Genomic DNA, 115,343 nt, shown 5'->3' with positions numbered 1-115,343 from the left:
ATTGAAGCAGCTATAGCTGTTTCTCAGTTTTATTTTTTGTTAGAAAAAATAAAACTATTGTTTTTTTTGAAAATAGCCCATATAATAAAAAACAACAAGATTCGACAATATATTTTGAAAAGTAATGATGAGGACATGAGTTATTTTTTACGATTCTCAGAGAGGGAAGCCTTAGGCTGTGAGCTTCCTAATACGAAAAGATACACTTACCACCTCTAAACTTCAAGAGTGAACTGCATCATGCATTGTAATTCTTGGCGGATAAAACCGTTATTAATTTACACGAGCTATAAAATGAGTTTATTTTGTTATACATTCATTTTATTAGAATAAGGGTGGAACCACGATTTCAACACTCGTCCCTTTGTTAGGGACGGGTGTTTTTTGCGTTCTTTTATAAAGGAATTTGGATTGAAAGCGGAAATATAGCGGTTTTTTATTTCTGAATATTTAGTCTTTTATTATTTTTTAGGAGGTAGAGAAAAATGAAATCATCTTTAAAGTTATCTGAGATGTTTGCAATAAGTTTAATGTTATTTGCACTATTCTTCGGTGCGGGGAATATGATTTTTCCACCAGCGTTAGGACAAGGTGCTGGAACAGATGTATGGGTGGCTTTATTTGGTTTTGTTATTACAGGTGTAGGGCTTCCTTTACTAGGAGTCATTGTCATTGCTTTAAAAGGAGATATTAATAAACTCGCAGGTCGTGTGCATCCGTTGTTTGCACTTGTTTTCACAGTTGCGATTTATTTATGTTTAGGTGTGTTTGTAAGTGTACCGCGTACAGGAACTGTTGCTTATGAAATGGCGGTTACTCCATTTTTATCAAGTTCCGTAGTCAGTCAGGCATATCCACTTGTTATCTTTACATTTATTTTCTTTGCAGTTACTTTCTATTTAGCGTTAAATCCTTCGAAATTAGTAGGACGTATTGGGAAAGTATTAACACCAATTTTATTAGCGGTTATTGCAATTATTGTCATCAAAGCATTGATTACACCGATGGGTGAGTTTGGAGCACCGACAGAAGCATATAAGGATCCGCTTTTCAAAGGATTTATTGATGGATACTTAACATTAGACGGATTAGCAGCACTTGTCTTCGGAAATGTAGTTGTTAATGCTTTAAAAGGAAAAGGAATTACCAATAAGAAAAGTATTGCGAAAGTGACAATTTTTGCGGGGATGATTGCAGCATTTGGTTTACTTATTGTTTACCTAGCGCTTGCTTATCTTGGGGCTTCTAGTGTATCGCTTGGAATGGGAGAAAACGGTGGTGTTATTTTAACAAATGTTGTGCATCATTTATTTGGTAGTTATGGCACTCTTCTACTGGGTGTAGCGATTGCAGCGGCATGTTTAACAACTTCGGTTGGAATCGTTGCAGCTTGCGGAGAGTTTTTCTCAGCATTACTACCAAAGCTGTCGTATCAAAAAGTTGTTTTCATCTTCTGCATGTTAGCATTTATGGTAGCAAACCTTGGTTTAACACAGCTAAATGCATTAGCGTTACCAATCTTAATCGCAATCTATCCAATTGGTATCGTATTAATCGTATTATCACTAATTGAAAATTACATGCGTATCCCGCTAGCAATGTATGTGGGTGGAATTGTAGGGGCATTTGTTGTTAGTTTCTTCGATGGTTTAAATAATGCTCAGATTCAAATTGCAGCATTATCGCCTATGTTAGAAAAGATTCCATTTTACAATGTAGGAATCGGTTGGCTCTTACCAGGAATCATCGGTATGTTTGTTGGATATATTATTTCTATTTTTCAGAAGCGGGAAGTTGTCGTAGAAAAATGAGGAAAAGAGACTTTCTTTGAAAGAAAGTCTTTTTTGTAGAAATTAATATATTGGGAAATTTATCTAAATCTATTGTTTATTGATGAAGGGATTTTCAATCTAAAAAAGACTTCCATTTTATTACTCCTTGTTCGTAACACCTATCCAGTTTCACCCACATAATATACTACTGTCGTTCAATAAAGTTTGAGGAGGATTATACCTTATGAATAAAACGCCAATTGTTCTCCATGATGAGCCTTTTGTAGCCCAGTATGAACAAATAATTACACCAGCAGAATGCCAAGAGTTAATCGAGCTATCTAAAAAGCACATCCAACCCGCACAAGCCTATGGACATACAGGGGAAAGGAAATCAGATTTTACTTGGCTTCCACACTATTCACATGGGCTTGTTAGTAAAGTATCTGAACTTATTGCTACTGCTATGCCCTTGCCGCTTAATCACGCTGAGCCATTACAGGCAGCGAGATATGAAGTTGGAGGGAAATTTGATGCCCATATTGATTGTTATGGTACCTGGCACGAAGGTGGGAGGAACCAAGTTAAACAAGGGGGACAACGACTTTATACAGCTATTCTTTATTTGAATACAGTTGATGCAGGTGGAGAAACTTTTTTTCCCTCTCTGAATCTTACAGTTACTCCAAGTGAAGGGAAATTATTAGTTTTTGAAAATTGTAAAAGAGGGACAGATGAACCGCATCCACTTTCATTGCATGAAGGTTGCGCAGTACATGAAGGAGAAAAATGGATTGCTACATTATGGTTTCGTGAAAAACCACAATATTAAAAATTCATTATTGGGTTTTTGAGAGGAATGAAAATTCTTATTTATTCTTGTTTATGTACAGTTTTTTTCTGTTGGACATTGCTCTAAGACTGATCTCTAGATAAGAGTCTTATCTTTTACATCGTATAAATATATAACGGTTGTCTTTGGTAACGAGTTGGTTGTACTCGCAAAGCAATAATATGGTATAGTGAAACGAGGCTGTTTTTTCCGTCTCGTTTTTTAAATGCTTCCTAATAGGTAGAAAGCATTCAAATGGAAAGGAAGACATTACATGCGATCAGAAGTAATTGTAAAGATAAAACCGAAATTTATAAAAGAAATTAAAAGTGGCTACCCGCTTATTTTAAAAGATGCAATTCAAAACTTAAATGATATACGAGAAGAGGGAACTATCATCAAAATTGTTGATGAGCAGAACCAATTTCTTGGTAAAGGATATTATGGAAAGCAAAATAAAGGATATGGCTGGATTTTAACAAGAAAAGAGCAAGAGCACATTGACCAAGCTTTCTTTGAAAGAAAAATCAAATCAGCGTTACATAAGAGAAAAGGTTTTTACAAATCGAATGATACAACAGCATTTCGTGTTGTAAACGGTGAAGGTGATGGTCTTGGCGGTTTAATCATTGATTATTACGATGGTTATTATGTAATCAGCTGGTATAGCGAAGGGGTTTATTCCTTTAAAAACGAAATCGTTGGAGCTCTTCAGAAAGTAGCAAACTTCAAAGGAATCTATCAGAAGAAGCGCTTTGATACAAAAGGAAAATATATTGAAGACGATGATTTTGTTGCTGGAGAACGAGGTGAGTTCCCAATCATCGTAAAAGAGAACGGTGTAAACTTTGCGGTGTATTTAAATGACGGAGCAATGGTAGGTGTATTTTTAGATCAGCGCAACGTTCGAAAACAAATTCGTGACACATATGCAAAAGGAAAAACAGTATTAAATATGTTCTCTTATACAGGAGCGTTTTCTGTATTCGCAGCACTTGGCGGAGCGACAAAAACAACAAGCGTTGACCTTGCGAATCGTAGCTTAAGTAAAACAATTGAGCAATTTAGCGTAAATGGCATTGACTATGAAGCGCAAGATATTATCGTAGAGGATGTATTCCATTACTTTAAATACGCAGCGAAGAAACAAATGAAGTTTGACATGGTTGTGCTAGATCCACCAAGCTTTGCACGCTCTAAAAAGTATACATTTAGTGCAGCGAAAGATTACAAAAACCTATTAAAAGAAACAATCACCATTACAGAAAATAACGGTATTATCGTTGCTTCCACAAATTGTAGTACGTTCGATATGAAAAAGTTTAAAGGCTTTATCGACACAGCCTTTAAAGAAATGAATGGTAAATATAAAATATTAGAAGAACATTCCTTGCCAGAAGATTTCCGTACGATTGATCAATTTAAAGAAGGTAATTACTTAAAAGTAGTTTTTATAGAAAAAATTAAAGGTTAGTGCAAAGAAAAATGAGCTCAATTTTACATGAGCTCATTTTTTTTATTAAATAATATTTTGCACTCTGCCAACCTGTCCATCTTGCAATCGTACTTTAATGCCGTGTGGATGAGATGGTGAATTCGTTAAAATATCTTTGACAATTCCTCTTGTTAGCTTCCCAGTTCGTTGATCTTGCTTTAACACAATATCAACTTCAAGGCCTGGTGAAATATTAGATCGTTTTTGTCCGTTCATTTACACACCTGTACGTCTACGTTGGTTATTTGGCTTTTTTGTTTGCTGGTTTTGTAATTTTTTTGTTGCTTGATTTTGGTTTTTCGCATTTGCGCCATTTCCATTCCCTTGCTTTTTCTTTGCAAGTTGTTCGCGCATTAAATCAGCTAAGCTTACTTTTTTATTTTCTGACATGGTAAGTCTCCTTTATATTAAGTTAATTATAAACAATAGTAGTGAATTTCATCATAACATTGTTGTGAAAAGAAATGAAGTCAGATTGAATTTTCATATAATTCTTTTCACCTTTATTGACTTCAGTTACAATTGAATTGTTAATGTTTGTAAAAAGGGGATAGAAGCATGTCAAATCATATTTTATTAGTAGAAGATGACATTTCCATTCAAGAGATGGTTGAAACATATTTATTAAAAGAGGGCTTTCAAATAACAATCGCATCCGATGGAGAAGAAGGAGTTCTCGCGTTTCTAAAAGGCTCATTTGATTTAATCATTCTCGATATCATGATGCCAAAGTTAGACGGTTTAGAGGTTGTGAGAATCATTCGAGAAAAAAGTGCTGTTCCCATTCTAATGATGTCTGCGAAGGATACGGATGTAGACAAGGCGATCGGTTTAGGTCTTGGAGCAGATGACTACATTTGTAAGCCGTTCTCTATGATTGAATTGGCAGCCCGGGTAAAGGCAGGCATTAGAAGATCGACAAAGTATTCAGCCACGGAGCAGAAGGAAGAAATGATTGAGATTGGTGATTTGAAAATTGATCCGATCAACTTCACTGTGCAAAAAAAAGAAAAACAACTAAAACTTACTTTGAAAGAGTTTGAGATTTTAAAACTATTTGTAAAGAATCAAAAGCGTGTATTTACAAAAGCACAAATTTATAATCTGATTTGGAATGAAGAATATTATGGTGATGATAATGTGATTAATGTTCATATGCGACGTTTACGTGAAAAGATTGAAGATGATCCATCTAATCCGGAATATATTAAAACACTATGGGGCATTGGCTATAAGCTGGAAGTGATGTAGTATGACAGCTCTTTTAATGATTGTTATCTGTGTATTATTGGGCGTTATTTATTTTCAATATAGAATTGGGAAAAGTAAGAGTGCAAATGTACACTATACATATGAAAAGTTACAGGATATTGTAGAGCAACAAACAGGTGAAAAGTTATTGGTTATGACGGATGATCAAGAATTACAAAAATTATTAGTAGCAATTAATTATTTGTTAGATGCGAAACAGAAAACGAATGCAGATCATGCGAAGGTTGAAATTTCAATGAGAAAGATGTTATCTAACATTTCACATGATTTAAAAACGCCGCTTACTGTTATTCTTGGATATACAGAAATGTTAAATGTAGATAAAAAGATGAACGAAGAAGAACGACAAGTTTTGCTAGAAAAAGTGCATTTGAAAACGCTAGAAGTAATGGAACTTATTCATAAGTTTTTTGATTTAGCAAAGTTGGAATCTGGTGATAAAGCAATCGAAATGACAAAGGTGAATATGAATGAAGTGTGCCGAGAGAAAATTTTATCCTTTTATGATTTAGTAACGACGAAAGGGTTTGAGGTACGGATTGATATACCAGAGAAGAATGTGTATGCACTTGGAAATGCTGAAGTATTAGGCCGAGTGTTAAATAATTTAATATCTAATGCGATTGCGTATGGATATGACGGAAAAACGCTTGGTATTACATTAAGAGAAGATGATAGGTGCGTGTATGTTGAAGTATGGGACCGCGGGAAAGGAATTGATGAATCTCATATTGATAAAGTATTTGAACGTATGTATACGCTAGAAGATTCAAGGAATCGATTATATCAAGGGAGCGGTCTTGGACTCACCATCACAAAGCGACTTGTAGAATCGTTAGGCGGCGAAATTCATCTTTCCAGTAAGCCATATGAGAAAACAGTATTTACAATTGTGCTGAAAAAGATCGAATTTTAGCTTGTAGAAAAGAGAATTCTACAAGCTTTTTTGACTTAAGGAATTTGTAAGGAATGGGTAAGAAAAAAGAGACTTTCATTGACTATGATATACATATAAAGATGTGGCGAAAGGGGAAAATGATATGTCATATATATTAAAAACAAATAGGCTAACAAAAGTATTTCAAGGAAAAGAAGTAATTTCAGGGGTTAATATGCATGTGAAAAAAGGAGAAATCTATGGCTTTTTAGGACCGAATGGTGCTGGTAAAACAACGATTATGAAAATGATTACTAATTTAATAAAACCGACGAGCGGAGATATTGAAATTTTTGGTGAGAAATTAACAGATACTTCTTATGAAGTGTTAAAACGAATGGGGACGATTATTGAATATCCTATTTTCTATGAAAAATTAACAGCTCAGGAAAATTTATATCTTCATTGCGAATATATGGGTTACTACGATAAGAAGGGAATTGAGCACGCATTAAACCTTGTTAATTTACACAACGTGGAGAATAAAAAAGTAAAAGATTTTTCACTGGGGATGAAACAAAGATTAGGAATTGCCAGAGCGATTCTGACAAAGCCAGAGCTATTAATTTTAGATGAGCCAATTAACGGCCTAGATCCAATCGGTATTAGAGAATTGCGCGACTTATTTAAAATGCTTTGCAAAGAATATGGAATTACCTTGTTAATCTCTAGCCATATTTTAGGAGAAATGGAGCAAATGGCGGATACGATTGGCGTAATTCAAAATGGAAAATTGATAAAAGAAGTTTCAATGAAAAGTATTAATGGTAAACAAACGGAGTATATTGAAATTCACGTTCAAGATGTGAAACGAGCGGCTTATGTTTTAGAAAATAAACTCAGCATAACAAACTACAAGATTATGAGTGAGAGTATTATTCGCGTGTATGAAATGACAGAAATGCAGCAGGCAATTTCGAAAACATTGATCGTGAATGATGTGGAAATTGAAAGCATAAACAAAAAGCATAGTTCATTAGAAGAGTATTTCTTAAATCTTGTGAATGGAGAGGGAATCCATGCTTAAACTTATGAAACTAGAATGGAAAAAACATCGCTTATCTCGTTATCTTAAAGGAATCGCAATTTGTATTGTATCAATTTTCGTTGCTACTGCTCTTATGGCATGGGGTTCTAAAGCTGAGGGTGAGCAAATGTTTTCAGATTATGCGGGATTTATGTCTTTAACAAATATTTTTATTAGAACAACATTTATGATTTTTTCAGCTGTCATTTTATCGCGTTTAGTAATTGATGAATACAAAAGTAAAACGATGCAATTATTGTTTAGCTATCCATTAGAGCGAAAAAAAATAATGCAAGCTAAGTTAGCGATTACCTTTGGATTTTGTTTTTTTACCATAATTCTTTCTACGTGTATCATCAATATATTAATTTTCTTTTTAAACCCAATTATAGTTTTTTTTGAAACACCTGTTACTATGGCACAAATTATTGCTACCATTCCAGCTACTTTTCTTACTGCATTTATGATGGCTGGAATTAGTTTAGTTCCTTTATATTTTGGCATGAGGAAAAAGTCAACTCCTACAACGATCACCTCGTCTATAGTAATTGGATTATTGATTAACTCAACTGTTACTAATGGGGAAGGACAGATTAGTTTGTTTGACTTCATTGTAGTACCGATTGCACTTTGTCTACTAGGTCTTACAATTGGTTATCTGTCTTATCATAAAGTGAATAAAATGGATGTGGCTTAAATACAGATACAATCTTGAAGGAAAGTCATTACTTGTAGAAACAAAATCAGGAGATATTGGTGTGTCTTATAAAGAAGCTCCAACTTCATTCCAGCTTGCTGCTAACAGCGACTCATCCGATATAGTAGTGAGTTTAAATGGATTTAAGAAAAGAACGAATACGGAAAAAACAAAAGAAGGTGTAATCGGTGATGCATCAAATAAGGCGGAGCTTTTAAGCGAAAAAGGCACTATATATATCAAATAATAATCAGAAGAGGTGAATATATCATGCGAAAAAAATCAACTCGTTCCATCAGTGACCTATTTTCTATGCTGTTTTTTTACTGTACGACGGGACTATTAAGCGTTATTGTTGTTCCAGTTTTGGCAACGATTGCGTACGGTTTCGGTTTTTGTACTGTACTTATATTGATTGCAGGTATTATTCGTTCTTTTGGAGCTACATGGGTACAAATGGATATTGGACCTGGTTTATCAATCCCTCAGGAGTGGAGTATGGTTTGGGCTCTGATTATAGGTGGAATCGTGGGAAGTATCGCCTATTTTAGTTGGAAGTATCTCCGTATTTATTTGAACTTTCTATCTAGAAGTTATCGTAAAGTATTACCAGTTAATGAACAATAAAATCGAACAGGAGGATTTATTCACTATAACATATGAACTAGGGGGGATAACATGCTGCAACTTATAAAGCTAGAAATGAAGAAATGTAAGCTTGGGTGGTATATGAAAGGTGCGATTATTGCAAATGTAGTGATGGTTGCGATGTTGTTTTTTGTAAGCTATGTGTCACAAATTGAAGGGGATGTAGAATTAGGAAATCCTCAAGGTATTCTTTTAATGGCGAGTGTAATGGTGAGAGGAACATTTATTGTCTTTGCAGGAGTACTAATTGCAAAATTAGTAATTGAAGAATATAAAAATAAAACAATATTGCTCATGTTTTCGTATCCGATTAGTCGAAAAAAAATCATTGCAAGTAAGTTATTAATTACCGCAATATTAACATTCATAACAGTCTTACTATCTAACATTTTTATAGTAAGTGTCTTCTTTACATTAAATAGTTTTATGCTAGTTATTCCGAATACAATAACGATAGGTGAGTTAATTCAAGAAAGTATAAAAGCAATTCCTTTTGCTGTTGCAGCTGCAGGAGCAGGTTTAATTCCATTATATTTCGGTATGCGCAAATATTCTGTTCCAACAACGATTGTGTCGTCCTTAATTGTTGTGATGATTGCATGTCAAAATCAGCCGGAGTTCTCATTAGCAACCTTTCTCCCGCTTCAATTCGCGCTTGCGGCTATTGGCATTGTGATTGCTTATTATGGAATTAGAAATATTGAGAACGAAGATGCACTATAAAGTTTCACATGAAACAAGTTACATAAAAAGACAAGGTGCTCAGCCACCTTGTCTTTTTATGTCATTACATTTTGGGAGTTTCCATTCCTGCAGCGGCCCATTCCTCTTTAGCTGGCCCATAAATACCTGGGACTTTTAATCCAGCTTGGCGCATTAAAACAGTCATTTGACCGCGGTGGTGATTTTGATGATTAATGAGAGTCATCAAAAAAATAGAGTTTGGCATTGGACGCCCAAAGAAATCATTAATTGTTGTTAAATCTTTATCAGTCCACTCTGTTTGGATTGCCTCTACAAAAGCCGTGTTTACTTTACGGTAACCTTCCGAAATTGCCTTCGCGGAAGTCGGTATAGGATAATCATTTGCTTCTCCCTCAAATTGTAAGCCTGTTCCTGATAGCATGACTGGAATCGCAGTGACGATATGCCAAGCAACTCTACCTAAAGTCCAATGCCCAGGTGCAATCTCTTGTGCTAAAGATTCATCAGTTAATGCATCCAATACCTTTTGTGTAGAATCAGCCTCATATTTCCATGTTTTTAAAAAGCCTTCAATTGTTTGGTACATGTTATCCCCCCTATGGTTACATTCATAGGGTAAATTCGTGAAAGGATTCGTTTTTCCTTCTCTTATTTAATTTTCGATCCATACTACAATATGTTTGGGAATATGTAAATTAGGGGGAATCTTCATTGTACTTCGTATATTAAGTGGGTAGAGAATGAGGCAAAGAGTGGTGATGAAGTAAAAGAAGTATCTTTTATATAATATACTATGATCGTATTATATTTGTTTTATAAGGCGTATGTTAATTTATGCCGCACTGAAATTTGCCATGACATAAAAAACGCAAGCTTCTAAATAAAAGAAGCTTGCATTTTTAACTAACATTCTTCCCGCTTTTTCTCATTAACCACAAGAAATAAGGAGCACCAAGGACAGCGACTACTAGCCCAGAAGGAATCTCTTTCGGATAGACAATGGTTCGTCCAAGTAAGTCAGCGATGCAAAGAAGGATAGCTCCAAATAGCGCTGAACAAACAAATAATTTTTGATGATTCATCCCGACAACGATGCGCGCTAAGTGCGGTGCAACGAGTCCTAAGAAAGCGATTGTACCAACGGCAGCAATGTTCACTGAGGCGAGCAACGTTGCTAGGATAATAAGTGCGAAACGTGTTTTGTCTACACGTTGTCCAAGTCCTGTTGCTAAGTCATCTCCAAGTATGAGAACATCAAGCTGTTTCATTAAGAAGAATATCGTTGGTACGAGAATAAGAGAGGGATATAAAATTATATTTTCTAAGTGATTCCACCCTCTTGCATAGGTACTGCCTGATAACCAAGTTAATGCAGCAGCTACGTTCAAGTTTGCCCTCACGATAAAGATTTGAATAATGGCGGAACCGAGTGCTGATACACCGATTCCAATTAATGCAAGGGCTGTTGGGTTAAATCCTGACTTCCATGAAAAGAAGAGGACAACTCCAACTGCAAATAGTCCACCAATGAATGCACCGATTGGTAAGAAAACTCCTGGAAGTGCAGGGAAGACATACATAATTGTTAAAGCACCGACACCTGCTCCAGATGAAATACCAATGATAGATGGATCCGCAAGCGGATTTCGTAGTATTCCTTGAAAGACTAGTCCGCTTATGGCAAGGCATCCTCCGGCAACAGCAGCGACGAGCATCCTTGGTAAACGAAGGTTCATCATCATATTTTTATCAAATTGGGTCAGCTGCCCTGTTATTACATTGATTATGTTTTCGATATAAGCATTACTGCCAAGTGTAACGCCAAGTGCAACGGTTACAATACAAAGAACGATCGAAATGCAGATGACTTTTTTATAAGAGAAATATTTTGAGCTAGCACCGGCTGCGCTTGCTCCATTATCGCTCATATATTGTTTTGATTTCATCATGCGATAAACTAAGTAAATAAGCCACGGTGAACCAATTATTGCAGTAACAGCACCTACAGGAAGTTCAGCACCAGTTGGGTCTATTAATCTACCAACGACATCTGCTCCAAGTAATAAAATAGCTCCCCATAAGAAAGAGGAGAAAAGCAACGGGAGATGTTGCCGATAGCCAATCAGACGCATTAGATGCGGTGCAACTAAGCCAACAAAACCAATTGGTCCAACAACTGTTACAACGACTGCTGTTAAAAAAATAGCTGCAATAAAAGCGATAAAACGCGTTACTTCTGTTTTTTCTCCAAGTGAAACAGCAACATCATCACCTAAAAGAAGCACATTTAGTTTACGTGACATAAACAGTACAACCAAAAAGGCACAAACAACAAATGGAACCGCAAATTGAACACCATCCCAGTTATTTTGTACAAGTGATCCTGCCCCCCATAGGAATAGACCAGCTGTTTCGTTTTCATAAAAAAGCTGCATTGTTCCGGTAAAGGCAGAAAGCATTAGTGTCACAACCATACCAGCTAATGCCATGCGTAGGGGAGTTCCTTTTTTACCACCAGAAATACGATATACGCACAAAGCCGTTATCGCTCCTCCGATAAATGTAAAAAGGAGAGAGTGTACTTGTAAGTATTTCGGTAAAAAAATAGTGGCGGCGACTAGAAAGAAATACGCCCCTGAATGGATCCCCATTGTACTTGCTTCAGCCAGTGGATTTTTCGTTAAAGTTTGTAAAATAACCCCTGATACAGCTAGAGCACCACCAGCTAAAATAGCAATGGCAGCCCGTGGCAACCGCAGCATCATTAATGTTTGATGCTCAAGAGATTGATTTGGAGAAAAGAGAGCATCCATAATCATACTGTAAGAAATATTTGCTTGTCCCTGTCCGATATGAATAAAGAAAAGGAGGAGCAAGAGAGCTGCTCCTCCTCCGAATACAAGACTTGCTCGAAGTGTATGCTGTAAGTTATTCATTATGCAATCACTTCTTCGCTGTCATTACATCTGCAACTTGTTTTGCTAATGATTTTGCAGATTCAGGGCCACCGAAGATCCAAGTGTCACCTTTTAATTTATACATTTTATTTTCTTTTTTGAATTTCAATTCTTCCCATGCTGGATTCCCTTTTAGCTGTTTATCGAAAATGTTATCGTCATCAGCTACGATGTATAAGAAGTTTGCATCTTGTACACCTTGTAGTGCTTCTACAGTTGTTTGTTTGAAGCCGTCTGGTTCAGATTTACCAGGTTCAAATGCATTTGTTAAACCTAACTTTTTCGTAATTTGTACCGCTGTAGAATTGTCTGTTAACAGACGGAATGTTGGAACATTTTTTGCTGTAAAGGATTGTGTCATTACGATGTTTTTATCTTTTAAGTTTGCTTTATCAATTTTTGCTTTTGCGTCAGCAAATGTTTTGTCCATATCTGCTAATACTTTTTTACCTTGCTCTTCTTTTCCAACTGCTTTTGCGATTTGCTTAAATGTTTCTGTCATTTCTGCAAAATGATCGTTATTGCTTGTTGATGGGTCAAACATAATTGTTGGTGCAATTTGTTCTAACTCATTTTTAATCGCTTTACTACGGAATGAAGCTGTAATAATTAAATCCGGTTTTAAGCGGTTAATTTCTTCTAAGTTTGGTTGTTGACGTGTACCTACATCTACCACATCTTTATTTGGTTTTGTTTCTGTGTTTACCAATTTATTATAGTTCTTAATATCAGCCATCCCGACAGGTTGAACGCCAAGTGCTAATAAATCTTCTGCATATACCCACTCAAGCACAACAACTTTTTTTGCTGGTTTATCTAACTTTGTTTCACCTTCAGCGTGTTTAATTGTAATCGCTTGTTTTTTGTCATCTGTTTTTGTTTCCTTTTTCTCTTCTTTTTGCTGTCCGCATCCGACAACGAATAGAAGAATAACCATAAGAATGCTAACGACTTTTTTCATTTTTTTCCCCCAAAGAAAGTATTTTACGATGCGATAATCTGTGTAATTGAAAAAGATTATCACTATCAACACAGAAATCATACTATGAGGGGTTTGGAAGTGTCAATCTTTTTCTTTCTATTCTGACAAAAAATACTCTTTAGAACATTAGGGTATATTTTTTTTGCTATAAAGCTTTTAAAATATGAATTTCTAAGAAAAACAGGAGAAGTATAAGGAATGGGACGACATTATTCTGTGTGTTGTGGAATAGTTAATCAAAAGTCAGAATATTATGATTGTAACGCAATTATGACTGTAATATAATGAAAACAATCATCATGAATGGACATTCATTTTATTCGTGTAAGAACAGGAAGGAGGAATGAGGATGGAAAAACCTTGGTTACAAATTTATCCAGAGGAAATTCCACACACAATTTCTTACGATATTAGGCCGCTCCATGTATATTTACAAGAGATGTCTTCTCGGTATCCAGAAAAGAAAGCGCTTCATTTTCTAGGGAAGGATATTACATTTTCAGAGCTGAGTCGTAAGGTGAATCAATTTGCAAATTATCTTCGTAAGCTTGGTGTGAAAAAAGGTGACCGAGTTGCGATTATGTTACCCAATTGCCCGCAAGCTGTGATCGGATATTATGGTACGTTACTTGTAGGTGGTATAGTGGTACAAACAAATCCCCTGTATACGGAGAGGGAGTTAGAATATCAACTCCATGATTCTGGAGCGAAGGTTATTCTTTGTGTTGACCTAGTCTTTCCGAAAGTCACCAATGTTCAGTCTGCTACAAAGGTGGAGCACGTTATTGTAACCCGCATTGCAGATTTTTTACCGTTTCCCAAAAACTTACTTTATCCCTTCGTACAAAAGAAGCAAACGAATCTTGTTGTGAAAGTAACGGAAAGTGATACGATTCATGTTTGGAAATCGATAGAAAAAGAAAGTGATGAAATGGTAGAAGTGCCGTGTGACCCTGAAAGTGATTTAGCACTCTTACAATATACGGGAGGTACGACAGGTTTTCCGAAAGGAGTTATGTTAACGCATAAAAATCTTGTATCAAATACACTGATGGGTGTGCATTGGTTATATAACTGTATAGAGGGAGAAGAAGTTATTCTTGGTGTCCTTCCGTTTTTCCATGTGTATGGGATGACAGCTGTAATGAATTTAGCCATTATGCAAGGGTATAAAATGGTGCTAGTTCCGAAGTTTGATATGAAAATGGTGTTTGAAGCAATTAAAAAACATAAGGTTACACTATTTCCAGGGGCCCCGACAATTTATATTGCCCTTTTAAATAGCCCACTTCTTAAGGAATATGATATTTCTTCCATTCGTGCTTGTATTAGTGGTTCTGCACCGCTTCCAGTAGAGGTGCAAGAGAAATTTGAGAGGGTTACAGGAGGGAAGTTAGTAGAAGGGTATGGGCTCACAGAATCATCTCCAGTCACACATGGCAATTTCTTATGGGAGAAGCGTGTACCGGGTAGTATTGGTGTTCCGTGGCCAGATACGGAAGCACGCATTATGTCGCTTGAAACAGGAGAATATTTACCAGCAGGTGAGATTGGTGAAATTGTAGTGAAGGGCCCGCAAGTTATGAAAGGGTACTGGAATAAGCCTGAGGAAACAGCGGCGGTATTACAGGATGGGTGGTTACACACAGGTGACGTTGGCTATATGGACGAAGATGGATTTTTCTATGTGAAGGATCGCAAAAAAGACATGATTGTTGCCAGCGGTTTCAATGTTTATCCGCGCGAAGTGGAAGAAGTATTATATGAGCATGAAAAAGTGCAAGAAGTGATTACGATTGGTGTCCCAGATCCATATCGAGGGGAGACTGTGAAAGCCTTTGTTGTGCTAAAAGAAGGGGAAGTTTGTTCTGAAGAAGAGTTAGATCAGTTTGCTCGTAAATATTTGGCTGCTTATAAAGTTCCAAAAGTATATGAGTTTCGAAGTGAGTTACCAAAAACAACAGTAGGAAAGATTTTACGCCGTGTCCTTATAGATGAAGAACAAAAGAAGAAAGAGGACGAGAAGACGGGCTAAGGCCCTTTCTTTTTTGAAATATAGGATTGACAATTTTTTAAATAGTCAGTATTATTGAGATGTGAATGATTATTCATTCAGTCATTCATCTTCTTGAAGGAGACAGTAAAGTGAAAAAAAATCGACCAAAATATAACCAAATTATAGATGCTGCGGTTATTGTGATTGCAGAAAATGGATACCATCAAGCGCAAGTTTCTAAAATTGCGAAGCAAGCTGGTGTAGCTGATGGAACCATTTATTTATATTTTAAAAATAAAGAAGATATATTAATATCCTTATTCCAAGAGAAGATGGGAGAATTTATAGAAACAATTCGTCAAAAAACAGCAGGAATTGAAAGCGCTGTAGAGAAGTTATTTATGTTGGTAGAAACGCACTTCTTGCTGTTGTCGCAAAATGATCCTCTTGCTATTGTCACGCAACTAGAACTTCGTCAATCCAACCAAGAGTTACGCCTCAAAATAAATGAAGTATTAAAAGGGTACTTACAAGTCATCGATGAAATTTTGGAAACAGGTATAAGACAAGGAGAATTTAGGGCGGATTTAAATGTTCGCATAGCAAGGCAAATGATCTTTGGAACAGTAGATGAAGTTGTGACCAATTGGGTAATGAGCGATCATAAATATAATTTGGTCGCACTTTCAAAAACGGTACATGGACTGCTTATTTCAGCTTGTGGTTACCGTCAATAATGGGAGGGATCATGTTGAAATTTCTATCTGTAACAGTAGAAGACCATATCGCGGTGGCGACATTGAATCATCCGCCAGCTAACGCTATGTCTTCACAAGTGATGCATGACGTTACTGAGTTAATTGATCAAGTCGAAAAGGATGAAAATGTCCGCGTTGTTGTTCTTCATGGGGAAGGGCGCTTCTTCTCAGCAGGAGCAGATATTAAAGAGTTTACTTCTGTTGAGGAAGCAAAACAAGCAACGGAGCTAGCACAGCTTGGACAAGTTACGTTTGAGCGTGTCGAAAAGTGCTCAAAACCAGTCATTGCGGCAATTCATGGAGCGGCACTTGGCGGTGGCCTTGAATTCGCTATGTCTTGCCACATGCGTTTTGCAACTGAGAGTGCAAAGCTTGGGTTACCAGAGCTAACGCTTGGACTTATTCCTGGCTTTGCAGGTACACAGCGTCTGCCACGTTATGTTGGCAAAGCAAAGGCTTGTGAAATGATGCTAACAAGTACACCAATTACAGGTGCACAAGCATTAGAATTTGGACTTGTTAACGGCGTGTTTTCAGAAGAAACACTTTTAGAAGAGACTCTCAAAATTGCGAAGCAAATTGCTGGAAAAAGCCCAGCGACAACTCGTGCTGTATTAGAGTTGTTACAAACAACAAAATCATCTCATTATTATGAAGGTGTGCAGCGTGAGGCACAAATATTTGGTGAAGTGTTTACGAGTGAAGATGGAAGAGAAGGGGTAGCGGCATTCTTAGAAAAACGCAAACCTTCATTTAGTGGTAGGTAGTTCAAATTATTTTTTAACATAAATTAACAGAATATTAAAATTGATGGAATCTTTCTGAAAAACAAGGGGGTAAATGGAATGAACATCTACGTACTCATGAAACGAACATTTGATACAGAAGAGAAAATTGTAATTAAAAACGGTGCAATTTATGATGGCGAAGCGGAATTCATCATCAACCCTTACGATGAATATGCGATTGAAGAAGCGATTCAAGTGAGAGACGCACAAGGGGGGGAAATTACGGTTGTAACAGTTGGTGGCGAAGACAGTGAAAAAGAACTTCGTACTGCGCTAGCGATGGGCTGTGATAAAGCGGTATTAATCAATATTGAAGATGATGTTGAGAATGGTGACCAATTTACAACAGCAAAAGTGCTTGCTGAATATTTAAAAGATAAAGAAGTAGATTTAATTTTAGGTGGAAATGTAGCGATTGATGGTGCATCTGGACAAGTTGGACCACGCGTAGCGGATGCACTAAATATTCCATATGTAACTACAATTACAAAGCTTGAAATTAACGGCACAAGCGTGAAAATTGAGCGCGATGTTGAAGGGGATACGGAAGTGATTGAAACATCGCTACCACTTTTAGTAACAGCGCAACAAGGTTTAAATGAACCGCGTTATCCATCGCTTCCAGGTATTATGAAAGCGAAGAAAAAGCCGCTTGAAGAACTAGAATTAGATGATTTAGATTTAGAGGAAGATGATGTAGAAGCAAAAACAAAAACAATCGAAATCTATTTGCCTCCTAAGAAAGATGCTGGAAAAGTGTTACAAGGCGAGCTGCAAGATCAAGTAAAAGAACTTGTATCGTTGCTCCATACAGAAGCGAAAGTAATCTAATAAAATACGAAATTATATATGCAGGAGGGAAAATCTATGGCTCGTAAAGTATTAGTAATGGGTGAAGTTCGTGACGGATCACTACGTAACGTTTCATTTGAAGCGGTAGCAGCAGCGAAAACAATTGCAGAAGGCGGTGAAGTGGTTGGCCTTCTAATTGGAGAAAGCGTTGCATCATTTGCAAATGAATTGATTCATTACGGTGCAGATCGCGTTGTGACAGTTGAAAACGAAAAGTTAAAATCATATACATCTGATGGCTATGCACAAGCATTTTTAGCTGTGTATGACGAAGAGAAGCCAGAAGGTATTGTCTTTGGACATACAGCACTTGGCAAAGATTTATCACCAAAGTTAGCTGCTAAACTTGAAGCTGGCCTTGTTTCTGATGTAACTGCATTAGAAGTTACAGGTGGAAATGTTGTCTTCACACGCCCAATTTATTCTGGTAAAGCGTTTGAGAAAAAGATTGTAACAGATGGCATTCTATTTGCGACAGTTCGTCCAAATAACATTACGCCACTTGAAAAAGATGAAGCGCGTACAGGTGATGTGTCTTCTATTACAGTTGATGTGAAAGATTTACGTACAATCATTCAAGATGTTGTGCGTAAAACAGCAGAAGGTGTAGACCTTTCAGAAGCGAAAGTTATTATTGCTGGCGGACGCGGAGTGAAAAGTGAAGACGGTTTTAAACCGTTAAAAGAATTAGCAGACGTACTAGGTGGCGCTGTTGGGGCATCACGTGGTGCTTGTGATGCAGAGTATTGCGATTACTCATTACAAATTGGACAAACAGGTAAAGTGGTTACGCCAGACTTATATATTGCATGCGGTATTTCTGGTGCGATTCAGCATTTAGCAGGTATGTCTAATTCAAAAGTAATTGTTGCAATTAATAAAGATCCAGAAGCAAGTATTTTCAAAGTAGCTGATTATGGTATTGTTGGCGACTTATTCGAAGTGGTTCCTTTATTAACAGAAGAGTTTAAAAAGTTAAAAGTACATTCTTAATTTGAGTAACCCTTGAGTTCCAAGTGAAATACCCCTATATATAGAAAAGCGAGAGGTCCCCTGCCTCTCGTTTTTTAGCATATACCTTATATTTTTGTATAGTATAAAGGTACATTTTTTTGTTACAATACATAACGATACATAATATTCGCCACGTATATAAGTTAGTGATATACTTTTGGTAGAATACACTTGAAGGAGGAAATAAAATGGCAATTGTAAACGCAACTGACCAAAACTTCGCAGCTGAAACAAGCGAAGGTATTGTATTATTAGATTTCTGGGCACCATGGTGTGGCCCTTGTAAAATGATCGCTCCTGTACTAGAGGAAATCGATGCAGAATTAAGCGATAAAGTAAAAGTCGTAAAAGTAGACGTTGATGAAAACCAAGAAACTGCTCGTCAATTTGAAGTAATGAGCATTCCATCTCTTTTCGTATTAAAAGATGGTAAAGTGGTTGACCAAGCGTTAGGATACAAACCAAAAGAAGCGTTAGTAGAATTAGTTTCTAAACACTTCTAATTTGTAAAGTCCAGCATAAATGCTGGGCTTTTTTTATTGGTTCAAATTACCACCTGAAAATATGACAACGGATACAATATTTATGTTGACACTTATCGTAAGCGCTCTTATAATCAATCTGACGACAATGAAAATCACTATCACTTAAGGGCGTAGGGGGAAGTAATCCATGACATTAAAGTTAAAAATATTATCTGCAGCAGCAGTAGCATCTCTTCTTTTTGCAGGCTGTGCGAAAGAGGAAACAAAAAAGTCTGAAGCACAAGATAAAAAAACAGAACAATCTGTTAAAAAAGAAGAGACAAAACAACAAGAAGTAGATTTTGTACAAGCTTACAAAGATGGAGTAGCTGAACTTGAAAAAGCGAAAGATGGCAAAGAGGTTGACTTCGATAAAGTAACAAAGTTATATAAAGATAAATTACAATCTCTTGTTCAAAAGTGTGATGGTGAATTTAATGAACAAATCGATCAAACAATTACAGCTGCATTAGAAGCTGGGAAAAAGAAAGAAATGGAACCTATGGTTGTAAAACAACTATTTGATAAATTAATGCAAAAAGAGTTTTTCCAATCGATGCGCCACGAATTTAAAGAAATTGATACAAACTGGGGCAAAAAAGATGTTGTGAAAAAAGAAATGGATGAAGCTCTAGCTTTTTATAAAGGTGTAGAAGGTACAGTTGGGAAACGTGATACGGCATACGGTACACAAATGGCTTCTCAAATTAAAGGCGGCTTTGATGAAATGACAGCTGCAATTGAAAAGGATGACAAACTTGCATTTGCGCTTGGAAAACAAGTTGTAGATAAAACGTTAATGAAAACGTTCTATTTTGCAACAGGTGCAGTGCCGAATGGTTATGCTACAAAAATGGTAGAAGAAGTAAAGAAAGATGAGAAAAAAGCTAAAATTGAACAAGCAGAAGGATGGGCATTTTATCAAGCAATTTATCCGTATATGAAAAAAGCAGCTCCTGAAGATGCAGACTTTATCTTAAGGCAGTTTGATTTAAAAACTGATGTGAAAACAGTTGATGCAAAAGCGGTAAATCAAGCGTTTGTACGTGGATTTGCAAAAGTTGCATTAGGTGAGTATAAAGAAAGCCAAGAGAATTTTGGAAAAGATAAAGGTCCTATTACAGCATTAGAAGGTGCGTTATTCATTAATATCATTGAAAATGATTTGAAAACAGTACTTGGCGAACAGCAAACAGTAGAATTAACAAAAACAGCTCAATCTTATTTAGAAGCAGTAAAAGCGAAGAAGAAAGAAGATGCTGATAAATTGTTACCACAACTTGAGGCTGCGTTAAATAAAGCTGTTGAAGCAGCGAAATAATTTGCTCATACGTATGTCTTTTTGAAGAAACCTTGTCTTGACAGGGTTTCTTCTTTTACATAGTGTGGTAGAGGGTGGTGAAATGAATGAAAGTATTAATTACTGGAGGAGCAGGGTTTATCGGAAGCCATCTTGCTTTGAAATTGTTAGGACAAGGAAAGCAAGTTGTACTACTTGATAATTTCCACTCCTATTATGCAAAATCAAGAAAACAGTTTCAGCTTGAACAAGTGCAGCGATATGGAACTGTCCCATTTTACGAGTGCGATATTTTGCATAAAGAAGATGTGAAAGCTGTTATGCAGCAAGAAAAGGTTGATGCAGTAATTCATCTAGCTGGATTTCCAGGGGTGAGACCGTCGTTGGAGATGCCAGGTGCTTATGTTGATATTAATATAAAAGGGACGAGTAATGTATTAACATGTGCAGGAGAAGAAAATATAAAACATGTCATCGTGGCATCCTCTTCTTCTGTGTACGGAGAGAAAATGGGAATGCCTTTGCAGGAGGAAATGGCCAATGGTCGAGTTTTATCTCCTTATGCAGCATCAAAATACGGAGCGGAATCGCTTTGTCATGCTTATCAATATATGTATGGGTTTCAACTAAATATTTTACGTTTCTTTACTGTATATGGTCCATGGGGGCGTCCTGATATGGCAATAGCGAGCTTTATTCGAAAATTGCTAAATGGAGAAGAAATTGTTGTATACGGAAAGGGAACAGGCCGAGATTACACGTACATTGATGATATTACGGAAGGAATTGCTCTTACGTTAGAGTCGAATAGAAGTGATGTGTACAATCTAGGGTCGAATGAACCGATTTTAATGACAGAATTACTTGCGCAGTTAGAGAAGCATTTCCCATTGATGCGTGTAAGGAGAGAGGCGCATCGTAAAGGGGATGTGACATCGACATGGGCTGATATTTCAAAGGCGAAAGAACAGCTAGGATATGAGCCGCGTGTATCTTTTGCAGAAGGGTTGGAGCGAACGATTGCTTGGGCGAAACAATATCCGGATACTGTTTAATCTTTGTGGTATTTTTTTGTTATGTGTTTTCTTTGTCATATCGTGGAAATCGTTTGAAGCGTCTTCTTTGTGGAAACAACTATATGGATTATGGAAACATCCTGATGCGGTAGTGCTTCTTATCATGATATATGGTGTTGCATTTTTCTTTCGTGCTTATGCATGGAAGTTATATCTTCACCATCATATTACAATGAAAGAGTCTTTATATGGATTGTTTTATAGTTTGTTTATTAATCATGTTTCTCCTTTGAAAGTAGGGGACGCTATTCGCATTGCGATTATTACAAAAGAAAAGAAAGTGACATTAGGAGAAGCGACACAATCAGTTGTTGTGCTCCGTATATTAGATTTGCTTATCCTTGGTATATTTGGAGCCGTAGGGATGTTTATACTGTGGGGGGATATTTTGTTAAATGCTCCCGTTATCCTTGCTTGTATATGTATTGGAATTGGTATGTTGTTTCTTGTGCATAAGAAAGCACCGCAATTTGTAGAGAATCAGTGGAAGCAATTAAAGGCAGGTTTGTTTACAATACAAGGGATCATCATTATCTTGCTGATTGTAATAAGCTGGATTTGCGAAGCTTTTGTTATATATGAAATTGCGAGTTCTCTTACATTTATACAAGCGATTTGGGTCAATAGCGTGACCATCGCGGGGCAAGTATTTCAATTAACGCCAGGCGGTATTGGGACATATGAAACGGTAATGACGTTTGCGTTAAGAGCGCTTGGGATAGAATCGGTCGAGGCGTATGAATGGTCATTAATGAGTCATGGATTTAAGTTTATATTTTCTTATGGTGTGGGCGCACTTTTACTCGTTTTATACCCAATGGAATTGCGCTCACTTGTTAGTCAGAAGGGGGAAAACATCCGGTGGAAGAAGTGAAAAAGGCATCAAAATTTGAAAAGGTAGCGGCCCGCTGCTGGAACTTGCTGAATGAAGGGAAACCATTTACACCGATTTTTGTATTCGGCACATTTTTATTGTTTTCCATCTCGCAGTTTGGACAACCTGGTTTTATTCCAGCATTTTTTAGCAGTTTTATCCTCATTGTACCTTTACTTGTTTTATATTATTTGTTTGATTTTCCATTGTTTTTACGAAATTATTTATGGTTTCCGTTTATCGCCTATTTAATTGTATTTAAGGTGGTTCATTTACCATTATTCTTTTTGGCATTGGGATTATATTTCTTCTTTACAATTTTATTTTGGGGAACATTATATTATCATCTGCGGATTGGGACATCATGGTTGAACTTTACACGGTTTTGGAAACTTGTGTTAAAAAATAGTGATTCTACAAGTGGGAATGCACAAGAACAAATGCCAAAGTTTTTACTATTACTTTCGCTTTGGTATTACTACTACGAGTTCTTCCGAGAAGACGGTACATTTAGTGGTGTAGATTGGAAAACGCTTCTTATATTTTACGGTGCTCTTCTCGTATATACACTTATATTACATCGTAATTTATTTGATTGGCAGCCGAAAGCAATTCCTACTTATACGCAAAATATGCCTGAGAATGAAAAGGCATTAAATGAAAAAGTAGTCGTGATTGTAATTGACGGTATGCGAAAAGATCGTTTTGAGGCGGCGCATACACCGTATTTAGATTCACTTCGAAAACAAGGGACCGAGTTTTTAAATATGGAAACGGTATATCCAGCTCGTACGGTTGTATGTTTCTCCTCTATGTTTACAGGAACGTATCCATTTGAGCATGGTATTAAATCGAATATGGTTTGGAAGCATGGAGTGAATGTAGAGAGTATTTTTGATTCTCTTCGTAAAGTAGATAAAACAGGGAAAATGTTGGCGGTTGCGCATCTAGTCGATGCATTTGGCGATGATGTGGAAACATTTACGGCTGTAATGAAAAATGATGTTGTTGACTCGAAAATTATGGAGAAAGCAAGAAAGGTTATGGATGAACAAGATCCTGATTTATTTATCGTCCAGCTAATTTCTACAGATCAAACAGGTCATAGCCGCGGCGTGTTATATGATGAATATTTACAAAAGATTCATGAAGCAGATCAGCATGTGAAGCGGTTTATTGAGCATTTAGAGAAAACAGGAAAAGCAGAAAATACGACGTTCATTATTTGCGCAGACCATGGGCAAGCGGATGGAATTGGTGGTCATGGTCATTTAGACGAGGGCGAGCGGTTTGTACCATTCTTTATGTACGGTCCTCATATTGCTCAAGGTATAAAAGTAGAAGAGAAGAAAAGTCTTGTTTCTATAGCACCTACAATTGCATACTTGTTAGGAGCGCCGTATCCATCCCATAGTCGTGGACCTGTATTAGTAGAAGCGTTAAAGGAGCAGGAACAGAAATGAAAGTAATTGTTTTTATACCAGCCTTAAATGAAGAGGATTCTATTGCGCATGTCATTCAAAAGGTGCCGCGTCATTTTCACCCAAATGTAACGGTAGAAGTACTTGTCATCGATGATGGATCAACGGATCGGACCGTAGCTGTTGCAAAAGAAGCGGGGGCGGAACATATCGTTTCTTTTGCAAAAAACGGCGGACTTGGTGCAGCTGTCCGAGCAGGTTTGCAGGAGAGTTATCGACTTGGTGCTGATATTAGTGTAATGATTGATGCTGATGATGAATACCCAGCTGATGAAATTCCGAATGTACTGGAGCCTATTTTTGCAGGAGAAGCAGATTATACGATGGGTTCTCGTTTTCGCGGAACAATTCGAGGAATGAGATTACATCGACGTCTTGGGAATTACTGCTTTACGATGTTGCAATGTTTGTTACTAAGGAAATGGATTCGAGATGGGCAATCCGGTATGCGAGCCTTTTCTAGACAAGCAATGGAGCATGGAGAAATTATTCACGATTATAACTATGCTCAAGTTATTACTTTGAATTTAGTACGAAAAGGATTTCGAGTACAGGAAGTTCCGATTACGTATAAAGTGCGAGAAACAGGAGAGTCGTTCATCTCTTTTGGGAAGTATATGACGCGTGTATTTCCAGCGATTTGGAAAGAAATGGCGCGTCCGGTAGAGAAAGTTACGATTGACTATGCTGCACATGTATTAATAGAAGATAAGAAATGCTCATAACGGGCCTTTCTTATCTTGACAATAAAAATGATAATAATTATCATTAACTCGGGAGGAACTTTCGTGAAAAAAATCATTACGTCATTATTTGTTAGTATTTTCTTAATATTCTCAATTCAAACAAGTGCGTTTGCTTATTCGTATGGAAATCCGAACGAAGAAAAAGTTGCTGAAGCATATAAACAAATGGTTACAAAGCTAGATGAAAATCCGGCAAACTTTAATGAAGCGAAAAAAGCATATGAAAATGTACAAGAAGAAATTGATCAGCACATGGGAAAAGAACCTTCTAAAGCAATGATGAAGGACTTTGATAAACAAAATAAAGAAGATATTATTGCTGATATGCAAAAAATTCTTGCGCTTAATATTAATCGTCGTTTAACAAATGTTGATGAGAAATTTAAAGACTATGATACAAGCAAGCGTTTATTAGCAAAAGCATTCGCTACATATGAAGCGTTATCGCCAGTTGTTGGTGAACGAAATAAAGAGTTAGATACAAAGGTAAAGGATGAATTTAATAAAGCATTAGATTCATTAGGAAACCCAGGATTATTTGGAGTAGGTCAAAAGGAAGCAAATCATGATGCTTTCAAGAAAAGTAAAGATGTGATTTTAACAAGTTTACAAAAAGAGTTTAAAATTAAAGATTTTAAAGTGGGGCACTTTGATGCGAGCGGAAAAGAAGAAGCTTCAGAGAACACAGGTAAAACAGAATGGACAGATTTAAGTAACTTGAAAAACTGGGCTCCAATTGTAGTCATTGTACTTATACTTGTTGGGGTCATTGTATATGCTGTGAGAAAACGTAAGTAAGGATGAGGAGGAAGAGCGATGCAGCTTCAGGCATTTCTCATTACATTTCGTGAAGTATTAGAAGCGTTGCTTATTGTTGGGATTATTACAACATATTTAAAGCGTACAGATAGTAAGCAGTTTGTGAAATATGTTTGGTTAGGAGCAGGGCTTGCGGTTGTAGCGAGTTATATTGTCGCTCTTGTCTTCCAAGTTGTGTTTACTGGTTTTGCTGCTATGGGTAGCGAAATGTATTTGAAGATATCTATTATTTTTATTTCGGCCATTTTACTTACACAAATGGTATTTTGGATGGCGGAACATAGTAAAAATATGCAAGCAAATATGGAAAATAAAATGAGTAAGTATATTACAACTGGAAACATAATTGGAATGGTCGTGCATTCGTTTCTTGTTGTACTTCGAGAAGGTGTTGAAACAGTATTTTTCTTCGCGGCTATTACAGGTGGAAATATTGGAGCGGCGATGCAAGGCTGGGGAGCTATTACAGGCTTGCTCGTTGCAGCTGGTGTTAGTTACCTATTCTTTAAAGGGACGATGCGTATTTCACTTAAAGTATTCTTTAAAGTAACAGGCGCATTTATCGTTTTAATTGCAGCTGGTCTTCTTGTACAGGGTGTTGCCATGCTTCAGGATTTAAAAATACTCGGCAGCGTTATGCCACATGTATACGATATTACATGGTTATTACCAGAACATCCAATTGATTATGCTCACTATTTGCGTGACCATGGTACTGCACCACTTCTTTCCGGTGATATTGGTATTTTCTTGAAAGCCTTTTTAGGATATTCATCGATGCCATCTCTTGAAGAGGTGCTCGTGTATATTGGATATTTTGTTGTGTTATATATGTTAATCATCTTTAAAAAACCTGTTAAAAAAAAGCAAGCAGTGATCGAAGAAAATAAATCAGTAAGCTAAAAAGTACAAGGAGTTTTCCTTGTACTTTTTTTGCAGAAAGGAAATATGATGAAACAAGTATTACGTATATGGGCAGTTATTCTGTTTACTAGTGCGATTTGTATTCGATTTTTCTATGTGAGCCCGTTTGCGGCGACATGGGACGAAGTCGATTTTACGCTTGCATTAAAGCAATACGACATATTAGCGATGCAGCCCCATTTTCCAGGTTATCCTTTTTTTATTTTAGGGGGAATGATAACGCATGTTTTTATAGAAAACCCTGTGCAATCGTTAGGGGTTTTTAATGCCATCATGGCACTCGGCGCAGCTTTTCCGATGTATTGGCTTGCGCGCCATTATGTAAGTAAAACGGGCGCTCTTATTGTTGTAGCTGTTTTACAAACGAGCGGTTATTTCTCTCTTTTAGTAACGCAGCCTATGTCAGAGGGCGCAGCATTAGCAATCGTATGGTGGTATATATGGAGTATAGAACGGGCTTTTCGTACAAAGAATTTTCAAGCTCAATTTTGGCCAGTCATCTTTTTTGCGCTATTAATGGGTATACGCTTATCATATGCACCATTTGGGATAGCACTTGTTTTGTTATTATGGCAGCAATGGCATGAAGAAAAATGGCGGTTTATAATCTTATTTTGTACAACTGTTCTGTCACAGCTAGTTTGGGTTTGTGCTCTTATTTGGAACATTGGTGGAATAACGGGATTGTGGAAAATTTCTTTCGGATTTGTAGAAGGCCATTTTACTGAGTGGGGCGGAGCGGTTACAGAAACGGGTGAACCACTTATTTCACGTCTCTTCCGTTTATTTTCCGAAAACATTGTTTTTGCAGGAATAGGTATACACTCCTACTATCTGACAGGTTTCTTTCTTTTCTTTTTGTTTCTATTTGTTTTACAATGGAAGAACATACGTTACTATCCAAAGGCTTTAATCGCTATTGGAAGTTTTTATTTTCTTTGGAATTTACTTGGACAAAATATTGATAAACCGCGTCATTCTTATCCGATTGTAGCGATGTTCCTTTGCGTACTTGCTATTTCGTGGTTGAAAAAACATCGTGGTATTGTATTGCTGTTATTTGCAACAAGCCAATTTATAGTGAGTATACCGCTTATGAAAGAACAACAAGTGGAGGTACCGGCCACGTATCAGCTTGCATCCTATTTAGAGGGCAAAGAGCAGCCATTTATTGTATACACGTGGGAAGAGACGAGGGTTATGGAATACTTGCAGATGCCATATGAACATAAACGTTTCTACACATATGACTATTTTTTACAGGACAAAAAATATCATAAAAATGATACGATATATGTTACAAATCATCTTATTGAAGGATTCCAAAAGCAAGGGATCGATATAAAAGGACAGATGGAACAAGTAGCTGTCTTTCGTTCTAATCCATTATTTGATCCTATTTATCATAAAATAGTGTTATATAAGTGGAAAAAATGAGAGAGGAGAAAGCGAGTGCACGAGCATTTAAAAGAAAAATTAGCGATTTTACCAGATCAACCAGGTTGTTACTTAATGAAAGATAGGCAAGGAACAGTTATATATGTCGGGAAGGCAAAGGTGCTCAAAAATCGTGTGCGCTCGTATTTTACTGGATCACATGATGGAAAGACACTCCGTCTTGTTGGAGAAATTGTTGATTTTGAATATATTGTTACCTCCTCGAATTTGGAGGCGCTCATTTTAGAATTAAATTTAATTAAAAAATATGATCCAAAATATAATATTCAATTAAAGGACGATAAAACATATCCATTTATTAAAATTACAGCTGAAAAACAGCCACGTTTGCTTATTACGAGAAATGTAAAAAAGGATAAAGGGAAGTATTTTGGTCCGTATCCAAATGCGCAGTCAGCTCATGAAACGAAAAAGCTGTTAGACCGCATGTATCCGCTTCGTAAGTGCGCAAACATGCCGGATAAAGTTTGTTTATATTATCATATGGGACAATGTTTAGCACCTTGTGTAAAAGAGGTAACCGATGAACAAAATCAAGAAATTGTTGATGAAATTGTTAAGTTTTTAAACGGTGGACATAAAGAAGTTCGTTCAGAATTGGAAAAGAAAATGTATGAAGCATCGGAAAAATTAGAGTTTGAACGTGCAAAAGAATTAAGAGATCAAATTGCCCATATGGATGCGATTATGGAAAAACAGAAGATGATTATGAGCGACTTAGTTGACCGTGATGTGTTTGGTTATGCGGTTGATAAAGGTTGGATGTGCGTGCAAGTTTTCTTTGTTCGAAAAGGTAAGTTAATAGAGCGCGATGTCTCTATGTTTCCAATTTATGATGAGCCTGAAGAAGGATTTTTAACATTTATCGGTCAATTTTATGAACAAAACAATCATTTTAAACCAAAAGAAATTGTAGTACCAGGAAGTATTGATCCTGAATTAGTAGAGCGTTTTTTAGAGGTGGATGTAACGCAGCCGAAACGCGGAAAGAAAAAAGAACTCGTTGAATTAGCAAATAAGAATGCGAAAATTGCTTTAGGAGAGAAGTTTTATTTAATTGAGCGTGATGAAGAGCGGACGATTAAAGCAGTTGAAAATTTAGGTAAGAAACTTGATATTGAAACGCCGTATCGTATCGAAGCATTTGATAACTCAAATATCCAAGGGACGAATCCAGTTTCAGCAATGATTGTCTTTATTGATGGAAAACCAATGAAAAAAGAGTATCGAAAATATAAGATAAAGACAGTTCAAGGGCCAGATGATTATGAATCGATGCGAGAGGTTGTACGCCGCCGATATACTCGTGCATTGAAAGAAAATTTACCACTACCGGATTTAATTGTGATTGATGGTGGGAAAGGACATCTTGCAGCTGCTAGTGATGTGCTTGAAAATGAACTTGGATTATATATCCCAATGGCTGGACTTGTTAAGGATGATAAGCACCGTACATCGCACTTAATAATTGGTGACCCTCCTGAACCTGTTATCCTTGAAAGGAATAGCCAAGAATTTTATTTATTACAGCGTATTCAAGATGAAGTACACCGATTTGCGATTACGTTCCATCGTCAGCTTCACGGGAAATCTGTTATCCAATCTGCCTTAGATGGGATTCCTGGAGTAGGAGAAAAACGGAAAAAGGTATTGTTAAAACATTTTGGTTCGTTAAAAAAAATGAAAGAAGCTACTGTGACAGAATTTGTCGAAGCCGGAATGCCGCAAAATGTTGCAGAAACCATTTATTCCTATTTAGCAAATAAGAAGACGTTGTAGTTTACAATGTCTTCTATTGTTTGATATAATTTCAGAAGATTAAAAATGATCAAAAGTGAATGAATATACAAAAATAAAAAAGTCAACTAAACCTATATGTCTAGTTGACTGTTAATGTGGATTCTACACTTCAACAGGATCTTTTACGTCCCATTTTACAAGGAATGTGATTGAATCCGAACGTTTTTTTTGCTCTTCATATGACTCTGCAACAACATTTCGTTGCTTTTGAATTTGTTCTGCAACAAATCCAGTTTCTAATTGGTAGGAAGAATGTCTACTTTGCTTTTGACGCTCTGCAATGAGCGGGCTTGTTAGTTGAAAATGCATTTCGCGACGTTTATGCTCGATAATGTTCAAACGGCCCCAGCCAGCTTTTTCAAAAAAGTGAATGACTTCTTCAATTGTCTCTAGCGGATATTTTCGTGCTAGGTTTCTACCAGCCCAGTATAAAATGTCATCTAATTCTTTTCCAATTAAGTCAGGTAGTACTTCTTCACGCAGCAGTTCATAAGCGAAGGCGTTCAATGAAACATCTTCTAAAGATGCTATATCAATTGTATTTTTGCTCACAATATTCCCCTCTTTCTATAGAAATTATTATATAACATTTCCCATTTATAAAAACAGAACTTTCTTTGAGAAAATCTGAATATATAGGAAGAAAAAAAGAATCGGCAAATTATATGCAAATTATGTACAAATTATGTATACGTTTTCTTGACGCTTCGACAAAAATAGGAGTAAAATGAATTTGGTATCAAATTATGCTGAAATATTTCGAATAATTTTTTCAGTTTTTCTTATAGCAATAGTGAAAAAACATTATTGTTATAAACTAATCTGAAAGCAGCAGTTAAACATTCAAGGGGGGTAATGGGGACATGAAAGGCCGCGAGTATACGTTTCGCAAGTGGCACTCATTAATGGGAGTCATCCCGGTTGGTGTCTTTTTGACGCAACATTTAGTAGTAAACAATTTTGCAACAAGAGGAGCAGAGGCTTTTAACAAAGCTGCTCATTTTATGGAGCTCCTTCCATTCCGGTATGCGCTAGAAATTTTTGTCATCTTTTTACCGATACTGTACCATGCTATATATGGATTATATATTGCATTTACAGCTAAGAACAATGCGACATCTTATAGTTATTTCCGTAACTGGATGTTCGTTTTCCAACGAATTTCAGGTATCATCACGCTGATTTTCATAGCTTGGCACGTTTGGCAAACTCGTATTCAAGCAGCATTAGGAGAACAGGTAAATTATGATATGATGGCAGATATTTTAGGCAATCCAGCTATGTTTGGCTTCTATTTAGTTGGTGTTGTATCAACAATTTTCCACTTTGCAAATGGACTATGGACATTCTGCATTAGCTGGGGAATTACAGTATCGCCACGTTCACAACGTATCTCTACTTATGTAACATTAGCTATTTTCTTAGGTTTATCTTATGTAGGTGTGAGTGCATTATTAGCGTTCATCGATCCACAGCTAGCAAATCAGTAAGGAGTGGGAGAGCATGAAAGGGAAACTTATAGTAGTCGGTGGTGGATTAGCCGGCTTAATGGCAACGATTAAGGCAGCAGAAGCAGGAGTAAACGTGGAACTGTTCTCTTTAGTACCAGTAAAACGTTCGCATTCTGTATGTGCACAAGGTGGTATTAACGGTGCCGTAAATACAAAAGGTGAAGGGGATTCCCCGTGGATCCACTTTGACGATACAATTTATGGTGGTGACTTCCTAGCGAACCAACCACCAGTTAAAGCAATGTGTGAAGCAGCACCTGGTATTATTCATTTAATGGACCGTATGGGTGTTATGTTTAACCGCACAGAAGAAGGACTTCTTGATTTCCGCCGCTTTGGAGGAACACAACATCACCGTACAGCATTCGCCGGTGCAACAACTGGTCAACAATTATTGTACGCATTAGATGAGCAAGTACGTCGTCATGAAGTAGCAGGACTTGTAACAAAATATGAGGGTTGGGATTTCTTACGAGCTGTTATCGATGATGAAGGTGTATGCCGCGGAATCGTTGCACAAGACTTACAAACTATGGAAATTAAAAGTTTCCGAGCTGATGCTGTGATTATGGCAACAGGGGGCCCTGGTATCATCTTTGGAAAATCAACAAACTCTATTATCAACACAGGTACAGCAGCATCTGCTGTATATCAACAAGGTGCATATTATGCGAATGGTGAGTTCATTCAAATTCACCCAACAGCAATTCCTGGGGACGATAAGTTACGTCTAATGAGCGAATCTGCACGCGGTGAAGGTGGACGCGTTTGGACGTATAAAGACGGTAAGCCTTGGTACTTCTTAGAAGAGAAATACCCTGCATACGGAAATCTTGTGCCTCGTGATATCGCAACGCGTGAAATTTTTGACGTGTGTGTTGAGCAAAAACTAGGTATTAATGGTGAAAACATGGTATATCTAGATCTTTCTCATAAAGATCCGAAAGAACTAGATATTAAACTTGGTGGAATTATTGAAATCTATGAAAAGTTCACAGGTGATGATCCTCGTAAACTACCGATGAAAATCTTCCCAGCTGTTCATTATTCAATGGGCGGACTATGGGTTGATTATAAGCAAATGACAAGTATTCCAGGTTTATTTGCAGCAGGTGAGTGTGATTACTCTATGCACGGTGGTAACCGATTAGGTGCAAACTCATTATTATCAGCGATTTATGGCGGTATGGTAGCAGGACCAAACGCGATTGAATATATGAAAGGTCTTTCAAAGTCATCTGATGCTGTTTCATCAGCTACTTATGAGCAAAATGAGCTAATCGAAACAGAGAAATTTAACAATATTTTAGCGTTAGATGGTAATGAAAATGCATATGTTCTGCATAAAGAGCTTGGAGAATGGATGACAGATAACGTAACAGTAGTTCGTGAAAATAAAAAGCTATTAGAAACAGATGCGAAAATCGTAGAGTTAATGGAGCGTTATAAGCGCATTAACATTAATGATACAGCAAAATGGAGTAACCAAGGTGCTTCGTTTACACGCCAACTGGCAAACATGTTTGAATTAGCTCGTGTTATTACAATTGGTGCATATAACCGTAATGAAAGCCGCGGTGCACATTATAAACCAGAATTCCCAAATCGTGATGATGCGAACTTCTTAAAAACGACAATGGCGAAGTTTGAAGGAGAAGGAAATGCACCAGCATTCCATTACGAAGACGTTGATGTTTCATTAATCAAACCACGTAAGCGTGACTATTCTTCCAAACATGATGTAGCTGCTAAGGGTGAAGAGAAGGGGGATAAACAACATGTCTGAGAAAAAAATCCGCCTCATCATTACACGGCAAGATGGACCAGATGCGCAACCGTTTGATCAGGAGTTTGAAATTCCATATCGTCCAAATATGAATATTATTTCGGCTCTTATGGAAATTCGCCGTAATCCTGTCGATTCAAAAGGAAACCATACAACTCCTGTTGCGTGGGATATGAACTGTTTAGAAGAAGTATGTGGTGCTTGTTCTATGGTAATTAACGGTAAACCGCGTCAATCATGTACAGCGCTTATCGATAAATTAGAACAACCAGTTCGTATCAAACCGATGAAGACATTCCCGGTAGTGCGTGATTTACAAGTTGATCGTAGCCGTATGTTTGATGCTTTAAAACGTGTGAAAGCTTGGGTTCCAATTGATGGTACGTATGACTTAGGACCAGGACCAAGAATGCCAGAGAAAAAGCGTCAATGGGCATATGAACTTTCAAAATGTATGACATGTGGTGTTTGCTTAGAATCATGTCCGAACGTAAACAGTAAATCTGACTTTATCGGACCAGCACCGCTTTCACAAGCTCGCTTGTTCAATTCACATCCAACTGGTGAAATGCATAAAGCAGAACGCTTACGTGCAATTATGGGTGATGGCGGCCTTGCGAACTGTGGTAACTCACAAAACTGTGTGCAATCATGTCCGAAAGGTATTCCATTAACAACTTCAATTGCAGCATTAAACCGTGATACAACAATTCAGTCGTTTAAAGACTTCTTTGGTAGCGACAATAACTATTAATAAATATTGCCTCTTCGAATCGAAGAGGCAATATTTATATAAAGTATAAATTGAAAACAAATATTAGACCTTTCTTTTAGGAGAGAGAGGACCCAATCATGCATAGAAGCGATTTGGATTGAAAAATGGATGATGGCTTTTTTTGTTATTTATAGCAGCGACTGATATGTTGGAAGATCAAAACGAATATATATGAATTTGTATCGTTTTAATTTTTTGTTTATTCTGAAATGTGTTGTGTTACTTATTAGAATAAAAGAAAAAGGAGAGAAAGGCATGAAGAAGATTTCTTACATTGAAGGTTTTGAGAAATGGGAACAGGATTTTTCATTTTATATTCCTACTAAAGTTCGTTTTTGTGAAACAGATATGTTTGGACATATGAATAATGGCGTTGCTTTTACATATTTTGAAGAAGCACGTATCGAGTTTTTTAAAGAGCTTGGTTTTATGCAAGAATGGACACATGAAGCATCAGAAACAATGATTGTTGTCGCTGACTTACAATGTAATTTCTTGAAACAAATTTTCTTCGATGAACATTTAAAGGTATATATAAAAGCTGAAACAGTTGGGAATTCTTCGTTAGATTTACACTATATGGTAAAAAATGAAGCGGGAGAAGTTTGTTTGGTAGGGCGCGGGGCAATGGTGCAAGCCTCAAAGAAAACGGGAAAAGGGATGCCTTGGCCCCAAGAATGGAAACAAAAGTTACTACAATAAAGTGAGATGTGAATTGAGTAGACACATATAAAAATAATAATGCTGGCGGAGGATGTATGAAAAGAAATAAAAGTAGAAAACATATTATATTTGGTCAATATGTTTTCTACTTTATTTTTTACGTCTTGATAAGAGGAAAATCTCTTATTTTTTTGCACCCATGGCCTCTTCTAATGTTAGGTGATGTTTATGTAAGTAAGTAGCATATGGCTTCCCTACATAGCGAAGATGCCACGGTTCATATGAATATTCCGTTATATCTGTTTTATCTTCTAAATAGCGAATGACGAAGCCAAATTCATGGGCATGTGCTGCCACCCATTTTCCTTCCTCAGTTTCACCGAAAATAGGTTCTAATTGATAACTTGCAGACTTAGAACTAATGTCCATTGCAAGTCCTGTTTGATGTTCGCTTGTTCCAGGAACTGCGCTAACTGAGTCTGCCTCAGCTTTTCCCTGACGTTTTATGTACATATTATGTAATGACTGTTGGCGCTTATAAGAACGATAACCTGATACAGCAGTAAGCTCTAGTCCTTGTTGCTTTGCTGCATGGAACATTTTTTCCAGAGCTGCCGCAGCATCTTTACGAAGCAATGTTTTTTCTTTGTCTTTTGGATATGCAAATGAAACATCCGGTTTTGTGAGATCATCTGGCGTATAACCATCTGGTAATTTGCGGTGTTTATTTACTAAAACGAGTGGTGAATCTGGATTTGTAACAAGAGAAAAATCCTCATCTATTTTTTTAGCAGTATGAGTTGCTTTTGGAAATACTGGAATCTCTTCTTTTGGGTGTTCAATATGTTTTTGTGTTTCGACAGCTTTCGCATCATTTTGTAGTGGAGATTTTGAGCTGAAATAAGCGAAGGATGTGATACCGATTACAATCGTAGTGGCAGAAATAACAATTACTTTCTTCATAACGCTGTGTAATTTCAGTCCTTTCTTATAATTTGTTTCGCATGTTAATTATAAGTCTAATTTCTATAAAAAGAAATATAAGAGTCGTAAAGTAATAGAATTGCAAAGAATTTGTCAAATAATGTGTGGTTTTGTTGAATTATATTTATATACATACAAATGGAAAAGATAATCCTGTTCCTTTTTTTGGAATAAAGAGGGGCGTTCGAACATGGATAGAAGCAATCAGTGACCTTTTTAGTATCAGGTCAAGTGAAAACAAAATGAATATAAATTTAAAATAGAAGTTAAGAAAGGAATAAAATAAAAGGATGGCATAAGCCACCCTTTTATCCCGCTATTCGCGGGCAGTAGAACCCTATTGATGGAAGGTTCATTTTACTTCAAATGATTTTAAGTTATCGCGACGAATTTTATCTTTTTCTGCATCAGATTTTTTGAAGTTATAATCATATAGAGCACCTTCCCAATCACCATACATTGGATTAGGGAAAATGATAAATTTTTCGCCAAATTGTGCTTTTGTTTCTTCAACTGTTTGATTGCGATCTTTTACAGATTTTCCATCAAATCCAGTGAAGTCAGATAAGTTATCACCGAAGAATAGAACGATATCGTGCGATTGTGAAACAAGTTCACGACGTTTTTCTTTCCCTTTTTCTTTCGGATCTTGTAGTAAAATATGTTCTTTTGTTGCTTGTGGAGCACCAACGCGCTCAAGGTTTTTAATTGTTGCATCTAATTGATTTGTCTTACGGTTTGAAATGTAATAAATGTCTACACCTTTAGACTCTGCATATTTTAAGAAATCAATTGCGCCGGGAAGAGCTTCTGCTTCCGCTTTAGTAATCCACTCATCCCATTTATAAGGATAGCCTTTTCCTTCTTTCACAGTCATTGCTTGGTGAGGGCTGTTATCTAAAACAGTTTCATCTAAATCTAGTACAATTGCTGGCTTTTTGCTTGTGCCTTTTGCAAGAGCCGCATCAAGCTTTAATTGTCCAATGTTATAGCCTTGATAATACAATGCTTTCGTCTCACCGGCTGTTTGGAACCATAAATCAGCCATTAGCTGCTGGTCTGTTAATTTTACGTTTTCTTCTTTGGCCACAGTTTTCTCAGCTGTTCCTGAACATGCTACAAGCGATGTAGATAGAATGGCTACAGATAATAATGTGGTAATGCCTCTTTTCATCTTCATATGTATCCTCCTTGATGTAAATAAATCATTTAATATTATATATTAAAATATAATGTTATTTATAGGTTTTTTTATGCATTTTTGCATATTGCCCTTTGGGTATATGGCAGTATGCCCTATTTCGATATAATAAGTAAGAAATGTTTTTTGATTTACAATTTTAACTAAATAAAACAAATGGTGGGTAGGACAGGGAGTATCATATACGAGAAGTAAAATTATCTGTGTTACTATATTTCACTCTGAATAATCATAATGTTTAGAAGAGAGTAAGGATAATAGAGAAGGGGAGGATGTATACTTTGAGTTTACAAATACAAAACTTAACGAAAATATTTGGTGAATCAAAAGCGGTCAATCAATTACAAATTTCATTACCAAAAGGTGAAGTGTTAGGGCTACTTGGCCGGAATGGTGCAGGAAAAACAACAACAATTAAAATGCTCCTCGGTTTATTAACTCCTAATGAAGGGTCGATTACATGGGAGGGAAAAATGATTTCTGAAAGTGATGTAACGATTGGATATCTTCCAGAAGAAAGAGGACTATATACAAAAAGTAGAGTTATAGATCAACTTCGCTATTTTGGAAGATTAGAAGGAATGACGAAGAAAGAAGTGGACCGTGCGATTGATCAATGGTTAGAAAAACTAGCAATCCCGGAATATAAATATAAAACAGCAGGGGAGCTTTCAAAGGGAAATCAGCAAAAAATCCAATTAATTGCGGCGCTTATTCATGACCCAGAGCTTCTGATTTTAGATGAGCCATTTAGTGGGCTAGATCCGGTGAATGCTGGTATGTTAGCAAATATTATTGAAGAACAAGTACAAAGCGGGAAAACAATTATTTTATCAAGTCATCGAATGGAACAAGTGGAGACGTTTTGCCAGCATGTATGCATTTTGAAAAAAGGAGAAGCAGTTGTAAAAGGAAAACTAAGCGACATTAAGCAAGAATACGGTTTTCGCAATTTAACAATTGAAGATGCGGTAGAAAATGAACGAGCATTACAAGCCTTACATATTTCGTATGAAAAACAACAAGGACTACTTTATATGAAAGTTCATGATGATGCAGAAGCCTTAACGATTTTAAAAAAATTACAGGAACAAGGTATAAGCTTAAGACAATTTAAAATGTTAGAGCCAACGCTAAACGAAATATTTGTGGAAAGGGCGAAATAACAATGCGTAAATTTTCTCATGTATTTTCATTTTATTTCAGGGAATCATTTCTATCTAAAAAATCATTGATTACGAGTGCGATTTTATTTTTAGTTGTATTTGGTTTAGTAGCTTTTACTCACTTTACTTCTGATAAGGATAAAGGGAAAGATAAAATTGCAGTGGTAACAGAAAGTACCACTTATAAAGTGCAAGAAAGTGATATGAATAAATTACTTCCATCAGCTAAAGTAACTGTGGCACAGAAAGATGAATTTAATGCACTACGTAAGCAGGTGGAAGAAGGGGACTTAGATGGTCTATTCCATATTAAAGAAAAGAATGGCATTCCAGAAGTTACTTATTTGTATAGTGGCTTTCCCGGCGATTCAACAGCTACATTGATGGCAAGTTATTTAAAGGAACAATACACGGCGGTAATGATTGAAAAGAATAATATATCTCCAGAAGTAGCAAGACAATTACAGATGGCGATTCCTATGAAGCAAGAGGCAATAAAAGATCGAGCATCCTCCTTTGGTATTGGCTATGCATTTTCGTTTGCGTTGTATATGTTTATTATTTCGTTTGGAAATGCGATTGGGATAACAATTGCATCTGAAAAAGCATCACGTGTTATGGAACTTATGCTTCCAAAAGTAAAACCGCTTACGATGATGTATGCGAAAATTTTAGCGGTTGTAGCTACAGCTTTATTACAAATTGCTGTACTTGCTTGTGGGTTTATCATCCCGTATTTATTAGGATGGATTGATTTAAATAATGCTTCAATATTTGGACTGTCTTTAGATTTTTCAACTTTAGATACATTAGTTATCAGTATGTTTATTATCTACTTTATTACAGGATATTTACTATATGCGATGTTATATGCAGCGGCTGGAGCAGTTGTATCTAAGTTAGAAGATTTACAATCAGTGGCATTGCCGATTACATTTTTAGGTATGGGGGCATTCTTCATTAGTATGAAGTCACTATTTGATCCAAATAGTACACTGGTTGTAATTAGTTCCTATGTTCCATTCTTTACACCAATGGTTACATTCTCACGTGTTGTTGCTGGTGAAGCAGGCGCTGTAGAGATTAGCGTTACATTAGTAATTTTAGTGGTAACGATTTTAATCATCAATTGGATTGCAAGTCGTATTTTCGTCAATGGTGTTATGAATTACTCTGATAAAGTGAAATTCAAAGATTTAGCTAAATTTATTAAGCGTCAATAAACATAAAAGCATGATTTTCTAAGGGAATCATGCTTTTTCTTTATGCGTAAACAAGAAATAGTATATAATAGTATGTAGCGTCTTTTGACAGAATGAACGTAAAGGAGGGGCGTGCAGATGGGAATTAGTAGCCGTTTTACAGTAGGTGTTCATATGTTAACGTTACTTGCGATAGATCGAAACTCTCGCTGTACCTCTGAATGGATTGCTGGTAGTGTGAATACAAATCCAGTTGTGATTCGCCGCATTACGGGAATGTTGAAGAGAGCGGGCCTTGTTGATGTACAAGCTGGAAAAGGTGGAATGTCACTTGCTCGTGATTTAGATGAAATTACATTACTTGATGTATATAAAGCAGTGGAAGTAGTAGAAGAAGGACATCTATTTTCTTTCCATGAGAATCCCAACATAGAATGTCCAGTAGGAGCTAATATTCAATCCGTACTAGAGATTATATTAATGCAAGCGCAAGAAGCAATGGAAAATGTGCTTGCGAATGTAACAGTTCAGCAGCTTGTTACAAATTTACAATCAAAAATTCAGAAATAAAAAAGCGAGCCCAATATAAGCGGGCTCGCTTCTTTACTTTCAGAAAGAACGAAAATTCTATTTTTCAGTATTTAGTACAAATTTCCCTACAATGGCAGCAACGATACCACCAACAATTGGAGCAACAATAAATACCCATAATTGAGATACAGCTTCTCCGCCAGCAAATAAAGCTGGTGCTAGGCTACGTGCTGGGTTAACAGAAGTTCCTGTTAATGGAATACCTAATAAGTGAACCAATACTAGTGTAAAACCAATTACTAATCCAGCTAATTGTGCATTACCCTTTTTACCTGTTACTGCAATAATTACTAAAATAAAGACGAATGTTAATATAAATTCAACTAAGAAAGAACCTGACAAGCCAAGATTTCCAAAGCTATTTTGTCCTAAGTTATCTAAAGACATATTAGAAGATTTTAAAATAGTCACTAACGTTGCAGTTCCTAGTAAACCACCTAAAATTTGAGCTAATAAGTAACAAGCAAGTTCCATAGCGCTCATTCGTTTGTTTACAAACATGGCAATTGATACTGCTGGGTTTACATGACATCCAGAAATTGTTCCAATGCTATATGCCATAGCAACAATTGACAACCCGAAAGCCATTGCAATTCCTAAAGTTCCAATTCCTTCAATTCCGCCGCCTAAAACAGCTGTTCCGGTTCCGAATAATACAAGTACAAATGTACCAATAAATTCAGCAATCCCTTTTTTTAACATAATTTTCCTCCTCGCATACACATGAATCGTATTATAACATAAAATTAGGTGGATTTAAGTATAAATGGAAAATATAATATTATTCTGATAAATAAAATACGGAAGAATTATACAATTTTAATCAAATAAACAATACGATACTTAAAGAATAATCATGTGTTTTATTTATGCGATGTTTACATTTGTTATACTGTTTTTCTTTGTTTAGCCACCGGAACAGACCGATTCAAAATTCAATCTACAACCTCCATTATTTTTCGATTATAAAAAGGGGTGCTTGCAATAAAGCGCTCCTTTTTTATAGATTTTAATGTTATTTTTGATAAAATATAGTTAAGTTGGAATATTCTGAAAAGATAGATAAATAATTTAGTATAAGGGAAGAGGCTCATGACAAAATTTAGACTATGGGGATTGCTGCAACAAATTCGAACAAGCCTTCGTTTGAAGTTATTAACGTGTTTTTTAGTTGTTGCACTTATTCCGCTCATGTTGTTTAGCTGGATGTCATATGAAAAGTCATCCAATCTTGTAAATGCACAGTTTGGGGATTATGGAAAGTTTGCTATATCGCAGCTTCAAGCTCAAATTGAATTAACATTAAGCCATATGCATTTAATTGCTAGTGATATTCAAGAATATTTATCAGATCCGACGTTAATTGTTTTAAAAAAAGAAGCACCAAAATCGTATTCGGAATTTATTATTGAGAAGAATTTTGAAAGGTTTTTAGAAGCGCATAAAACAGCACAAACAAAGGGAATCTTTTTGATTACACCTAGTGGTTATTACTATGGAGATCGGTATTTAGATGTGCAGAAACTAAAACAAGAAAAATTTTGGGAAGGACAAGGGGATTTATCACAAGGGTATTGGAATGGGATTTATGTTTCGAATCATTACTCAATAGCTGATAAAAACAAAGTAATTGGATTACTTGTTCCAATCCAAACAGGTAGTTTGAAAGATAGCCGGATATTAGTGGAAACAGATGCGACGGATTTATTTAAGTTTATTGATTCATTAGAAACAGATTTGCATGCACTGATTACCATTCGTGATGAAAAAAAACAGGTGATTTACACAACGGATGAAGATTATAAAAAAAACAAGGCTGATATCATTTGGGAAAAGCCAATTCCATCAAATAAATGGAGTCTAGAAATTATTATTCCAGAAAAAGAATTTTATCAATCCTCTACAATTATTTTGTTTGTTACATTAATTGGAATTATTGTATCGCTATGCCTAGCTTTTATGTTGGCATTTTTAATTTCAGCTAAGCTAACGGAAAATGTCACGAATTTGGATTATGCAATATCTCAAGTAAGTAAAGGAGATTTTTATACAAATATACCAGTAAATTCACAAGATGAAGTAGGGAATTTAACTGTGAATTTTAATAAAATGGTTGTCAAAATTAAATCGTTAGTAGAAGAAATATATGAGAAGGAAAAGTTGAAAAAAGAAGCTGAGCTTAAGGCAATTCATTATCAAATTAATCCGCACTTGCTATTTAATACATTAAATTCGATTCAATGGAAAGCAAAGCTTCAGGGGGCAAATGATATAAGTGAAATGATTTATCATCTTGTTGCTGTGCTAGAAGGAAATTTAAACTTTGCGAACGAACTTGTCACACTCCACAATGAACTGACTATTATAGAACATTATTTAAAGGTACAGGAAATTCGATTTGGAAATTATTTCTCTTATACGCAAGATGTCTCATCTTCTATAAAAGGGGAACAGATTCCAAGAATGTCGCTACAACCTATATTTGAAAACATATTTTTTCATGCTTTCGATGATGGACAAGGAGCTATTACATTATCGGCATTTGAAAAGGAGAATGGTGACTTATGTATACATATTACCGATGATGGTCGTGGTATTTCTGATAGGCGAAAACCGGATTTATTACAAGAGCCATCTGTAGAACAAAAAGGGGGGCTTGGATTATATAATATCGATCAAAAATTCAAATTGCATTTTGGGATAGAGTACGGATTAACGATTCAATCAGAAGAAAAGAAGGGGACTATAGTTCAGATTCTTTGGCCAAAGGGAGGGATACAGAAATGAAACGCATTAAAGTGCTTATTGCGGATGACGAGACGATTGTTCGAAGGGGCTTGAAAGTGGCGATAGATTGGTCAGCATATAATATGGAAGTAGTAGCGGATGTACCAAATGGTGAGAGAGGATGGGAGGAGTTTGTACAACATGAGCCAGAAGTGGTGATTACAGATATTGTCATGCCTGTTATAAATGGAATTGAATTTGTGAAAAAGATTAAACAACATGCGCCGAAAACAAAGGTATTATTATTAAGTTGTCATCGTGATTTTGAATATGCACAGGAAGGGATTAAATTAGGGGTTTCAGGTTATTTATTGAAAACATCGTTTCATGACGAGGAGCTGGATCAATATTTACGAGAATTTCAAAAAGATTTAACAGTCCATAGGGAAGAAGAAGTGATTGAACAGCAAAAATCTCTCTTTTATGAAGATTTTTTTCAATGGTTATGTGGTTTTCAAAATCAGTTCCAAGAGATACTTGTGGATTTATTTCATAATGAATGGAAATGGATGAACGATGGGTATTATGCCTGTTTTATAAGATCAGAATCGAGATTACATTTCATATTACAAGAGCTGGATCAAAAGTTATCAAATCCACATGTGAAGATATTATGTGGAAAGGATCAATGTTTCTTATTTCTTAATGAAAAATATAAGGGAATGATGGAACAAATGTTTATGGATGTAAAGAGTAAATATGAAGAGCTATATTGGATTACGTCGGGGGAGCTGTTCAGCACTGGGCAATGGATGGATTCAGTTAAATCGATGAAGCAATTTGCAGAACTTGAGATTAAGTATAAAGTAACGATTAACAATTGGCCAAAAACAATTAAAGAGGCTATTTTGTATACAATGAATCATTTATCAGAGCCAATTGTTGTTTCAGAAGTGGCGGAGATGGTAGGGCTAAGCAGAAGTCATTTTAGTATGCTTTTTAAAAAGATAATAGGTGAAAGTTTTCATTCTTTTACAGAACGAAGAAAACTTGAACTTGCCATGCAAATGCTTCAAACAACCTCACTTACGATTCAAGAGGTAGCGGAGCATATCGGCATTTCAAATAGTAAATATTTTAGTAAATGGTTTAAAAAGTGTACAGGAACAACACCATCAGAATATCGAGACAAACAATGTGAAACTTTATATAAAACAAATTGACACCATACTTTTGTTGAACGAACAATTTGATAACAAAAATCGAACAAATCGATGTTTTTAACCGCTTTCATAAAAGGTAAAATGAAAGCGGTTAAATTATTTGTTCTGAAAAATCGGAAATTAAAACTTTTTTGGAGAAGGGGAGTGTAAGTAGTGAAAAAAATGGTACATGTATGTCTTAGTTTTATGCTCGTACTTATAGTATTTTTAGCTGGTTGTAGCTCAAATGAGACCACAAGTAAAAAATCATCAAAGGATGATGAAAAGAAACAAACATCGAGTGATGGAACAGTATTACGATTTGCAACTTGGGATGCTGGAAAAAATTTAAAGATTCAGCAGCAAATTGCAAAGAAATTTGAAGAGAAGAATCCGGGAGTCAAAGTACAGGTGGAGGCTTATGGCGATGGCTTTGATCAAAAGCTTGCAGCATCTTTCGGAGCGAAAAATCCACCAGATGTTATGTATATGTGGAATTTCCCAGCTTATTATAAATCTCTTGAACCTTTAGATGAACTTGCAAAGAAAGATCCGGATATGAAATTAGATGATTTTTATCAAGGGCTATTTAACTACTCTAGTATTGACGGGAAATTATATGGTATGCCAGCAGGATTTACAACACGGGTTATATATTACAATAAAAAGTTATTTGATAAAGCGAATATTCCATATCCGAAAGATGGTTGGACTTGGGATGAGTTTGTAGACACTGCGAAAAAGTTAACAGATGCAAGCAATAAACAATATGGATTTGCTTTAAGACCTGAGCCAGATACGTATGATTTACAAGGGTTTATTTGGAGTAACGGTAGTAGTTTTGTAAGTGAAGATGGAAAACAAATAAAAGGACATATGAACAGTACAGAAACAATTGAAGTTATGAAATCTTTCCAAAGTATGCTAAAGGATAAAACGGCTGTATTAGTAGGTGGAAAAAACCAACAGAGCGGTGACGATATTTTTAAAGCTGGGAAGTTAGCAATGTGGGAGAGCGGAATCTGGCCATTAGAAGGGTTTAAAGAGGCAAAAATTGATTTTGGTACAGTAGAACCTCCTACATTTAAAGGAAAACCTGTGAAGGGGCTTGTTGCTACATCAGCTGTTTCGATTGCAAAAGATGCAAAACATAAAGAGTTAGCTTGGGAGTTTGTTAAGTTTTATTCTTCACCAGAAGCGATTAAAATGCGAACTTCTGATTTACCGGTTCGAATTAGTGTTGTAAAAGAATTGAAGAAAGAAGAAGAGACGAATATTAAACCGTTCTACACAATGCTAGAACGTTCAACAAATACACCAGCATTTTTACTTAATCCAAAATGGGATGAAGTAAACCGGAATTTATCAGCGGCAATTAATGCAATTATGCTTGGACAAGATCCAGAGAAATTATTAAATAAAGCGGTTCAAGATTCAGAGAAGTATATGGATAAATAATTGTAAAAGCAAAGAGGTGTGGATGGTGAAATATGGAGTATCTATAGAGAGTGAAACGAATATAGCTGTTAGAAAAAAGAAAATGAAATGGGAGAAACTCGTTCCTTACGCATTTATATTTCCGTGGGTATTTGGCTTTATAGCCTTTACCCTTGGTCCTCTTTTATTTTCACTGTTTATTAGTTTTTTTGACTGGCCGCTTATTGGAGAAGTTCAATTTATTGGATTAAAAAACTATCAAGATATGTTTCTAAATGATCCGATGTTTTGGGATTCGCTATGGATTACAGTGAAATTTGCAGCATTATTTGTTCCATTTAATTTAATCATTGCTCTATTTTTAGCGATTTTGCTGAATCAAAAGGTAAAAGGACATGCGTTTTTTCGAACATTTTTCTATTTGCCAAGCGTTATTTCTGGTGTGGCTTTAGCGATGATTTGGGCATGGGTATATAACGGAGAGTATGGTATTTTGAATTATTTTCTATCGCTTGTGGGTATAAAAGGACCAAATTGGTTAAGTGATCCGAACTGGTCACTCATTGCGATGGTAATTGCTAGTTTATGGGGACAAGGCACGCTTATGCTCATCTTTTTAGCTGGATTAAAAAATATTCCGCAAAACTTGTATGAGGCTGCTTCCATTGATGGAGCTGGAAAAGTGCAGCAATTTTTCAAAATTACATTGCCGATGTTAACGCCGACAATTTTATTTAATTTAATTACAACAATTATCGGTGCGTTTCAACAATTAACATTAGCGCTTGTATTAACCGGCGGAGGTCCATTAAAGTCCACCTATTTTTACGCGATGTATGTATATGAAAATGCATTTAAGTATTTTAAAATGGGCTATTCATCAGCGAATGCTTGGTTTATGTTTTTAATCATTTTAGGGTTAACATTACTTGTTTTTAAATCATCAGCAGCGTGGGTTTATTACGAAAATGAGATGAAGTCAAAGTAGAAAATGAATAAGGAGGATACGGTGTGAGAACGAAGAAGCGCATATATCGAATTGTAGTGTACGCACTATTAATAGGCTTTTCTATTTTATTTTTATTGCCCTTCTTTTGGATGATTACAACATCTGTGAAATCACCAGAAGAATTATATTTATATCCACCAAAGTGGATTCCATCTGAGTTTAAATTTAGTAATTTTGCAAAGGCGTGGACAAGTCAACCATTTAATACTTTTTTATGGAATTCAATTGTTGTAACAGTGCTTTCTACAATCGGGCAGTTAATATCATCTTCTTTAGTAGCGTATGGTTTTGCGCGTTTTAAATTTAAAGGGCGGGATATTTTGTTCATGATTGTACTAGCAACGATGATGATTCCGTGGGAAGTAACGATGATTCCGCTTTATATGGAATTTAATGCTCTAGGCTGGATTAATACGTTAAAACCTTTAATTATTCCATCTTGGTTTGGCGGTGCGTTTTTTATCTTTTTAATGAGACAATTTATTATGTCTGTTCCGAAGGAGCTAGATGAGGCTGCAAGGATGGATGGTGCGAACGCATTTCAAGTTTACTACCGTATTTATTTACCGATTATGAAACCGATTTTAATTCTAGTTGCTGTTTTTAATATTTTAGGATGTTGGAACGATTATCTAGGACCGCTTATTTTCCTAAATGATCAAAGCAAATATACATTAACGCTAGGCTTAGCGCAGTTTAAAGGTATGTTTGGCGTTGATATGGAAGGGATTATGGCGGTGACATTGTTAATTAGTATTGTACCTCTTGCGCTCTTCTTTTTTGCACAGCGATATATTGTGGAAGAGTCGGGACATACAGGTCTTAAATGATAGAGTGTAGAAATGGTGAGACAAAGTGAAAGCAAAAAGGAGGATCGATATGGAACGTAACATGTTAGCGGACTTAGGAAATGTTCAAGTAACAGGGCGAAATCGTATGGAGGGAAGGGCGCATTTTATTCCATTTCAAACGGAACAAGCGGCTCTATCTTTTACGCGTGAAAGCTCTTCTTATTACAAATTGCTGAATGGAATGTGGAAGTTTTTGTACTTAGAATCCCCAAAGCAACTTCCAGAAAATTTTTTCTTAAGTGAATTTGATTGTAGTGAATGGGATACGATTCATGTACCTGGGCATTGGCAATTGCAAGGATACGGAAAGCCTCATTATACCGATTTATATTATCCGTTTCCGCTTCAGCCACCCCATGTTCCATTTGAAAATCAAGTCGGTTGTTATAAAAATGAATTTTATATACCGGAAAGTTGGAACGGTGGATGTATTCGTATTCGATTTGAAGGTGTGGATAGTGCCTTTCATTTATGGATAAATGGAGAAGAAGTGGGATATAGCCAAGGAAGTCGTTTGACGGCAGAGTTTGATATTACATCGTTTGTTCATATGGGAAAAAATACGATGACAGTATGTGTGTATAGATGGTGTGATGGATCTTATATAGAAGATCAAGATATGTGGTGGTTAAGTGGCATCTTTCGTGATGTGTACATTGTGCATGAACCTGCTGTGCATATTTATGATATGACGCTATGTACAACACTAGATGAAAATTATGAAAATGGTGTGTTACAACTAAGTACAAAGATTTGCAATGAACAATTACTGAATACAAATTATGTACTAGAGTATAAATTTTGTAATGAGCATGGGGAAGTATTAGATCAACATATATCGTATCTGAACTTACAAGGGACAAGTGTTATAGAGGATACACATTCGTTTTTTGTCAAAAAGCCACAGAAATGGTCTGCAGAAGAACCGTATTTGTATATTGTATTGTTCACGATTCGAAATGAAGATGGTGAAGTTGTAGAAGTGGTTTCACAGAAGATTGGTTTCCGTATGATTGAGATGAAGGATAGGAATCTGCTTGTTAATGGTATTCCCATTATATTTAAAGGGGTGAATCGTCACGATCACAATCCGGATACAGGAAGGTATGTCACATATGAAACAATGAAGCAAGATGTAATACTTATGAAGCAGCACAATATTAATGCGGTACGAACGGCACATTATCCGAATGATCCGCGTTTTTATGATCTATGTGATGAGTATGGTTTATATGTAATTGATGAGGCTGATTTGGAATGCCATGGATTTGAGTTAATTGGTAATGCAAACATATTAAGTGATGATCCTGAATGGGAAAATGCTTATGTAGATCGTGTGGAACGTATGGTACTTCGGGATCGCAACCATTCCTCCATTATTATGTGGTCACTCGGAAATGAATCCGGGTTCGGTTGTAATTTTATTGCAATGGCGAATAAGTGTAGGGAATTGGACCAAACAAGAATTATTCATTATGAAGGTGATCGAGAAACGAAAGTCACTGATATTTTTAGTACAATGTATTCTTCAGTCGAAAAGATTATTGGTTATGCAGAAGAAGAAAATTGGGAAAAACCTCATATTTTATGTGAGTATGCCCATGCGATGGGAAATGGACCAGGTGGATTAAAAGAATATTGGGAAGCGATTTATAGTCATAAAAGATTGCAAGGTGGCTTTGTTTGGGAATGGATTGATCACGGATTACGTCAAGTGAATGAAGGTGGAGAAGAGTACTTTGCATACGGAGGTAACTTTGGAGATACTCCGCATAATAGTAATTTTTGCATTGATGGACTACTCTTGCCAGATCGAACGCCATCGCCAGCGTTGTTACAATACAAGAAAATAATTGAACCTATTAAAGTAGGAGAAATAGACATTCGAAGTGGTAGGATTTCAATACAAAATATATATGATTTTCGCTCGTTAAGAGGGCATCGTGTGCAGTGGACTGTAAAAAAAGAAGGAAAAGTAATTGCGAGTGATTCTATAGATGCCCCGCCTTTGTTACCGAAAGAGAGTTGTGAGATTCAGCTGCCTTTTATAGATGATATAGCCCTTCATACAGAAGAGGATTGCTATGTAACCGTGTCGACTGTACTAGGAGCAGATACAAATTGGGGAGTCGCAGGCCATGAAATAGCTTGGGAACAATTTTGTATTCCAGCTTTGCAAAAGGTAAGAAGAAAAAAAGATTCGCAGTTATACGGACCATTAACTTTACATGAAACAAAGGAGGAAATTCGCGTTACTGGTGAAAATTTCGCGGTTTCTTTTCACTCTGTAACAGGGCGTATGAAAAACTGGACCTTTAAAGGAAAATTGCTTATGGAGGAAGGACCGAAATTAAATATTTGGCGGGCAACAATTGATAATGATATGTATACAGTTAAAAAATGGAAAGAGCAATATGTACACCTTGTGAAGCATGATGTAGAAAATATAGAAGCTCTGCAACTTGAAAATGGAAATGTTGAAGTTGTTGTGACAGGATCTATTGCTCCACTTGTTATGAACTGGAGAATTGCCGTTACTTATACGTATGAAATTGAAAGAAGCGGGGCTATGAAAATAGAGACAAGATTGAATCCAAGTGGAACTTTACCAGAGACACTTCCGCGAATGGGGCTCGAGATGCGTTTGCCAAAACAATATCAAAATGTAAGTTGGTTTGGACGTGGACCAGGCGAATCATATGCGGATAGTAAAGAAGCAAACAAAGTAGATTTATATGAAATGGCTGTAAAAGACTTATTCTTCCCGTATGTTTTTCCGCAAGAGACGGGAAATCGAACAGATGTAAAGTGGGTTTCGCTATATGATCAATATCATGTAGGGTTTGTTGCGTATAGTAGGCAAGATTTTAATTTTAGCGCCTTACCTTATACAACAGAAGATTTAGAGAAAGCAGAGCATTTGTATGAATTACAAGAAAGAGAGTTTGTTACATTTCATCTAGATTATAAGCAAAATGGTTTAGGAAGCGCGAGTTGTGGACCGGCTCAGCTTCCGGAGTATCAATTGAAGCCAGAGCCGTGCTGGTTTGAGGTGTACATTGTCCCTTTTAATGGGGATCATAAACGAGCTTTTGAGATTGTAAAAGAATCATAAATTACAAGAGGGCCCTTCTATTGATGGGGCTCTTTCCTAGGGGGGATATAAATGTTTGATTTACAACAAGTTCCATTTAGCCGGTATGGTTCTTTTTTAGTGATTTCTTTAAACTATGATAACGGATTACTGATTCGAAATATTCGCGGTGGTGACGATGATTTTGGTGAAGTGTTTAAAATAGAGGTATTAAATCGGAAAGGACAGGTTATACCATGTGAAACGAAGATGTCGCCATCTTTACTAACACTTCAGACTGCAGAAGGTGATGTGAAGATTTGTTTTTCTCATTCTGATACAATTCGCTTTTCTTCGGATCGATTGCATCTACGTTTTATTGGGATTACAAGTTCGTATGATTACTGTATTCCAAGCGAACAAGGTGGATGGGAAATTAATAGCTTTTCAAAAGAAATGAGATTTCATTTATCTGCTATAGAAGGGGTTATGCATATGGATGCCCCGTTTGAGGAGCTTCGTTGTAAACATATTATTGTTGATATTTGTGCGCAAGATGAAAAATCAGGGATTGATGTGGAACTAACAGAATATAAAACAGTATTACAGAAGCCGAAGGAGACGAAGACATTCACAGAGGCAGTAGATGCTACTGAGATGAATTTTGTAAATTGGTTACGCCATACATTGGCTGTCCCGAAAGACTTATTGAAAGGGAGAGAGTTAGCGGCTTATATTACATGGTCTTGTATGGTAGAAGCGGAAGGGTATTTGCCGCGAAAAGCGATGTATATGTCAAAAAACTGGATGACGAATATATGGAGCTGGGATCATTGTTTTAATGCGATGGCATTAGCGATGCATCAACCGACAGTGGCGTGGGATCAATTTATGATTTTCTTCGATAAGCAAGATGCGTGTGGTGTATTACCAGATTATATTAACGATAAAAGTGGGCTGTGGAATTGTTGTAAACCACCTATTCATGGGTGGACGCTGAAATGGATGATGGAACATGCAGATTTTATAACAGAAGAGCATTTACAAGAAGTGTATGAACCGTTATGCAAATGGACAGATTGGTGGTTTACATATCGAGATGATGATGGGGATGGGATTCCTCAATATAATCATGGGAATGATAGTGGTTGGGATAATAGTACGATTTTTCACCGCGGTGCTCCTATTGAGAGTCCAGACTTAAGCTCATTTCTTATTTTACAAATGGAAGTATTAGCGGAGGTTGCGGAGAAACTTGGGCTTGAGGAAGAGGCAAAGCAATGGGGAGAGCGAGCAAATACAACGCTTAATCGTATGATTCAACATTGTTGGAGAGAAAACCGTTTTATTGCCCCGCAATCTGGGAATCATTCATATGAAGTATCAGATAGTCTCGTGTTATATATCCCCCTCATTTTAGGAAAAAGGTTACCTAAAGAAATTATTGAAAGCTTACTTACAGAATTGAAAAAAGAAAATCACTTTTTGACAAAACATGGATTTGCTACAGAGAGTATAAGAAGTCCCTATTATCGAGATGATGGATATTGGCGCGGACCAATTTGGGCACCGACAACATTTATTATGACTGAGGCTTTACAAGCAGTTGATCAAAATGAGTTTGCGAAGGATATTGCCTCTCGTTTTTGTATGATGGCAAATAAAAGTGGGATGGCTGAAAATTTTCATGCACAAACCGGGCAAGGATTGCGTGATTTAGCGTTTACATGGACTTCTAGTGTGTTCCTTATTTTAGCAAATAAGTATTTGTTAACACGAAAAGAAAGTATGCTTCATCAAAAAGCGACAAGATGAAAGAAAGGCACCGAATTGGGCACCGGTGCCTTTTAGTAAGAACGTGGCATAAGCAATAAACAAACAAGGTAAGCTAAAAAACCTGTACCGAAGCATAGAATCGCAATCACCCAAAGTATGCGAATCATACTAGCGCTTATATCGAAATATTCTCCTAAACCACCGCATACACCAAATAACATTTTATCAGTTTCAGATCTACGTAACTTTTTTTCCATTATAAAATCCTCTCCTTTTTTAATCACCATGTTGTTTGTTATGTAATGATGATTCTTTATACTTTTATCTTACATGGAAAAGAATATGGAAACTATCGAATTATATTACATTTTTATGGTGGGAGATTACATTTTTGTAAGGCATTTTTGATGGTTATGCACCTAAAAGAAAGGGGGAAAACAAACCTCTATTTAGGTGCATAATGTTCTTATTTTCGAAATCGATAAGGAACAGTCGTGACAATGACGTTTTTCTTATATAGAAGGTAGACACGTAGTAATACGCTCGATTGGTTGTGTAAAACGTTATGCCAGTTCTTTTTGGTAATGAACTGCGGAATTAAAACAGTAACAAAACGGTTGTTCTCTAGTGCTTTATGTTGAATAATCGTAATTAATTTTGCGATAGGTCGCATTAAGCTTCGGTAAGATGAGACAAATGTAACGAGACGAATGTTCGGTTGCCATTCTTTCCATTTTTCCTGCATACGTAGTTCACTCTCTTTATCAAAAGCTACATATACAGCGATAACTTGATCGCTAATGGTTTCTGCGTAATTGATGGATTGTTCGACTACTTTTGTAATGCCGGCGACGGGAACAATTACGACATTACCAGTTACTTTTTCAGGAATTTTATTGAAATTGACACGCAACTGTTCACCTACTGCAACATAGTGATTGTGGATACGATGAAAGATGAAAACAATGATAGGTAGAAAGATAAGAATGGACCATACTTGTGCAAATTTTGTAATAAAGAAAATGAGAAGAACAGTTAATGAAATAAGAGCGCCTAATAAGTTTGTAAGTAATTTAGGTAGCCATCCTTGTGGCTTTTCTCGTAACCATTTTATAATCATACCTGTTTGTGACAATGTAAAAGGAATGAAAACACCTACTGCATATAGCGGAATTAATTGTTCGGTTTTACCCTGAAAGGCCAGAATTAGCAAGATGGAACCGATGCCTAGTGTAATAATTCCATTTGAATACCCTAAACGATCTCCGCGCATTAAATACATACGCGGCATATATTTATCTGATGCTAAATTAAATGCTAATAATGGAAATGCTGAAAAACCTGTGTTTGCAGCTAGTACTAAAATAAGCGCAGTTGTTCCTTGAATAAAGTAGTATACAAAATTCCTTCCAAATATATTTGAAGCAATTTGGGACACGACAGTTTCATTATGTTTTGGGGCAATTCCATACCAATAGGCTAAAAATGTGATACCCGTAAATAAAATAGCAAGAATTGTTCCCATAATGACTAATGTTTTTGCTGCATTTTTCGCAGCAGGTTCTTTGAAATTTGGAATCGCATTGGAAATTGCTTCTACCCCTGTTAAAGCGGAACAGCCCGATGAAAATGCCTTTAATAATAAGAAGAGTGTGATGCCAGGCACGACAGTTCCGATTGGCGTATGTAAATTAGCGGGTGCTTGACCGGAAGTGATCTTAAATACACCAACAATAATTAAAACAACAAGTGCGAAAGCGAAGAGATAGACAGGATAAGCTAGAATCGATGCTGACTCCGTTACGCCCCGCAAGTTCAAAATTGTAATAAATAAAACGAGTATGACTGCGATTGGAACTGTGTATGTGTGCAAAGTCGGAAAAGCTGATGTAATAGCATCGGTTCCAGCTGAAACACTTACAGCTACAGTAAGGATATAATCAACAAGTAGCGATCCTCCTGCAATAAGTCCAGCATTTGTACCTAAATTTTTTTTAGAAACAACATAAGCACCTCCGCCGTGCGGATAAGAAAAAATGATTTGTCGGTATGATAAAATGAGCGCTGTTAATAAGATTAAAACGCCAACTGCGATTGGAATGGAATACCAAAAGGCGATTGCTCCAAATGCAGCAAGAACAATTAAAATTTGTTCTGTTCCGTAAGCAACAGAAGAAAGTGCATCCGAAGAAAGGATTGCGAGTGCTTTTAGTTTATTTAATTTTTGTTCTCCTAGCGCTGTTGATTTAAGCGGTCTACCGATTAAAAATCGTTTGAAATTCGAAAACATAATGACACCACCAATACATAAAATTTTGCGTACAAAGCGGATTGCTATAAATACATACATCTCTATTAGGTAGTATTGGCGCCTTTTCGATGAATCTTTCTGAAAAGAAAGAGGTAATAAATGGAGTGAAGTAATTTGGGGAGAGAACGGCAATTATATTTCAAATGGATTAAGAAGAAAATCCAAACAACATAGTGGAATCCTATGTCGTTTTATTTTTTTCAGCTGAAGAATTTTTGGAATGAGGAGAGGAAGAAAAAATACGAATAGGAGTATGCAATCTTCCGTTATTATTCTTTATTTTAATTCTAAAACTGATTTCATTATATGGAAAATACTAAAACCTTGTAGTATATCCATTGAAATGGCAACCCCTATTGTGGATAGTGACAAAATTATAGAGATTAACATAAGTTTCATGTCATCACCATAGTATCCATTTATCTTTTGAATAAATGGATACTTGTTCTATTGAGTAAGTGGCGACAAATTAATTAAGAAATGAATAGTTATATGTAAGCGCATTTATGTTGTTTGATTTTTATAGAAGCTACTTTTTATAGCATGTGATTGAATTACATACAGAATGTAAATAACATATGCAAATTAGCCCATTTTCATTCACCACCTGCACATTTCGTTCATACAATATCTTGACTAAATAAACACCCACCCAACTTACAAACGTACAGCTCTGGCTTAAGCAAGGAGGGTTATACCAGTTGAAGGAAAAAGCATATCAATCTAAACCGTTACTCACAAAAAGAGAGAGAGAAGTATTTGAATTACTAGTTCAAGATAAAACAACGAAAGAAATTGCAAGTGAACTTTTTATTAGCGAAAAGACCGTACGCAACCATATATCAAATGCAATGCAAAAGCTAGGGGTTAAAGGACGTTCGCAAGCGGTTGTTGAGCTTCTTCGTATGGGAGAACTCGAATTATAACAGGTGAAGCCGACTTTTTATAAAAGGTCGGCTATTTTTCTGTCTTGCAAATTGTGAAGAAAAGGAGCAAAATAAAAAAGTCCCTGGTCTATACAGGTACATATTAGAAATCTATTAAAAAGCTACTTTAGTTTTATCAGATCTAAGGTATGTGATATATAATGATATGTAAAAAAATAAGGTAATGAATAAGAAAACGGGTGATTATGTTGAATAGAGCGATTGGTGTCATTGATTCGGGAGTCGGAGGATTAACAGTAGCGAAAGAATTAATTCGCCAGCTACCAAAAGAGCGTATTATATATTTAGGAGATACAGCACGTTGCCCGTATGGTCCGCGTTCTCGTGAGGAAGTGCGTCAATTCACATGGGAAATGACGGAGCATTTATTGGCCATGGATATTAAGATGTTAGTTATTGCTTGTAATACGGCAACTGCGGTTGTGTTAGAAGAGATGCAAAAGCAATTACCAATCCCGGTAGTGGGTGTAATTCACCCGGGTTCGCGTACGGCTTTAAAAGTGACCAATACGTACCATGTTGGTATCATTGGAACAATTGGAACGGTAAAAAGTGGGGCGTATGAAGAGGCTCTGAAGTCTATTAATAACCGTGTTATGGTAGACAGTTTAGCGTGTCCGCCGTTTGTTGAACTTGTAGAAAGTGGAAACTTTGAGAGTGAGATGGCTTATGAGGTTGTGAGAGAAACGTTGCAACCGCTGAAAGCTACTGAAATCGATACGCTGATTTTAGGGTGCACACATTATCCAATTCTAGGTCCGGTTATTAAGCAGGTAATGGGAGATAAGGTGCAGCTAATTAGTTCTGGAGATGAAACAGCTCGTGAAGTGAGTACGATTTTGTATCATAGTAAGATGTTAAATGAAGGGGAAGAACAAAGCGATCATCTCTTCTTGACAACAGGGAAAATAGATTTATTTAAAGAAATTGCATCTAAATGGTTTGGGCAACCGATTGAAAATGTAAAGCATATTAATTTGTAACCAAATTAATAGTATATTCATAAAAAACCTTCTGAGAAATCAGGGGTTTTTTTATTTAATAAATTGTAAGATAGGTTGTCATTGCTTGTTCTAAAATGATAAAAAGATCGTATACATAATAGTACAAACTTAGATTTTAGGGGGAAATGGTATGCCTAAATCCACTTTTAAATGGCTTGTTTGTGTTACGGTAAGCGCTGTTTTACTAACGGGTTGCGGTTTGTTAAATCAGGAGAAAGAAACAGAGCAAATTGATCCGCCGAAAAAAGTCACGTATACAGATGGTGAGAAGAAAGACAGTGCAAAGAAAGAAAAGCAGGGACAAACGATACAAAGAGAGTTATACCTTGTTGATAAAAATGGATATGTTGTACCGCAAACAATAGCAATGCCTGTTCCGAAAGAAAATGAAGTTGTGAAACAAACATTAGAATATCTTGTGAAGGATGGGCCGGTAACAAATCTGCTTCCAAATGGATTTCGAGCTGTTCTTCCAGCGAATACAACTTTGTCAGTTGATGTGAAGAAAGATGGCACGGCGGTTGTTGATTTCTCAAAAGAAATGAAAAGCTATAAAAAGGAAGAAGAGCGCCAAATTATTGAATCTGTAGCATGGACATTGACGCAATTTAAGAACATTAAGCAAGTCAAATTTCAAATTAATGGTGAAAAATTAGCAAAGATGCCTGTCGGAGGTACACCGCTTGGGGAAAGTGTGAGCCGTGCTGATGGTATTAACTTTGATGATGAGCAAGTGGCAGATGTTACGAATACGAAGTCAGTTACACTTTATTTCTTGGCGCAAAATAATAAAAAACAGTATTACGTGCCGGTAACACGCCGCGTGGCAGAAGGAAAGGGAAATGAGATTGCAACAGTTGTGAATGAGCTTGTAAAAGGGCCATCGGGTTCATCTTTACTTAATGATTTTAATGCTGATGTAAAGCTCGTTAGTGAACCGAAATTGCAGGATGGAAAAGTTACATTGAATTTCAATGAAAATATATATGCTAATAAAGGGAAAAGCGTGATTTCAAATTATGTACTGCAATCACTCGTTTTATCTTTGACAGAAAAGCAGGATGTAAAAAATGTTTCTGTCGAAGTAAATGGAAAAGCAAATCTTGTTACTGAGAAAGGTGAGAAACTAACAAAACCTGTTAATCGTCCGCAAAACGTGAATACAGGTAGTTTTTAATCATAAATAATTTGATATACTTATATAAGAAAGGGGAATTTCTTTTTGAGTTCCTCTTCTTATTGTTATACATATCAGAATTTGAAAATGGGCTATACTAACAGGTAGCAGTTACTAGGGGGTTATTTTATGCGAGTAGATGGTAGACAAGCGGCAGAACTACGCCGTATACATCTTCATACAAATTATTTAAAGCATCCAGAAGGATCTGTACTCATTGAAGTTGGAGATACGAAGGTGATTTGTTCGGCAACGATTGAAGAACGTGTACCGCCATTTATGAGAGGCGAAGGAAAAGGATGGGTAACGGCGGAATACGCGATGATTCCGCGTGCAACAGAACAACGTACAATTCGTGAGTCTAGTAAAGGGAAAGTAACTGGTCGCACAATGGAAATTCAACGTTTAATTGGACGAGCATTACGTGCGGTTGTTGATTTGGAAGCACTTGGGGAAAGAACAGTTTGGATTGACTGTGATGTAATTCAAGCAGATGGCGGAACAAGAACTGCGTCTATTACGGGTGCTTATGTTGCGATGGTATTAGCATTTGAAAAGTTATTACAAGCAGAGAAAGTATCTAAAATTCCAGTAAAAGACTATTTAGCTGCAACATCTGTAGGAATTGTTGAAGGCCAGGGTGTAGTCTTAGATTTAAACTATGCCGAAGATTCTAAAGCTGATGTTGATATGAACGTCATTATGACAGGAAAAGGTCAGTTTGTTGAAGTACAAGGAACTGGAGAAGAAGCGACATTTAGCCGTGCGGAATTAAATGAATTACTTGATGCAGCAGAAAACGGGATTTTACAACTCGTTGAAAAACAAAAAGAAGCATTAGGCGACATCGTATCTTACATAGAATAGAGGTGGACAAATGAAACAAGTTGTTGTAGCAACGAAAAACATGGGGAAAGTACGTGAATTTGCCGAGTTATTTGAGAGATTTGATTTAGAAGTAAAATCTCTTCATGACTTTCCTCACATCGAAGAAGTCGAAGAAACTGGTGAAACATTTGAAGAAAATGCAATTTTGAAAGCGGATAGTTTATGTAAGCAGTTAAATTCAATTGTCATTGCAGATGATTCTGGACTTATTATCGATGCGTTAAATGGAAAACCTGGCGTCCGATCTGCTCGTTATGCAGGTGAACCAAAAGATGATCAAGCGAATATTGATAAAGTTTTAACAGAATTAGAGGGTACTCCGGCGGAAAACTGTACAGCGCGTTTTTATTGCGCGTTAGCGGTTGCTTTTCCAGAAGAGAATAAGAACCCGGTTATTGTAAATGGTACATGTGAAGGAAAGATTTTAAATCAACCTCGTGGTGAAAATGGTTTCGGATATGACCCAATCTTTTATGTAGAAGAATATAAAAAAGCGATGGCCGAGCTAACTTCAGATGAGAAAAATGAAATCAGTCACCGCGGGCGTGCTCTTCGTAAGTTAGAGGAGAAAATTCCAGCGTGGTTTTTAGAAGAAGAGTGAGGGAGAGAGACCGATGAGAGCTTTAATTGTAAGCGATAGTCACGGTTCTACGAAAGAATTACAGCAATTAAAAGAAACATATGAGGGAAATGTAGATGTTATGATTCATTGTGGTGATTCAGAACTAACACCGGATCACCAGGATTTGCAAGGATTCCAAGTAGTAAAAGGAAATTGCGATTTCTATAATGGTTTTGAAGAAGAAATTATTATTGATGTAGATGGAATGCGCTTTTTGGTCACACATGGTCATCGGTATAATGTTAAAATGACTGTGCAAACACTTCTGTATCGTGCGAAAGAAGTGGAAGCGGATATAGTATGCTTTGGACATTCACATATGTTAGGTGCGGAATTTATTGATGATATTTTATTTATCAATCCTGGAAGCATTGTATTGCCGCGTTCCCGTAAAGAAAAAACATTTACTTTGTTAGAAGTAAATGAAAATAACATTGAAATTCGATTTGAAACATTAAATGGAAAAGTTGTTGCACATAAAACTTTTCAAAGAGGATAAGAAAAATTATCCTCTTTGAAAAAAAGTATTGACTTTATCCCTGTGTGCAAATATAATAAACCTTGTCGATAAGATATCAAGTAAAAATAAAAACAAAATATGCGGGTGTAGTTTAGTGGTAAAACAAGAGCCTTCCAAGCTCTGGTCGAGAGTTCGATTCTCTTCACCCGCTCCATGTCCCAGTAGCTCAGCAGGATAGAGCAACGGCCTTCTAAGCCGTCGGTCGGGAGTTCGAATCTCTCCTGGGACGTCTTTTAAAACCGTTAAGTTCATTATGGACTTAACGGTTTTGTGTTTTTAGGTAATAATAAAACGATTCTACCTTTGAAGAAATCAACTTCCTAAATATAGTTTAGGGAGTTTTTTGCGACTAAAAAAAGAAGTGTTTTGAGGTTTTATTTAATAAAAAAGAACCCTAAAATTTTGGTCTTAGGGTTCTCACATTTAAGGTTATTATAAATCTATTTTGTCGCTTTTCGGCCCACTAATACCCAGTACAGAGATAAACTGAAAAGGGTAATGAGTACGAGGATAAATAGGATATTACTAAACATGGAAGCATCCGAATTGTTTATAATCCCTAGGAAATTTTTTCTCAATGCAGAATGGTCCATCATTGCGGCTGTATAGGCAATTCCGATTGACATAGCGACATTAAGTGTTAAATTATAAAATCCGATTGCTGTTCCTGTTTTTTCTTTTTCAATCGTACAAATGCAAGAATCAAGTAATGGTGCATACATGAATGCAAATGAACTAGAGAAAAGAACCATAGATATTACGAATACAATAACAGAAGTTTTTATAAAGAATCCGCCTAATAGCAAGCTGATCATAATGCTAACCATAGCGATTGTAATACATTGCTTGCTTCCCATAACCTTCGCAATTTTTCCAGAAAGAGCCCCGACTATCGTAGCTGCTATATAGCCAGGAATCAATAATAGTGAAATGGTATCTAGCTTCAAACCATACATCTTTTCAAGCAAGAATGGAAATAAGAAAATATATGCTAACTGTACAGAGTAAATGATAAAAGCAACGCCAAGCAATGAGATAAACTGTTTATTTTGAAAGAAGGATATACCGATAAAAGCCTTTGAGTTCTTGCTGATATAAGTAAGGAACAAGGCAATTGCAACAATAAACAAGAGAAGGTACATCCAATTGAAATCGGTAATATATAGTAGTAGGGATGCTGAAATCGTTCCTACTAGAAATAATCCTAATACATCTACATGACTGTTTGTCGCTTCTTCCTTAGGAAGATATTTTAAAATAAAAGGAAGAGTGAAAAGTGTTACTAAAGAAATTAAAAATAGAGTTGTCCAGTGGAAGTATGTTGAAACATAACCTCCAGTTAATGCCCCGATAAGCTGTGAAAGAGCAAAACTACTTGTACTTAATCCTAAAAATTTCTTTTGTTCATCTGCAGGTAAATGCTTTGTAACAAATATTACATATAACGTTTCAGCTGATGCTAAACCGGCAGTTTGGATAATACGTGAGATAACAACTAGTATAAACGAGTGTTGCAAAATATATCCCATAGCGGAACCAACGCAGATTAAAATGATCCCAACAGTAAAAAGTTTTCTAAAACTAACAGAATCCGCTAAAGCAGCGTAAACGACTGCCCCAATTCCAATCACAAGACCAGCTAATGTTGCCTGCCAGCTAACAGTTGTCGCTGAAATGTGAAAATCCTTTGCCATATCAACAGAAATAATCTTAAATGAATTGTCAATTACTAAACATAATAGAAATAACAGTAAGGTAAAAGGTACTGCTTTTTTAGCGCTAAATTCCTGCGTTTTTTTCGTGCTTACATCTGCACTTATTGTAGACATAGTTATATTCCTCTCTTCTTGTTATTTAGGGAATGGTCTTCCTGGGTCATGATTGTTTGGCCTTTAACTACCAATTAATTCTTTTGTAAAAAGATGGTTTCAGTAATTTCTAAACCATTTGTTTCATATGCGGGGGTTCCTTGTGCACAGTTGTACCCATTTTTGTTCGTTTCTTCTTATGATGCTTAAAAGGAAACGTTCTCATAAACAACCAAAAGCATCTTTCTTTTTGATTGTGTTTTCATGATGATGCATAATAATTTTTTGAACTATATAATATTGTCTGTTTATCTAAAAACTTGTATGCGCCTTAATAATGAAAAGGATACCTGTCCTTTTTACGAAGTTAATAAGGAAACGTTTTCATGAACAACCAAAAAATATTTCACTCAGTGATTACGCTTTCATGATTGTGCATGATAACTCTGTTGAATATACAATATTATCTAGTTGTCTAAAAACTTGTATGCATCTGAACAATGAAAAGGATATCATACCTTTTCTTTGTTCACAACCTATCTTTCTTTTGGAATTTGTCTTTTTTGTTACAAAAAAAGCGATGTATTTCGTATGAAATACATCGCTTCCAAATTAAATATAGAACTTTATAAGAGATGATGAATTATTCATTCGGTTATTTAGATGTTTTAATCCTAATTTGACTGAATTCTATTGGTATATAGTATTTATTATAAACCACAGGGTATTTATCGCTGATATATACACTTTCTAAAATTAAATCAAATTCCTCCCCGTGGAAAATTTGATATTTTAATGATGGGGTATTGGCGGAATTAGAACGTTTAATTTCAATGGTAGAGGAATTAGCAAGTTCATATACTTTCTCCTCCAACATTTCCAATACTTGCTTCTCGTTATGCAAGTCAAGGTTTAATTTTGAAACGGCTTCTATTGGCATCATGGTGAAAGCAAATGCTACTATCTTATCGTGATTTTTATACCATCGTTCCAATGCAACCACCGCGGTCATCTCTTGATTTAATACTTGCATTGCATAGTCCGTTACTAGGTCAATTCGGAAATTAAGTTCGATAGCATCTATTTTTTCTGCATAGCATTTATATAAGGGATTCCCCAACTTCTCCAAGCCATCGCTACTTTCATTATGATGAAATTTTGTAATGAAATTTCCTTTTCCATGGATATTTTTAACCAATCCATCTTCCTGTAAAAGCGCTAACGCGTGTCTTAATGTCATTCTGCTTACACCAAAGATTTTAGCCAATTCAGGTTCTGTTGGAAGTTGACTGTCTAAAGGAAATGTTCCATCCATAATTAATTTATATAATTGGTCATACACAGTGACGAATAGTGGTTTTTTTTGTTTATTGAGTTCGTGAAGTTTATTGTCCATGTTTTTATACCTCTATAGTTTTTCCAGTTTATGACTATAAAGTCCGTTTCGTCTCGTTTATGGTAGATTATTTTCATTTTCTATATTCAACGACCTTTTAGGACGGCTTCTTCGCTTTTATTTGTTTTCCAATTAGTTGTTAATAAATTTTTCAAACACAAACCCATAATCTTTCACGTTATATTGTTTTTTCGTGTCAACAAGCCAGTTGAAGGCAATTTGATTCATTTCTTTAAATTGCTCTGCTAAATTAAGTTGGGCGTTTGTAATACGGCTAAATGTGTTCGAAGCCATGTCTAAGCTTTTTTGAGCGTATTGTAATGTAATATCATTTTCATAGGAAATTTCCTCAATTTTGTGAAGTGCTTTATATAAGTCTTTAAGCTCTTCGATGTGCTTTTTATGAACATCAATTGAGTAATATTCATCTCCCATATGAAATTTAATTTCTACATCTAAATCAATGGTACCAGCAGTTTCTAACGTTACATTTCTAATTTGATATTTGCTATAGCTAAAGCGTCGTAGTGTGCGTTTTTTACTCGTTGCACTCGTGCCATCTAAGTGAATTAACCCTTTGTTTGTAAAACAATACTCATCTGATTTTGATTTAATGAGAAAATAAATCTTTTCACCATCTTCATGCATAACATAATCGTCGGCATCGACTTTATCGTAATCTTTCGGTGTAATCACAGAACCTACATCGCTTAATCCGAGAACATCAGCAGCTACTTTTTTGAACATAGGTATCATCCCCTTCAGTTTTTGAATTCTGAATTGCATGAAATTATTTTAACATGATTGAAAGAGGAGCGTTTAAGTTTTATTTTGTAATCTTACAATTCTGTAAGGTAAGTGTAAGGAAGTTCGATGGTAACAATTGGTCAGTTCTTTATAATAGAGGTAACAAAGATGAAACGAGGAGGAAGAAAACATGAAAGGATTAATTGTAACAGCTTTAACGGTAGCTTTTGGGTTTGTTGCATATGAGAAGTTAACAGATGTAATTGATGTTGTAAAACATTTAATGGCATAGAGAGAATGGTTATGAGAGGGAAAGGGTAGATGAATGGAATGGTTATTCGGAATTATAGGTATCTGTAGTGTTATACTATTGTTATTTGTTCCTAGCGGAATACTGAGTTCTACTACAAGTTTATTTTTTATGTGTGTACTTATCTGCATTATGCTTATTATTATGTTTCTTATGAAACAAAGTAAGCCGATCTTCTTTTTTAGTATGATTGTTGTTACAATTATTGTTCTCCAAATGATTACTCTTTTCTTATATCCTACAATTATAAAAGCTTTCCATTAATGCGAAAATCCTCTGCGTCATTTGCTGAGGTTTTTTTTATATAATAAAGATTTTCTAGTGTGAATTTTTTATTTTAATCATAAAAGTTAAATATTTTTATATTTCAAACAAATGTGTTTGGAAAGTTGTTTTCTTAACAGTCATTTGTTATATTTACTTTGAAGAGATTTAAAATCTAAAAAAAGAGGCGGACGTATGGATAAAAAAGAAAATACGGTCGTATTGTTTCCACAGTTGTCAGAGCGTTATATTGACCAAGGGTTTATGGCGCTGCGGGAGCGGAAGTTCGAGGATGCATTGCGCTGTTTTGAAATATTACGTCAGTATAATGGAGAAACAGAACAAACAGAATTAGCTTCGGTTATTTGTTTATTAGAATTAAAGCGAATGGAAGATTCAAAAGAGCGATGTGAGAAGTTGCTTGAAACAGGAACAGTTTTGTTTGGGGATATTCTTGAAACATACGTGACAATTTTAGTTCAAACAAATGATTATGTAGGTGTAATTGAAACTGTTGAAGAAGTTTTGCAGAAGAAAGAATTGACCGTAGAGCAAAGAGAGAAATTAGCACAGCTTGCCCAGTTTGCGGAAAGTATGCTAAACGGCGATGAAACAACACTGATAGAATCCGATTTTGATCTGGAAGAATTTTCGGAGAATCTATTTGTGGAAAGTTTTGGGCAGCAATTGCAGGTAATTAATGCTCTTTCAATTAAGAACCTCGAAAAAGCTTTGCCAGCTTTACAGAAATTTCTTATTGATAGCACGCGACATCCGTATTTAAAAACTTCTATTATATACAAAATGGTAGAAAAGCGTATAGAAGAAGAAATAGAAGTAGAGAAATTTGGCGAAAAAATAATGGTTATCCCAGCTCATTTGGGTCATAATGATGAGTGTTCGAAGCGGGTTATACATATATTATCTAATCGATTAGAAAATGATCATCCAGATATATTTGAGGCAATTATTACATATTGGAGAGAGATGCAAACTAGTATTTTCCCGTTTCCATTACTAATGGATAAGCACGAAGTGTGGGCAGCTGTTCTAGAGCGGATCGGGAGAAAACGTTTCGGATTGATCATCGATGAAGAGGCCCTTATGGCAGCGTATAATATTACTGTTGAAGAGTTTCATATTGCTTATCAATGGTTTTTACGCGTGGAGAGGGAAGGACATTTACCCGTATAATTATGAAAAAGAATCGTTCAGTTATTGAAACGAGAATATTCTATGTTATAATGTAAGGGTTGCAAAAGGCAGAGTTCTGCCTGTTTGTAAGAGAAGAGGAGTGCAATTCTCTTACTTAATATGTTTCATATTATTCTCGAACAAAATATACCGTGTTTGTCTTATAGACAAATAATAGATTGAGATCTCGCATGTCTTAAGGCTTATTGCTAGAAGATTAGAAAGCCTGAATAAATTGGCTTTCATGCTTTTTGTTGTTTCTAAAAAAGAAATAATAGGAAACTCAATCTGTAGAGGTATGTGCATACATTATTATAGTTGGAGGGAAAGAATAAATGGCTGCAAAATGGGAAAAATTAGAAGGTAACGTTGGCGTTTTAACAATTGAAGTTGATGCTAAAGAAGTAAACAACTCTATCGACGCTGCGTTCAAAAAAGTAGTAAAAACAATTAACGTACCTGGTTTCCGTAAAGGAAAAATGCCTCGTCCGTTATTCGAACAACGCTTTGGTGTGGAATCTTTATACCAAGATGCTTTAGATATTATCTTACCAAAAGCATACGGTGAAGCAATCGATGAAACTGGTATCTTCCCAGTTGCTCATCCTGAAATCGACATCGAGAAGTTCGAGAAAAATGAAAACTTAATCTTCACTGCAAAAGTTACTGTTAAACCTGAAGTAAAATTAGGTGAATACAAAGGACTAGCAGTAGAAAAAGTTGAAACAACTGTAACTGACGAAGATGTAGAGAACGAATTAAAATCTTTACAAGAGCGTCAAGCTGAGCTTGTTGTTAAAGAAGAAGGTACTGCTGAAAACGGCGATACAGCTGTAATCGACTTTGAAGGTTTCGTTGATGGCGAAGCATTCGAAGGCGGAAAAGGCGAGAACTACTCTCTAGCAATCGGTTCTGGTACATTCATCCCTGGTTTTGAAGAGCAATTAATTGGTCTAAAAGCTGGCGAGTCAAAAGACGTTGAAGTATCATTCCCAGAAGAGTACCATGCAGAAGAACTTGCTGGTAAACCAGCAACATTTAAAGTAACAGTTCATGAAATTAAAGCAAAAGAACTTCCTGCTTTAAATGATGAGTTCGCTAAAGATGCAGACGAAGAAGTTGCAACTCTTGATGAGTTAAAAGCAAAACTTCGCACAAACTTAGAAGAAGGCAAAAAGCACGAAGCTGAGCACAAAGTTCGTGACGAAGTAGTAGAAAAAGCTGCTGCTAACGCTGAAATCGAAATTCCAGAAGCTATGATTGAAACTGAGTTAGATCGTATGGTTCGTGAATTCGAGCAACGCTTAAGCCAACAAGGTATGAACCTTGAGCTTTACTACCAATTCACAGGTACTGATGCTGATAAGTTAAAAGAGCAAATGAAAGAAGATGCACAAAAACGTGTAAGAATCAACCTTGTTCTTGAAGCTATCATTGAAGCTGAAAAAATCGAAGTTACTGAAGAAGAAGTAACTGCAGAAGTTGAAAAAATGGCTGCAATGTACAACATGCCAGTTGACGCTATCACACAAGCTCTTGGAAGCTTAGATGCTTTATCTGAAGACCTTAAAGTTCGTAAAGCTGTAGACTTCTTAGTAGACAACAGCAAAGCTGCATAATAAAATAACAAGGCGCGATTTTTTGATCGTGCCTTGTTTTGTAAATATAGCTATAAATATATTTACAAAACTTTTCGATGAAGAAGGAAATGATCCTTCTAAAGTCGAATATACATATTTCAAAAGTTTTAAAAATTTTTTATTTGTACATAACTAGTCATATTATTTGTATTTCTCGCCACGTAGTGACATAATATGTATTTACATACGATACATTTATCGTGTACATACGAGGGCAAGAGATTAGCACTTTGTAAGGGGTGTGAAAATATGTTTAAATTTAATGATGAAAAAGGACAATTAAAATGTTCTTTCTGTGGTAAAACACAAACGCAAGTCCGAAAGCTTGTTGCTGGTCCAGGTGTTTACATTTGTGATGAATGTATTGAGCTTTGTACAGAGATTGTGCAAGAGGAGCTTGCGAAGGACGAAGAAGTAGAATTCAAAGATGTACCGAAACCGGTAGAGATTCGTGAAATCTTAGATGAGTATGTCATCGGACAAGATAATGCGAAGAAAGCATTAGCGGTAGCGGTATATAATCATTACAAACGCATCAATTCTAACAGCAAAATTGATGATGTAGAATTAGCGAAGAGTAATATCGCCCTTATCGGGCCAACGGGTAGTGGTAAAACATTACTAGCTCAAACGTTAGCGCGTATTTTAAATGTTCCATTTGCAATCGCAGATGCAACATCTCTAACAGAAGCTGGATATGTAGGTGAAGATGTAGAAAACATTTTACTAAAACTTATCCAAGCAGCTGATTACGATGTGGAGAAAGCGGAAAAAGGAATCATTTATATTGATGAGATTGATAAAGTGGCACGTAAGTCAGAAAATCCATCAATTACACGTGATGTATCTGGTGAAGGGGTACAGCAGGCACTTCTGAAAATTTTAGAAGGTACTGTAGCAAGTGTACCGCCTCAAGGTGGCCGTAAACATCCGCATCAAGAGTTTATTCAAATTGATACAACGAATATCTTATTCATTTGTGGTGGTGCGTTTGATGGCATTGAGCCAATTATTAAACGTCGCCTTGGTGAAAAAGTAATTGGATTTGGTTCAGAGAAGAAAAATGCTGATGTAAATGAAAAGCATGTTTTATCTCACGTATTACCAGAAGACCTTTTACGCTTTGGTTTAATTCCAGAATTTATTGGTCGTCTGCCAGTTATTGCGAACCTAGAACCACTTGATGAAGGTGCTCTTGTTGATATTTTAACAAAACCGAAAAATGCGCTTGTAAAACAGTTCCAAAAATTATTGGAGCTTGACGATGTTGAGTTGGAATTTGAAGAAGGAGCACTGATTGAAATTGCGAAAAAAGCAATTGAACGTAAAACAGGTGCCCGTGGACTTCGCTCTATTATTGAAGGCTTAATGCTAGATGTAATGTTCGAGCTTCCATCTCGTAAAGATATCGAGAAGTGTATTCTTACAAAAGAAACAGTAGTGGACAATGCACCGCCAAAATTGGTGTTACAAGACGGTACTGTACTTGATACAAAGACATCTGCATAGTGAAAAAGAGAAACAGCAATTTTTATAATTGCTGTTTCTTATTATGTTTAGCACCTTTCCTCCCAGGAAATACTAAATGGTAAAACATAGCGGGAGGAAATGAATTATGAGCTGGACAAATATATTCTTACTTGTTCAACTTGTTTTTGGTGTAATTGTCGGATTGTATTTTTGGCATTTGCTCAAAAACCAGCGAACACAAAAAGTTTCAATTGATCGAGAATCGAAAAAAGAATTAGAACAACTTCGCAAGATGCGCGAGATTTCTTTGACAGAACCGCTTGCTGAAAAAGTACGTCCTACGTCTTTTTTAGATATTGTTGGGCAAGAGGATGGGATTAAATCATTAAAGGCAGCACTTTGTGGACCAAACCCACAACATGTTATTATATATGGACCTCCTGGAGTCGGAAAAACAGCGGCAGCACGTCTGGTGTTAGAAGAAGCAAAGAAAAACCAAAAATCTCCATTCCGTATGAATGCAACATTTATTGAACTGGATGCAACAACCGCTCGATTTGATGAACGTGGCATTGCTGATCCGTTAATAGGATCAGTGCATGATCCCATTTATCAAGGTGCAGGTGCAATGGGACAAGCGGGAATTCCTCAGCCGAAAAAAGGTGCTGTAACAGATGCGCATGGCGGCATTTTATTTATTGACGAAATTGGTGAATTGCATCCAATCCAGATGAATAAAATGTTAAAAGTATTGGAAGATCGCAAAGTGTTTTTGGAAAGTGCATACTATAGTGAAGAAAATTCAATGATTCCAACATACATACATGATATTTTTCAAAAAGGATTACCAGCAGATTTTCGCTTAGTTGGAGCAACGACTCGTTCTCCGGAAGACATTCCTCCTGCCATTCGTTCTCGTTGTTTAGAGGTTTTCTTCCGTGAACTTGATACGGAAGAAATTCAAAAAGTAGCAAAGAATGCGGCTGAAAAAGTAAAGATGGAAATTGGAGAGCAAGGTATTGAACTGATCGGAATGTATGCAAGAAATGGAAGAGAGGCCATTAATCTTGTACAAATTTCTGCAGGGATGGCAATAAATGAGGGACGCTCATTTATTAAAGATGAGGATATTGAATGGGTCGTTCATTCTAGTCAGCTTACTCCGAAATATGAAAAGCATATTTATCCAATTCCGAAGATTGGTCTTGTAAATGGTCTTGCAGTATATGGACCGAATACAGGGGCACTATTAGAAATCGAAGTAACGGCAATTCCAGCTACGGACAAAGGTACGATAAATGTTACAGGAATTGTGGAAGAAGAAAGCATTGGTAATCAAACGAAATCAATTCGTCGTAAAAGTATGGCGAAAGGCTCAGTTGACAATGTTTTAACAGTTCTTCGTTCTCTCGACTTGTTACCAGAAGGGTACGATATACATATTAATTTCCCTGGTGGTGTTCCAATTGATGGGCCGTCGGCAGGAATTGCAATGGCAACAGGGGTATATTCAGCGCTTCATCAATTGTATGTGAATAATGAAATAGCGATGACTGGAGAAATAAGCATTCATGGAGAAGTCAAACCAGTAGGCGGCGTATATGCAAAAGTGAAAGCAGCGAAAAAGGCAGGAGCAAAAAAAGTTATCATTCCTGCTGAAAACATGCAGCCATTTCTATATACGATAAAGGGTATTGAGATTATTCCTGTTCGAAAACTAACAGAAGTTTTTGCGTTAACATTCGTTCAGGAAAAATTACATCGTGAAATCGATGTGCATCGCAAGCTAGATGAAGGTGATGTGCAATCGATGTAAAATGAAATAGGATTCTAAGAAGTGATTTCTTTTTGGATAAATGCGAAATAGAACATATAATATTTGCCAGACTTCGTTTAAGTTTGTATGCTTAAGCGAGGTCCCTTTTTTCTTTTATGGAAAGGAAAAACAGGAGATTTGCAATTGCAAGGAATCTCTGTAATTGCATCAAGGTGTATTGTAATATAAAATAGTTGAACAGGAGTTTAATTTATTATGGAGGTGCTATGTCTAGTATGAATACGAACGAAAGAATTGTGCCCCTCCTACCATTAAGAGGCGTTCTCGTATATCCAACGATGGTTCTGCATCTTGATGTAGGACGTGATAAATCGATACAAGCACTAGAGCAGGCAGCAATGGATGAAAATATCATCTTTTTAGCAATGCAAAAAGAAATGAATATCGATGATCCAAAAGAAGATGACATATATAGTGTGGGTACAGTAGCGAAAGTAAAGCAGATGTTAAAGTTGCCAAACGGTACGCTTCGTGTCCTTGTAGAAGGTTTACATAGAGCAGAAATAGTAGAATTTATTGAAGAAGAAGATGTAGTAAAAGTTTCGATTCAAACAGTAACAGAAGAAGAAGAGGGCACTCTAGAGGAAAAAGCTCTTATGCGCACGTTGCTAGAACATTTCGAGCAATATATTAAAGTTTCGAAAAAAATATCGAATGAAACATTTGCAACAGTAGCAGATGTGGAAGAACCAGGTCGCTTAGCTGATTTAATTTCTTCCCATTTACCAATTAAGACAAAGCAAAAGCAAGATATTTTAGAAATTATATCAGTAAAAGAAAGATTACATACACTTATTTCCATTATTCAAGATGAACAAGAACTACTTAGTTTAGAAAAGAAAATTGGACAAAAAGTGAAACGTTCAATGGAGCGTACGCAAAAAGAATATTTCTTGCGTGAACAAATGAAGGCAATTCAAACCGAGCTTGGTGATAAAGAAGGTAAAGGTGGCGAAGTAGAAGAACTTCGTGAAAAAATCGAAGAGGCAGGAATGCCGGAAGAGACGAAAAAAGCCGCTTTAAAAGAATTAGATCGTTATGAAAAGTTACCAGCAAGTTCTGCAGAGAGCGGTGTTATTCGCAATTATCTAGATTGGTTATTAGCACTTCCGTGGACAGAAGCAACAGAAGATATGATTGACTTAGCACATTCTGAAACAATTTTAAATAGAGATCATTACGGTCTTGAGAAGGTGAAAGAGCGTGTGCTAGAGTATTTAGCTGTTCAAAAGCTAACCAATTCTTTAAAAGGACCAATTCTTTGCTTAGTTGGCCCTCCAGGTGTTGGAAAAACATCTTTAGCACGTTCTATTGCAACATCGTTAAATCGTAACTTTGTCCGTGTCTCTCTTGGTGGTGTTCGTGACGAATCTGAAATTCGTGGTCACCGTCGTACATACGTTGGAGCAATGCCGGGCCGTATTATTCAAGGGATGAAGAAAGCGAAAACAATCAATCCAGTCTTTTTATTAGATGAGATTGATAAGATGTCCAATGATTTCCGTGGTGATCCATCCGCTGCGTTACTTGAAGTATTAGATCCAGAACAAAACCACAACTTTAGCGATCATTATATTGAAGAGCCTTATGACTTATCTAAAGTAATGTTTGTTGCAACGGCAAATACACTTGCGAGCATTCCAGGCCCGCTTCTTGATCGTATGGAAATTATTTCGATTGCTGGTTATACAGAGATTGAAAAGGTGCATATTGCTCGTGAACATTTATTACCGAAGCAATTAACAGAACACGGTTTGCGAAAAGGAAATTTACAAATTCGTGATGAAGCACTTCTTGAAATTATTCGTTATTATACACGTGAAGCGGGTGTTCGTACACTAGAGCGTCAAATTGCAAAGGTTTGTCGTAAAGCGGCAAAAATCATTGTTACAGAAGAGCGTAAACGTATTGTTGTAACGGAAAAAAATATTACAGACTTACTTGGGAAACATATATTCCGTTATGGGCAAGCTGAAACGAAAGACCAAGTTGGAATGGCAACTGGTTTAGCGTATACAGCCGCTGGCGGTGATACATTGGCAATTGAAGTATCTGTTTCACCAGGAAAAGGGAAATTAATTTTAACAGGGAAACTTGGGGATGTTATGAAAGAATCCGCACAGGCTGCATTTAGTTATATTCGCTCTCGTGCAGAAGAACTTCATATTGATCCAGATTTCCACGAAAAGAATGACATCCATATTCACGTTCCAGAAGGAGCAGTTCCGAAGGATGGTCCATCAGCAGGTATTACGATGGCAACAGCTCTAATTTCTGCACTAACAGGTGTACCTGTAAGTAAGGAAGTAGGGATGACCGGAGAAATTACGCTACGTGGTCGTGTATTACCAATTGGTGGTTTGAAAGAAAAAACATTAAGTGCTCACCGCGCGGGCTTAACAAAAATTATTTTGCCAGCCGAAAATGAAAAAGATTTAGATGATATTCCAGAAAGCGTAAAAGAAAACCTTACGTTTGTGCTTGTGTCTCATTTAGATGAAGTATTGGAGCATGCATTAGTAGGAGTGAAACAATGAAAGTAACAAAAGCAGATATTGTCATTAGTGCTGTTAAACCAGAACAATATCCAGATAGCGACTTACCGGAAATTGCATTAGCAGGTCGTTCTAATGTTGGGAAGTCTTCCTTCATTAATAAAATTTTAAATCGTAAAAAGTTAGTACGTATTTCTTCTAAACCAGGAAAAACGCAAACACTTAACTTTTTCTTAATTAATGAAATGATGCACTTTGTTGATGTGCCTGGTTATGGATATGCGAAAGTATCGAAATCAGAGCGAGCGGCATGGGGTAAAATGATCGAAACATACTTTACAACGCGTGAGCAATTAGATGCGGCTGTATTAGTAGTTGATTTACGTCATCCGCCAACAAACGATGATGTCATGATGTATGATTTCTTAAAGCATTATGAAATCCCAACGATTATTATCGCAACGAAAGCTGATAAAATTCCGAAAGGGAAATGGCAAAAGCATTTGAAAGTTGTAAAGGAAACTCTTGATGTCGAGGCTGGCGATGAAGTCGTTCTATTTTCTTCAGAAACAGGACTTGGAAAAGAAGAGGCGTGGAAAGCAATTCATAAATTTACAAAAACAAAAAACGTGTGACGATTTGTCGCACGTTTTTTGTTTTACTTATAGTACAGGTTCAAAAGGGAAGATATAGAGTGCGAAGAAATGCGAAAGCTATCTTTACTGGACTTTTTGGACATCCTCTTACAGTACGTTTAATGTGATTTCAAAATTTCCTCTAGTTGCTTTTGAATATGGGCATACGTCGTGTGCAATATGAAATAATTTGTTACATTTTGGAACAATCATACATATTTTTCTGTATGATGAAAGAAGATAAACAAAGATAGTTTTTCTATTTCCTATGGAATAGTTTCCATCACTTGATTCTGACAAATTTTTTTGGTAACGTACAAATAGAGTTGTTATTTTATAATGATTATAAAGTAAGATGTACATACATTTTGATTTTCCAACATATAAGTTGCTACTATAAAGAGCAAAAGATGATCTTTACTTACTTGCTCTTTTGTTTTTACTTGGTATTAGAAAGAGGTTCTGATTGCTTCTATGCATGGCCGGATGCTCTCACCCACCTAAAGGTTAGGTTTTTATGTCGGTTTTTCAATTTGTATTTATATAGTTAGCTGAGTAACGTATTTCTTACTAGATGTGAAAATCCGAAAAATAATTTGTCGATGTTCACACGATTGTCAGATTCATAACAGGAAAGTTGTATTATGATAGTAGATAAAGTGATAAAAAGGTTGAAGGGGGACATGCTGCGTGCATATTCTTGTTGTTGGTGTAAATTATCGAACAGCCCCTGTAGAATTTCGTGAGAAACTAACATTTCAGGCAGCAGAGTTAGAGCAGGCAATGACAACATTACAAAATCAAAAGAGCGTGTTAGAAAACGTCATTGTATCAACGTGTAACCGCACAGAAATCTATGCTGTCGTCGATCAATTACACACGGGACGATATTACATTAAGAAATTTTTAGCTGATTGGTTTCAGCTTGAGATAGAAGAAATTTCACCATACTTGTCTATTTTTGAACAAGATGGTGCGATTGAACATTTATTCCGTGTAACGTGCGGATTAGATTCTATGGTAGTTGGTGAAACGCAAATTTTAGGTCAAATTCGAAATAGCTTCTTAGAGGCACAAGAGGTAAAAGCAACAGGGACAGTTTTTAATGAATTGTTTAAACAAGTCATTACATTAGCAAAGCGCGCTCATTCAGAAACAACAATTGGTGAAAGTGCAATGTCTGTTAGTTATGCAGCTGTTGAGCTTGGAAAGAAAATTTTTGGTGATTTAACAGATTGTCACGTGCTAATTCTTGGTGCTGGAAAAATGGGTGAACTTGCACTACAAAATTTATACGGAAGCGGGGCTCATAAGGTAACGGTAATGAACCGCACACTTACGAAAGCGGAAACAATGGCCGAGAAGTATATGGGACATGCGAAGCCGTTAAGTGAATTGCAGTGTGCATTATTGGAAGCGGACATTTTAATTAGTTCAACTGGGGCGTCTGACTATGTAATCACGAAAGAAATGATGACACGGGTGGAGCGTATGCGCTCAGGTCGTCCACTATTTATGGTTGATATTGCAGTACCTCGTGATATTGATCCCGCAATTGATGAGTTAGAAGGTTCGTTCTTATACGATATTGATGACCTGCAAGGTGTAGTAGAAGCGAATCGTGCTGAGCGTTTAAAAGAGGCGGAAAAAATTCAACTTATGATTGAAGAGGAAATCGTTATATTTAAGGCATGGTTAAATACACTTGGTGTTGTTCCGTTAATATCAGCTCTTCGTGATAAAGCACTAGCAATTCAAAGTGAGACGATGCAAAGTCTTGAAAGAAAAATTCCAACGCTTAGTGATCGTGAGAGAAAAGTGATTAGTAAGCATACAAAAAGTATTATTAACCAAATGTTGAAAGATCCAATTTTAGTAGCAAAAGAGTTGGCTACTGAAGAAGAGGCTGCAGAAAAGCTTGCTTTATTTGCAAAGATTTTTGATTTAGAGGTACAAGAAGAGACTGCGAAACATATAGAAGAGCCGGAACAAAAACGAGTGTGGACAGCATCCGTTCCATCTTTATAACTGGAAGGATGATCGGATGGGCTTTTTAAATAACAGTATTATTTATCATATTGCAATTATTTTATATGCTTGTAGCATTAGTTTATATTTTATAGATTATTTCCAAAGTAACCGAAAGGCGAATCGAATTGCTTTTTGGTTACTTGCGATTGTATGGGTATTACAGTCTATTTTCATGTTACTTCGGGCCACGGAATCAGAGACGAATCCGATTTTAACATTATTGTCAGGAATTTATTTTTACGTGTGGTTATTAATTACAATGTCACTCGTAATCAATCGATTTATGCGCATTGACTTTTTAGTTTTTTTTACAAATGTCATTGCTTTTGGCGTAAGCGCTTTTTCTATTTTCACCCCCCTCGGAAAAATGTCGCCGGTACTTGCGCATCAATTAGTTTCAGAGCTTGTATACGTACATGTAGGAATGGCGATTATTTCTTATGCGGCGTTTACAGTGTCGTTTATTTTTTCCATTATGTACTTATTGCAATATCGATTGTTAAAACAGAAAAAATGGAATGCGAGATTAAGGCGGTTGGGAAATTTACGGAAGCTTGAGTCGATGTCATATGGATTAAATTTATTTTCTGTTCCGTTTTTTCTATTAGCTATTTTGCTTGGATGTATATGGGGATATACCAAACTAGATAATTTTCATTGGTATGACACGAAAGTAATCGGGTCTTTTGTTGTTTTATTTGCATATTGCATGGGTTTATATTTACGAGGATCAGACATATTGCAAGGTAAGAAGATTATAAGTTGGAACATTGGAGCCTTTCTTGTTATGTTAATCAATATTTTTCTATTCAGCAGTTTATCCAATTTCCACTTTTGGTATTTATAATGAGGAGAGAAAATTATGCGCAAAATTATTGTAGGTTCAAGAAAGAGTAAGCTAGCATTGACGCAAACAAATTGGTTTATTGATCAGTTAAAAGCGCTTGGTTTGCCATATGAATTTGAAGTGAAAGAAATTGTTACAAAAGGCGACGTTATTTTAGATGTGACGCTTTCCAAAGTAGGTGGGAAAGGTTTATTTGTAAAAGAAATTGAACATGCACTGCTTACAAAAGAAATCGATATGGCTGTACATAGTATGAAGGATATGCCAGCTGTACTTCCGGATGGATTAACAATTGGATGTATACCAAAGCGTGTAGATCCGCGTGATGCGTTCATTTCAAAAAATGGGGAATCATTTGAGGATTTAGCAGAAGGTGCGATTCTTGGGACAAGTAGTTTACGACGAAGTGCACAGCTACTAGCTGCTAGACCAGACTTACAAGTAAAGTGGATTCGTGGAAATATTGATACGAGATTACGTAAATTAAAAGAAGAAGACTATGATGCAATCATCTTAGCGACAGCTGGTTTAGAGAGAATGGGCTGGGCAGATGATGTTATTACAGAGCACTTAGATGAAAAGGTATGCGTGCCAGCTGTTGGACAAGGTGCATTAGCAATTGAATGCCGTGGGGATGATCAAGATTTATTACGATTATTATCACATATCAATGACTTTGTCACAGAGCGAACAGTCGCAGCAGAGCGAGTATTTCTTCATAAACTTGAAGGCGGTTGCCAAGTACCAATTGCTGGTTATGCAACACTTGGGGAGAGAGATGAAATTGAATTAACAGCGCTTGTCGGTTCTATGGATGGTTCCATTTTGTTAAAAGAAATTGTCACAGGTGTGGATCCGGAGCAAGTTGGTTTAGAGGCAGCGAATCGTTTAATTGAGCAAGGAGCAAAAGAACTCATTCTCGCTGCAAATAAGGAGCAACATTAATCATGGATGCCCTTGCTGGAAAAACAGTACTAATTACGCGTGCCCAGCATCAAGCAAAACAAATGAGTGAAGCGGTGAACAAACAGGGCGGAATTCCATTGGAAATTCCGCTTTTGCATATAGAAGGCGTATCTCAGCAGGAATTTCAAAATGTATCTCAACAGCTTAACACATATGACTGGGTTATTTTTACGAGTAAAAATGGTGTGGAATGCTTTTTAGATGGTTTGTATAAGAGAATTCCCTCTACTGTTCGCATTGCTGCAGTAGGCGTGAAAACAGGGCTAGAATTAAAAAAGCGAGGTTATGAGGTTCATTTTGTCCCAACGGATTTTGTTGCGGAAGCTTTCGCTAAAGAATTTGTAAGAGAGTTAAATGGGACAGAACGTATTTTATTTCCAAAAGGGAATTTAGCTAGAGATATTATTCCAAATAAGCTGCGTAAACTTGGTGTGTTTTTAGAAGAGTTTGTTGTGTATGAAACGAAAGCGAATCATGAGAAGCGGCAAGATCTCATCGCCAATCTAGAATCAGGTAAGATAGATATTGTTACATTTACGAGTCCTTCTACCGTTACTAGCTTTGTGAAATTACTTGAAGGCACAAACTGGAGAGAATGGATAAAAAAATGTACAATTGCTTGTATAGGACCAATAACAGCGCAAGAGGCAAGTCGTTATTTCTCTGATGTAATTGTTCCGAAAGAATATACAGTAGAAGCGTTAATACAATGCATTTCAACATATAATCAAAATGCATAATTTAAATAAAAGAATGGGAGATAGAAATCTATGAATTCTTTACAGTTTAATCGTCACCGTCGTTTAAGACAAAGCGGAAATATGCGTGCACTTGTACGTGAAACATTTTTACATACAGAAGATTTTATTTATCCTATTTTCGTACTAGAGGGAGAGAATGTTCGTAACGAAGTTCCTTCTATGCCAGATGTATATCAAATTTCTTTAGATCTTCTGCAAGCTGAAATGCAAGAAGTGGTAGATTTAGGTATTCGATCTGTTATCGTATTTGGCTTGCCTGCTGAAAAAGATGAAGTTGGATCTTCTGCATTTTGTGAGCATGGTATTGTACAACGTGCAATTAAACAAATTAAAGAACAGTTCCCAGAGTTAGTAGTAGTTGCAGATACATGTTTATGTCAATATACAAGTCATGGACATTGCGGTGTTATTGAGGATGGAATCATTTTAAATGATGCATCGCTAGAAGTTCTTGCGAAAACAGCGGTAAGTCAAGCGAAGGCAGGAGCGGATATTATTGCCCCATCTAACATGATGGATGGATTTGTAACGGCGATTCGCCATGCATTAGATGAGAACGGTTTTTCACACGTGCCGGTTATGTCATATGCTGTGAAATACTCATCTGCATTTTACGGTCCATTCCGCGATGCAGCACATGGTGCACCACAATTTGGCGATCGTAAAACGTATCAAATGGATCCAGCAAACCGTATGGAAGCATTCCGTGAAGCGGAATCAGATGTAATGGAAGGAGCAGATTTCTTAATTGTAAAACCAGCTCTTTCTTACTTAGATATTATTCGCGATGTAAAGAATAATTTCAATTTACCAATTGTTGCTTATAATGTGAGCGGAGAATATTCGATGATTAAAGCAGCAGCGCAAAATGGTTGGATTAATGAAAAAGACATTGTACTTGAGAAATTGTTAAGCATGAAACGTGCAGGGGCAGACTTAATCATTACGTATCATGCAAAAGATGCAGCACGATGGTTACAAGAAGGAGGCGCACAATAATGAAAAAGTTTGATAAGTCGATTGAAGCATTTGAAACAGCACAAAATTTAATGCCTGGTGGTGTGAATAGTCCGGTTCGTGCATTTAAATCCGTTGGTATGAATCCGCTCTTTATGGAGCGCGGGAAAGGTTCTAAAGTGTACGATATCGATGGGAATGAATATATCGACTACGTATTATCATGGGGACCACTGATTCATGGGCATGCCAATGATCGTGTTGTAGAATCATTAAAGGCTGTTGCGGAAAAAGGAACAAGCTTTGGTGCGCCAACAGAAATTGAAAATAAATTAGCGCAGCTTGTAATTGAGCGTGTGCCGTCTATTGAAATTGTACGTATGGTAAACTCTGGAACAGAAGCGACAATGAGTGCGCTTCGTCTAGCACGTGGTTATACAGGGCGTAATAAAATTTTGAAATTTATCGGTTGTTATCATGGGCATGGCGATTCCCTATTGATTAAAGCTGGTTCTGGTGTTGCGACGCTTGGTTTACCAGATAGCCCTGGTGTACCTGAAGGTGTAGCACAAAATACAATTACAGTAGCTTATAACGATTTAGAGAGCGTAAAATATGCTTTCGACCAATTCGGTGACGACATTGCTTGTGTGATCGTCGAGCCGGTCGCTGGAAATATGGGTGTTGTGCCACCTCAGCCAGGATTTTTAGAAGGACTTCGTGAAGTAACAGAGAAAAATGGTGCTTTGCTTATCTTTGATGAAGTAATGACAGGGTTCCGTGTTGCTTATAACTGCGGACAAGGGTATTACGGTGTAACGCCTGACTTAACTTGTTTAGGAAAAGTAATCGGCGGTGGTCTGCCAGTAGGAGCATATGGTGGTAAAGCGGAAATTATGCGTGAAGTTGCACCGAGCGGACCAATTTATCAAGCAGGTACATTATCCGGTAATCCTTTAGCGATGACTGCAGGTTATGAAACGTTAGTACAATTAACGCCAGAGTGTTATCAAGAGTTTGAACGTAAAGCTGAAATGCTAGAAAATGGTCTGCGTAAAGCGGCTGAAAAACACGGTATTCCGCACCATATCAACCGTGCCGGTTCTATGATTGGTATATTCTTTACGAATAAACCAGTTATTAACTACGATGCGGCAAAAACTTCAAACTTAGAGTTCTTTGCAGCTTACTATCGTGAAATGGTAGAGCAAGGTGTATTCTTACCACCTTCTCAATTTGAGGGCTTATTCTTATCAACAGCACATAGTGATGCTGATATTGAAGCAACGATTGCAGCGGCAGAAATTGCAATGTCAAAATTAAAAGCATAAAGTAAAAAGGTTGTCAGGGATCATATCCTGGCAACCTTTTTTATATATAGCTGAAAATTATGGGGATATTGTTGGAAAGCTGATATATGAAAAAAATCAATCAGAATCCCATGTATGCAGTTCGATTTTTTTACTCATAAAATGACTCTCATGCACATAAATCTGTAATGACATACAGTTTGGGAGGGGGAAAAAAAGTGACAACAAATCATTCGTTACGTTTTTCATTGAAAGAATCGGTTTGGTTCCAAAAAGGACAGGAAGTCGAAGAACTTTTGTCAATTTCGTTAGATCCAGACGTTGAGATAGAAGAGCTTGAATACGAAGTGATTGTGAGAGGGCAATTAGATTTAACAGGGGAATATGTTGCAAGGAAAGATGAGGTTGAGTTTTCATTAAGAGACGTATCTCCAGCGAAATCCATTGATTATGTAGAAATGAGAGAAGATGGTGTCAACGAACTTGTACACTCTTTTCCGTTAGAAATTTCGATTCCGCGAAACCGAGTGAAACAAGTTGAAGAATTGTATGTTTCCATTGAGGAATTTGATTATGAATTAAAAGAAAATGGTTGCTTGCAACTATTAGCAGATATATCGATTTCTGGTTTATGCGAGGACGAGAGAATGCAGTATGAAGTACAAGAGGAAGAAATGGAGAATGTGGAAGTTGGTAGAGCTGAGGAAACAAAAGTGGTGGATGAGGATAAAGGATCAGTGGAGGAAGTAGTAGTTCATACAGAATCAGACGGATGGGAAGATTATGCATTTGAGCCGTTTCAATTAGAGGAGCGCAAAGAACAAGAATTAGAAGAGGAAGAACATCTACTAGAAGGACATGAAGAAGAAAGGGAAGAAGTGAAAGAAACTACCCCACAGTTTGAATTGTTCGGCCGGAAGGATTTTAAGAAAAAACAAGCAGAGAAATTACAAGAAGAGCAAGAGGAAGCATCCTACTCGCAACGAGATGAAAATGCATTATACTTAACAAAATTATTTACGAAAGAGCCGGAAGAAGAGTTTACGAAATTACGTATGTATTTTGTGCAAGAAGGGGATACAATTGAATCGGTCGCGGAGCGATATGAAACGACTGTCCAGCATTTACATCGCGTGAACCAAACAGATGATGTGTATTTAACTACAGGACAAATTATATATATACCTGTGCCAAAAGCAAAGACAAAGTGAGTGAAGAGGATTCTTCACTCACCTCTTTTCTTTCGTCCTAGTTTATCCTGCTATGAGCGGGCAGTAAGATCCTCACCTCAAGATTTAGATGGAAATGAGGAAGATAGCGTGAGGGTCCCCAGCAGGAGGATGAATCCCCACTTATCTTCACCTTTTGTTCTCACGTGGTATGGGGCGAAAAAAGGAACTGACCGCTTCTAATGCTTTCTTCCACTTAAAGATTAGGCTTTATGTCGGTTTTTCAATCTGCATTTCTATAGAAATCGGTTATTCCAGTTAAAAGGAATTTTATTTTACGTTTTTGAATGAGAAAGGATCATTCGTATGGATATAGAATTACGGGATCGTTATGCACCGATCGTACAGCGGTATCAATTAGATGTCCAACATATGGAAGAGCACGGAAATATCATAAAAATTTATACGAATCAAGGGCCATATGCATTAAAAAAATTACCATCTCATCGATTGAAGCGAAATCATTTAATGTATCATATTCAATATTTACGTGAAAAGGGATTTACACATTATGCACCCATTTACCATGCAATAGATGGGAATCACATTTTGAACGATGAAACATATAGTTATTATTTAATGCCCTGGCTGGAGCGAGCTGAAGGAAGTGGAGAGGACAATGATCAATATCACAAAATGTTTCAGACGTTAGCGCTGCTTCACCAAAGGACGGTAAAAGAAGAATCATATACGGAAGAAACGTTAGAGAAGCATTATAAAAATGTCTCTGAGCGTTGGGAGGAAGATGGGGAGTTCTTAGAGAAATTTCTTGTAGAATCTGAGGCGAAATGGTATATGTCTCCGTTTGAACTACAGTATTGTACGTATTTTCATCACGTGATGAGAGCACGTGAATTTGCAACGAAACAGCTTTCAGAGTGGCATGAAGTGATGAAAGAGAAAGAAAAAACACGAGTTTCTTTTATCCATGGTAATGTATCAATGAAGCATTTTTTATTCGATTATGAACGAAATGGTTATTTTATTAGTTTGGAAAAATCTCAGTTTGCGACACCAGTTCAAGATCTTGTCCGTTTTTATTCCCGCTCACTGAACACATACCCAATGGCGAGAAACGATCGTTTTGAATGGTATCAGGTGTATCAAAAGAATTTTCCGTTTACGAAAGAAGAGCAACTTCTTATGTTTGCTTATCTAACATATCCTTCTCCATTTATTCGGCAAATTCAATCTTATACAAGCAAACAGCAGAGTCGTAGTGAAAAGCAAGAACTTCAAGGTGTGAAAATGTTACAACAAGCGCATTGGCTTGTAAGTAATATAGAATATTTTATTTCACAATTACAAGCAGCGCAGCAAGGGAATGAGTAACAGCCGTAGTCTCAAGTATCTTGAGGCTACGGCTGAAAATGCAAGCGAATCGTAGCTACAACAAAGATGATAAGGATGATAAAGTCTAAAAAGGTAGGAAGTAGTAAAGTGCGAATTCCTTGGAAAATAGTAAGTGGAATTGCAAAATCAGCGAATATGGTTTGCAAATTTCTAACCCATGAAGGGGCTGAAAAATTATAGGTGCGTTTGTAACGTCGCATAATCATTCCTCCGTATAGAAAGGCTATTGCCGTACATGAATCTTAAAAGATGAAGGGGTAATATTACAGTATGCGGGGTAAATACCTAAGGTGCTTGTGCTGCAGACTTTCATATATATTACAGAAAAAATAGTTAAGCTGATTGATGATTATAGGTTGTTTTTATCAAATAGGAAAGTATAGCATCTATCCATTGTAGAAAAATGCTGAAAAATATTTTTATCTTGACGAATATGGTTTCGTTTTTTACACTATTGTATATAATAAATAACAATTATATAAATGCGTTGAAGGGGAAGAGTATAACATTAAACGTCTGCAGAGAGGAGAATTATTAGCTGTGAGATTCTCTAGATAGTCATGTTAGAAGGTAGCCCTGGAGCATCTTTTCTGAACGGATTCATTCTCATTAGGAAAAGACGGATCTGTCCGTTATCAAATTAAGAGTATAAGCAAATTTTGAATTTGTTTGTAAATAAAGGTGGTACCACGATGTCCCTCGTCCTTTTTGGATGAGGGACATTTTTTATTCTTAAGGAGGGAAAATAATGTCAAACACGGAAAAGAATTTACCAACTAAATATGATCATATGTCCGTTGAAGAAGGCCGCTATAAATGGTGGCTTGATGGCCAATATTTCGAAGCAAAAGGAGATGCGGAAAAACAGCCGTATACAATTGTAATTCCACCTCCAAACGTAACAGGTAAGCTACACTTAGGTCATGCTTGGGATACAACACTTCAAGATATTTTAACACGTACGAAGCGTATGCAAGGTTACGATGTATTATGGCTTCCTGGTATGGACCATGCGGGCATCGCAACGCAAGCAAAAGTAGAAGCGAAACTTCGTGAAGAAGGTATTTCACGTTACGATCTTGGCCGTGAGAAATTCCTTGAAAAGGCATGGGAATGGAAAGAAGAGTATGCTTCTCACATTCGTCAGCAATGGGGAAAAGTTGGTTTAGGATTAGATTATACGCGTGAGCGCTTCACATTAGATAAAGGTTTATCTGATGCGGTTAATAAAGTATTCGTTCAATTATACGAAAAAGGTTTAATTTACCGCGGTGAGTATATCATTAACTGGGACCCAGCAACACGCACAGCTCTTTCTGATATAGAAGTAATTCATAAAGAGGTTCAAGGTGCATTCTACCATATGAACTATCCGTTAACAGACGGTTCTGGTCATATTCGTCTTGCAACAACTCGTCCAGAAACAATGCTTGGTGATACAGCAGTAGCAGTTCATCCGGAAGATGATCGTTACAAACATTTAATCGGAAAAACAGTTACACTTCCAATTGTAGGCCGTGAGATTCCGATTATTGCTGATGAGTACGTAGAAAAAGATTTCGGAACAGGTGTTGTGAAAATTACTCCAGCTCATGATCCGAATGACTTTGAAGTAGGTAACCGCCATGACTTACCACGCATTCTTGTAATGAACGAAGATGGTACAATGAATGAAAAAGCTGGTAAATATAACGGTATGGATCGTTTTGAATGCCGTAAAGAGTTAGTAAAAGACTTGCAAGAAGCTGGCGTATTAGTAGAAATCGAGCCTCATATGCATGCGGTAGGTCATAGTGAGCGTAGCGGAGCAGTTGTTGAGCCTTACTTATCAACACAATGGTTCGTAAAAATGGCACCACTTGCAGAAAAGGCTGTTGCTCTGCAACAAAAAGAAGGAGAAAAAGTAACGTTCGTACCAGATCGTTTCGAGAACACATACTTACGCTGGATGGAAAACATTCATGACTGGTGTATTTCTCGTCAATTATGGTGGGGACATCGCATTCCAGCTTGGTATCATAAAGAAACTGGTGAAGTATACGTAGGTACAGAAGCACCAGCAGATATCGAAAACTGGAATCAAGATAACGACGTACTTGATACATGGTTTAGCTCAGCGTTATGGCCATTCTCAACACTTGGTTGGCCAAATGAAAATGATGAAGACTTCAAACGCTACTATTCTACAGATGCGCTTGTAACGGGTTATGATATTATTTTCTTCTGGGTATCTCGTATGATTTTCCAAGGTTTAGAGTTTACAGGAGAGCGTCCATTTAAGGATGTATTAATTCATGGTTTAGTTCGTGATGAGCAAGGGCGTAAGATGAGTAAATCTCTAGGTAACGGTATTGATCCAATGGATGTTATCGATAAGTACGGTGCAGATGCAATGCGTTTCTTCTTATCGACGGGAAGTGCACCAGGACAGGATTTACGCTTTAGCATGGAGAAAGTAGAATCTACTTGGAACTTTATTAATAAAATTTGGAATGCATCTCGTTTCGTATTAATGAACATGGATGATATGCAATATGAAGATATCGATTTAACTGGTGAAAAATCTGTTGCAGATAAGTGGATTTTAACTCGCTTAAATGAAACGATTGAAAGTGTAACACGTAACATGGATAAATATGAATTCGGTGAAGCTGGCCGTGCGTTATACAACTTCATTTGGGATGATTTCTGTGACTGGTACATTGAAATGGCAAAACTACCATTATACGGTGAAGATGAAGCAACGAAGAAAACAACTCGTTCTATTTTAGCTTATGTACTAGACCAAACGATGCGTCTATTACACCCATTCATGCCGTTCGTAACAGAGAAAATCTGGCAACACTTACCGCATGAAGGTGAATCTATTACAGTAGCTGCATGGCCAACAGTTCGCGAAGATTTACAAGATGAAGAAGCGGCAGCTGAAATGCATCTTCTAGTTGATATCATTCGCTCTGTTCGTAACATCCGTGCAGAAGTAAATACGCCAATGAGTAAAAAAGTTCAAATGCAGATTAAAGCAAAAGACGAAAAAGTTTTAGCTCAGCTTACGAAAAACAGTTCTTACATCGAGCGTTTCTGTAATCCAAGTGAATTAACGATTAAGACGGATTTACAAGCACCAGAAAAAGCAATGACTGCAATCGTATCAGGTGCAGAGTTGTTCTTACCGTTAGCTGATTTAATCAATCTTGATGAAGAGAAAGCACGCCTTGAAAAAGAACTTGAGAAGTTCGATAAAGAGGTAGAACGTGTACAGAAGAAACTTGCAAATCAAGGTTTCGTAGCAAAAGCTCCAGCAGCAGTTATTGAAGGAGAGCGTGCGAAAGAGCAAGATTACTTAGAAAAACGCGAAGCAGTTCGCCAACGTCTAGCTGATCTTCAAAAATAAAAGTTTTTCCAAAGAGACTCACTATATTGGTGAGTCTCTTTTATTTGCGTATAATAGAGTTAAGGTGATTTCTTGCCTTGGTTCTTTTTTGGATTTGAAAGGGGAATGGCACAAGTGGTACATACATACGAAGAAGCAATAGGTTGGATTCATAGCCGATTAAAGTTTGGTATTAAACCAGGATTAGAGAGAATGCAGTGGATGTTAGAAGAGCTTGGAAATCCAGAGCGTCATATAAAATGTGTTCATCTTGCAGGAACAAATGGAAAAGGTTCAACTTTAACATATATGCGTTATATGTTGGAGGCAGAAAAATATAAAGTTGGGACATTTACGTCTCCATATATTGAAACATTTAATGAACGAATTAGTGTGAATGGGACACCAATTGCAGATAAAGAAATTACTGAGCTTGTAAACATGGTAAAACCAATTGTTGAAAAGTTAGATGAAACAAATTTAGGAGAAGCAACAGAGTTTGAAATTATTACGGTCATGGCAATCTGCTATTTCGGTAAAATAAACTTCTGTGATATCGTCTTGTTTGAAACAGGGCTTGGAGGTCGTTTTGATTCTACAAATGTTATTCATCCAGTACTAACGATGATTACAAATGTCGGTCATGATCATATGCATATTTTAGGTAATACGCTAGGAGAAATTGCATATGAAAAAGCAGGGATTATTAAATCAGGTGTTCCTGTTATTACGGGCGCACAGGATGAAGAAGTACTTGGGGTTATTCAGAAGGTTGCCAAAGAAAAAAATGCAAACCTTTATGAAATCGGAAAGCAATTTACAGCAGTGCATCAGCGTTCTGATGAAGATGGAGAGCTCTTTGATTTCTCTTGTCCGTTCTCTTCTTTTGAGGAAGTTCGGATTTCAATGAAAGGGCGTCATCAAGTAGGAAATGCGGCATTGGCGCTGATGGGAGTTATGTACCTTAAAACATATCTATCATTCTTAATGGGGGAAGAACATATTCGCGAAGGATTAAGTGAAGCATATTGGATTGGTCGATTTGAACGACTACAAAGTAAACCTGACGTAATTATAGATGGTGCACATAATCCCGAAGGAATTGCAAGTCTTGTAAAAACAGTTGAGGCTCATTATAGCGATAGAAATGTCATTGTTTTATTTACGGCTCTTGGTGATAAGCAGCTGAATAACATGGTAGGACAATTAGAAACAATTGCAGATGAAATGATTTTTACAACATTCACATTTGATCGTGCGATTTCTGCTAAGGAGCTTGCTTCTTATTCAAGTAAGGAAACAAAACAAGTTTTTGAGAATTGGAAAGAAGCTATTGATACGAAATTGAATGCTCTTCAAGAAAAGGATGTTTTCATCATAACGGGCTCTCTTTACTTCATTTCAGAAGTTCGAAAATACATTTGTGAAAGAAACTAGGGTAGCGGCTACCCTAGTTTTTTTGTTCTACAAATGAAGTCAAATGCATACATATAGGATAACTATATGGGACAATTTGACGAACCTCTCCGACAAATATCTCGTTTTTTTGTGAAGTGAATATGTTATGATGCGGACAATGATAAGAGGTGAGGTGTGAGGGTATGGACAAGCAATCACGAACAATCTCGGTTAAAGTAAATGGAACGGAAGCAAAGTATGAAGAAAAGAAGAAGGAAAAAGATGAATTTGATTGGATAGTAGTAGAGAGTGAAACACCGAAAAATGTAGTGCCGTTTCAAAAAAATAAGTTGCCATCTATCAGACAGCACCGGAAGAAATGGAATAATGCTTTTATTGTTATAGTTGCTACCGCGATCATTATTGGCACAGTGTTAGGGATGGGAATGCTTCACTTGTTAACGGGGCAAGGTACAGTTCGGGAAACTACGGTGACAAGTGGAGAAAAGAATCATGAAGCAGAGCGAAATGAAGTAACGGCTGAAGAGAAAAAAGCAGAAAAAACGAAAGAGGTAAATGCAGCTGCTTTAGAACCGATCACCTTATATTTCGTGCAAGGAGGTCTCTATTCTTCTGAAGAAAAAGGACAGGCAGCTACTCAGGAGTGGAAAGATAATGGAGGCGTAGCAGCGATTAAACCGATGGATGATAAATATTCACTTGTAGTTGGAATTTCTAGTGACGAGCAATCCGCAGAGAAATTGATTGAACAATATAAGAAAGATGGTATATCAGTTTTGAAAAAGAAATGGGAAATTACAGACCGGGCATTGCTGAAAAATGATAAAGAATCGGGTCCATTGTTAAGTAAGTTGCAGTCCTTATACATTCATTTTGTAAAATACTCGACTAGTATACAATCTGGAAGTAAAAGTAATCCGAAAGAAATAGAAGTGATTGAAAAGGAATGGAAGGCAATTGAAAAAGAGGGGAAATCAATTAAGCGTGAGGATGTAAAAAAAATATATACGTATGCATCAGTAGCTATGCAAACAATAAAAGAAGGACAAACTAATAAAGAAGCAGTAGCTAAATTGAATCAAGTTATCATTGATGGTTTGCTTTCTTATGAAAAAGTGGTTTCGCACAAAGCAAAAGAGTAAGATAATAAAATGAGAAGAAAGAAGTGCCGAGACTTCTTTCTTTTCTTTTGGATTGTATTTTAGATCAAAGTGCTTTTTTTGTGTACAGAATATAGTCGTATACAAAGGGAAGAGTCAATTTCCTGAAAAGAAAATGATATTTTTTTCAATTTGTGGGAAAGATATTCATTTGATACGATTAAGTTATATTTTTCTGTTACGTGCAAGAAAGAAAGGAGAAAATATGAAAAAACTTATTCTAGCTTCTGGCTCACCACGCCGGAAGGAATTACTTGAACTAGCGGATGTACCATTTGAAATTGTTGTGAGTGAAATAGAAGAAACAATCGGTGCGTATTCGTCACCTTCAGATATCGTGATGTCGCTTGCTTTGCAAAAAGCCTCTGCTGTAGCAGAAAATCATGAGGATGGTATAGTGTTAGGAGCAGACACGATTGTTACATATGAGTCACGTATTCTTGGAAAGCCTTCCGATGAGGCGGAGGCAAAGGAAATGTTGCAATTACTGTCAGGGAAAACACATGAAGTATATACAGGTGTTGCGCTCATTTCAAAAGAAAAAACGGTAACTTTCTATGAACGTACGGAAGTTACATTTTGGGAACTAACAGAAGAAGAGATTGATACGTATATTGGGACGAAAGAACCACTTGATAAGGCAGGAAGTTACGGTATTCAAGGGAAAGGTTCCATCTTTGTTCATCATATTCAAGGAGACTACTACAGTGTAGTGGGTTTACCAATTGCGCGTCTTATTCGTGAATTAAAACAGTTCGATAGTGATGCATCCCATGCTTAAAATTGCATGGGGTTTTCTTTGCGAAAAATTGAAAAAGGAGTGAACATATGAACGGTATTCGTGATGTTTTGAAAGAAGAACAACCACGGGAGCGTTTATTAGCAGAAGGAGCAAGTAATTTATCGAATCGGGAACTTCTTGCAGTATTACTTAGAACGGGTTCTAAAGAAGAATCTGTTCTAACATTAGCGGATCAAATTTTATATCATTTTGACGGATTAAGAATGTTGAAAGATGCTACAATGGAAGAGATGACAAGCATTCATGGAGTAGGAGTAGCAAAGGCGTCTCAGTTAATCGCTGCTTTTGAATTAGGAAGAAGAATGGTACGTTTAGAGTACCAAAACAGATATAGTATTCGGAGTCCAGAAGATTGTGCTAGTTATATGATGGAAGAGATGCGTTTTTTACAACAAGAGCACTTTGTTTGTTTATACTTAAATACGAAAAATCAAATCGTGCACCGTCAGACTGTGTTTATTGGAAGTCTAAATGCCTCAATTGTGCACCCCCGTGAGGTGTTCAAAGAAGCTTTTCGCCGTGCAGCAGCCTCTATTATATGTCTGCATAACCATCCTTCAGGAGACCCTACGCCGAGTCGTGAAGATATTGAAGTAACAAAGCGATTGGTGGAATGTGGGAGAATTATTGGAATTGAAGTCCTTGATCACATTATTATAGGTGACCATAAATTCGTGAGTTTAAAAGAAAAAGGTCATATTTAAGACTATTCTTTTTACTTATTTTGTTTTATAATGTGATTTATGAGTTTTTTGTAGGCATTCGCTTACAATAAAGGATAGAAAATATAAAAACGTACTGTTTTATTATAAATATAAAGTAAGAAAATGAGTCCGTGAAATGAGAAAGGAAGATAGATAATATGTTTGGATTTGGTGGTTTTACTCGTGATCTTGGAATTGATTTAGGAACAGCGAACACTCTTGTATATGTAAAAGGAAAAGGTGTAGTTTTACGTGAACCTTCAGTTGTAGCTTTACAAACGGATACAAAACAAATCGTTGCAGTTGGTGGCGATGCGAAACAAATGATTGGTCGTACACCAGGAAACGTAGTAGCTCTTCGTCCAATGAAAGATGGTGTAATTGCTGACTATGAAACAACAGCAACAATGATGAAATACTATATCCAACAAGCGCAAAAATCAAATGGATTTTTCTCTCGTAAGCCATATGTAATGGTATGTGTGCCATCTGGTATTACTGCTGTAGAAAGACGTGCAGTAATCGATGCAACTCGCCAAGCGGGTGCGCGCGATGCATATCCAATTGAGGAGCCATTTGCAGCGGCGATCGGTGCAAACTTACCTGTTTGGGAACCAACTGGTAGTATGGTTGTTGATATCGGTGGTGGTACAACAGAAGTTGCAATTATTTCTTTAGGCGGAATTGTAACAAGTCAATCAGTTCGTGTTGCTGGTGATGACATGGATGATTCTATTATTCAATACATTAAGAAGAACTACAATTTAATGATCGGGGAAAGAACAGCAGAGGCATTAAAAATGGAAATCGGATCTGCTGGCGAGCCAGAAGGTGTTGAACCAATGGAAATCCGTGGTCGTGATTTAGTAAGTGGTTTACCAAAAACAGTATTAATTAAACCTGAAGAGATTGCAGATGCATTAAAAGACACAGTAGAAGCAATTGTTGAATCAGTAAAAAATACATTAGAAAAAACGCCACCTGAATTAGCTGCGGATATTATGGACCGTGGAATTGTATTAACTGGAGGCGGTGCATTACTTCGTAACTTGGACAAAGTAATTAGTGAAGAAACGAAAATGCCAGTTCTTGTTGCAGAAAATCCACTTGACTGTGTAGCGATTGGAACAGGTAAAGCTTTAGATAATATCGACCTTTTCAAAACAGCTCGATAATATTCCTGAATAAAAATCAATGAAATTAAGAGGGTGTGAACGTGCCACAGTTTTTCTTAAACAAAAGATTAATTGTTTTGCTAGTTAGTATTATTCTTCTCGTGGCATTGATTGGAATCTCATTGAAAGAACGAAAAAATCTAACATGGCCAGAGCAGTTTGTAAAAGATACTGTCGGTGTTGTAGAGCGTGTATTCCAAAAGCCAGCGAACTATGTTGCCGGATTCTTTGAGAATGTAGAAGATGTAAAGCGCACGTATGAAGAAAATAAAACACTAAAAGAAAAATTAGATAAGTATGCGGAATTATCCGTGAAAGTAAAAGATTTGGAAAAAGATAATGCGAAACTTCGTGAAGTGATTGATAAAAAAGATTCTCTTCGTGACTATAAGCCAATTCAAGCTACAGTGATTGCACGAAATCCAGACAAGTGGTATGACTTGATTTCAATTGATAGAGGTGCACAGCAAGGAATTCAGAAGGATATGGCTGTTATGACTTCAAAAGGGTTAGTCGGAAGAGTGAAGAGTGTGTCTCAATTCACATCAACTGTGGAGTTATTGAGCTCACTGAATCGAACAAATCGTATTTCTGCTGTAGTAGAAGGGCAAGAGCGTATTTTTGGATTAATTGAAGGATACGACAAGGAAAAACAAACTCTTGTTTTCACAAAGATTCCATCTGATGTAAAGGTAGAAAAAGATCAAACAGTTGTAACATCAGGATTAAGTGATATTTTCCCGAAAGGACTTGTAATTGGGAAAATTGTAGATGTTGCACCAGATGAATATGGATTAACACAAACAGCTTATGTAAAACCTGCTGCGGATTTAAATGATGTGGACCATGTTATGGTTACAAAACGAGTTATGCCCTCAGCAGCGTTAGAACAGTAAGGGGGAGAAGATATGGCTATTTTAAAAAGAGCAATTCTTCCTCTGCTGCTTCTTTTTGTTTTTTTATTCGAAAATATGTTTTCTACTGTAGTTCCAACAGCATTGTTTTGGAAAGACAGTATAGCAGCGCCACATTTCTTTATGATTGTCTTATGCTTTATTACTGTATATTATAGTCCTCTTCAAGGTATTTACTACGGACTATTATTCGGTTTTTTATTTGATACTGTATATACGGAACTTGTAGGGGTATACATATTTGCTTATCCAATCTTAGCATATCTCGTTTATAGTACGATGAGAGTATTACAATTGAACTTATTTATTGTTTCTTTTATTGTATTAGCGGGTATTGCAGCATTAGAGTATTATGTATATGGATTTTTAACTTTGCTAGGACGTATTCATGTACCAGCGCATATCTTTTTCTCAGATCGTCTCCTTGCTACTTTATTGTTAAATGGAATTTTCTTATTGCTAGTTTGTTTCCCACTGAGACGATATCTTTTACGTCTTTCAAAAGCGATGGAAGAAAAAGAAAAAAGGATTTTCTGATTTTATGTCGAATTGAATCGTTGGGGTGAACTTTAGTGGAAAAAAAGCAACAGAATGTAACGATAAAAGGGACAAAAGATGGACTGACATTACATTTAGATGATTGCTGTTCATTTTCTGAATTACTGCAAGAACTGGACGAAAAACTTTCCACCCACTATTACGATGGTGATGGACGGTCATTAATCGAAGTACATGTTAAAGTTGGCAATCGCTATTTGGCAGAGGTACAGCAAGAAGAACTTCGCACTTTGATTCGAAATAAAAAAAATCTTGTTGTAGATTCAATTGAGAGCGATGTTATAACAAAAGCTGAAGCAAAAGCATGGAAAGAAGAAACAGAAATTGTCCCTGTTTCCAAAATTGTTCGCTCAGGTCAAGTATTGCATGTAGAAGGAAACCTATTATTAATTGGGGATGTCAATCCAGGCGGAACGGTTATCGCTGGAGGAAATATTTTTGTCGTTGGATCATTACGAGGAATTGCGCATGCTGGATATTATGGGGATACAGATGCTGTGATTGCAGCATCTGTTATGAATCCAATGCAACTTCGAATTAGTGATGTGACAATGCGGGCTCCGGAAGAGAAAGAAGACGGAGCAGAGGCGGCAGAATGTGCGTATATTGATGAGAACAATCACATTGTTGTCGATCGCCTGCAACTTCTCACTCATCTTAGACCTAATTTAACAAAGTTAGAAAGGGGAATTGTATAGCTGTGGGAGAGGCAATAGTAATTACATCTGGAAAAGGCGGAGTAGGAAAAACTACAACGTCTGCAAACATTGGTACAGCCTTAGCATTATCCGGAAAAAAAGTATGTTTAATTGATACGGATATTGGTCTAAGAAACTTAGACGTAGTAATGGGGCTAGAAAATCGTATTGTATTTGATCTTGTTGATGTCGTCGAAGGTCGTTGTCGTTTACCTCAGGCTCTGATTAAAGATAAGCGCTTTGATGAGCTTTATTTATTACCTGCAGCACAAACGAGCGATAAGTCAGCGGTAACTCCTGAACAAATGGATGAGTTAATACAACTATTACGTCAAGATTATGATTACATATTAATTGATTGTCCTGCTGGTATTGAGCAGGGATTCAAAAATGCGGTGGCAGGTGCAGATAAAGCAATTGTTGTAACGACACCTGAAGTATCTTCTATGCGTGATGCAGATCGTATTATTGGGCTTTTAGAAAAAGAAGATATTGAACCACCAAAACTTGTTATTAACCGTGTGCGTAGCCATATGTTACATGAGCAGGATATGTTAGATGTAGATGAAATTGTACGTACACTTTCGATTGAGCTACTTGGAGTTGTCGAGGATGATGATGAAGTTATTCGTGCTACAAATACAGGTGAGCCTGTAGCGTTGCAGCCGAGTGGGAAAGCATCATTAGCTTATCGGAATATTGCAAGGCGTTTGCTAGGTGAATCTGTACCTTTACAAGCGTTTGAACAAGAGAAGTTATCTGTTTTTACAAAAGTAAAGAATTTCTTTGGAATTCGTTAAGAGCACTTCGCATATATGCGAAGTGCTTTTCTTTTTTCTTCTCATGAATATCTTCCTTCTAGGGCTCATACATATGTACAAACTGTATAAAGTTTGGTAAATAGAGCACTTTTTGATTATTAGTGTTTCACTTCTGATGCAAAAATGAGGTAAAAAAGGAAGGGGACAGAATGAGGAATAGACGGGTAGAAGATATTAAAAAACGGATTGCGAAGAGAAGGGAAGAGAAAGAGAGGCTCGAGGAAGAACGATATTTTTCTGAAGAGAACTTGGATGAGGAAACAATTTTGATTGAAGAGGGTGAAAAAGAGGTGTATCCTTTTTTTCGAAAGGAAGTATTTTTATTTAAATTTTTATTAGCGACGATTCTTGTTCTCTCGGTAGCTATATTATTTAAAAATGCACCAGCTTCTTTGGATGGAGCAAGAACGGTTGTAAAACAAGTTATGCAAGAAGAATTTCAGTTTGCTACTGTATCAAAATGGTACGAAGATCAATTTGGAAAACCACTTGCTTTTCTACCTGCGAATGAAAAGAAGCAACCAGTGCAGCAAAAAGATTATGCAGTTCCAGCTTCGGGGAAAGTCATGCAAAAATTTCAAAAAGATGGCCAAGGTGTATTTGTGCAAACAGCTGTGAATACAGCTGTTGAATCTGTAAATGAAGGAGTTGTCATTTTCGCCGGTAAGAAAGAGGGATTTGGGAATATAGTTGAGATCCAACATGCAGATGGCACGGAATCATGGTATGGAAATTTAGGGGAGACATCTGTAAAATTATATGATTATGTTGAAAAGAAACAAAAGATTGGAACAGTTGAGAGTAATGCGGATAACAAAAATGGCAAATTCTATTTTGCGATCAAAAAGAATGAAAAATTTATTGATCCGATTCAGGTGATTTCATTTGAATAAATATAGTGAAGTATTGTCAAAAATTACAGTGCATCCGTTGTTTTGGGGAATTATAGCGATTGGAGTTTTGACGGCGCGTTTTAAAGAATTACTACTTTTATTTTGTATCGTTTTGATTCATGAACTTGGGCACGCCTTCGCAGCAGCTTATTATAAATGGAGAATCAAGCAAATACAACTTTTACCGTTTGGCGGGGTGGCGGAGCTTGAGGAACATGGGAATAAGCCATTAAAGGAAGAATTAATCGTTGTAATAGCGGGACCTATTCAACATGTATGGATGATTGGGCTAGCTTACGTCTTAGTTAGGATAGGATGGTTTAGCGAGGAACTGTATCATTATTTTGTATGGAACAATTTAATTATTTTAGGGTTTAATTTACTTCCAATTTGGCCACTAGATGGTGGGAAAGTATTGTTTAATGTTTTGTCGCGCCAATTCCCTTATTTACAAGCGCATGAGAAAATGATGAAAATATCATGTGTTTTTTTTAGTGTGATATTAGGATGGCAACTTCTTTGGAATAGCAATAGTATTATGATGTGGATGCTTCTTTTATTTTTAGCGATTTCTCTATATCAAGAATGGAAGCAACGGCGTTATGCGTTTATACGTTTTTTATTAGAACGTTATTATGGAAACAAGCGTGATATTGAAAAAATCGCTCCCATTGAGGTGCGAACGGAGGATCAATTATACACGATTTTCACAAAGTTCCGGAGAGGGTATAAGCACTCGATTATTGTTCATGGAAAATATAAGGAACATTATACATTAGACGAAAATGAATTGCTTTATGCTTATTTTACCGAAAAACGAACAACCTCATCTGTAGAAGAGTTAATCGGTTAGTGTTGACGAGGACACTAACCTTTTATATTGTAAGAAGAAAAGAAAATGAAAAAGTGAGGAAAGTATTTTGAAAACGTTATACATCAACTACACTGGTTCGGAAAAACGAGTTGCTGTAGAGGAAAAACAAGAGATTGTCGAACTTTTATGGCAACGAAATCAAGAGCAAGAGATTGTTGGGCATATTTATTTAGGACGTGTAGTGCGAACAATTGCCGGGATGAATGCAGCCTTCGTAAATATTGGTTTAGAAAAACATGCATATCTCTCCTATGACGATGTGCCATCATCATACCGAGTACATGAAGGACAAGCTCTGCTGGTACAAGTGGTAAAAGAAGCAATTGATGCAAAAGGCCCAAAATTAACAGCGAATGTAGAATTTACCGGGAAATATGTCGTTTATATGCCTTATGATGAGATGCGTGCTGTTTCCCGGAAAATAAAAAATAATAAAAAACGACAACAATTGCTTGAAATTCAATTAGAAGGAAGCGGGGGATATATTTTTCGCTCAGCTTGTGATAAAGGTGCAATAGATGAAGTGCAGATTGAAATGCAACATTTTCAAAATCTGTTTAAGGAATTAAAAAGAAAAGAAGATCATGGAAGGGCACCGGTATTACTCCATCGCCCAGCAACGTTTTTAGACCGTTTATTTAAAGAAAATCCGATTGAAACAATTGAAAAAGTAATTGTAGATACACGTAGTATAGTACTGGAATTGCAAGAGAAAGTAGGGAAAGAGAAGGTTTCGTTTTACAATGAAAAAACTTCTATGTTCAGTCACTATGGTGTAGAACGTGAAATTGAAAAAGCACTACAAAAAATAGTGTGGCTATCAAATGGTTCTTATTTAATTATTGAACAAATGGAGACAATGACGGTAATTGATGTGAACACTGGTAAATTTACTGGAAAGCAGAATTTGCAAGATACGGTATTACGGACGAATGAAATAGCTGCGCAAGAAATTGCTCGCCAATTAAGGCTGCGTGATATTGGTGGTATGATTTTAATTGATTTTATTAATATGAAAAAACAAGAAGATAGGGAAAAAGTAAGAGAGAAACTCATTTCTTCACTTCAAAGGGATCGTACATATACACGTGTTCTCGGATTTACAGAGCTCGGTATTTTAGAAATGACACGTAAGCGTAAGAAACACTCCCTACGTGATGTATTACTAGAAGATTGTTCGCAGTGCAAAACGACAGGGCATGTTATTTCCGATGAAACTATTGCATACGAGCTGGAAAGAGAGCTTATTACATATAGTAGTGTAGAGGATGAAGCTGTGTTAATTGCAGCAAGAGCAGGAGTACAAAAAATATTTTTACAAAAAGAATTACAAAAAAATATACCGTTTCAAATTTATTTCAAGGATGAAGAAGTGGAGAAATATGCAATCGTTCGGTTTGGAACGAAGCAAGAAATTATGGAGCGAAAAAAATAGTTAGCAGAACATTTATTGACAATCGTCTATGTTTCATGATAACATCTCTATGTTATAGTTTATAGCACCTAAACTGCTATATGCTACAACCGCACAAGACAGGTTCTCAAAAGACATTCTATGTCTACCTCGTTTTGGCGAGTCTTAGTAATTATGAGGAGGTGCAAGTATGTACGCAATTATCGAAACAGGTGGAAAACAAATCAAAGTTGAAGCTGGTCAAGAAATCTACATTGAAAAATTAGATGTTGAAGCTGGTGAAACTGTTACTTTTGACAAAGTTCTTTTCGTTGGTGGCGAAAACGTGAAAGTTGGTAGCCCAGTTGTAGAAGGTGCAACAGTTACTGCGAAAGTTGAAAAACACGGTCGCGCTAAGAAAATCATCGTTTTCAAATACAAAGCGAAAAAGAACAATCGTAAGAAACAAGGTCATCGTCAACCTTACACTAAGCTAGTTGTTGAAGCAATCAACGCTTAATTCTGGTTAAGATGATTAAGATTACGATAAGTCGCACGAAATTAGGAAGTATCCAATCATTTAAAATGACTGGGCATGCCGATTATGCGCCGCACGGACAAGATCTTGTTTGTGCCGGAACAACAGCGGTTGTGTTCGGATCTATAAATGCAGTGGAAGTACTTTGTAATGTGCAGGCAACTATTGAACTCGGAAGTGATGGCGGATTCTTAACGTATGAATTGCCTAATGATTTAGACACTCATACAATGGAAAAAGCACAAACACTTTTAGAAGGATTAGTTGTTTCGCTTAAGACGATCGAACTTGATTACGGAAAGTATATCCGTTTAATAGAAAAAGTGCAGGAGGTGTAACGTATGTTAAGATTAGATCTTCAGTTTTTCGCATCTAAGAAAGGTGTAGGTAGTACAAAGAACGGTCGTGACTCTCAGTCAAAACGTCTTGGTGCTAAACGCGCAGATGGTCAAATGGTTTCAGGTGGTTCAATTCTTTACCGTCAACGCGGTACAAAAATTTATCCAGGTGTTAACGTTGGTCGTGGTGGCGATGACACTTTATACGCGAAAGTTGACGGCGTAGTACGCTTCGAGCGTCTTGGCCGTGACCGCAAACAAGTGAGCGTATATCCTGTTGCTCAAGAAGCATAAGAAACTCACGGAAAACTCTAACCTGGGTGCAGGTTAGAGTTTTTCTATATTAAGGAGTATCTGGATGAATAAAAAATGGACAATTATAGATGCATTGCGCCATTCAAGACATGATTGGCTCAATCGTATGCAGATGATTAAAGGAAACCTTTCACTTGGAAGAGTGGAAGAGATTCATGGGCTCATCGATCGTTTTGTCCAAGAAGCGAGACAAGAATCCTATCTGATGGAGCTATCGATGCCTCTATTTTCAGAGTGGATTTTAACATATAATTGGAAACAGCAACCGTGCTTATTGGAGTACGAAGTATTAGGAGAACTACATAACTTATCTCATGTCGATGAGGCTGTATGTACATGGACGAATCAATTTTTCTCAATACTTCAGCATAGTTTAGACGTTTATGTTGAAAATTATGTTTGTATCACAATTGAATGTAACGCGGAGAATGCTCGTTTCTTTTTTGATTTTCGTGGCAAGCTAATGAATGTAGACGAACTACAAACGTGGCTTACGAACCAAAACAATAAATGGTATTCCATTTCTTATACAGTGCGAGATGATGAAGTCTCGGTTATATTACAACCAATTGAAAAAAGTGTGGTGAAATAATGTTTGTAGATCAGGTCAAGATATATGTAAAAGGCGGCGACGGTGGAAACGGAATGGTTGCGTATCGTCGTGAGAAGTATGTTCCGAAGGGTGGCCCAGCAGGTGGCGATGGCGGTAAAGGTGCAGACGTTGTTTTCGTTGTTGACGAAGGCTTACGTACATTAATGGATTTCCGTTACCAACGTCATTTCAAAGCTGATCGCGGTCAACACGGGATGAGCAAAGGTCAACATGGTCGTAAAGCTGACGATTTAATCGTAAAAGTTCCACCAGGAACAGTTGTAAAAGATGAAAAAACGGGTCAAATTCTTGCGGATTTAGTAACGCATGAGCAGTCGGCAGTTATCGCAAGAGGCGGTCGTGGTGGCCGTGGTAACTCACGCTTTGCCACTCCAACGAACCCAGCGCCAGAAATCGCTGAGAACGGGGAACCAGGTCAAGAACGTGATGTAATCTTAGAATTAAAAGTATTAGCGGATGTTGGACTTGTTGGATTCCCAAGCGTAGGTAAATCAACATTATTATCCGTTGTATCATCAGCACGTCCGAAAATTGCAGAATATCACTTTACAACAATCGTTCCAAATCTTGGTGTTGTTGAAACTGGTGATAACCGCAGCTTCGTTATGGCTGACCTTCCTGGATTAATCGAAGGAGCACATGAGGGCGTTGGACTTGGACATCAATTTTTACGTCATATTGAACGTACACGTGTTATCGTGCATGTGATTGATATGTCTGGTTTAGAAGGCCGTGATCCATATGAGGATTATGTAACAATCAATGCTGAATTAAAAGAGTACAATCTGCGTTTAACAGAGCGTCCACAAGTTGTTGTTGCAAACAAAATGGATATGCCAGATGCAGAAGAAAACTTACAAGCATTTAAAGAGAAGGTAGGAGACGAAGTTCAAATCTTCCCAATCTCTGCAGTAACAAAACAAGGTGTTCGTGATCTATTATTTGAAGTAGCAAACTTAGTGGAAACAACACCAGAATTCCCAGTACATGATGTTGTAGACGAATCTGAAGCAAGTGTAATGTACAAATTTGAAACTGAAGGTGTTAAATTTGAAATTACACGTGAAAGCGACGGTACGTTTGTTATCTCTGGTTACGATATTGAGAAAACATTCAAGATGACGGACTTCTCACGTGATGAATCTGTGCGTCGCTTTGCTCGTCAAATGCGCGGAATGGGTATTGATGAAGCCCTTCGTGCACGTGGTGCAAAAGACGGTGACATTGTAAAAATTCTTGAATATGAGTTTGAATTTATCGATTAAGACTGCCAAAATACGGCAGTCTTTTTTATAATGGAGAAAGGAGTGTAAATAAAGCTATAGAAATAAAGATTGGAAAACTTTGTGTGGTAGGGAGAGTCCGGTTGAGCGTGGAAGTGGTTAGAGCCTTTTTTCCCATACCATGTGAAGACAGAAGGAGGCTTCTTTTGTTTTCATTGTCTTTGTATGTTGGAAAATCAAAATGAATATATGTTCGTTTTAAAATTCGGAAGAATGTAAGAAATGGTCACTCCGTAGTAAGAAACAAGGGGAGAGGGAGTATATGTATAAAATATTAATTGTAGAAGATGACGAAAAAATTGCAGAAATATTAGAGGAACATTTAGGAAGATATGGATATCAAACATTCAGGGTGACTGATTTACGTCACATAAAAGATGAGTTTGTAAAAGTAAATCCTCATCTAGTGTTACTTGATATTAATTTGCCATACTTTGATGGCTTCTATTGGTGCCGTCAAATTCGTACAATATCGAATGCACCCATTATTTTCGTCTCTGCAAGAACAGGGGAAATGGATCAAGTGATGGCGATTGAGAATGGCGGGGATGACTATATTACAAAGCCGTTTCATTTAGACATTGTAATGGCAAAGGTGAAGAGTGCATTGCGCCGAGGATATGGGGAGTATGCTTCTACGGCAGAAAGCGATTGTTTAGGCGTGAATGGATTGTTATTATTTCCATCACAGCACACAGTAGAGTGGAAAGGTCAACAAACTGAACTTACAAAAAATGAATTTTACTTATTAGAATGTTTAATGAAACAGGCTAATCAATACGTCACGCGTGAAGAGTTATTAGAGGCGCTATGGGATGAAGTAGCTTTTGTTGATGATAATACATTAACTGTGAACGTAAAACGCGTAAGGAAAAAATTAGAGGAGCTTGGTATTAAAAATGCAATTGTAACAAAACGTGGGTATGGTTATGCGCTTCTTACAGAGTGGGGAGAAGAGCATGAAGCTTAAAAGTTACTTCATAGATCGATTTTCTTTAATCCTTTCTTATATTGTAAGTCTTTGCTTATTCGGGCTTGTGTTACAGTTACAAAGTCTTTTAGAAAAGAGATCACTTGACTTGGGAACATGGCTATATGGACTTTTATTAGGAACAGTCGTGTTTATCGTATACCTCATTTACGATTATCGAAAGAGAAGTGTATTTTTAAAAAGGATAGAACAATATATTGCTGGAGGACATACGTTACATGATTCTTTACTCATTGACGATTCTTATACGTCAGAGCAAGAAATGATCGTAGAAGCGTTCACATTGCTGAGACAGCAATATATGGATGAAATTCATAAGCAGCATGCAAAAGAGCAGCAGCAAATGATCTTTATGAATCAATGGATTCACCAAATGAAAACACCGGTTTCAGTTATTGAATTATTGCTGCAGAAATATGGTAAAGAACATCGGGAAGCTAGAGAAACGGTTGAAAGTATTCGCGAAGAAAATAACCGCATTTTAAATGGCTTAGATTTAGCATTACATATGGCAAGGTTAGAGCAGTTTGCGAAAGATTACAAAGTAGAAGTAGTGAATGTAATAGATGTTGTTCGAGATATTATTAACCAAAATCGAAAATCATTTATTCAATCTTCTGTATATCCGAAACTAATGTTTGAAGAAGATACGTGTATGGTTGCATCTGATAGAAAATGGCTTAGCATTGCCATAGGTCAAATTGTTATGAATGCAATTAAGTACACAAAAATCTCACAAGTAGAGAAAAAGGAAATTCAGTTTCAAATTGAAGAGAGGGATCACAAAGTTTTATTACATATTCGTGATAATGGAATTGGTATCCCAAAGCAAGATGTAAAGCGTATATTCGATCCGTTTTTTACGGGGATAAATGGTCGTAAAACGAGAGAAGCAACAGGGATGGGATTATATATTACAAAGGAGATTTGTGATAATCTTCATCACGGAATTTACGTGCAATCGACCGAAGGGGAAAGCACAACATTCACATTTCAATTTGCAAAAGACGAAGAATATCATGTGTTGATGAGAAAAATGACAAAATTGTAAGATAACAAATGTTTTTGTAAGGGAAATCACTCGTTTCTTTTTCTCAATTTTTTTATAGTAAATGTAAGAAGAAAACACATAGGGGGATTAGAAATGAGTGTTCTTGAAGTAAAAGGGTTAACGAAGGTGTATCAATCAAAAGGTTCAGTGGCAACGACTGCTTTACATGATATAAATTTTAAAATTGAAGAAGGCGAATTTGTAGGGATTATGGGTCCCTCAGGAAGTGGGAAAACAACGCTTTTAAATTTATTAGCGACAATTGATAAACAAACTTCAGGTCATGTATATGTAAACGGTGAAGAAATTAGTCAAATGCGAGCTGCAAAATTAGCAGAATTTCGTCGTACACATTTAGGATTCATCTTCCAAGATTTCAACTTACTTGATACGTTATCTATTAAAGAAAATATCATTTTACCACTTGTAATGGCAAACCGTCCTGTAAAAGAAATTGACGCAAAGGTGCTAGAGATTGCGAAATTTTTAAATATCGAAGGAGTTTTAAATAAAAAGGTATATGAAGTATCGGGTGGACAACAGCAACGTGCGGCAGCTGCACGAGCAATCATTCACGATCCAACATTAATTTTAGCGGATGAGCCAACTGGGAACTTAGATTCTAAGTCTGCAAAATCTTTAATGGGTGCTCTACAAGATTTACATGAGCAAAAGAAAGTGACAATTGCAATGGTAACACACGATCCGGTAGCGGCTAGCTATTGCGAACGTATTTTATTTATACGTGATGGAGAAATTTTCTCAGAAATACATAAAGGAAAAACGAAGCAAACCTTTTTCCAAGAAATTTTAGACGTACTTGCGATGCTAGGAGGGGAATATCATGAACTTTCGCCAGCTCGCGCTTAATAATGTAAAAGGAAATTGGCGTAATTATAAAGCCTTTCTTATTAGTAGTTGTTTATCAATTGTAGTATTTTTTATGTATGCTTCTTTCATTTATCATCCAGATGTCGTAAATGGTAATATTAACATGAGGACGATGATTACAAAAGGATTAGAATCTATGAATTATATCGTGGTCATCTTCTCAGCGCTCTTTATTTTATATGCTAATTCAACGTTTTTACGTGCAAGAAAAAAAGAGTTCGGTTTATTAACATTAATAGGTGGAACGAAGGCTCAACTTGGCCGAATGATTATACTAGAGCAAATGATGTTAGGTTGTATTGCAATTGTAGTAGGTATTGGTCTTGGAATGCTTTGTTCAAAACTTTTCTTCCAAGCATTAGGTGTATTATTAAAAATTGATAAAACACTTCCGCTCGTATGGAATGGAAAAGCCGTTCTTATTACAGCTGGCGTATACTTTATTCTCTTTTTAGTCTTAGCATTGTTTAGTGTTTGGACGGTAGGACGCTTACAAATTATTGATTTATTAAGAGAAGCGAGAAAGCAAAAAGTAGAACCGTTTGCATTTACATGGTTATGTGTAGTTGGGGTATTATGTATTATTGTCGCATATGTCCTTTGTTTCCAAGTGACTCTTATGAATTTTCTTATGTACTTCTTGCCGATTGTAGGATTAACAGTTGGAGGAACATATTTACTATTTACACAAGGAAGTACAGTTGTATTAAAAGCATTACAAAGACGAAAAAAATCATTCTATACATATCCAAATATGTTTGTGCTTAGCAATCTTATTTATAAAATGAAAGATAATGCTCGTTTTCTTTTCGTTATTTCTATTATTACGGCTGTTGTTTCTTCAGCGGTTGGGACGCTTTACGTATTCTTTCAAGATATGAGTTATAAAACAGTAGCAAGTACCCCTCATGCTATTTCATATATAGAAAAGGGAGTAAATACGCATAACGTCATAAGTGAAGAAAAAACGCAAGAGTTAATAAAAAAACATGGATTTGAAGAAGCGCGAAAAGTAACATATGTAAAACTTCCTGCAAAACAAAAAATAGTAATGTTTAATGGTGAGCATGAGATGCCTTTAGGTATTATCACAGAAAAAGAATATAATGCAGAAGCGCGTAAGCAAAAGAAAGAGGAAGTTCATAATGCACCAGGAAGTGCAACGATGGTTTTACTTGATATGATGAATGATTTTGTGAAGATAGATCGTACAAAGCCATTTGAGTTTACACTGAACGGACAAAAGCAGTCTATCAAGCTAAATGATCCAATTTCGCAGTCTGTTTTTAATGATGAAGGGTATCTTATCGTCAATGATCAAGACTTTGTGAAATATGCAGAGAGTGTATCAGATGAAGAAAAGACGAAATATTACGGATATTATATTGAAGATTGGAAAGAAACAGAAGATCTTGTACTAGACTTAAAAAAAGAAATTGCACAAGAACAACAAGAGAATTTCCACAATTCCATTCTTACGTATAAAGCGATAAAAGAGCAAGGTGCAATTACAATGTTCATTGGTTTCTTCGTAGCGGTACTATTCTTCTTCTTTGCTTGCAGTATGACGTACTTTAAATGGTTTAACGATAAGGAACAAGATCGTATCCAATTTAAATCATTAAAGAGAATTGGTATGACAGATAAAGAAATTCGTAAAATCGCACTTCGCCAAATGGGAGCTATTTTCTTTATCCCGATTCTTATAGGGGCTATTCATAGCGGGTTTGCTCTTCATACATTAGGGAAGATGCTTTATTTAGATTTATGGAAATCAGGTGCAATTGTCATTGGAGCGTATATTGTAGCTTCAGCAATTTATTTTGCAATTGCACAAAGAGGATATTTAAAACACGTAAAAAGCTAGGGAACCCTCTAGCTTTTTACGTGTGTAACAGGTTACAGGGGGAAAGTAGATGAACATCAGGCAACTAGCGATACAAAATGTAAGGGGAAATTGGCGAAATTATAAAGTATTTTTCTTGAGCAGTTGTTTTGCGATATTTGCTTCTTATGCATATATGTCCGTAATTGTCCATCCTTACATGCAAGAGACGATGTGGTATCAAAATGTGCGATTGGGGCTCATTGTATGCAACGTTATTATTGTCTCTTTTTTTATTTTATTTATTTTGTATTCTACTTCTATATTTATAGAAGCGCGCAAAAAAGAATTAGGATTATATATGTTAATGGGAGCGACGAAGTCTAACGTAATAGGGATGATAATGACCGAACAAATGTTGATTGGGATTTTTGCTAATATTTTCGGTATTGGACTTGGCATGATATTTTTAAAACTCTTTTTTATGGTATTTAGTATGCTCCTTCGTCTTCCGAAAGAGTTAACTCTTATTTTTGATGCGAAAGCGATTTTTATAACGCTTAGTATATATACTATCGTCTTTTTCGTTCTATCATTTATAAGTGCTTTACGTATATGGAATATAAAGGTTATTCGACTATTAAAAGAGTTTCGAGCAGATAAAAGAGAAGCGAAAAGTTCAAAATGGCTGTGTTTATTTGGATTTTCCTGTTTAGTGATTGGCTATAGTTTAGCTTTCCAAACGACGATGTTAACGATGGGATTATACTTTATTCCAGTTGTCATATTAACCTCTGTTGGAACGTACTTTTCATTTACACACGGTGTTACACAAATATTAGAAATGATAAAGCGAAATAAAAAAATAATGTATACGTATCCGTATTTGTTTATAGTAAATCAGCTATCACATCGAATGAAAGAAAATGGTCGTTTCTTCTTCCTTTTATCTATGGCAACGACGGTTGTTGTTACAGTCACGGGTACGGTGTTCTTATATTTTTCGGGCATGGAAGATATGTGGCGAGACGGAGGAGCACAATCGTTTTCATATGTAGAAAAAGGTATCCATTCTCATGAAGTTTTTGAAAAAGATGCGGTAGAAAATCTATTACATAAGCATGGATATGATGAATTTCAATATACAAGCTTTGTAGGGTTGCAAACAACGTTTCAGTCTCGAAACGAAAGTATAGAAGCCACCCTTATAAGAGCGAGTGAATACAATAAAGAGGCAAAAAAGCAAGGGCAGAAAGCATATAATCCAAAAAAGGGAACGGTTACGCTAGTTTATTATAATGAATATAATGGACCCGCTTTATATAATAAAAAAGAAATTCAACTACATGTATTTGGACAATCGTATCAATATGCGTTTAACGGTCAAAAGGAAGGAGCGCAATTCAATTATCATAATTCACAAATAAATGGTACATTTTTTGTTATGAATGATGAAGACTTTAATCATATAGAAGCGACGATTCCTGATGTAGAAAAAATCGTCTACCGAGGTTACACCTTAAATAATATTGAAGATACAAAGAAATTCAACGAAGATTTACGTAAATATATAAAGCAAGATAAGAGTAGCGTATTTCGAAACAATATGGAACTATATGTGAATATGAAAGAGGTAGGTGAATTTACGTTATTTATTGGCTCATTTATTAGTATATTATTCTTTCTTACTTCATGTAGCATTGTATATTTTAAATGGTTTCATAATATTTCATCGGATCGTAAGCAATATGAAGCCCTCTCTAAACTCGGAATGACAAAGCAAGAAGTGTGGGAAATTTCTCGTTGGCAATTAAGTATGTTATTCTTTGCGCCTATTGTAGTAGGGAGTATACATAGCGCAGTTGCATTATATACGTTTCATAATACAGTCTTTATGGAAGGATCATTTAGGAAAGTATGCTTGTTCATTATGTTTTATATTGCCGCATGCATCATTTATTTCTTCTTTGCTCAAAGAGAATATAGAAAACATATAGACTAGCTGATGCTAGTCTTTTTTTAATATTCGAAATTTATATAGAAGAATATAAATAATTATGGTATAACAGTAAGAAAAACGAAGAAGAGGGGAAAACGACGATGATTCGAGTTGGATATTTAGGACCGGAAGCAACATTTACAAATATGGCGGTGAGTCGTTTTTTTCCGGAAGCAGAGCATGTACCATATCGTACAATTCCTGATTGTATAGATGCAGCAGCAAATAAAAATGTAGATTTTGCAGTTGTACCGTTAGAAAATGCGATTGAAGGTTCTGTTAATATTACTGTTGATTATCTTGTGCATGAACAACCGCTTTTTATTGTAGGGGAAATTACAGTTCCTATTCAGCAACATTTACTTGTGCATCCAGATCATGAAGAGATGTGGAAAGAAGTGTATGCTGTACATTCTCATCCACATGCGATTGCGCAATGTCATAAGTTTTTAAATGAAGAATTAAAAGGTGTAACGGTTCGAGATATGACTTCCACAAGTGCAGCTGCGCAATATGTAAAAGAACATTCGGAAGAAAGGATCGCTGCAATTGCAAATGAAGCAGCAGCGGAAAAATATGGGTTATCAATTGTTCAGCGTAATATTCATACGCATAAAAACAATCATACGCGTTTCCTAGTACTACATAAAAAGAAGCAAGCGTTATTGCCGAGAAATGGTGAGAACCGCGGAGAGAAAACGACGATTATGATAACGTTACCTGCTGATTATGCCGGAGCACTTTATCAAGTATTATCAGCTTTTGCATGGAGAAAATTAAATCTATCAAAAATCGAATCCCGCCCGATGAAAACAGGCCTTGGAAATTACTTTTTCTTAATAGATGTAGATAAAGCATATGACGACGTATTATTGCCAGGTGTGACGATGGAGCTTGAAGCGCTCGGTTTTGCTGTAACGGTGCTTGGGAGTTATTCGTCTTATTGGTTATAGTAAAACAAAAATAAATCCCATCGCATATGTGGTGGGATTTATTTTAATTTTGCTAAGCGATCTGTTAGTTGCTCACGCCAAACTTCTGCTAATTCTGGAACAGCAATAATTTTTTCCATTGCTTCTTTGTCTTTCCGTCTATGAAAATATACTTCGTTAGAAAATAGAATGGAAACTTGATTTGGATGGCGCTCTAATAGTTTTATTTGTGAGTCTTGACGAACAATACCTTCTTGAAGAACGCGACATAAATATCCAGTATAACCCGTTTCTACAATGCGCGGTAAAATGCCGGGAATGCCGAGCCTTTTTGAAATGGTACTACACGGTACTCTAGCTTGTGTAACTTGAATGATTGCCTCACCTAATTGATAGATATCCCCGATACAAACATCACGTTCTAACATATTTAGGACAGTAATATTTTCGCCAAATGTAGAAGCTGGAAGCGATGTTTGAAATTCTTGTTCCCAAAGTGCGTAATGCTCATAGGGATAAACGCAAACGGCACGATCAGGTCCGCCGTGATGTCGTAAATCAGCTACATCATCACCACGGAAGCCATCTTTTGAAAGAAACGATTCTTCAGTAAGCTCTTTACAAATCCCTGTTACCATTTCTTTATCTTCGTTATATTTCATTTGTTTCGGTTTGCCAATGCTAAAGTGAACGAGTTCAATTCCCATATTTGCTCTCCTTTACAATTGATTTCAATATTATATCATTTTGTAAATTAAAGCACAGAGAATGTTGAAAAAACTCTGTGCGTTACATTAATAAACGAGAAATCCAGCTCGGTCTAGCGCATCACAAGCTGCATCTAATTTCTCTTGGGAATCTGCTTCAATTGTATGTAAGTGAACACCATCAGTTAGTTGAGAGAGATAGGAAGCATTTGTATCTTCAATCTTTTGCAAATATTGCTCCACATCAAAACGGTTGCTCACCATAATAGAAGCTGTTAAGTCGCCGTATACAGGATGCTCTACTTTTACATCTTTAATCGTAACGCCGTGATCGACCAGCGTTGTTAGTTCTTGGCGGACTTCCTCTGGTTTATGTTGGCAGACGATGACACGTTCAAAAGTCTGCTGCTTCGTCTGTGGCTTTAAATATAAGTATCCTTGTGCAGTTGCGATAATTGGTTCATTTCGTGCTTTCAGTAAAGAGATATCTTGCACAATGACCTGTCTACTGACATTTGTTTTTTTAGATAATTCACTCCCAGATAATGGTTCATTCGCAGCAAGGAGCCATTGCAGGATGAGCTGCCTTCTTTCTTCACCTAAAATTTTTTTTTGGTCATTTTGTTTCATTATAATTTAACACCTCTATAAAATTGATTTCCAATTGTGAGTAGTGCATGAATGGTTGTGTCAATATTTTCTTTTGTTGTGTGGCGTCCAAATGAAAAACGGACGTATTGTTTTGCCTCTTCATACGTTTTTCCAATTGCAAGCATTGTTTTTGAAGGCTCTTGTTTGCCGACTTGGCAAGCGCTTCCTGTTGAAATCGCGATGCCATGACGGTTACATTCTAACATTGTGTACTGACCTTCGATTCCTTTTATTGTAACCCCAATGATATGAGGTAAACAAGAAGTAGAATGGCCTTCTACTTGAATTTCAAGAGGTAGAGGCTGTAATTGTTCGATAAAATAGGAGCGCAATTGCCTGAAACGAGTTTGTTCTTCTTCATGATTATCTAATATATGCTCTGCTGCTGTCAGAAAAGAAGCAATGCCAGGAACATTGACAGTACCGGGACGAAATCCTTTTTCATGAGATGTTCCAGGAAAAACTTCCTCCCAACGGACTTGTGGATTTATATAGCAAGCTCCTACACCTTTTGGTCCATAAATTTTATGCGCGGAAATAGAAAGGCTATCAATTTGCATCGCTGTCACATCAATTGGGAGTTTACCAAATGTTTGAACACAATCTGTATGGAATAAAATATTACGCTTTTTGAGTATTTCTCCAATTTCTGAGATTGGTTGAATTGTTCCAATCTCAGAATTCCCGTGTTGAATACTTGCTAAAACTGTATCCTCTGTAATTGCCTCTTCTAATGCTCTTAGATCGATAAGCCCATATGAATCAACAGGGATTTCGGTAATTGTGTAACCTTGCTGCGCTAAAAATTGAAAATAGCTGCGAATCGATGCGTGCTCCATTGGTGTTGTAAGTATATGTTTACCACTTTTTGTGTTTAAGAGTGATTGGATTGCAAGATAATTAGATTCAGAACCACCGCTTGTGAAAAATACACCTTGTTCTTTTCCACCAATCATTTGTGCCAATGATACCCTGCAAACTTGTAGTAAAGACGAAGCTGTTCCTCCGATATCGTGTAAGCTTTGTTCATTACCGAAGTATTGCTCTGCTGCTTTTGTGTATGTTTCAATCGCTTCTTTGCTCATTGGTGTTGTAGCTGCATAGTCAAGGTATATCATAATGTATAGTCCTCTCTATAATGGAGTTATATTCGTTTTTATTTTAAAGTTCCGTGAAAAATTCGTTAAACTCCTTGGTGAAAATACCACTTTCTAAAAAACTCTTGTCATTATTTTAAATCTATGTAAATATAGGTGTCAAGACAGTTGAAAAGTGTAAACTAGGAGGCAATAATTATGCCAAGGGCAGATGTCTTAATTATCGGAAGTGGTGTCGCGGCACTTAGTGTTGCGAAAGAGATTTGTCACGAAAAGAATGTGATGATTATCACAAAGAAAACAGGACGAAATAACAATACGCATTTAGCGCAGGGCGGAATTGCAGCAGCTGTAGCTACCTATGATAATGCGAGTGATCATTATGAAGATACGATAGCAGCTGGTTGTGGTTATAACAATGACGAAGCAGTTCGATATTTAGTTGAAGAAGGGTCAAAAGAGATTCATAAGCTCATTGCAAATGGGATGAAATTTGATGGTGATGAAAAAGGACCTCACCTTGGAAAAGAGGGCGCGCATCGAAAACGACGTATTTTACATGCTGGGGGAGATGCGACAGGAAAAAACTTATTAGAGCATTTGATTAAAGAAGTAGTTCCTTACGTTACAGTAGTGGAGCGAGAAATGGTGCTCGATTTAATTATAGAAAATAATACATGTAGGGGTGTGTTGACCCGAGATAGCGAAGGAAATATACATCGTTACTATGCTGAACGAATTGTATTAGCTACAGGCGGTGTTGGCGGCGTGTACGCATTTACGTCTAACGATGAGACGATTACAGGCGACGGACTAGCAATCGTGTATCGAGCTGGTGGAGAACTTGTTGATTTAGAGTTTATTCAATTTCATCCAACGATGCTCTATGTAGACGGGCGTTGCTGCGGACTTGTTTCAGAAGCGGTACGAGGTGAAGGCGCTGTTCTGTTAAACGAAAAAGGACAGCGTTTTATGTTGAACGTACATCCACAACACGATCTTGCACCGCGTGACGTAGTAGCACGTGCGATTCATGAACAGCTTCTTGCAGGTGAAAGTGTACACCTGGATATTTCGTCTATTCAAAACTTTGAAGAGCGTTTTCCTACTGTATCGGCATTATGCAAAAAGAATGGTATAGATGTAAAACAAAATAGAATTCCAGTTGTTCCAGGCGCTCATTTTCATATGGGTGGTGTGAAAACCAATTGTGATGGAGAAACATCTATTTCGCATTTATATGCTGTAGGTGAAGTAGCTTGTAACGGTGTGCACGGTGCAAATCGTTTAGCGAGTAATTCATTGTTAGAAGGTCTTGTGTTCGGGAAACGAATTGGAAAGCATATTTTAGCCCATCCAGTACAAGGACGAGAAGACAGTTGTGAAAGAATACATGGAATATCTCAAGTTTCTCAGTTACCTATGAAGAAAGAGATACAAAAATATATGATGACGTACGTGGGGATTGTCAGAACAGAAACGAGTTTATTGTATGCAAAACAATGGTTGGAGCAGTATCGTGTACAAAGTGTTCAAACGCAATATGAAGCTCTTACAAATGAAGATATAACAATTATGAATATGCTAACGGTCTGCCAGCTCATTACAGAAGCGGCACTGCAAAGAAAAGAGAGCATAGGTGGTCATTATCGTGGTGATTACCCAAGTCGAAATAAATTCACGAAAGAAATTATTCATGCTAACAAAAAATTACAACTTGTGTAATGAGGGGAAGAGGGATTGTATGAACGTGTTAAAGGTAAGAAAGGCATTAGAAAGTTTTTTTCTAGAAGACATTGGGGAAAGAGATGTAACATCTCAGCTTATTTTTCCTGAAAATTTAAAGGCAAAGGGAACGTTCCTTGCGAAAGATACAGGGGTATTCGCAGGGAGAGTAGTAATTGAACAAGGGTTTCGATTATTAGATGAAAGTATCCAAATTACATTTCATAAAAACGACGGAGATTTGGTAGGAAAAGGGGAGATTTTAGCAAGTGTAGAAGGGCCAATTGCATCTCTGTTAACAGCAGAGCGTGTAATTTTAAATATTATTCAACGCATGAGCGGCATAGCGACGATGACGCAAAGAGCGGTTCGAGCGCTAGAAAGTAATCATACACGTATTTGTGATACGAGAAAAACGATGCCAGGGCTTCGCATGTTTGATAAGTATGCGGTTGTTTGCGGAGGTGGGTATAACCATCGCTTCGGATTATATGATGGTGTCATGATTAAAGATAACCATATTGCTTTTGCTGGATCTATTACAAAAGCCGTTACATCTGTGAAAGAAAAGCTTGGACATATGGTGAAGGTTGAAGTGGAGACAGAAACGAAAGAACAAGTGCATGAAGCTGTAGCTGCTGGAGCAGATATTATTATGTTCGATAATCGCACACCAGAAGAAGTTCATGAGTTCTCGAAAATTGTTCCAAGTGTAATTGTGACAGAAGCATCGGGCGGTATTACAATTGAAAATTTATCAAAATACGGTAAAACAGGGGTAGATTACATTTCACTTGGAGTATTAACACATTCTGCGGGAGCGTTAGATATTAGCTTTAATATTGAAGTTTAAGGCGATAGGGTTAGAGGGGGAGATTATTCATGAGTATTTTAGAGAAGGTTCAGCCAATTGAAGCGATGTTACCAGAGCGTTATCAAACGATGTCAGTACAAGAGATGGAAGAGCGTGTCCGTGAAATTAAAGAAAAATTAGGGGAATCGTTATTTATTCCAGGGCATCATTATCAAAAAGATGAAGTCGTTCAATTTTCGGATGCTGCGGGAGATTCATTGCAACTTGCGCAAGTGGCTGCTAGCAATAAAGCGGCAAAATATATTGTATTTTGCGGTGTACATTTTATGGCTGAAACAGCAGATATGTTAACGACAGATGAACAGGTTGTTATTTTACCAGATATGCGTGCCGGCTGTTCCATGGCGGACATGGCGGATATTGAACAAACAGAACGAGCTTGGAAAGAACTGACAAAGTTATTTGGAGATACGATGATTCCATTGACCTATGTCAATTCTACAGCAGCTATTAAAGCATTTTGTGGTCGGAATGGTGGTGCAACAGTAACGTCTTCCAATGCTAAAAAAATGGTGTCTTGGGCATTTACTCAAAAAGAGCGTTTAGTCTTTTTGCCAGACCAACATTTAGGAAGAAATACAGCATATGACCTCGGTATACCATTAGATAAAATGGCGGTTTGGAATCCACATACAGATTCATTAGAATACGATGGAGAGATTGAGGACATACAAGTGATTTTATGGAAAGGTCATTGTTCTGTTCACCAAAATTTCACTGTTAAAAATATTGAAAGTGTGCGGAAAAATCATCCCGATATGAGTATTATTGTCCATCCAGAATGCTGTTATGAGGTGGTAGTGGCTTCTGACTATGCAGGATCAACAAAATATATTATCGATATGATTGAACAAGCACCATCTGGTAGCAAATGGGCGATTGGTACAGAGATGAACTTAGTAAACCGAATTATTCATAGGCATCCGGATAAAGAAATTATTTCATTAAATCCTTTTATGTGTCCTTGTTTAACGATGAATCGTATTGATTTACCACATTTATTGTGGGCGTTAGAAATGATAGAGCACGGAGAAGAAGTCAATGTGATTCAAGTAGATAAGCAGGTGACAAAAGAAGCAGTCCTTGCCTTAAATCGTATGTTAGAGCGTGTGTAAAAGCGGCGGATTTCCGTCGTTTTTTTATTAAACATAATTAGCTAATTGTAGTCATACATTGTGTTGAGGGAATCATTGTATTTTTTATATTTGTGCAATAGTGTGTACGACTAGATGGTAAGAGCAAGAGGGTTAAACCATAGAGGATAGTCTCAGTGTATATTACTTTTGCTCATAGATAAGTAATACAGGAGGGGGAAAATTTGAAAATTCATATCGTGCAAAAAGGGGATACCCTTTGGAAAATTTCGAAAAAGTACGGAGTAGATTTTGAAACGTTAAAAAAGGCGAATACACAGCTCAGTAATCCAGATCTGATTATGCCAGGTATGAAAATAAAAGTGCCATCTAGCGGTGTGCATGTGAAAAAAAATATGGGTGCTGGCTCAGCTCCTCCAAAAGAATATGTAAAAGAGGTACAACAAAAAGAATTTGCAGCGACACCTACGCCGCTTGGAATAGAAGATGAAGAAGAAGCACTATATCAATCTGCGCCAATTACACAGCAACCAGCTATGCAGCAAACACAAAAAGAAATGCAAGTAAAGCCGCTAAAAGAAATGCCAATACAAAAAGAAAAACCAATTCAGAAAGAAATGCCAATACAAAAAGAAAAACCAATTCAGAAAGAAGTACCAATACAAAAAGAAGTACCTATTCAAAAGCCGCCTGTCGTTGAAAAACCGGCTGTAATTGAAAAGCCACAAGTTGTAGAAAAGATAGAGAAACCCGCGGGAAAAGCAAGCACAAAGTTTTCAGTGAATATATTGCCGCAGCCGCCACAACCACCAATCAAACCTAAAAAAGATTATAAAATTTCAGATGTAATAAAAAAAGGAAGCGAGTTAATCGCTCCACAAATTCATAAGATGAAGTCTAACAATATCGTGTCACCACAAACGAAAAAAGAAAATGTAAGTAATATAATATCGCCGCAAACGAAAAAAGAAAATGTAAGTAATATAATATCGCCGCAAGTGCAAAAGGAAAATGTAGGCAATATAGTATCGCCGCAAGTGCAAAAGGAAAATGTAGGCAATATAGTATCGCCGCATGTAACAAAAGAAAATTTTGTTATTCCACAAGTAACACCACCAAATATTACGATGCCAATAATGGATAATAATCAAATGCCAAATATAATGCCAGCGATGGAAAACAATCAAATGCCAAATATAATGCCAGCGATGGAAAACAATCAAATGCC

The 115,343-nt window shown here is 36.6% G+C and carries 106 protein-coding genes, 2 tRNA genes, 1 pseudogene and 3 other annotated features (1 of these 112 cut by a window edge); of the genes and pseudogenes, 91 read left to right on the top strand and 18 right to left on the bottom strand.

Annotated elements, in window-relative coordinates; translation table 11 throughout:
- The 4 genes from M014_RS0121900 to M014_RS0121885 form a co-directional block, all read left to right on the top strand.
- A protein-coding gene (locus M014_RS0121900) for a 23S rRNA pseudouridine(2604) synthase RluF (protein ID WP_026593598.1) crosses the window boundary here: on the top strand, positions 1 to 16 show its 3' portion. The gene continues 674 nt to the left of window position 1, outside the view; the window shows 16 of its 690 coding nt (coding positions 675-690); its start codon lies beyond the left edge, outside the window; its stop codon occupies positions 14 to 16.
- 99 nt (positions 17 to 115) lie between these two features.
- Positions 116 to 367 (top strand) — a binding site (T-box leader).
- Positions 368 to 485: 118 nt separating this feature from the next.
- Complete coding sequence (gene brnQ6 / locus M014_RS0121895; RefSeq protein WP_026593597.1) at positions 486 to 1,811, top strand: branched-chain amino acid transport system II carrier protein BrnQ6; 1,326 nt, start codon at positions 486 to 488, stop codon at positions 1,809 to 1,811.
- A gap of 205 nt (positions 1,812 to 2,016) precedes the next feature.
- Positions 2,017 to 2,604 carry a prolyl hydroxylase family protein gene (locus tag M014_RS0121890; protein WP_026593596.1) on the top strand — a complete coding sequence of 196 codons (588 nt, stop codon included), beginning with the start codon at positions 2,017 to 2,019 and terminating at the stop codon, positions 2,602 to 2,604.
- 274 nt (positions 2,605 to 2,878) lie between these two features.
- A complete protein-coding gene (locus tag M014_RS0121885; protein WP_026593595.1) occupies positions 2,879 to 4,078 on the top strand; it encodes a class I SAM-dependent rRNA methyltransferase in 1,200 nt (399 codons plus the stop codon).
- 45 nt (positions 4,079 to 4,123) lie between these two features.
- Here M014_RS0121885 and M014_RS0121880 read toward each other — a convergent pair whose 3' ends face one another.
- Positions 4,124 to 4,315 carry a YwbE family protein gene (locus tag M014_RS0121880; RefSeq protein WP_026593594.1) on the bottom strand — a complete coding sequence of 64 codons (192 nt, stop codon included), beginning with the start codon at positions 4,313 to 4,315 and terminating at the stop codon, positions 4,124 to 4,126.
- On the bottom strand, positions 4,316 to 4,489 hold the full coding sequence (locus M014_RS29785; protein ID WP_090687793.1) for a hypothetical protein: 174 nt from the start codon (positions 4,487 to 4,489) through the stop codon (positions 4,316 to 4,318). It abuts the gene before it with no gap.
- A 168-nt stretch (positions 4,490 to 4,657) separates the two neighbouring features.
- Here M014_RS29785 and M014_RS0121870 point away from each other — a divergent pair, with 168 nt between their 5' ends.
- From M014_RS0121870 to M014_RS0121840, 7 genes and pseudogenes are all read left to right on the top strand, one after another.
- Positions 4,658 to 5,350, top strand: a complete 693-nt coding sequence (locus M014_RS0121870) for a response regulator transcription factor (RefSeq protein ID WP_026593593.1) — start codon at positions 4,658 to 4,660, stop codon at positions 5,348 to 5,350.
- 1 nt (position 5,351) lies between these two features.
- A complete protein-coding gene (locus tag M014_RS0121865; RefSeq protein WP_026593592.1) occupies positions 5,352 to 6,287 on the top strand; it encodes a sensor histidine kinase in 936 nt (311 codons plus the stop codon).
- Between the two features lie 124 nt (positions 6,288 to 6,411).
- The gene (locus M014_RS0121860; protein WP_026593591.1) at positions 6,412 to 7,335 is read left to right on the top strand and encodes an ABC transporter ATP-binding protein; all 924 of its coding nucleotides are present in this window, start codon (positions 6,412 to 6,414) and stop codon (positions 7,333 to 7,335) included.
- Positions 7,328 to 8,032, top strand: coding sequence for an ABC transporter permease (locus M014_RS0121855; protein WP_026593590.1), 705 nt, complete (start codon positions 7,328 to 7,330; stop codon positions 8,030 to 8,032). Before M014_RS0121860 ends, M014_RS0121855 begins: the two co-directional genes overlap by 8 nt.
- Before the next feature lie 16 nt (positions 8,033 to 8,048).
- Positions 8,049 to 8,279: pseudogene (locus tag M014_RS0121850) on the top strand (DUF4097 family beta strand repeat-containing protein); the annotation flags it as partial.
- A 23-nt stretch (positions 8,280 to 8,302) separates the two neighbouring features.
- Complete coding sequence (locus M014_RS0121845; protein WP_026593588.1) at positions 8,303 to 8,659, top strand: hypothetical protein; 357 nt, start codon at positions 8,303 to 8,305, stop codon at positions 8,657 to 8,659.
- A 51-nt stretch (positions 8,660 to 8,710) separates the two neighbouring features.
- Entirely contained in the window at positions 8,711 to 9,403 is a 693-nt protein-coding gene (locus M014_RS0121840; RefSeq protein WP_026593587.1) for an ABC transporter permease, read from the top strand.
- Positions 9,404 to 9,467: 64 nt separating this feature from the next.
- Here the strand turns inward: M014_RS0121840 and M014_RS0121835 are convergent, their stop codons facing one another.
- The 3 genes from M014_RS0121835 to M014_RS0121825 form a co-directional block, all read right to left on the bottom strand.
- On the bottom strand, positions 9,468 to 9,971 hold the full coding sequence (locus M014_RS0121835) for a DinB family protein (RefSeq protein ID WP_026593586.1): 504 nt from the start codon (positions 9,969 to 9,971) through the stop codon (positions 9,468 to 9,470).
- 313 nt (positions 9,972 to 10,284) lie between these two features.
- Positions 10,285 to 12,321 carry a Fe(3+)-hydroxamate ABC transporter permease FhuB gene (gene fhuB, locus M014_RS0121830; protein WP_026593585.1) on the bottom strand — a complete coding sequence of 679 codons (2,037 nt, stop codon included), beginning with the start codon at positions 12,319 to 12,321 and terminating at the stop codon, positions 10,285 to 10,287.
- 7 nt (positions 12,322 to 12,328) lie between these two features.
- Positions 12,329 to 13,303, bottom strand: a complete 975-nt coding sequence (locus tag M014_RS0121825) for an ABC transporter substrate-binding protein (protein WP_026593584.1) — start codon at positions 13,301 to 13,303, stop codon at positions 12,329 to 12,331.
- A gap of 370 nt (positions 13,304 to 13,673) precedes the next feature.
- On the opposite strand from M014_RS0121825, the gene M014_RS0121820 reads away from it, so the two are divergent.
- From M014_RS0121820 to uvrC, 15 genes are all read left to right on the top strand, one after another.
- Entirely contained in the window at positions 13,674 to 15,359 is a 1,686-nt protein-coding gene (locus tag M014_RS0121820; RefSeq protein ID WP_026593583.1) for a long-chain-fatty-acid--CoA ligase, read from the top strand.
- Positions 15,360 to 15,469: 110 nt separating this feature from the next.
- A complete protein-coding gene (locus M014_RS0121815; protein WP_026593582.1) occupies positions 15,470 to 16,057 on the top strand; it encodes a TetR/AcrR family transcriptional regulator in 588 nt (195 codons plus the stop codon).
- Between the two features lie 11 nt (positions 16,058 to 16,068).
- Positions 16,069 to 16,845, top strand: coding sequence for an enoyl-CoA hydratase (locus M014_RS0121810; protein ID WP_026593581.1), 777 nt, complete (start codon positions 16,069 to 16,071; stop codon positions 16,843 to 16,845).
- A 78-nt stretch (positions 16,846 to 16,923) separates the two neighbouring features.
- A complete protein-coding gene (etfB, locus tag M014_RS0121805; RefSeq protein ID WP_026593580.1) occupies positions 16,924 to 17,697 on the top strand; it encodes an electron transfer flavoprotein subunit beta in 774 nt (257 codons plus the stop codon).
- 36 nt (positions 17,698 to 17,733) lie between these two features.
- Positions 17,734 to 18,711: an electron transfer flavoprotein subunit alpha gene (etfA, locus tag M014_RS0121800; protein ID WP_026593579.1), complete on the top strand. Its 978-nt coding sequence runs from the start codon at positions 17,734 to 17,736 to the stop codon at positions 18,709 to 18,711.
- Positions 18,712 to 18,920: 209 nt separating this feature from the next.
- Positions 18,921 to 19,235 carry a thioredoxin gene (trxA, locus tag M014_RS0121795; protein ID WP_026593578.1) on the top strand — a complete coding sequence of 105 codons (315 nt, stop codon included), beginning with the start codon at positions 18,921 to 18,923 and terminating at the stop codon, positions 19,233 to 19,235.
- A gap of 169 nt (positions 19,236 to 19,404) precedes the next feature.
- Positions 19,405 to 20,577 (top strand): hypothetical protein, encoded by a 1,173-nt coding sequence (locus tag M014_RS0121790; RefSeq protein WP_026593577.1) that lies wholly within the window; start codon positions 19,405 to 19,407, stop codon positions 20,575 to 20,577.
- 86 nt (positions 20,578 to 20,663) lie between these two features.
- Positions 20,664 to 21,611 carry an SDR family NAD(P)-dependent oxidoreductase gene (locus M014_RS0121785; RefSeq protein WP_026593576.1) on the top strand — a complete coding sequence of 316 codons (948 nt, stop codon included), beginning with the start codon at positions 20,664 to 20,666 and terminating at the stop codon, positions 21,609 to 21,611.
- Positions 21,612 to 21,627: 16 nt separating this feature from the next.
- The gene (locus M014_RS0121780; RefSeq protein ID WP_081811106.1) at positions 21,628 to 22,506 is read left to right on the top strand and encodes a lysylphosphatidylglycerol synthase transmembrane domain-containing protein; all 879 of its coding nucleotides are present in this window, start codon (positions 21,628 to 21,630) and stop codon (positions 22,504 to 22,506) included.
- The gene (locus tag M014_RS0121775) at positions 22,494 to 23,969 is read left to right on the top strand and encodes an alkaline phosphatase family protein (protein ID WP_176527665.1); all 1,476 of its coding nucleotides are present in this window, start codon (positions 22,494 to 22,496) and stop codon (positions 23,967 to 23,969) included. Before M014_RS0121780 ends, M014_RS0121775 begins: the two co-directional genes overlap by 13 nt.
- On the top strand, positions 23,966 to 24,712 hold the full coding sequence (locus M014_RS0121770; RefSeq protein ID WP_026593573.1) for a glycosyltransferase family 2 protein: 747 nt from the start codon (positions 23,966 to 23,968) through the stop codon (positions 24,710 to 24,712). Before M014_RS0121775 ends, M014_RS0121770 begins: the two co-directional genes overlap by 4 nt.
- Positions 24,713 to 24,775: 63 nt before the next feature.
- Positions 24,776 to 25,531 (top strand): hypothetical protein, encoded by a 756-nt coding sequence (locus M014_RS0121765; RefSeq protein WP_026593572.1) that lies wholly within the window; start codon positions 24,776 to 24,778, stop codon positions 25,529 to 25,531.
- 18 nt (positions 25,532 to 25,549) lie between these two features.
- Complete coding sequence (locus M014_RS0121760) at positions 25,550 to 26,455, top strand: FTR1 family iron permease (RefSeq protein WP_026593571.1); 906 nt, start codon at positions 25,550 to 25,552, stop codon at positions 26,453 to 26,455.
- Between the two features lie 48 nt (positions 26,456 to 26,503).
- Positions 26,504 to 27,913: a hypothetical protein gene (locus tag M014_RS0121755; RefSeq protein ID WP_026593570.1), complete on the top strand. Its 1,410-nt coding sequence runs from the start codon at positions 26,504 to 26,506 to the stop codon at positions 27,911 to 27,913.
- Positions 27,914 to 27,928: 15 nt separating this feature from the next.
- Complete coding sequence (uvrC, locus tag M014_RS0121750) at positions 27,929 to 29,713, top strand: excinuclease ABC subunit C (protein WP_026593569.1); 1,785 nt, start codon at positions 27,929 to 27,931, stop codon at positions 29,711 to 29,713.
- Between the two features lie 123 nt (positions 29,714 to 29,836).
- Here the strand turns inward: uvrC and M014_RS0121745 are convergent, their stop codons facing one another.
- Entirely contained in the window at positions 29,837 to 30,286 is a 450-nt protein-coding gene (locus M014_RS0121745) for a YslB family protein (RefSeq protein WP_026593568.1), read from the bottom strand.
- A 311-nt stretch (positions 30,287 to 30,597) separates the two neighbouring features.
- Here M014_RS0121745 and sdhC point away from each other — a divergent pair, with 311 nt between their 5' ends.
- From sdhC to M014_RS0121725, 4 genes are all read left to right on the top strand, one after another.
- Positions 30,598 to 31,224: a succinate dehydrogenase cytochrome B558 gene (gene sdhC, locus M014_RS0121740; protein ID WP_026593567.1), complete on the top strand. Its 627-nt coding sequence runs from the start codon at positions 30,598 to 30,600 to the stop codon at positions 31,222 to 31,224.
- Positions 31,225 to 31,237: 13 nt separating this feature from the next.
- Positions 31,238 to 33,031 (top strand): succinate dehydrogenase flavoprotein subunit, encoded by a 1,794-nt coding sequence (gene sdhA, locus M014_RS0121735; protein WP_026593566.1) that lies wholly within the window; start codon positions 31,238 to 31,240, stop codon positions 33,029 to 33,031.
- Positions 33,024 to 33,785 (top strand): succinate dehydrogenase iron-sulfur subunit, encoded by a 762-nt coding sequence (sdhB, locus tag M014_RS0121730; protein WP_026593565.1) that lies wholly within the window; start codon positions 33,024 to 33,026, stop codon positions 33,783 to 33,785. Before sdhA ends, sdhB begins: the two co-directional genes overlap by 8 nt.
- 276 nt (positions 33,786 to 34,061) lie before the next feature.
- Positions 34,062 to 34,508, top strand: a complete 447-nt coding sequence (locus M014_RS0121725; RefSeq protein ID WP_026593564.1) for an acyl-CoA thioesterase — start codon at positions 34,062 to 34,064, stop codon at positions 34,506 to 34,508.
- A 144-nt stretch (positions 34,509 to 34,652) separates the two neighbouring features.
- On the opposite strand, the gene M014_RS0121720 is transcribed toward M014_RS0121725, so the two are convergent.
- Together M014_RS0121720 and M014_RS0121715 are read right to left on the bottom strand one after the other, a co-directional pair.
- Positions 34,653 to 35,432 (bottom strand): M15 family metallopeptidase, encoded by a 780-nt coding sequence (locus M014_RS0121720; RefSeq protein WP_026593563.1) that lies wholly within the window; start codon positions 35,430 to 35,432, stop codon positions 34,653 to 34,655.
- A 373-nt stretch (positions 35,433 to 35,805) separates the two neighbouring features.
- Positions 35,806 to 36,633, bottom strand: a complete 828-nt coding sequence (locus M014_RS0121715; RefSeq protein ID WP_026593562.1) for a 5'-nucleotidase, lipoprotein e(P4) family — start codon at positions 36,631 to 36,633, stop codon at positions 35,806 to 35,808.
- 302 nt (positions 36,634 to 36,935) lie between these two features.
- Here M014_RS0121715 and M014_RS0121710 point away from each other — a divergent pair, with 302 nt between their 5' ends.
- From M014_RS0121710 to M014_RS0121700, 3 genes are all read left to right on the top strand, one after another.
- Positions 36,936 to 37,820 carry an ABC transporter ATP-binding protein gene (locus M014_RS0121710; RefSeq protein WP_026593561.1) on the top strand — a complete coding sequence of 295 codons (885 nt, stop codon included), beginning with the start codon at positions 36,936 to 36,938 and terminating at the stop codon, positions 37,818 to 37,820.
- Positions 37,821 to 37,822: 2 nt separating this feature from the next.
- Entirely contained in the window at positions 37,823 to 39,043 is a 1,221-nt protein-coding gene (locus M014_RS0121705; RefSeq protein ID WP_026593560.1) for an ABC transporter permease, read from the top strand.
- A gap of 117 nt (positions 39,044 to 39,160) precedes the next feature.
- Positions 39,161 to 39,592, top strand: a complete 432-nt coding sequence (locus tag M014_RS0121700) for an Rrf2 family transcriptional regulator (RefSeq protein ID WP_026593559.1) — start codon at positions 39,161 to 39,163, stop codon at positions 39,590 to 39,592.
- A 57-nt stretch (positions 39,593 to 39,649) separates the two neighbouring features.
- Here M014_RS0121700 and M014_RS0121695 read toward each other — a convergent pair whose 3' ends face one another.
- Positions 39,650 to 40,315, bottom strand: coding sequence for an aquaporin (locus M014_RS0121695; RefSeq protein WP_026593558.1), 666 nt, complete (start codon positions 40,313 to 40,315; stop codon positions 39,650 to 39,652).
- Positions 40,316 to 40,705: 390 nt separating this feature from the next.
- On the opposite strand from M014_RS0121695, the gene M014_RS0121690 reads away from it, so the two are divergent.
- From M014_RS0121690 to M014_RS0121660, 7 genes are all read left to right on the top strand, one after another.
- On the top strand, positions 40,706 to 42,400 hold the full coding sequence (locus tag M014_RS0121690) for a sensor histidine kinase (protein WP_026593557.1): 1,695 nt from the start codon (positions 40,706 to 40,708) through the stop codon (positions 42,398 to 42,400).
- The gene (locus tag M014_RS0121685; RefSeq protein ID WP_026593556.1) at positions 42,397 to 43,563 is read left to right on the top strand and encodes a response regulator transcription factor; all 1,167 of its coding nucleotides are present in this window, start codon (positions 42,397 to 42,399) and stop codon (positions 43,561 to 43,563) included. Before M014_RS0121690 ends, M014_RS0121685 begins: the two co-directional genes overlap by 4 nt.
- 186 nt (positions 43,564 to 43,749) lie before the next feature.
- Complete coding sequence (locus M014_RS0121680; RefSeq protein ID WP_098302367.1) at positions 43,750 to 45,000, top strand: ABC transporter substrate-binding protein; 1,251 nt, start codon at positions 43,750 to 43,752, stop codon at positions 44,998 to 45,000.
- 22 nt (positions 45,001 to 45,022) lie between these two features.
- Entirely contained in the window at positions 45,023 to 45,967 is a 945-nt protein-coding gene (locus tag M014_RS0121675) for a carbohydrate ABC transporter permease (protein ID WP_026593554.1), read from the top strand.
- A 23-nt stretch (positions 45,968 to 45,990) separates the two neighbouring features.
- On the top strand, positions 45,991 to 46,818 hold the full coding sequence (locus M014_RS0121670) for a carbohydrate ABC transporter permease (RefSeq protein WP_026593553.1): 828 nt from the start codon (positions 45,991 to 45,993) through the stop codon (positions 46,816 to 46,818).
- A gap of 49 nt (positions 46,819 to 46,867) precedes the next feature.
- Positions 46,868 to 49,954 (top strand): glycoside hydrolase family 2 TIM barrel-domain containing protein, encoded by a 3,087-nt coding sequence (locus M014_RS0121665; RefSeq protein ID WP_026593552.1) that lies wholly within the window; start codon positions 46,868 to 46,870, stop codon positions 49,952 to 49,954.
- A 51-nt stretch (positions 49,955 to 50,005) separates the two neighbouring features.
- Complete coding sequence (locus M014_RS0121660) at positions 50,006 to 51,727, top strand: amylo-alpha-1,6-glucosidase (RefSeq protein ID WP_026593551.1); 1,722 nt, start codon at positions 50,006 to 50,008, stop codon at positions 51,725 to 51,727.
- Between the two features lie 32 nt (positions 51,728 to 51,759).
- Here M014_RS0121660 and M014_RS0121655 read toward each other — a convergent pair whose 3' ends face one another.
- Positions 51,760 to 51,945 (bottom strand): PspC domain-containing protein, encoded by a 186-nt coding sequence (locus M014_RS0121655; RefSeq protein WP_026593550.1) that lies wholly within the window; start codon positions 51,943 to 51,945, stop codon positions 51,760 to 51,762.
- Between the two features lie 209 nt (positions 51,946 to 52,154).
- Positions 52,155 to 53,978 (bottom strand): APC family permease, encoded by a 1,824-nt coding sequence (locus M014_RS0121650; RefSeq protein ID WP_026593549.1) that lies wholly within the window; start codon positions 53,976 to 53,978, stop codon positions 52,155 to 52,157.
- A 722-nt stretch (positions 53,979 to 54,700) separates the two neighbouring features.
- On the opposite strand from M014_RS0121650, the gene gerE reads away from it, so the two are divergent.
- The 8 genes from gerE (at position 54,701) to M014_RS0121610 (ending at position 59,386) form a co-directional block, all read left to right on the top strand.
- Complete coding sequence (gene gerE / locus M014_RS0121645) at positions 54,701 to 54,925, top strand: spore germination transcription factor GerE (RefSeq protein ID WP_000659494.1); 225 nt, start codon at positions 54,701 to 54,703, stop codon at positions 54,923 to 54,925.
- 206 nt (positions 54,926 to 55,131) lie between these two features.
- Entirely contained in the window at positions 55,132 to 55,929 is a 798-nt protein-coding gene (racE, locus tag M014_RS0121640; protein ID WP_243765168.1) for a glutamate racemase, read from the top strand.
- A gap of 151 nt (positions 55,930 to 56,080) precedes the next feature.
- Entirely contained in the window at positions 56,081 to 57,127 is a 1,047-nt protein-coding gene (locus tag M014_RS0121635; protein WP_026593547.1) for a GerMN domain-containing protein, read from the top strand.
- Positions 57,128 to 57,256: 129 nt separating this feature from the next.
- On the top strand, positions 57,257 to 57,994 hold the full coding sequence (rph, locus tag M014_RS0121630; RefSeq protein WP_026593546.1) for a ribonuclease PH: 738 nt from the start codon (positions 57,257 to 57,259) through the stop codon (positions 57,992 to 57,994).
- A gap of 10 nt (positions 57,995 to 58,004) precedes the next feature.
- The gene (locus tag M014_RS0121625; protein ID WP_026593545.1) at positions 58,005 to 58,616 is read left to right on the top strand and encodes an XTP/dITP diphosphatase; all 612 of its coding nucleotides are present in this window, start codon (positions 58,005 to 58,007) and stop codon (positions 58,614 to 58,616) included.
- A gap of 13 nt (positions 58,617 to 58,629) precedes the next feature.
- On the top strand, positions 58,630 to 59,136 hold the full coding sequence (locus M014_RS0121620) for a metallophosphoesterase (protein WP_026593544.1): 507 nt from the start codon (positions 58,630 to 58,632) through the stop codon (positions 59,134 to 59,136).
- 101 nt (positions 59,137 to 59,237) lie between these two features.
- A tRNA-Gly gene (locus M014_RS0121615) sits at positions 59,238 to 59,311 on the top strand.
- 1 nt (position 59,312) lies between these two features.
- Positions 59,313 to 59,386: transfer RNA gene (locus tag M014_RS0121610), tRNA-Arg, on the top strand.
- Positions 59,387 to 59,597: 211 nt separating this feature from the next.
- Here M014_RS0121610 and M014_RS0121605 read toward each other — a convergent pair.
- From M014_RS0121605 to M014_RS0121595, 3 genes are all read right to left on the bottom strand, one after another.
- On the bottom strand, positions 59,598 to 60,986 hold the full coding sequence (locus M014_RS0121605) for an MFS transporter (protein ID WP_026593543.1): 1,389 nt from the start codon (positions 60,984 to 60,986) through the stop codon (positions 59,598 to 59,600).
- 634 nt (positions 60,987 to 61,620) lie between these two features.
- Positions 61,621 to 62,361, bottom strand: coding sequence for a GntR family transcriptional regulator (locus tag M014_RS0121600; RefSeq protein WP_026593542.1), 741 nt, complete (start codon positions 62,359 to 62,361; stop codon positions 61,621 to 61,623).
- A 132-nt stretch (positions 62,362 to 62,493) separates the two neighbouring features.
- A complete protein-coding gene (locus tag M014_RS0121595) occupies positions 62,494 to 63,108 on the bottom strand; it encodes a PH domain-containing protein (protein ID WP_026593541.1) in 615 nt (204 codons plus the stop codon).
- Between the two features lie 325 nt (positions 63,109 to 63,433).
- Between M014_RS0121595 and M014_RS0121585 the strand changes: the two genes are divergently transcribed.
- The 15 genes from M014_RS0121585 to ysxE all read left to right on the top strand — a co-directional run bounded on the left by M014_RS0121585 (position 63,434) and on the right by ysxE (position 82,386).
- Complete coding sequence (locus tag M014_RS0121585; protein WP_026593540.1) at positions 63,434 to 63,682, top strand: hypothetical protein; 249 nt, start codon at positions 63,434 to 63,436, stop codon at positions 63,680 to 63,682.
- A 195-nt stretch (positions 63,683 to 63,877) separates the two neighbouring features.
- Positions 63,878 to 64,876 carry a hypothetical protein gene (locus tag M014_RS0121580; protein WP_026593539.1) on the top strand — a complete coding sequence of 333 codons (999 nt, stop codon included), beginning with the start codon at positions 63,878 to 63,880 and terminating at the stop codon, positions 64,874 to 64,876.
- Between the two features lie 335 nt (positions 64,877 to 65,211).
- Positions 65,212 to 66,495 (top strand): trigger factor, encoded by a 1,284-nt coding sequence (tig, locus tag M014_RS0121575; RefSeq protein WP_026593538.1) that lies wholly within the window; start codon positions 65,212 to 65,214, stop codon positions 66,493 to 66,495.
- Between the two features lie 270 nt (positions 66,496 to 66,765).
- On the top strand, positions 66,766 to 68,025 hold the full coding sequence (gene clpX / locus M014_RS0121570; RefSeq protein WP_026593537.1) for an ATP-dependent protease ATP-binding subunit ClpX: 1,260 nt from the start codon (positions 66,766 to 66,768) through the stop codon (positions 68,023 to 68,025).
- Between the two features lie 106 nt (positions 68,026 to 68,131).
- Positions 68,132 to 69,802, top strand: coding sequence for an ATP-dependent protease LonB (gene lonB, locus M014_RS0121565; protein WP_026593536.1), 1,671 nt, complete (start codon positions 68,132 to 68,134; stop codon positions 69,800 to 69,802).
- Positions 69,803 to 70,029: 227 nt separating this feature from the next.
- Positions 70,030 to 72,360 carry an endopeptidase La gene (gene lon / locus M014_RS0121560; protein WP_026593535.1) on the top strand — a complete coding sequence of 777 codons (2,331 nt, stop codon included), beginning with the start codon at positions 70,030 to 70,032 and terminating at the stop codon, positions 72,358 to 72,360.
- Positions 72,357 to 72,953: a ribosome biogenesis GTP-binding protein YsxC gene (gene ysxC, locus M014_RS0121555; protein ID WP_026593534.1), complete on the top strand. Its 597-nt coding sequence runs from the start codon at positions 72,357 to 72,359 to the stop codon at positions 72,951 to 72,953. The genes lon and ysxC overlap by 4 nt, the downstream gene beginning before the upstream one ends.
- 690 nt (positions 72,954 to 73,643) lie before the next feature.
- Positions 73,644 to 74,981 carry a glutamyl-tRNA reductase gene (hemA, locus tag M014_RS0121550; RefSeq protein ID WP_026593533.1) on the top strand — a complete coding sequence of 446 codons (1,338 nt, stop codon included), beginning with the start codon at positions 73,644 to 73,646 and terminating at the stop codon, positions 74,979 to 74,981.
- 16 nt (positions 74,982 to 74,997) lie between these two features.
- Positions 74,998 to 75,831: a cytochrome c biogenesis protein gene (locus tag M014_RS0121545; protein WP_026593532.1), complete on the top strand. Its 834-nt coding sequence runs from the start codon at positions 74,998 to 75,000 to the stop codon at positions 75,829 to 75,831.
- 15 nt (positions 75,832 to 75,846) lie between these two features.
- The gene (gene hemC, locus M014_RS0121540; RefSeq protein ID WP_026593531.1) at positions 75,847 to 76,776 is read left to right on the top strand and encodes a hydroxymethylbilane synthase; all 930 of its coding nucleotides are present in this window, start codon (positions 75,847 to 75,849) and stop codon (positions 76,774 to 76,776) included.
- 2 nt (positions 76,777 to 76,778) lie between these two features.
- Positions 76,779 to 77,537, top strand: coding sequence for a uroporphyrinogen-III synthase (gene hemD, locus M014_RS0121535; RefSeq protein WP_026593530.1), 759 nt, complete (start codon positions 76,779 to 76,781; stop codon positions 77,535 to 77,537).
- A gap of 30 nt (positions 77,538 to 77,567) precedes the next feature.
- Positions 77,568 to 78,557, top strand: a complete 990-nt coding sequence (hemB, locus tag M014_RS0121530) for a porphobilinogen synthase (protein WP_026593529.1) — start codon at positions 77,568 to 77,570, stop codon at positions 78,555 to 78,557.
- Complete coding sequence (hemL, locus tag M014_RS0121525) at positions 78,557 to 79,846, top strand: glutamate-1-semialdehyde 2,1-aminomutase (RefSeq protein WP_026593528.1); 1,290 nt, start codon at positions 78,557 to 78,559, stop codon at positions 79,844 to 79,846. The genes hemB and hemL overlap by 1 nt, the downstream gene beginning before the upstream one ends.
- 167 nt (positions 79,847 to 80,013) lie before the next feature.
- Positions 80,014 to 81,036, top strand: a complete 1,023-nt coding sequence (gene spoVID / locus M014_RS0121520; RefSeq protein WP_026593527.1) for a stage VI sporulation protein D — start codon at positions 80,014 to 80,016, stop codon at positions 81,034 to 81,036.
- A 324-nt stretch (positions 81,037 to 81,360) separates the two neighbouring features.
- A complete protein-coding gene (gene ysxE, locus M014_RS0121515; RefSeq protein WP_026593526.1) occupies positions 81,361 to 82,386 on the top strand; it encodes a spore coat protein YsxE in 1,026 nt (341 codons plus the stop codon).
- 26 nt (positions 82,387 to 82,412) lie between these two features.
- Here ysxE and M014_RS28785 read toward each other — a convergent pair whose 3' ends face one another.
- The gene (locus tag M014_RS28785; RefSeq protein ID WP_081811105.1) at positions 82,413 to 82,607 is read right to left on the bottom strand and encodes a hypothetical protein; all 195 of its coding nucleotides are present in this window, start codon (positions 82,605 to 82,607) and stop codon (positions 82,413 to 82,415) included.
- Between the two features lie 278 nt (positions 82,608 to 82,885).
- Positions 82,886 to 83,117: a binding site (T-box leader), on the top strand.
- Between the two features lie 38 nt (positions 83,118 to 83,155).
- Here M014_RS28785 and M014_RS0121505 point away from each other — a divergent pair.
- The 24 genes from M014_RS0121505 to pheA all read left to right on the top strand — a co-directional run bounded on the left by M014_RS0121505 (position 83,156) and on the right by pheA (position 107,988).
- Positions 83,156 to 85,801, top strand: coding sequence for a valine--tRNA ligase (locus M014_RS0121505; RefSeq protein WP_026593525.1), 2,646 nt, complete (start codon positions 83,156 to 83,158; stop codon positions 85,799 to 85,801).
- Positions 85,802 to 85,915: 114 nt separating this feature from the next.
- Complete coding sequence (locus M014_RS0121500) at positions 85,916 to 87,217, top strand: bifunctional folylpolyglutamate synthase/dihydrofolate synthase (protein ID WP_026593524.1); 1,302 nt, start codon at positions 85,916 to 85,918, stop codon at positions 87,215 to 87,217.
- Positions 87,218 to 87,381: 164 nt separating this feature from the next.
- Positions 87,382 to 88,341, top strand: coding sequence for a hypothetical protein (locus M014_RS0121495; protein WP_026593523.1), 960 nt, complete (start codon positions 87,382 to 87,384; stop codon positions 88,339 to 88,341).
- Positions 88,342 to 88,564: 223 nt separating this feature from the next.
- Entirely contained in the window at positions 88,565 to 89,140 is a 576-nt protein-coding gene (locus M014_RS0121490; protein ID WP_026593522.1) for a Maf family protein, read from the top strand.
- A gap of 47 nt (positions 89,141 to 89,187) precedes the next feature.
- Positions 89,188 to 89,865: a RadC family protein gene (gene radC / locus M014_RS0121485; RefSeq protein ID WP_026593521.1), complete on the top strand. Its 678-nt coding sequence runs from the start codon at positions 89,188 to 89,190 to the stop codon at positions 89,863 to 89,865.
- A 158-nt stretch (positions 89,866 to 90,023) separates the two neighbouring features.
- On the top strand, positions 90,024 to 91,040 hold the full coding sequence (gene mreB, locus M014_RS0121480) for a cell shape-determining protein MreB (protein WP_026593520.1): 1,017 nt from the start codon (positions 90,024 to 90,026) through the stop codon (positions 91,038 to 91,040).
- Between the two features lie 41 nt (positions 91,041 to 91,081).
- Positions 91,082 to 91,936, top strand: a complete 855-nt coding sequence (gene mreC, locus M014_RS0121475) for a rod shape-determining protein MreC (RefSeq protein WP_026593519.1) — start codon at positions 91,082 to 91,084, stop codon at positions 91,934 to 91,936.
- A 12-nt stretch (positions 91,937 to 91,948) separates the two neighbouring features.
- Positions 91,949 to 92,491 carry a rod shape-determining protein MreD gene (mreD, locus tag M014_RS0121470; RefSeq protein ID WP_026593518.1) on the top strand — a complete coding sequence of 181 codons (543 nt, stop codon included), beginning with the start codon at positions 91,949 to 91,951 and terminating at the stop codon, positions 92,489 to 92,491.
- Positions 92,492 to 92,526: 35 nt separating this feature from the next.
- Positions 92,527 to 93,210 carry a septum site-determining protein MinC gene (gene minC, locus M014_RS0121465; RefSeq protein ID WP_026593517.1) on the top strand — a complete coding sequence of 228 codons (684 nt, stop codon included), beginning with the start codon at positions 92,527 to 92,529 and terminating at the stop codon, positions 93,208 to 93,210.
- A 2-nt stretch (positions 93,211 to 93,212) separates the two neighbouring features.
- The gene (gene minD, locus M014_RS0121460) at positions 93,213 to 94,010 is read left to right on the top strand and encodes a septum site-determining protein MinD (RefSeq protein ID WP_026593516.1); all 798 of its coding nucleotides are present in this window, start codon (positions 93,213 to 93,215) and stop codon (positions 94,008 to 94,010) included.
- A gap of 170 nt (positions 94,011 to 94,180) precedes the next feature.
- Positions 94,181 to 94,924, top strand: coding sequence for a M23 family metallopeptidase (locus tag M014_RS0121455; protein WP_026593515.1), 744 nt, complete (start codon positions 94,181 to 94,183; stop codon positions 94,922 to 94,924).
- Complete coding sequence (locus M014_RS0121450; protein WP_026593514.1) at positions 94,917 to 95,777, top strand: M50 family metallopeptidase; 861 nt, start codon at positions 94,917 to 94,919, stop codon at positions 95,775 to 95,777. Before M014_RS0121455 ends, M014_RS0121450 begins: the two co-directional genes overlap by 8 nt.
- Positions 95,778 to 95,844: 67 nt before the next feature.
- Positions 95,845 to 97,233: an Rne/Rng family ribonuclease gene (locus M014_RS0121445; protein WP_026593513.1), complete on the top strand. Its 1,389-nt coding sequence runs from the start codon at positions 95,845 to 95,847 to the stop codon at positions 97,231 to 97,233.
- 77 nt (positions 97,234 to 97,310) lie between these two features.
- Positions 97,311 to 97,388 (top strand) — a sequence feature (ribosomal protein L21 leader region).
- A gap of 14 nt (positions 97,389 to 97,402) precedes the next feature.
- Entirely contained in the window at positions 97,403 to 97,711 is a 309-nt protein-coding gene (rplU, locus tag M014_RS0121440; RefSeq protein ID WP_000270908.1) for a 50S ribosomal protein L21, read from the top strand.
- A gap of 11 nt (positions 97,712 to 97,722) precedes the next feature.
- Positions 97,723 to 98,067, top strand: coding sequence for a ribosomal-processing cysteine protease Prp (locus M014_RS0121435; RefSeq protein WP_026593512.1), 345 nt, complete (start codon positions 97,723 to 97,725; stop codon positions 98,065 to 98,067).
- Positions 98,068 to 98,070: 3 nt separating this feature from the next.
- Positions 98,071 to 98,361 (top strand): 50S ribosomal protein L27, encoded by a 291-nt coding sequence (rpmA, locus tag M014_RS0121430; RefSeq protein ID WP_017150650.1) that lies wholly within the window; start codon positions 98,071 to 98,073, stop codon positions 98,359 to 98,361.
- A 64-nt stretch (positions 98,362 to 98,425) separates the two neighbouring features.
- A complete protein-coding gene (locus M014_RS0121425; RefSeq protein ID WP_026593511.1) occupies positions 98,426 to 98,974 on the top strand; it encodes a sporulation initiation phosphotransferase B in 549 nt (182 codons plus the stop codon).
- The gene (gene obgE, locus M014_RS0121420; protein ID WP_026593510.1) at positions 98,974 to 100,260 is read left to right on the top strand and encodes a GTPase ObgE; all 1,287 of its coding nucleotides are present in this window, start codon (positions 98,974 to 98,976) and stop codon (positions 100,258 to 100,260) included. Before M014_RS0121425 ends, obgE begins: the two co-directional genes overlap by 1 nt.
- 280 nt (positions 100,261 to 100,540) lie before the next feature.
- On the top strand, positions 100,541 to 101,248 hold the full coding sequence (locus tag M014_RS0121415; RefSeq protein WP_026593509.1) for a response regulator transcription factor: 708 nt from the start codon (positions 100,541 to 100,543) through the stop codon (positions 101,246 to 101,248).
- Positions 101,238 to 102,320 carry a HAMP domain-containing histidine kinase gene (locus tag M014_RS0121410; protein WP_026593508.1) on the top strand — a complete coding sequence of 361 codons (1,083 nt, stop codon included), beginning with the start codon at positions 101,238 to 101,240 and terminating at the stop codon, positions 102,318 to 102,320. Before M014_RS0121415 ends, M014_RS0121410 begins: the two co-directional genes overlap by 11 nt.
- 93 nt (positions 102,321 to 102,413) lie before the next feature.
- On the top strand, positions 102,414 to 103,190 hold the full coding sequence (locus M014_RS0121405) for an ABC transporter ATP-binding protein (RefSeq protein ID WP_026593507.1): 777 nt from the start codon (positions 102,414 to 102,416) through the stop codon (positions 103,188 to 103,190).
- On the top strand, positions 103,165 to 105,078 hold the full coding sequence (locus M014_RS0121400) for an ABC transporter permease (protein ID WP_026593506.1): 1,914 nt from the start codon (positions 103,165 to 103,167) through the stop codon (positions 105,076 to 105,078). Before M014_RS0121405 ends, M014_RS0121400 begins: the two co-directional genes overlap by 26 nt.
- 49 nt (positions 105,079 to 105,127) lie before the next feature.
- Entirely contained in the window at positions 105,128 to 107,038 is a 1,911-nt protein-coding gene (locus M014_RS0121395) for an ABC transporter permease (RefSeq protein WP_026593505.1), read from the top strand.
- Between the two features lie 98 nt (positions 107,039 to 107,136).
- On the top strand, positions 107,137 to 107,988 hold the full coding sequence (gene pheA / locus M014_RS0121390; RefSeq protein WP_026593504.1) for a prephenate dehydratase: 852 nt from the start codon (positions 107,137 to 107,139) through the stop codon (positions 107,986 to 107,988).
- A gap of 38 nt (positions 107,989 to 108,026) precedes the next feature.
- Here the strand turns inward: pheA and M014_RS0121385 are convergent, their stop codons facing one another.
- From M014_RS0121385 to M014_RS0121375, 3 genes are all read right to left on the bottom strand, one after another.
- Positions 108,027 to 108,674: an MOSC domain-containing protein gene (locus tag M014_RS0121385; protein WP_026593503.1), complete on the bottom strand. Its 648-nt coding sequence runs from the start codon at positions 108,672 to 108,674 to the stop codon at positions 108,027 to 108,029.
- Positions 108,675 to 108,761: 87 nt separating this feature from the next.
- Complete coding sequence (locus M014_RS0121380; RefSeq protein ID WP_026593502.1) at positions 108,762 to 109,304, bottom strand: transcription repressor NadR; 543 nt, start codon at positions 109,302 to 109,304, stop codon at positions 108,762 to 108,764.
- Positions 109,304 to 110,446: an IscS subfamily cysteine desulfurase gene (locus M014_RS0121375; protein ID WP_026593501.1), complete on the bottom strand. Its 1,143-nt coding sequence runs from the start codon at positions 110,444 to 110,446 to the stop codon at positions 109,304 to 109,306. The genes M014_RS0121380 and M014_RS0121375 overlap by 1 nt, the downstream gene beginning before the upstream one ends.
- A 174-nt stretch (positions 110,447 to 110,620) precedes the next feature.
- Between M014_RS0121375 and nadB the strand changes: the two genes are divergently transcribed.
- The 4 genes from nadB to safA all read left to right on the top strand — a co-directional run.
- On the top strand, positions 110,621 to 112,147 hold the full coding sequence (gene nadB / locus M014_RS0121370) for an L-aspartate oxidase (RefSeq protein ID WP_026593500.1): 1,527 nt from the start codon (positions 110,621 to 110,623) through the stop codon (positions 112,145 to 112,147).
- A 19-nt stretch (positions 112,148 to 112,166) separates the two neighbouring features.
- Positions 112,167 to 113,000 (top strand): carboxylating nicotinate-nucleotide diphosphorylase, encoded by an 834-nt coding sequence (gene nadC, locus M014_RS0121365; protein WP_026593499.1) that lies wholly within the window; start codon positions 112,167 to 112,169, stop codon positions 112,998 to 113,000.
- Positions 113,001 to 113,029: 29 nt separating this feature from the next.
- Entirely contained in the window at positions 113,030 to 114,136 is a 1,107-nt protein-coding gene (gene nadA / locus M014_RS0121360; protein ID WP_026593498.1) for a quinolinate synthase NadA, read from the top strand.
- Positions 114,137 to 114,339: 203 nt separating this feature from the next.
- A partial coding sequence (gene safA, locus M014_RS29780; protein ID WP_026593497.1) for a SafA/ExsA family spore coat assembly protein occupies positions 114,340 to 115,343 on the top strand: 1,004 nt, incomplete at its 3' end.

It is taken from the genome of Bacillus sp. UNC437CL72CviS29, from assembly GCF_000482345.1.
Taxonomy (GTDB): Bacteria; Bacillota; Bacilli; order Bacillales; family Bacillaceae_G; genus Bacillus_A; species Bacillus_A arachidis.
Note: the sequence above shows the minus strand (reverse complement) of the source record. Positions and strands in the feature narration are given on the sequence as shown.

Bases quoted from the DNA above. Each gene is read 5' to 3' on its own strand.
- brnQ6 (WP_026593597.1), top strand. From the start codon at position 486: ATGAAATCATCTTTAAAGTTATCTGAGATGTTTGCAATAAGTTTAATG.
- M014_RS0121890 (WP_026593596.1), top strand. From the start codon at position 2,017: ATGAATAAAACGCCAATTGTTCTCCATGATGAGCCTTTTGTAGCCCAG.
- M014_RS0121885 (WP_026593595.1), top strand. From the start codon at position 2,879: ATGCGATCAGAAGTAATTGTAAAGATAAAACCGAAATTTATAAAAGAA.
- M014_RS0121880 (WP_026593594.1), bottom strand. From the start codon at position 4,315: ATGAACGGACAAAAACGATCTAATATTTCACCAGGCCTTGAAGTTGAT.
- M014_RS29785 (WP_090687793.1), bottom strand. From the start codon at position 4,489: ATGTCAGAAAATAAAAAAGTAAGCTTAGCTGATTTAATGCGCGAACAA.
- M014_RS0121870 (WP_026593593.1), top strand. From the start codon at position 4,658: ATGTCAAATCATATTTTATTAGTAGAAGATGACATTTCCATTCAAGAG.
- M014_RS0121865 (WP_026593592.1), top strand. From the start codon at position 5,352: ATGACAGCTCTTTTAATGATTGTTATCTGTGTATTATTGGGCGTTATT.
- M014_RS0121860 (WP_026593591.1), top strand. From the start codon at position 6,412: ATGTCATATATATTAAAAACAAATAGGCTAACAAAAGTATTTCAAGGA.
- M014_RS0121855 (WP_026593590.1), top strand. From the start codon at position 7,328: ATGCTTAAACTTATGAAACTAGAATGGAAAAAACATCGCTTATCTCGT.
- M014_RS0121845 (WP_026593588.1), top strand. From the start codon at position 8,303: ATGCGAAAAAAATCAACTCGTTCCATCAGTGACCTATTTTCTATGCTG.
- M014_RS0121840 (WP_026593587.1), top strand. From the start codon at position 8,711: ATGCTGCAACTTATAAAGCTAGAAATGAAGAAATGTAAGCTTGGGTGG.
- M014_RS0121835 (WP_026593586.1), bottom strand. From the start codon at position 9,971: ATGTACCAAACAATTGAAGGCTTTTTAAAAACATGGAAATATGAGGCT.
- fhuB (WP_026593585.1), bottom strand. From the start codon at position 12,321: ATGAATAACTTACAGCATACACTTCGAGCAAGTCTTGTATTCGGAGGA.
- M014_RS0121825 (WP_026593584.1), bottom strand. From the start codon at position 13,303: ATGAAAAAAGTCGTTAGCATTCTTATGGTTATTCTTCTATTCGTTGTC.
- M014_RS0121820 (WP_026593583.1), top strand. From the start codon at position 13,674: ATGGAAAAACCTTGGTTACAAATTTATCCAGAGGAAATTCCACACACA.
- M014_RS0121810 (WP_026593581.1), top strand. From the start codon at position 16,069: ATGTTGAAATTTCTATCTGTAACAGTAGAAGACCATATCGCGGTGGCG.
- etfB (WP_026593580.1), top strand. From the start codon at position 16,924: ATGAACATCTACGTACTCATGAAACGAACATTTGATACAGAAGAGAAA.
- etfA (WP_026593579.1), top strand. From the start codon at position 17,734: ATGGCTCGTAAAGTATTAGTAATGGGTGAAGTTCGTGACGGATCACTA.
- trxA (WP_026593578.1), top strand. From the start codon at position 18,921: ATGGCAATTGTAAACGCAACTGACCAAAACTTCGCAGCTGAAACAAGC.
- M014_RS0121790 (WP_026593577.1), top strand. From the start codon at position 19,405: ATGACATTAAAGTTAAAAATATTATCTGCAGCAGCAGTAGCATCTCTT.
- M014_RS0121785 (WP_026593576.1), top strand. From the start codon at position 20,664: ATGAAAGTATTAATTACTGGAGGAGCAGGGTTTATCGGAAGCCATCTT.
- M014_RS0121770 (WP_026593573.1), top strand. From the start codon at position 23,966: ATGAAAGTAATTGTTTTTATACCAGCCTTAAATGAAGAGGATTCTATT.
- M014_RS0121760 (WP_026593571.1), top strand. From the start codon at position 25,550: ATGCAGCTTCAGGCATTTCTCATTACATTTCGTGAAGTATTAGAAGCG.
- M014_RS0121755 (WP_026593570.1), top strand. From the start codon at position 26,504: ATGAAACAAGTATTACGTATATGGGCAGTTATTCTGTTTACTAGTGCG.
- sdhC (WP_026593567.1), top strand. From the start codon at position 30,598: ATGAAAGGCCGCGAGTATACGTTTCGCAAGTGGCACTCATTAATGGGA.
- sdhA (WP_026593566.1), top strand. From the start codon at position 31,238: ATGAAAGGGAAACTTATAGTAGTCGGTGGTGGATTAGCCGGCTTAATG.
- sdhB (WP_026593565.1), top strand. From the start codon at position 33,024: ATGTCTGAGAAAAAAATCCGCCTCATCATTACACGGCAAGATGGACCA.
- M014_RS0121725 (WP_026593564.1), top strand. From the start codon at position 34,062: ATGAAGAAGATTTCTTACATTGAAGGTTTTGAGAAATGGGAACAGGAT.
- M014_RS0121720 (WP_026593563.1), bottom strand. From the start codon at position 35,432: ATGAAGAAAGTAATTGTTATTTCTGCCACTACGATTGTAATCGGTATC.
- M014_RS0121715 (WP_026593562.1), bottom strand. From the start codon at position 36,633: ATGAAGATGAAAAGAGGCATTACCACATTATTATCTGTAGCCATTCTA.
- M014_RS0121705 (WP_026593560.1), top strand. From the start codon at position 37,823: ATGCGTAAATTTTCTCATGTATTTTCATTTTATTTCAGGGAATCATTT.
- M014_RS0121700 (WP_026593559.1), top strand. From the start codon at position 39,161: ATGGGAATTAGTAGCCGTTTTACAGTAGGTGTTCATATGTTAACGTTA.
- M014_RS0121695 (WP_026593558.1), bottom strand. From the start codon at position 40,315: ATGTTAAAAAAAGGGATTGCTGAATTTATTGGTACATTTGTACTTGTA.
- M014_RS0121690 (WP_026593557.1), top strand. From the start codon at position 40,706: ATGACAAAATTTAGACTATGGGGATTGCTGCAACAAATTCGAACAAGC.
- M014_RS0121685 (WP_026593556.1), top strand. From the start codon at position 42,397: ATGAAACGCATTAAAGTGCTTATTGCGGATGACGAGACGATTGTTCGA.
- M014_RS0121680 (WP_098302367.1), top strand. From the start codon at position 43,750: ATGCTCGTACTTATAGTATTTTTAGCTGGTTGTAGCTCAAATGAGACC.
- M014_RS0121675 (WP_026593554.1), top strand. From the start codon at position 45,023: ATGGTGAAATATGGAGTATCTATAGAGAGTGAAACGAATATAGCTGTT.
- M014_RS0121665 (WP_026593552.1), top strand. From the start codon at position 46,868: ATGGAACGTAACATGTTAGCGGACTTAGGAAATGTTCAAGTAACAGGG.
- M014_RS0121660 (WP_026593551.1), top strand. From the start codon at position 50,006: ATGTTTGATTTACAACAAGTTCCATTTAGCCGGTATGGTTCTTTTTTA.
- M014_RS0121655 (WP_026593550.1), bottom strand. From the start codon at position 51,945: ATGGAAAAAAAGTTACGTAGATCTGAAACTGATAAAATGTTATTTGGT.
- M014_RS0121650 (WP_026593549.1), bottom strand. From the start codon at position 53,978: ATGTTTTCGAATTTCAAACGATTTTTAATCGGTAGACCGCTTAAATCA.
- racE (WP_243765168.1), top strand. From the start codon at position 55,132: ATGTTGAATAGAGCGATTGGTGTCATTGATTCGGGAGTCGGAGGATTA.
- M014_RS0121635 (WP_026593547.1), top strand. From the start codon at position 56,081: ATGCCTAAATCCACTTTTAAATGGCTTGTTTGTGTTACGGTAAGCGCT.
- rph (WP_026593546.1), top strand. From the start codon at position 57,257: ATGCGAGTAGATGGTAGACAAGCGGCAGAACTACGCCGTATACATCTT.
- M014_RS0121625 (WP_026593545.1), top strand. From the start codon at position 58,005: ATGAAACAAGTTGTTGTAGCAACGAAAAACATGGGGAAAGTACGTGAA.
- M014_RS0121620 (WP_026593544.1), top strand. From the start codon at position 58,630: ATGAGAGCTTTAATTGTAAGCGATAGTCACGGTTCTACGAAAGAATTA.
- M014_RS0121605 (WP_026593543.1), bottom strand. From the start codon at position 60,986: ATGTCTACAATAAGTGCAGATGTAAGCACGAAAAAAACGCAGGAATTT.
- M014_RS0121600 (WP_026593542.1), bottom strand. From the start codon at position 62,361: ATGGACAATAAACTTCACGAACTCAATAAACAAAAAAAACCACTATTC.
- M014_RS0121595 (WP_026593541.1), bottom strand. From the start codon at position 63,108: ATGTTCAAAAAAGTAGCTGCTGATGTTCTCGGATTAAGCGATGTAGGT.
- M014_RS0121585 (WP_026593540.1), top strand. From the start codon at position 63,434: ATGGAATGGTTATTCGGAATTATAGGTATCTGTAGTGTTATACTATTG.
- M014_RS0121580 (WP_026593539.1), top strand. From the start codon at position 63,878: ATGGATAAAAAAGAAAATACGGTCGTATTGTTTCCACAGTTGTCAGAG.
- tig (WP_026593538.1), top strand. From the start codon at position 65,212: ATGGCTGCAAAATGGGAAAAATTAGAAGGTAACGTTGGCGTTTTAACA.
- clpX (WP_026593537.1), top strand. From the start codon at position 66,766: ATGTTTAAATTTAATGATGAAAAAGGACAATTAAAATGTTCTTTCTGT.
- lonB (WP_026593536.1), top strand. From the start codon at position 68,132: ATGAGCTGGACAAATATATTCTTACTTGTTCAACTTGTTTTTGGTGTA.
- lon (WP_026593535.1), top strand. From the start codon at position 70,030: ATGTCTAGTATGAATACGAACGAAAGAATTGTGCCCCTCCTACCATTA.
- ysxC (WP_026593534.1), top strand. From the start codon at position 72,357: ATGAAAGTAACAAAAGCAGATATTGTCATTAGTGCTGTTAAACCAGAA.
- M014_RS0121545 (WP_026593532.1), top strand. From the start codon at position 74,998: ATGGGCTTTTTAAATAACAGTATTATTTATCATATTGCAATTATTTTA.
- hemC (WP_026593531.1), top strand. From the start codon at position 75,847: ATGCGCAAAATTATTGTAGGTTCAAGAAAGAGTAAGCTAGCATTGACG.
- hemD (WP_026593530.1), top strand. From the start codon at position 76,779: ATGGATGCCCTTGCTGGAAAAACAGTACTAATTACGCGTGCCCAGCAT.
- hemB (WP_026593529.1), top strand. From the start codon at position 77,568: ATGAATTCTTTACAGTTTAATCGTCACCGTCGTTTAAGACAAAGCGGA.
- hemL (WP_026593528.1), top strand. From the start codon at position 78,557: ATGAAAAAGTTTGATAAGTCGATTGAAGCATTTGAAACAGCACAAAAT.
- spoVID (WP_026593527.1), top strand. From the start codon at position 80,014: ATGACATACAGTTTGGGAGGGGGAAAAAAAGTGACAACAAATCATTCG.
- ysxE (WP_026593526.1), top strand. From the start codon at position 81,361: ATGGATATAGAATTACGGGATCGTTATGCACCGATCGTACAGCGGTAT.
- M014_RS28785 (WP_081811105.1), bottom strand. From the start codon at position 82,607: ATGCGACGTTACAAACGCACCTATAATTTTTCAGCCCCTTCATGGGTT.
- M014_RS0121505 (WP_026593525.1), top strand. From the start codon at position 83,156: ATGTCAAACACGGAAAAGAATTTACCAACTAAATATGATCATATGTCC.
- M014_RS0121495 (WP_026593523.1), top strand. From the start codon at position 87,382: ATGGACAAGCAATCACGAACAATCTCGGTTAAAGTAAATGGAACGGAA.
- M014_RS0121490 (WP_026593522.1), top strand. From the start codon at position 88,565: ATGAAAAAACTTATTCTAGCTTCTGGCTCACCACGCCGGAAGGAATTA.
- radC (WP_026593521.1), top strand. From the start codon at position 89,188: ATGAACGGTATTCGTGATGTTTTGAAAGAAGAACAACCACGGGAGCGT.
- mreB (WP_026593520.1), top strand. From the start codon at position 90,024: ATGTTTGGATTTGGTGGTTTTACTCGTGATCTTGGAATTGATTTAGGA.
- mreD (WP_026593518.1), top strand. From the start codon at position 91,949: ATGGCTATTTTAAAAAGAGCAATTCTTCCTCTGCTGCTTCTTTTTGTT.
- M014_RS0121455 (WP_026593515.1), top strand. From the start codon at position 94,181: ATGAGGAATAGACGGGTAGAAGATATTAAAAAACGGATTGCGAAGAGA.
- rplU (WP_000270908.1), top strand. From the start codon at position 97,403: ATGTACGCAATTATCGAAACAGGTGGAAAACAAATCAAAGTTGAAGCT.
- M014_RS0121435 (WP_026593512.1), top strand. From the start codon at position 97,723: ATGATTAAGATTACGATAAGTCGCACGAAATTAGGAAGTATCCAATCA.
- rpmA (WP_017150650.1), top strand. From the start codon at position 98,071: ATGTTAAGATTAGATCTTCAGTTTTTCGCATCTAAGAAAGGTGTAGGT.
- M014_RS0121425 (WP_026593511.1), top strand. From the start codon at position 98,426: ATGAATAAAAAATGGACAATTATAGATGCATTGCGCCATTCAAGACAT.
- obgE (WP_026593510.1), top strand. From the start codon at position 98,974: ATGTTTGTAGATCAGGTCAAGATATATGTAAAAGGCGGCGACGGTGGA.
- M014_RS0121415 (WP_026593509.1), top strand. From the start codon at position 100,541: ATGTATAAAATATTAATTGTAGAAGATGACGAAAAAATTGCAGAAATA.
- M014_RS0121410 (WP_026593508.1), top strand. From the start codon at position 101,238: ATGAAGCTTAAAAGTTACTTCATAGATCGATTTTCTTTAATCCTTTCT.
- M014_RS0121405 (WP_026593507.1), top strand. From the start codon at position 102,414: ATGAGTGTTCTTGAAGTAAAAGGGTTAACGAAGGTGTATCAATCAAAA.
- M014_RS0121400 (WP_026593506.1), top strand. From the start codon at position 103,165: ATGAACTTTCGCCAGCTCGCGCTTAATAATGTAAAAGGAAATTGGCGT.
- M014_RS0121395 (WP_026593505.1), top strand. From the start codon at position 105,128: ATGAACATCAGGCAACTAGCGATACAAAATGTAAGGGGAAATTGGCGA.
- pheA (WP_026593504.1), top strand. From the start codon at position 107,137: ATGATTCGAGTTGGATATTTAGGACCGGAAGCAACATTTACAAATATG.
- M014_RS0121385 (WP_026593503.1), bottom strand. From the start codon at position 108,674: ATGGGAATTGAACTCGTTCACTTTAGCATTGGCAAACCGAAACAAATG.
- M014_RS0121380 (WP_026593502.1), bottom strand. From the start codon at position 109,304: ATGAAACAAAATGACCAAAAAAAAATTTTAGGTGAAGAAAGAAGGCAG.
- nadB (WP_026593500.1), top strand. From the start codon at position 110,621: ATGCCAAGGGCAGATGTCTTAATTATCGGAAGTGGTGTCGCGGCACTT.
- nadC (WP_026593499.1), top strand. From the start codon at position 112,167: ATGAACGTGTTAAAGGTAAGAAAGGCATTAGAAAGTTTTTTTCTAGAA.
- nadA (WP_026593498.1), top strand. From the start codon at position 113,030: ATGAGTATTTTAGAGAAGGTTCAGCCAATTGAAGCGATGTTACCAGAG.